The organism is Thalassospira profundimaris (assembly GCF_003326795.1).
Lineage (GTDB): Bacteria > Pseudomonadota > Alphaproteobacteria > Rhodospirillales > Thalassospiraceae > Thalassospira > Thalassospira profundimaris_C.
On record NZ_JPWI01000010.1, the window covers coordinates 1 to 115,343 of the forward strand.

At 54.4% G+C, this 115,343-nt stretch carries 105 protein-coding genes, 1 pseudogene and 1 riboswitch (1 of these 107 running past the window's edge); of the genes and pseudogenes, 51 read left to right on the plus strand and 55 right to left on the minus strand.

All coding sequences use genetic code 11. From position 1 onward, the window contains the following. The 11 genes from TH30_RS22140 to ftsY form a co-directional block, all read left to right on the plus strand. A partial coding sequence (locus TH30_RS22140; protein ID WP_220150328.1) for an Ig-like domain-containing protein occupies nt 1-1,469 on the plus strand: 1,469 nt, incomplete at its 5' end. Further along, nucleotides 1,444-4,455: a calcium-binding protein gene (locus TH30_RS14880; RefSeq protein ID WP_114098890.1), complete on the plus strand. Its 3,012-nt coding sequence runs from the start codon at nt 1,444-1,446 to the stop codon at nt 4,453-4,455. The genes TH30_RS22140 and TH30_RS14880, both read left to right, overlap by 26 nt. Before the next feature lie 159 nt (nt 4,456-4,614). Then, nucleotides 4,615-4,749 carry a 50S ribosomal protein L34 gene (gene rpmH, locus TH30_RS14885; protein WP_007091264.1) on the plus strand — a complete coding sequence of 45 codons (135 nt, stop codon included), beginning with the start codon at nt 4,615-4,617 and terminating at the stop codon, nt 4,747-4,749. A 4-nt stretch (nt 4,750-4,753) separates the two neighbouring features. Then, a complete protein-coding gene (gene rnpA, locus TH30_RS14890; RefSeq protein WP_114098891.1) occupies nt 4,754-5,215 on the plus strand; it encodes a ribonuclease P protein component in 462 nt (153 codons plus the stop codon). Next, nucleotides 5,212-5,523, plus strand: a complete 312-nt coding sequence (gene yidD, locus TH30_RS14895; RefSeq protein ID WP_114098892.1) for a membrane protein insertion efficiency factor YidD — start codon at nt 5,212-5,214, stop codon at nt 5,521-5,523. Before rnpA ends, yidD begins: the two co-directional genes overlap by 4 nt. A gap of 45 nt (nt 5,524-5,568) precedes the next feature. Next, nucleotides 5,569-7,281: a membrane protein insertase YidC gene (gene yidC / locus TH30_RS14900; RefSeq protein WP_114098893.1), complete on the plus strand. Its 1,713-nt coding sequence runs from the start codon at nt 5,569-5,571 to the stop codon at nt 7,279-7,281. 74 nt (nt 7,282-7,355) lie between these two features. After that, nucleotides 7,356-8,018 carry a ribosome biogenesis GTP-binding protein YihA/YsxC gene (gene yihA, locus TH30_RS14905; RefSeq protein WP_114098894.1) on the plus strand — a complete coding sequence of 221 codons (663 nt, stop codon included), beginning with the start codon at nt 7,356-7,358 and terminating at the stop codon, nt 8,016-8,018. 37 nt (nt 8,019-8,055) lie between these two features. Next, nucleotides 8,056-8,985, plus strand: a complete 930-nt coding sequence (argB, locus tag TH30_RS14910; RefSeq protein WP_114098895.1) for an acetylglutamate kinase — start codon at nt 8,056-8,058, stop codon at nt 8,983-8,985. 150 nt (nt 8,986-9,135) lie between these two features. Then, nucleotides 9,136-10,161, plus strand: a complete 1,026-nt coding sequence (locus TH30_RS14915) for a GGDEF domain-containing protein (protein WP_114099036.1) — start codon at nt 9,136-9,138, stop codon at nt 10,159-10,161. A 220-nt stretch (nt 10,162-10,381) separates the two neighbouring features. Next, nucleotides 10,382-11,629, plus strand: a complete 1,248-nt coding sequence (mtaB, locus tag TH30_RS14920; RefSeq protein ID WP_114098896.1) for a tRNA (N(6)-L-threonylcarbamoyladenosine(37)-C(2))-methylthiotransferase MtaB — start codon at nt 10,382-10,384, stop codon at nt 11,627-11,629. Continuing rightward, nucleotides 11,626-12,561, plus strand: coding sequence for a signal recognition particle-docking protein FtsY (gene ftsY, locus TH30_RS14925; protein ID WP_114098897.1), 936 nt, complete (start codon nt 11,626-11,628; stop codon nt 12,559-12,561). The genes mtaB and ftsY overlap by 4 nt, the downstream gene beginning before the upstream one ends. Before the next feature lie 55 nt (nt 12,562-12,616). Here the strand turns inward: ftsY and TH30_RS14930 are convergent, their stop codons facing one another. Continuing rightward, entirely contained in the window at nt 12,617-13,996 is a 1,380-nt protein-coding gene (locus tag TH30_RS14930; protein ID WP_114098898.1) for a diacylglycerol/lipid kinase family protein, read from the minus strand. 77 nt (nt 13,997-14,073) lie between these two features. After that, entirely contained in the window at nt 14,074-14,577 is a 504-nt protein-coding gene (locus TH30_RS14935) for a Dps family protein (RefSeq protein WP_114098899.1), read from the minus strand. Nucleotides 14,578-14,801: 224 nt separating this feature from the next. On the opposite strand from TH30_RS14935, the gene TH30_RS14945 reads away from it, so the two are divergent. Both TH30_RS14945 and TH30_RS14950 read left to right on the plus strand, forming a co-directional pair. Beyond that, the gene (locus TH30_RS14945) at nt 14,802-15,269 is read left to right on the plus strand and encodes a hypothetical protein (protein WP_114099037.1); all 468 of its coding nucleotides are present in this window, start codon (nt 14,802-14,804) and stop codon (nt 15,267-15,269) included. 96 nt (nt 15,270-15,365) lie between these two features. After that, nucleotides 15,366-15,956 (plus strand): YqaA family protein, encoded by a 591-nt coding sequence (locus tag TH30_RS14950; RefSeq protein WP_114098901.1) that lies wholly within the window; start codon nt 15,366-15,368, stop codon nt 15,954-15,956. Nucleotides 15,957-16,028: 72 nt separating this feature from the next. On the opposite strand, the gene TH30_RS22010 is transcribed toward TH30_RS14950, so the two are convergent. Continuing rightward, nucleotides 16,029-16,238 carry a hypothetical protein gene (locus TH30_RS22010; protein WP_147252016.1) on the minus strand — a complete coding sequence of 70 codons (210 nt, stop codon included), beginning with the start codon at nt 16,236-16,238 and terminating at the stop codon, nt 16,029-16,031. Nucleotides 16,239-16,582: 344 nt separating this feature from the next. Between TH30_RS22010 and TH30_RS14955 the strand changes: the two genes are divergently transcribed. The 4 genes from TH30_RS14955 to chrA all read left to right on the plus strand — a co-directional run bounded on the left by TH30_RS14955 (nt 16,583) and on the right by chrA (nt 20,801). Further along, nucleotides 16,583-17,110: an RNA polymerase sigma factor gene (locus TH30_RS14955; protein ID WP_114099038.1), complete on the plus strand. Its 528-nt coding sequence runs from the start codon at nt 16,583-16,585 to the stop codon at nt 17,108-17,110. A 1-nt stretch (nt 17,111) separates the two neighbouring features. Further along, entirely contained in the window at nt 17,112-17,354 is a 243-nt protein-coding gene (locus TH30_RS14960; protein ID WP_114098902.1) for a hypothetical protein, read from the plus strand. Nucleotides 17,355-17,868: 514 nt separating this feature from the next. Beyond that, nucleotides 17,869-19,338: an AMP nucleosidase gene (locus TH30_RS14965; RefSeq protein ID WP_114098903.1), complete on the plus strand. Its 1,470-nt coding sequence runs from the start codon at nt 17,869-17,871 to the stop codon at nt 19,336-19,338. A 236-nt stretch (nt 19,339-19,574) separates the two neighbouring features. Then, a complete protein-coding gene (gene chrA, locus TH30_RS14975; protein WP_114098905.1) occupies nt 19,575-20,801 on the plus strand; it encodes a chromate efflux transporter in 1,227 nt (408 codons plus the stop codon). A gap of 45 nt (nt 20,802-20,846) precedes the next feature. Here the strand turns inward: chrA and TH30_RS14980 are convergent, their stop codons facing one another. From TH30_RS14980 to TH30_RS15005, 6 genes are all read right to left on the minus strand, one after another. Next, the gene (locus TH30_RS14980; protein ID WP_114098906.1) at nt 20,847-22,307 is read right to left on the minus strand and encodes a serine hydrolase domain-containing protein; all 1,461 of its coding nucleotides are present in this window, start codon (nt 22,305-22,307) and stop codon (nt 20,847-20,849) included. A 95-nt stretch (nt 22,308-22,402) separates the two neighbouring features. Beyond that, nucleotides 22,403-23,569 carry an MFS transporter gene (locus TH30_RS14985; protein ID WP_114098907.1) on the minus strand — a complete coding sequence of 389 codons (1,167 nt, stop codon included), beginning with the start codon at nt 23,567-23,569 and terminating at the stop codon, nt 22,403-22,405. 119 nt (nt 23,570-23,688) lie between these two features. Further along, a complete protein-coding gene (locus tag TH30_RS14990; protein ID WP_114098908.1) occupies nt 23,689-24,270 on the minus strand; it encodes a helix-turn-helix domain-containing protein in 582 nt (193 codons plus the stop codon). Nucleotides 24,271-24,387: 117 nt separating this feature from the next. Further along, complete coding sequence (gene rsmD / locus TH30_RS14995; RefSeq protein WP_114098909.1) at nt 24,388-24,957, minus strand: 16S rRNA (guanine(966)-N(2))-methyltransferase RsmD; 570 nt, start codon at nt 24,955-24,957, stop codon at nt 24,388-24,390. A 6-nt stretch (nt 24,958-24,963) separates the two neighbouring features. Further along, nucleotides 24,964-26,289: a pseudouridine synthase gene (locus tag TH30_RS22470; protein ID WP_220150329.1), complete on the minus strand. Its 1,326-nt coding sequence runs from the start codon at nt 26,287-26,289 to the stop codon at nt 24,964-24,966. Beyond that, nucleotides 26,286-27,008: a gamma-glutamyl-gamma-aminobutyrate hydrolase family protein gene (locus tag TH30_RS15005; RefSeq protein ID WP_114098910.1), complete on the minus strand. Its 723-nt coding sequence runs from the start codon at nt 27,006-27,008 to the stop codon at nt 26,286-26,288. The genes TH30_RS22470 and TH30_RS15005 overlap by 4 nt, the downstream gene beginning before the upstream one ends. A 309-nt stretch (nt 27,009-27,317) precedes the next feature. Between TH30_RS15005 and TH30_RS15010 the strand changes: the two genes are divergently transcribed. Beyond that, nucleotides 27,318-27,770 (plus strand): nucleoside deaminase, encoded by a 453-nt coding sequence (locus TH30_RS15010; protein WP_114098911.1) that lies wholly within the window; start codon nt 27,318-27,320, stop codon nt 27,768-27,770. A 1-nt stretch (nt 27,771) separates the two neighbouring features. Here the strand turns inward: TH30_RS15010 and TH30_RS15015 are convergent, their stop codons facing one another. Next, nucleotides 27,772-28,245 (minus strand): RrF2 family transcriptional regulator, encoded by a 474-nt coding sequence (locus TH30_RS15015; RefSeq protein ID WP_114098912.1) that lies wholly within the window; start codon nt 28,243-28,245, stop codon nt 27,772-27,774. 156 nt (nt 28,246-28,401) lie between these two features. Between TH30_RS15015 and TH30_RS15020 the strand changes: the two genes are divergently transcribed. Further along, nucleotides 28,402-29,046, plus strand: a complete 645-nt coding sequence (locus TH30_RS15020; RefSeq protein ID WP_114098913.1) for a class I SAM-dependent methyltransferase — start codon at nt 28,402-28,404, stop codon at nt 29,044-29,046. A 79-nt stretch (nt 29,047-29,125) separates the two neighbouring features. Here the strand turns inward: TH30_RS15020 and TH30_RS15025 are convergent, their stop codons facing one another. Then, nucleotides 29,126-29,872: an SDR family oxidoreductase gene (locus tag TH30_RS15025; RefSeq protein WP_220150330.1), complete on the minus strand. Its 747-nt coding sequence runs from the start codon at nt 29,870-29,872 to the stop codon at nt 29,126-29,128. A gap of 170 nt (nt 29,873-30,042) precedes the next feature. Here TH30_RS15025 and TH30_RS15030 point away from each other — a divergent pair, with 170 nt between their 5' ends. Next, nucleotides 30,043-30,960, plus strand: coding sequence for an AraC family transcriptional regulator (locus TH30_RS15030; protein WP_114098914.1), 918 nt, complete (start codon nt 30,043-30,045; stop codon nt 30,958-30,960). Between the two features lie 45 nt (nt 30,961-31,005). Here TH30_RS15030 and TH30_RS15035 read toward each other — a convergent pair whose 3' ends face one another. Further along, nucleotides 31,006-32,607 carry an OpgD/OpgG family glucan biosynthesis protein gene (locus TH30_RS15035; RefSeq protein WP_258548741.1) on the minus strand — a complete coding sequence of 534 codons (1,602 nt, stop codon included), beginning with the start codon at nt 32,605-32,607 and terminating at the stop codon, nt 31,006-31,008. A 171-nt stretch (nt 32,608-32,778) separates the two neighbouring features. Then, nucleotides 32,779-32,982: riboswitch (cobalamin riboswitch) on the plus strand. A gap of 227 nt (nt 32,983-33,209) precedes the next feature. On the opposite strand from TH30_RS15035, the gene TH30_RS15040 reads away from it, so the two are divergent. The 3 genes from TH30_RS15040 to TH30_RS15050 are packed head-to-tail and all read left to right on the plus strand — an operon-like array spanning nt 33,210 to nt 36,137. Further along, nucleotides 33,210-34,235: an ABC transporter substrate-binding protein gene (locus TH30_RS15040; protein WP_258548742.1), complete on the plus strand. Its 1,026-nt coding sequence runs from the start codon at nt 33,210-33,212 to the stop codon at nt 34,233-34,235. 40 nt (nt 34,236-34,275) lie between these two features. Continuing rightward, complete coding sequence (locus TH30_RS15045) at nt 34,276-35,340, plus strand: FecCD family ABC transporter permease (protein ID WP_114098916.1); 1,065 nt, start codon at nt 34,276-34,278, stop codon at nt 35,338-35,340. Then, nucleotides 35,337-36,137, plus strand: coding sequence for an ABC transporter ATP-binding protein (locus tag TH30_RS15050; RefSeq protein ID WP_114098917.1), 801 nt, complete (start codon nt 35,337-35,339; stop codon nt 36,135-36,137). The genes TH30_RS15045 and TH30_RS15050 overlap by 4 nt, the downstream gene beginning before the upstream one ends. A gap of 32 nt (nt 36,138-36,169) precedes the next feature. On the opposite strand, the gene purD is transcribed toward TH30_RS15050, so the two are convergent. Further along, nucleotides 36,170-37,453, minus strand: coding sequence for a phosphoribosylamine--glycine ligase (gene purD, locus TH30_RS15055; RefSeq protein WP_114098918.1), 1,284 nt, complete (start codon nt 37,451-37,453; stop codon nt 36,170-36,172). 119 nt (nt 37,454-37,572) lie between these two features. Between purD and xseA the strand changes: the two genes are divergently transcribed. The 3 genes from xseA to TH30_RS15070 are packed head-to-tail and all read left to right on the plus strand — an operon-like array spanning nt 37,573 to nt 41,672. After that, nucleotides 37,573-39,255 (plus strand): exodeoxyribonuclease VII large subunit, encoded by a 1,683-nt coding sequence (gene xseA / locus TH30_RS15060; protein WP_114098919.1) that lies wholly within the window; start codon nt 37,573-37,575, stop codon nt 39,253-39,255. Further along, nucleotides 39,255-40,109 carry a M23 family metallopeptidase gene (locus TH30_RS15065; protein ID WP_114098920.1) on the plus strand — a complete coding sequence of 285 codons (855 nt, stop codon included), beginning with the start codon at nt 39,255-39,257 and terminating at the stop codon, nt 40,107-40,109. The genes xseA and TH30_RS15065 overlap by 1 nt, the downstream gene beginning before the upstream one ends. Nucleotides 40,110-40,124: 15 nt before the next feature. After that, a complete protein-coding gene (locus TH30_RS15070) occupies nt 40,125-41,672 on the plus strand; it encodes a gamma-glutamyltransferase (protein ID WP_114098921.1) in 1,548 nt (515 codons plus the stop codon). Between the two features lie 4 nt (nt 41,673-41,676). On the opposite strand, the gene TH30_RS15075 is transcribed toward TH30_RS15070, so the two are convergent. The 9 genes from TH30_RS15075 to TH30_RS15115 form a co-directional block, all read right to left on the minus strand. Further along, a complete protein-coding gene (locus TH30_RS15075; RefSeq protein ID WP_181850316.1) occupies nt 41,677-42,267 on the minus strand; it encodes a TetR/AcrR family transcriptional regulator in 591 nt (196 codons plus the stop codon). Between the two features lie 85 nt (nt 42,268-42,352). Further along, a complete protein-coding gene (locus tag TH30_RS15080; protein ID WP_114098923.1) occupies nt 42,353-43,417 on the minus strand; it encodes an aldo/keto reductase in 1,065 nt (354 codons plus the stop codon). A 301-nt stretch (nt 43,418-43,718) separates the two neighbouring features. Further along, nucleotides 43,719-44,204, minus strand: coding sequence for a MarR family winged helix-turn-helix transcriptional regulator (locus TH30_RS15085; protein ID WP_114098924.1), 486 nt, complete (start codon nt 44,202-44,204; stop codon nt 43,719-43,721). A gap of 115 nt (nt 44,205-44,319) precedes the next feature. Continuing rightward, entirely contained in the window at nt 44,320-44,913 is a 594-nt protein-coding gene (locus TH30_RS15090) for a hypothetical protein (protein WP_114098925.1), read from the minus strand. Nucleotides 44,914-45,010: 97 nt separating this feature from the next. Continuing rightward, nucleotides 45,011-45,910: a lipid A biosynthesis lauroyl acyltransferase gene (locus tag TH30_RS15095; RefSeq protein ID WP_114098926.1), complete on the minus strand. Its 900-nt coding sequence runs from the start codon at nt 45,908-45,910 to the stop codon at nt 45,011-45,013. Beyond that, nucleotides 45,903-46,874, minus strand: a complete 972-nt coding sequence (gene lpxK / locus TH30_RS15100; protein ID WP_114098927.1) for a tetraacyldisaccharide 4'-kinase — start codon at nt 46,872-46,874, stop codon at nt 45,903-45,905. Before lpxK ends, TH30_RS15095 begins: the two co-directional genes overlap by 8 nt. Continuing rightward, nucleotides 46,867-48,159: a 3-deoxy-D-manno-octulosonic acid transferase gene (locus tag TH30_RS15105; protein ID WP_114098928.1), complete on the minus strand. Its 1,293-nt coding sequence runs from the start codon at nt 48,157-48,159 to the stop codon at nt 46,867-46,869. Before TH30_RS15105 ends, lpxK begins: the two co-directional genes overlap by 8 nt. After that, nucleotides 48,156-48,923, minus strand: coding sequence for a lysophospholipid acyltransferase family protein (locus tag TH30_RS15110; protein ID WP_258548743.1), 768 nt, complete (start codon nt 48,921-48,923; stop codon nt 48,156-48,158). The genes TH30_RS15105 and TH30_RS15110 overlap by 4 nt, the downstream gene beginning before the upstream one ends. Before the next feature lie 26 nt (nt 48,924-48,949). Continuing rightward, nucleotides 48,950-50,716, minus strand: coding sequence for an ABC transporter ATP-binding protein (locus tag TH30_RS15115; RefSeq protein WP_114098929.1), 1,767 nt, complete (start codon nt 50,714-50,716; stop codon nt 48,950-48,952). A gap of 219 nt (nt 50,717-50,935) precedes the next feature. On the opposite strand from TH30_RS15115, the gene TH30_RS15120 reads away from it, so the two are divergent. Continuing rightward, on the plus strand, nt 50,936-51,736 hold the full coding sequence (locus TH30_RS15120; RefSeq protein ID WP_114098930.1) for a BUD32 family EKC/KEOPS complex subunit: 801 nt from the start codon (nt 50,936-50,938) through the stop codon (nt 51,734-51,736). Between the two features lie 19 nt (nt 51,737-51,755). Here the strand turns inward: TH30_RS15120 and TH30_RS15125 are convergent, their stop codons facing one another. Next, nucleotides 51,756-52,886 carry a glycosyltransferase family 4 protein gene (locus tag TH30_RS15125; RefSeq protein ID WP_114098931.1) on the minus strand — a complete coding sequence of 377 codons (1,131 nt, stop codon included), beginning with the start codon at nt 52,884-52,886 and terminating at the stop codon, nt 51,756-51,758. After that, nucleotides 52,883-53,800 carry a UDP-2,3-diacylglucosamine diphosphatase gene (locus TH30_RS15130; RefSeq protein WP_114098932.1) on the minus strand — a complete coding sequence of 306 codons (918 nt, stop codon included), beginning with the start codon at nt 53,798-53,800 and terminating at the stop codon, nt 52,883-52,885. The genes TH30_RS15125 and TH30_RS15130 overlap by 4 nt, the downstream gene beginning before the upstream one ends. 219 nt (nt 53,801-54,019) lie before the next feature. Between TH30_RS15130 and TH30_RS15135 the strand changes: the two genes are divergently transcribed. Further along, entirely contained in the window at nt 54,020-54,967 is a 948-nt protein-coding gene (locus TH30_RS15135) for a diacylglycerol/lipid kinase family protein (RefSeq protein ID WP_114098933.1), read from the plus strand. Nucleotides 54,968-55,057: 90 nt separating this feature from the next. On the opposite strand, the gene TH30_RS15140 is transcribed toward TH30_RS15135, so the two are convergent. Beyond that, nucleotides 55,058-58,084 (minus strand): aminotransferase class III-fold pyridoxal phosphate-dependent enzyme, encoded by a 3,027-nt coding sequence (locus TH30_RS15140; RefSeq protein ID WP_181850318.1) that lies wholly within the window; start codon nt 58,082-58,084, stop codon nt 55,058-55,060. A gap of 143 nt (nt 58,085-58,227) precedes the next feature. Here TH30_RS15140 and TH30_RS15145 point away from each other — a divergent pair, with 143 nt between their 5' ends. After that, nucleotides 58,228-58,653, plus strand: coding sequence for an Lrp/AsnC family transcriptional regulator (locus TH30_RS15145; protein WP_181850320.1), 426 nt, complete (start codon nt 58,228-58,230; stop codon nt 58,651-58,653). A 229-nt stretch (nt 58,654-58,882) separates the two neighbouring features. Beyond that, on the plus strand, nt 58,883-60,946 hold the full coding sequence (locus TH30_RS15150) for a HAMP domain-containing methyl-accepting chemotaxis protein (protein ID WP_114098936.1): 2,064 nt from the start codon (nt 58,883-58,885) through the stop codon (nt 60,944-60,946). Nucleotides 60,947-61,050: 104 nt separating this feature from the next. On the opposite strand, the gene TH30_RS15155 is transcribed toward TH30_RS15150, so the two are convergent. Beyond that, the gene (locus tag TH30_RS15155; protein WP_114098937.1) at nt 61,051-62,400 is read right to left on the minus strand and encodes a TldD/PmbA family protein; all 1,350 of its coding nucleotides are present in this window, start codon (nt 62,398-62,400) and stop codon (nt 61,051-61,053) included. Between the two features lie 246 nt (nt 62,401-62,646). Here TH30_RS15155 and TH30_RS15160 point away from each other — a divergent pair, with 246 nt between their 5' ends. The 3 genes and pseudogenes from TH30_RS15160 (at nt 62,647) to TH30_RS15170 (ending at nt 63,813) form a co-directional block, all read left to right on the plus strand. Next, nucleotides 62,647-63,234, plus strand: coding sequence for a hypothetical protein (locus TH30_RS15160; protein ID WP_114098938.1), 588 nt, complete (start codon nt 62,647-62,649; stop codon nt 63,232-63,234). A gap of 31 nt (nt 63,235-63,265) precedes the next feature. Then, the gene (locus TH30_RS15165; protein WP_258548744.1) at nt 63,266-63,523 is read left to right on the plus strand and encodes a type II toxin-antitoxin system CcdA family antitoxin; all 258 of its coding nucleotides are present in this window, start codon (nt 63,266-63,268) and stop codon (nt 63,521-63,523) included. Then, nucleotides 63,523-63,813: pseudogene (locus TH30_RS15170) on the plus strand (CcdB family protein). Before TH30_RS15165 ends, TH30_RS15170 begins: the two are co-directional and overlap by 1 nt. 3 nt (nt 63,814-63,816) lie before the next feature. Here the strand turns inward: TH30_RS15170 and TH30_RS15175 are convergent. Then, complete coding sequence (locus TH30_RS15175; RefSeq protein WP_114099043.1) at nt 63,817-65,343, minus strand: UbiD family decarboxylase; 1,527 nt, start codon at nt 65,341-65,343, stop codon at nt 63,817-63,819. A 253-nt stretch (nt 65,344-65,596) separates the two neighbouring features. Between TH30_RS15175 and TH30_RS15180 the strand changes: the two genes are divergently transcribed. The 3 genes from TH30_RS15180 to TH30_RS15190 all read left to right on the plus strand — a co-directional run bounded on the left by TH30_RS15180 (nt 65,597) and on the right by TH30_RS15190 (nt 68,723). Beyond that, complete coding sequence (locus tag TH30_RS15180; protein WP_114099044.1) at nt 65,597-65,953, plus strand: DUF4170 domain-containing protein; 357 nt, start codon at nt 65,597-65,599, stop codon at nt 65,951-65,953. A 17-nt stretch (nt 65,954-65,970) separates the two neighbouring features. After that, nucleotides 65,971-66,744 (plus strand): hypothetical protein, encoded by a 774-nt coding sequence (locus TH30_RS15185; RefSeq protein WP_114098939.1) that lies wholly within the window; start codon nt 65,971-65,973, stop codon nt 66,742-66,744. Nucleotides 66,745-67,025: 281 nt separating this feature from the next. Beyond that, a complete protein-coding gene (locus TH30_RS15190) occupies nt 67,026-68,723 on the plus strand; it encodes a methyl-accepting chemotaxis protein (RefSeq protein ID WP_114098940.1) in 1,698 nt (565 codons plus the stop codon). Nucleotides 68,724-68,730: 7 nt separating this feature from the next. On the opposite strand, the gene TH30_RS15195 is transcribed toward TH30_RS15190, so the two are convergent. From TH30_RS15195 to ubiA, 3 genes are all read right to left on the minus strand, one after another. Next, a complete protein-coding gene (locus TH30_RS15195; protein ID WP_114098941.1) occupies nt 68,731-69,447 on the minus strand; it encodes a class I SAM-dependent methyltransferase in 717 nt (238 codons plus the stop codon). 70 nt (nt 69,448-69,517) lie between these two features. Beyond that, nucleotides 69,518-71,314: a cation:proton antiporter gene (locus tag TH30_RS15200; RefSeq protein WP_114098942.1), complete on the minus strand. Its 1,797-nt coding sequence runs from the start codon at nt 71,312-71,314 to the stop codon at nt 69,518-69,520. 78 nt (nt 71,315-71,392) lie between these two features. After that, nucleotides 71,393-72,346: a 4-hydroxybenzoate octaprenyltransferase gene (ubiA, locus tag TH30_RS15205; RefSeq protein ID WP_114098943.1), complete on the minus strand. Its 954-nt coding sequence runs from the start codon at nt 72,344-72,346 to the stop codon at nt 71,393-71,395. Between the two features lie 60 nt (nt 72,347-72,406). Between ubiA and TH30_RS15210 the strand changes: the two genes are divergently transcribed. From TH30_RS15210 to TH30_RS15220, 3 genes are all read left to right on the plus strand, one after another. Then, entirely contained in the window at nt 72,407-73,207 is an 801-nt protein-coding gene (locus TH30_RS15210; RefSeq protein ID WP_114098944.1) for a 16S rRNA (uracil(1498)-N(3))-methyltransferase, read from the plus strand. Between the two features lie 12 nt (nt 73,208-73,219). Then, nucleotides 73,220-74,590, plus strand: coding sequence for a glutamate--cysteine ligase (locus TH30_RS15215; RefSeq protein ID WP_114098945.1), 1,371 nt, complete (start codon nt 73,220-73,222; stop codon nt 74,588-74,590). A gap of 83 nt (nt 74,591-74,673) precedes the next feature. Further along, nucleotides 74,674-74,982 carry a chorismate mutase gene (locus TH30_RS15220; RefSeq protein ID WP_114098946.1) on the plus strand — a complete coding sequence of 103 codons (309 nt, stop codon included), beginning with the start codon at nt 74,674-74,676 and terminating at the stop codon, nt 74,980-74,982. Here the strand turns inward: TH30_RS15220 and glpD are convergent. From glpD to phnD, 5 genes are all read right to left on the minus strand, one after another. Next, a complete protein-coding gene (gene glpD, locus TH30_RS15225) occupies nt 74,970-76,508 on the minus strand; it encodes a glycerol-3-phosphate dehydrogenase (RefSeq protein ID WP_114098947.1) in 1,539 nt (512 codons plus the stop codon). The genes TH30_RS15220 and glpD overlap by 13 nt on opposite strands. Before the next feature lies 1 nt (nt 76,509). Continuing rightward, on the minus strand, nt 76,510-77,334 hold the full coding sequence (phnE, locus tag TH30_RS15230) for a phosphonate ABC transporter, permease protein PhnE (protein ID WP_114098948.1): 825 nt from the start codon (nt 77,332-77,334) through the stop codon (nt 76,510-76,512). Further along, a complete protein-coding gene (phnE, locus tag TH30_RS15235; protein WP_114098949.1) occupies nt 77,328-78,134 on the minus strand; it encodes a phosphonate ABC transporter, permease protein PhnE in 807 nt (268 codons plus the stop codon). Before phnE (TH30_RS15235) ends, phnE (TH30_RS15230) begins: the two co-directional genes overlap by 7 nt. Then, complete coding sequence (gene phnC, locus TH30_RS15240) at nt 78,131-78,928, minus strand: phosphonate ABC transporter ATP-binding protein (RefSeq protein ID WP_114098950.1); 798 nt, start codon at nt 78,926-78,928, stop codon at nt 78,131-78,133. The genes phnE (TH30_RS15235) and phnC overlap by 4 nt, the downstream gene beginning before the upstream one ends. An 85-nt stretch (nt 78,929-79,013) precedes the next feature. Then, nucleotides 79,014-80,012 carry a phosphate/phosphite/phosphonate ABC transporter substrate-binding protein gene (gene phnD / locus TH30_RS15245; protein WP_114098951.1) on the minus strand — a complete coding sequence of 333 codons (999 nt, stop codon included), beginning with the start codon at nt 80,010-80,012 and terminating at the stop codon, nt 79,014-79,016. A 170-nt stretch (nt 80,013-80,182) separates the two neighbouring features. On the opposite strand from phnD, the gene TH30_RS15250 reads away from it, so the two are divergent. The 6 genes from TH30_RS15250 to TH30_RS15275 all read left to right on the plus strand — a co-directional run bounded on the left by TH30_RS15250 (nt 80,183) and on the right by TH30_RS15275 (nt 85,105). Beyond that, the gene (locus TH30_RS15250) at nt 80,183-81,013 is read left to right on the plus strand and encodes a DeoR/GlpR family DNA-binding transcription regulator (RefSeq protein WP_258548745.1); all 831 of its coding nucleotides are present in this window, start codon (nt 80,183-80,185) and stop codon (nt 81,011-81,013) included. A 160-nt stretch (nt 81,014-81,173) separates the two neighbouring features. Further along, the gene (gene fumC, locus TH30_RS15255; RefSeq protein WP_220150331.1) at nt 81,174-82,565 is read left to right on the plus strand and encodes a class II fumarate hydratase; all 1,392 of its coding nucleotides are present in this window, start codon (nt 81,174-81,176) and stop codon (nt 82,563-82,565) included. A gap of 96 nt (nt 82,566-82,661) precedes the next feature. Then, on the plus strand, nt 82,662-83,180 hold the full coding sequence (locus tag TH30_RS15260) for a DUF2946 family protein (RefSeq protein ID WP_181850323.1): 519 nt from the start codon (nt 82,662-82,664) through the stop codon (nt 83,178-83,180). A gap of 65 nt (nt 83,181-83,245) precedes the next feature. After that, on the plus strand, nt 83,246-83,752 hold the full coding sequence (locus tag TH30_RS15265) for a copper chaperone PCu(A)C (RefSeq protein ID WP_114098953.1): 507 nt from the start codon (nt 83,246-83,248) through the stop codon (nt 83,750-83,752). Between the two features lie 111 nt (nt 83,753-83,863). Next, nucleotides 83,864-84,367 (plus strand): cupin domain-containing protein, encoded by a 504-nt coding sequence (locus tag TH30_RS15270; protein ID WP_114098954.1) that lies wholly within the window; start codon nt 83,864-83,866, stop codon nt 84,365-84,367. A gap of 78 nt (nt 84,368-84,445) precedes the next feature. Next, nucleotides 84,446-85,105, plus strand: a complete 660-nt coding sequence (locus tag TH30_RS15275; protein WP_114098955.1) for a LysE family translocator — start codon at nt 84,446-84,448, stop codon at nt 85,103-85,105. 104 nt (nt 85,106-85,209) lie between these two features. Here TH30_RS15275 and TH30_RS15280 read toward each other — a convergent pair whose 3' ends face one another. The 11 genes from TH30_RS15280 to tldD all read right to left on the minus strand — a co-directional run bounded on the left by TH30_RS15280 (nt 85,210) and on the right by tldD (nt 100,491). Next, nucleotides 85,210-86,205, minus strand: a complete 996-nt coding sequence (locus TH30_RS15280) for a dipeptide ABC transporter ATP-binding protein (protein ID WP_114098956.1) — start codon at nt 86,203-86,205, stop codon at nt 85,210-85,212. After that, a complete protein-coding gene (dppD, locus tag TH30_RS15285; protein ID WP_114098957.1) occupies nt 86,205-87,218 on the minus strand; it encodes a dipeptide ABC transporter ATP-binding protein in 1,014 nt (337 codons plus the stop codon). The genes TH30_RS15280 and dppD overlap by 1 nt, the downstream gene beginning before the upstream one ends. Before the next feature lie 3 nt (nt 87,219-87,221). Continuing rightward, complete coding sequence (locus tag TH30_RS15290) at nt 87,222-88,157, minus strand: ABC transporter permease subunit (RefSeq protein WP_181850325.1); 936 nt, start codon at nt 88,155-88,157, stop codon at nt 87,222-87,224. A 14-nt stretch (nt 88,158-88,171) separates the two neighbouring features. Beyond that, entirely contained in the window at nt 88,172-89,182 is a 1,011-nt protein-coding gene (locus TH30_RS15295) for an ABC transporter permease subunit (protein WP_114098958.1), read from the minus strand. A gap of 119 nt (nt 89,183-89,301) precedes the next feature. Next, nucleotides 89,302-90,909, minus strand: coding sequence for an ABC transporter substrate-binding protein (locus tag TH30_RS15300; protein WP_114098959.1), 1,608 nt, complete (start codon nt 90,907-90,909; stop codon nt 89,302-89,304). Nucleotides 90,910-91,315: 406 nt separating this feature from the next. Continuing rightward, nucleotides 91,316-92,335, minus strand: a complete 1,020-nt coding sequence (locus TH30_RS15305) for a threonine aldolase family protein (protein ID WP_114098960.1) — start codon at nt 92,333-92,335, stop codon at nt 91,316-91,318. A 102-nt stretch (nt 92,336-92,437) separates the two neighbouring features. Next, on the minus strand, nt 92,438-93,457 hold the full coding sequence (locus TH30_RS15310; protein WP_114098961.1) for a threonine aldolase family protein: 1,020 nt from the start codon (nt 93,455-93,457) through the stop codon (nt 92,438-92,440). A 115-nt stretch (nt 93,458-93,572) separates the two neighbouring features. Next, a complete protein-coding gene (locus tag TH30_RS15315; RefSeq protein WP_114098962.1) occupies nt 93,573-95,855 on the minus strand; it encodes a CHASE2 domain-containing protein in 2,283 nt (760 codons plus the stop codon). A 25-nt stretch (nt 95,856-95,880) separates the two neighbouring features. Beyond that, nucleotides 95,881-97,326 carry a FecR family protein gene (locus tag TH30_RS15320; RefSeq protein ID WP_258548746.1) on the minus strand — a complete coding sequence of 482 codons (1,446 nt, stop codon included), beginning with the start codon at nt 97,324-97,326 and terminating at the stop codon, nt 95,881-95,883. Between the two features lie 2 nt (nt 97,327-97,328). Next, the gene (locus tag TH30_RS15325; protein WP_114098963.1) at nt 97,329-98,801 is read right to left on the minus strand and encodes a tetratricopeptide repeat protein; all 1,473 of its coding nucleotides are present in this window, start codon (nt 98,799-98,801) and stop codon (nt 97,329-97,331) included. Nucleotides 98,802-99,057: 256 nt separating this feature from the next. Next, nucleotides 99,058-100,491, minus strand: coding sequence for a metalloprotease TldD (tldD, locus tag TH30_RS15330; protein WP_114098964.1), 1,434 nt, complete (start codon nt 100,489-100,491; stop codon nt 99,058-99,060). A gap of 209 nt (nt 100,492-100,700) precedes the next feature. On the opposite strand from tldD, the gene TH30_RS15335 reads away from it, so the two are divergent. Continuing rightward, complete coding sequence (locus tag TH30_RS15335; protein ID WP_114098965.1) at nt 100,701-101,969, plus strand: DUF3422 family protein; 1,269 nt, start codon at nt 100,701-100,703, stop codon at nt 101,967-101,969. Between the two features lie 68 nt (nt 101,970-102,037). On the opposite strand, the gene TH30_RS15340 is transcribed toward TH30_RS15335, so the two are convergent. Next, nucleotides 102,038-103,093, minus strand: a complete 1,056-nt coding sequence (locus TH30_RS15340) for a COX15/CtaA family protein (protein WP_114099049.1) — start codon at nt 103,091-103,093, stop codon at nt 102,038-102,040. A 256-nt stretch (nt 103,094-103,349) separates the two neighbouring features. Between TH30_RS15340 and TH30_RS15345 the strand changes: the two genes are divergently transcribed. Both TH30_RS15345 and TH30_RS15350 read left to right on the plus strand, forming a co-directional pair. Continuing rightward, entirely contained in the window at nt 103,350-103,910 is a 561-nt protein-coding gene (locus tag TH30_RS15345) for a precorrin-2 dehydrogenase/sirohydrochlorin ferrochelatase family protein (RefSeq protein WP_114099051.1), read from the plus strand. Further along, nucleotides 103,907-104,650 carry a phosphoadenylyl-sulfate reductase gene (locus TH30_RS15350; RefSeq protein WP_114099050.1) on the plus strand — a complete coding sequence of 248 codons (744 nt, stop codon included), beginning with the start codon at nt 103,907-103,909 and terminating at the stop codon, nt 104,648-104,650. Before TH30_RS15345 ends, TH30_RS15350 begins: the two co-directional genes overlap by 4 nt. 50 nt (nt 104,651-104,700) lie before the next feature. Here the strand turns inward: TH30_RS15350 and TH30_RS15355 are convergent, their stop codons facing one another. Together TH30_RS15355 and TH30_RS15360 are read right to left on the minus strand one after the other, a co-directional pair. Then, on the minus strand, nt 104,701-106,155 hold the full coding sequence (locus TH30_RS15355; RefSeq protein ID WP_258548747.1) for a deoxyguanosinetriphosphate triphosphohydrolase: 1,455 nt from the start codon (nt 106,153-106,155) through the stop codon (nt 104,701-104,703). Between the two features lie 132 nt (nt 106,156-106,287). After that, nucleotides 106,288-106,707: a DUF4870 family protein gene (locus TH30_RS15360; protein WP_114098966.1), complete on the minus strand. Its 420-nt coding sequence runs from the start codon at nt 106,705-106,707 to the stop codon at nt 106,288-106,290. Between the two features lie 229 nt (nt 106,708-106,936). Between TH30_RS15360 and gor the strand changes: the two genes are divergently transcribed. After that, nucleotides 106,937-108,295, plus strand: a complete 1,359-nt coding sequence (gene gor, locus TH30_RS15365; protein WP_114098967.1) for a glutathione-disulfide reductase — start codon at nt 106,937-106,939, stop codon at nt 108,293-108,295. 79 nt (nt 108,296-108,374) lie between these two features. Here gor and TH30_RS15370 read toward each other — a convergent pair whose 3' ends face one another. Further along, a complete protein-coding gene (locus TH30_RS15370) occupies nt 108,375-108,839 on the minus strand; it encodes an Lrp/AsnC family transcriptional regulator (protein ID WP_114098968.1) in 465 nt (154 codons plus the stop codon). A 161-nt stretch (nt 108,840-109,000) separates the two neighbouring features. Here TH30_RS15370 and TH30_RS15375 point away from each other — a divergent pair, with 161 nt between their 5' ends. Beyond that, a complete protein-coding gene (locus tag TH30_RS15375; RefSeq protein ID WP_114098969.1) occupies nt 109,001-110,017 on the plus strand; it encodes a 1-aminocyclopropane-1-carboxylate deaminase in 1,017 nt (338 codons plus the stop codon). A 99-nt stretch (nt 110,018-110,116) separates the two neighbouring features. Here the strand turns inward: TH30_RS15375 and TH30_RS15380 are convergent, their stop codons facing one another. From TH30_RS15380 to TH30_RS15395, 4 genes are all read right to left on the minus strand, one after another. Then, nucleotides 110,117-111,424: a TRAP transporter large permease gene (locus TH30_RS15380; protein WP_114098970.1), complete on the minus strand. Its 1,308-nt coding sequence runs from the start codon at nt 111,422-111,424 to the stop codon at nt 110,117-110,119. 77 nt (nt 111,425-111,501) lie between these two features. Beyond that, nucleotides 111,502-112,107 (minus strand): TRAP transporter small permease subunit, encoded by a 606-nt coding sequence (locus TH30_RS15385; RefSeq protein WP_114098971.1) that lies wholly within the window; start codon nt 112,105-112,107, stop codon nt 111,502-111,504. A gap of 157 nt (nt 112,108-112,264) precedes the next feature. Continuing rightward, nucleotides 112,265-113,293, minus strand: a complete 1,029-nt coding sequence (locus tag TH30_RS15390) for a TRAP transporter substrate-binding protein (RefSeq protein ID WP_181850327.1) — start codon at nt 113,291-113,293, stop codon at nt 112,265-112,267. Beyond that, nucleotides 113,290-113,889 (minus strand): gluconokinase, encoded by a 600-nt coding sequence (locus tag TH30_RS15395; protein WP_114098972.1) that lies wholly within the window; start codon nt 113,887-113,889, stop codon nt 113,290-113,292. The genes TH30_RS15390 and TH30_RS15395 overlap by 4 nt, the downstream gene beginning before the upstream one ends. Nucleotides 113,890-114,055: 166 nt before the next feature. Here TH30_RS15395 and gntR point away from each other — a divergent pair, with 166 nt between their 5' ends. Beyond that, nucleotides 114,056-115,081, plus strand: a complete 1,026-nt coding sequence (gene gntR / locus TH30_RS15400; protein WP_114098973.1) for an HTH-type transcriptional regulator GntR — start codon at nt 114,056-114,058, stop codon at nt 115,079-115,081. 3 nt (nt 115,082-115,084) lie between these two features. Here gntR and TH30_RS15405 read toward each other — a convergent pair whose 3' ends face one another. Further along, on the minus strand, nt 115,085-115,343 hold the end of the coding sequence (locus TH30_RS15405) for an IMPACT family protein (RefSeq protein WP_114098974.1). Its footprint extends 314 nt past the window's final position; the window shows 259 of its 573 coding nt (coding positions 315-573); its start codon lies beyond the right edge, outside the window; its stop codon occupies nt 115,085-115,087.

Genomic DNA, 115,343 nt, shown 5'->3' on the forward strand with positions numbered 1-115,343 from the left:
ATGGCACATGGACGCTCACAGCGGATGATCTCGAAGGTCTGACGATTACGCCCGCCGATGATTATTCCGGCTCGTTTGATCTGGGCATAACGGTGACTTCGACCGATGGTGATGACACCGCAACGGTCACTGACGCCATTACTGTCGATGTTACCGGTGTCGCAGACACCCCGAAGCTTGAAGTGTCGGATGCTTCCGGCAGCGAAGAAGGCGCGATTGTGCTGGATATCGATGCGGGCCTGAGCGACGCCTCGGAAGTTCTGTCGATCACCATTTCCGGTGTTCCGGATGGGGCAGAACTTTCGGCTGGTACGGACAACGGTGATGGCACATGGACGTTGTCGGCGGATGACCTCGAAGGCCTGACGATCACCCCGGCTGATGATTATTCCGGCTCGTTCGATCTGGGTGTTACGGTCACTTCGACCGATGGTGAGGATACCGCAACTACATCGGGCTCAATCACCGTTGATGTTGAAGGTGTCGCGGATGCGCCGACGCTGGAAGTCTCTGACGCTTCGGGTAGTGAAGAGGGTTCAATTGCCCTTGATATTGACGCGGGCCTGACTGATGCGTCGGAAGTTCTGTCGATCACGATCTCCGGTGTTCCGGATGGCGCCGAGTTGTCTGCCGGTACCGATAATGGCGACGGCACCTGGACACTGTCTGCCTCAGACCTCGAAGGTCTGACACTTACCCCTGCGGATGATTATTCAGGGTCCTTCGATCTGGGTGTCACCGTCACATCGACTGATGGTGACGATACCGCAACTACATCCGGCTCGATAACCGTTGATGTAGCGGGTGTTGCGGATGCTCCGACCCTTGAAGTCTCGGATGCGTCTGGCAGCGAAGAAGGTGCGATTGCCCTTGATATTGACGCTGGCCTGACGGATGCATCGGAGGTTCTGTCGATCACGATTTCTGGCGTGCCCGATGGTGCCGTGCTGTCGGCTGGTTCTGATAATGGTGACGGCACCTGGACGCTGACGGCGGATGATCTCGAAGGCCTGACGATTACGCCCGCCGATGATTATTCCGGCTCCTTCGATCTGGGCGTCACCGTCACATCGACTGATGGTGAGGATACCGCGACTACCTCGGGCTCAATCACCGTTGATGTTGCCGGTGTTGCGGACACTCCGACGCTTGAAGTCTCCGACGCGTCGGGCAGCGAAGACAGTGCGATCACTCTCAATATCGACGCGGGGCTCGCGGATAGTTCAGAAACCCTGACAATAACGATTTCCGGTGTGCCGGAAGGTGCGACCTTGTCGGCAGGTACTCTGAATGATGACGGAACCTGGTCGCTGACGTCGGATGATCTTGACGGGCTGTCAATAACGCCTCCCGATGATTATAGCGGTAGTTTTGATCTCGAAATTACGGCGAGTACTCAGGACGGCGTAGATATCGCAAGTGTGACGGATACCGTCATGGTCAATGTGCGCAGATGCCCCGACCCTTGAAGTGTCGGATGCTTCCGGCAGTGAAGAAGGTGCGATTGCGCTCGATATTGACGCTGGCCTGAGTGATGCATCGGAAGTTCTTTCGATCACGATCTCTGGCGTGCCCGATGGAGCCGTGCTGTCGGCTGGTTCCTTCGATCTGGGCGTCACCGTCACATCGACTGATGGTGAGGATACCGCGACTACCTCGGGCTCAATCACCGTTGATGTTGCCGGTGTTGCGGACACTCCGACGCTTGAAGTCTCCGACGCGTCGGGCAGCGAAGACAGTGCGATCACTCTCAATATCGACGCGGGGCTCGCGGATAGTTCAGAAACCCTGACAATAACGATTTCCGGTGTGCCGGAAGGTGCGACCTTGTCGGCAGGTACTCTGAATGATGACGGAACCTGGTCGCTGACGTCGGATGATCTTGACGGGCTGTCAATAACGCCTCCCGATGATTATAGCGGTAGTTTTGATCTCGAAATTACGGCGAGTACTCAGGACGGCGTAGATATCGCAAGTGTGACGGATACCGTCATGGTCAATGTGATTGGCGATGCAGATTTGCCAACCCTTGAAGTGTCTGATGCTTCGGGTAACGAAGAAGGTGCGATAGCGCTCGATATTGATGCGGGCCTGACGGATGCATCGGAAGTTCTGTCGATCACGATTTCTGGTGTTCCGGATGGCGCAGAGTTGTCTGCCGGGACCGATAATGGTGACGGTACCTGGACGCTCTCGGCCTCAGACCTCGAAGGTGGCACATCGACGCTCACAGCGGATGATCTTGAAGGTCTGACGATCACGCCTGCCGATGATTATTCCGGATCGTTTGATCTGGGTGTGACGGTGACTTCGACCGATGGTGATGACACCGCAACGGTCACTGACGCCATTACTGTCGATGTTGCCGGTGCCGCAGATGCGCCGACCCTTGAAGTGTCGGATGCTTCTGGCAGCGAAGAGGGCGCGATTGTGCTCGATATTGACGCTGGCCTGAGTGATGGATCGGAAGTTCTGTCGATCACGATCTCCGGTGTTCCAGATGGTGCCGAGTTGTCAGCCGGTACCGATAATGGTGACGGCACCTGGACGCTCTCGGCCTCAGACCTCGAAGGTCTGACGATCACGCCTGCCGATGATTATTCCGGATCGTTTGATCTGGGCATAACGGTGACTTCGACCGATGGTGATGACACCGCAACGGTCACTGACGCCATTACTGTCGATGTTGCCGGTGTTGCGGATACTCCGACGCTTGAAGTAACGGACGCGACCGGTGAGGAGGGCAATAGTGTTGCCCTTGATATTGATGCCGCTGTAACCGACAGCAGTGAAACACTGACGGTGACCATTAGCGGTGTGCCCTCAGGGGCGAGCCTGTCGGCAGGTACCAACAACGGTGATGGCAGCTGGACGTTAAGTGCAGCCCAGTTGGCAGGCCTTACGATCACGACGGCAAGTGACTATTCCGGGACATTCGAGCTGACTGTTTCTGTGCAGTCCCAGGATGGAGAGGATACCGCCACGACCACAGCAATCCTTGAAGTAACGATCGAGGAAATGGCAGCGGGTGACGAAACCCTTTGGGGAACTGACGCGAGCGAAGTCTTCGAGACAGGGGCTGGTAACGACACTGTCGGCGCTGGTGGTGGCAATGATACGGTCTCGACCAATGCCGGTGACGATACGATCTGGGGCGGTAACGGTAATGATGTGATCTATGCCGGGGATGGTAACGACAGCATCACCGGTGATGGCGGCAATGACTATATTGATGGTGGTGCCGGTGACGACACCATTCATGGCGGCGAGGGAACCAACACCATCTATGGCGGCGCCGGGAACAACTACATTACCGGTGGCAGTGGCAATGACAGCATCTATGCCAGTGATGGTGACAACATCATCTATGCCAATGAGGGCAATAACCACATCGAAACCGGTGCTGGAAATGACAGCCTGTATGCTGGAAGCGGTGACGACACCATCATTGGCGGAGATGGCAATAATTATGTCAGTGCCGGTGAAGGCAAAAACTATGTCGAGACCGGGTCGGGCAATGACACGATCACGTCAGGCAGCAATGATGACAAAATCAATGCGGGTGATGGTGACAACCTGATTTCTGCTGGCGAGGGCAAAAACACCATCTGGGGTGGTTCGGGTGCGGACAGCATCAGTGTCGGTTCTGGCGATGACAGGATTTATGCCGGGGACGGTGACAATACCGTCAATGCCGGCGAGGGCCGGAACGATATCGAAACCGGCAGCGGCGATGACACCATCACGTCGGGCAGCGACAACGATACGGTTTCGTCGGGGGCTGGCGATGACAACATTGATGTCAGCGGCGGCAAGAACACTGTCTGGGGAGGCGACGGCAACGATTCCATTCATGGAGCCTGGGGCAACGACACTTTCTATGGCGGGGCTGGAAATGACATCCTGAATGCGGATGGGGGCGACAACTATTTCGATGGCGGTGCCGACAGCGATACCCTGACCGGTGGTTGGGGCAAGGATACCTTCTATGGCGGATCGGGCGATGACATGCTTGATGGCGGTGGTGGGGATGACAAGCTGTATGGTGAGGACGGGGATGACACCCTTTCTGGCGGTGCAGGCAAGGACACACTCAGTGGCGGAGATGGTAATGACCTTCTGCTGGGTGGGGATGACGACGATACGCTGATGGGCGGGATCGGGGACGACACGCTGTATGGCGATGGCGGATCGGATCTGTTCATCTTTAATATGGGCGAGGGCAATGACCATGTAGATGGTGGTGCCAATGGCTGGACGACCGATACCATCGAATTGCACGGTATTGGCGGCGGCAATCTCGACTCGAGTGACTGGACCCTGATCCTTGATGAGGGGACCATCACCGATTCGAAGAAACACTCGCTTGAACTTTCCACCGATTCGTCTGGAACCATCGTCTTTTCGGATGGTTCCGAGTTGACATTCTCCAATGTCGAACGTATCGAGTGGTGACGAATTCACATTTCGGGTGCCGTCGGGACGAAATCCCGGCGGCATTGCCGGTTTTCTGGGGGTGAACACCTTGTCTCGAGTTGACAGCCATGGTGTGAAGCCCTATACAGCGGACCTCGAATTTTATCGGATTACCTTATTTAGAACGGAGTAAGTGCAGTGAAGCGCACCTACCAGCCAAGCAAACTCGTACGGAAACGCCGCCACGGCTTCCGTTCCCGCAGCGCGACCGTCGGTGGCCGCCGTGTGCTGACCGCACGCCGCGCCAAGGGCCGCAAGCGTCTGTCGGCCTAATGTTGTGACCATTTCGGTGGAACGCCTTAAAAAGCGTGCGGAATTCCTCCGTGTTGCGGGCACCCGCCGAAAATGGGTTACACAGGGGTTGATCCTGCAGGGCGCACCACGCCCGGGGATCAAGCCGGATACAGAATACGCCGGTGAAGAACGACTCGCCCGAGTCGGTTTCACTGTCACCAAAAAGGTGGGAAAGGCCGTCGTCCGCAATCGCGTTCGGCGGCGTTTGCGTGCTGTGGCAGAGCAATTGATGAGCGAACTCGCATTGCCCGGATGGGATTATGTCGTGATCGGTCGTGCCCAAACCATTGATCGGCCTTTTGAAAAACTGATTGATGATTTGAAATTTGCCCTGCGTCGGGTTCCTGATGCCAAGCCGTCTGCGCCGGATTCGCGCCGTCCCCGCAAGGGACGCAGTGCCAGTTCGTCAGGTGGGACATCAAAGGCAGGAGGTCCGTCAAAATGACCTCTTCGAATCCTGCACCCGGTTTCCTTGCCCGCCTTCTTCAAATCGCAGTTCGCGGTTATCAGCTGTTTTTGTCGCCTTATATCGGGTGGTCATGTCGCTATCAGCCGACCTGTTCGGCATACATGATGGAAGCATTGGCCCGGCACGGGGCAATAAAAGGCAGCTGGATGGGAATTAAACGGATAATGCGTTGCCATCCATGGGGTGGTCATGGTTATGATCCCGTGCCCGGATGTGGCTGCGAACAAAACAAAGCGTCGTCGGATGGTGAAAACCGGTCCCCGGCGCTTTCGTCATGTAAATAGAATAAGCGGTCGGCAAATGCTGGCTGAGCAAAGCGGAATGAGGCGATGAACGAACAACGTAACCTGTGGGTGGCAATTGCATCGGCAGTTGTGATTCTTATCGGGTGGCAATTCTTCTTTGCGCCGGAACCTGATACCCAGGTTCGCGAAGCGCAAGTTCGTGAACAGCTTGATGCAAACGGCAGCAACGCGCCGCAGGTATCAACCGGTGGGCCCAGTGTCCCGGGCGGTCAGCCAGCAGTGCCGACTGTCAAGCGTGAAGACGCGTTGGCGAAATCGCCGCGTATCACCATCGAAACCCCGCGTGTCGAAGGCTCGATTCGCCTTGTCGGGGGGGTGATTGACGATATTCAGCTTCAGGATTACCGCGAGACCGAAGAACCTGACAGCCCGCTGATCCATGTTCTGAACCCGACGGGCAGCAATGATGCCTATTTTGCGGAGTTCGGCTGGGTCGCCGGTGAAAAGGGGATCAGTCTTCCCAATAGTGATACCCGCTGGACCGCAAGCAGCGACAAGTTGACGCCCGATAGTCCGGTAACGCTGAGCTGGGATAACGGCGCAGGCCTTACCTTCAAGCGTCAGATCGCGATTGACGAGAACTATCTGTTCACCGTCAATCAGTCGGTCGTGAACAACAGCGGTGGCGCAGTCACCCTGTATCCGTACGGACTGATTTCGCGTAAGAACAAGCCGCTCACTGCCGGTTTCTATATTCTGCATGAAGGTCCGCTTGGTGTGATCGACGGTACGCTTACCGAGATCGACTATGACGATCTGGCCGACGATGGCGCAGTTGAAAAGAAAACCACTGGCGGATGGCTTGGCATTACCGACAAATATTGGCTGGTTGCGCTGGCGCCGTCTTCGGACGAAGCGCTGACCGCACGTTTCAGCCACCATGTGGCGGACAATTCCGACAAGTACCAGACGGATTATCTTGGTGCGCCGCGCACGATTGCTGATGGGGCAGAAGCCGCTGCCGAGACGCGTTTGTTTGCCGGTGCAAAAGAAGTCACATTGCTTGATAGCTATGCCGAGGAATACGGGATTACCAACTTTGATCTCGCGATTGACTTTGGCTGGTTCTACTTCCTGACCAAGCCGTTCTTCCTGTTCTTGCAGTACCTGTATCATCTGGTTGGCAACTTTGGTGTGTCGATCCTGATCATTACGGTCATCATCAAGGGGATCATGTTCCCGCTTGCAAACAAGTCGTACAAATCCATGAGTGCGATGAAAAAGTTGCAGCCGCAGATCACCAAGATGCGCGAACAGTTCAAGGATGACCGTCAGCGTCAACAGCAGGAAATGATGGCACTGTACAAGCGCGAGAAGATCAACCCGGCTTCGGGTTGCCTTCCGATCATTGTCCAGATCCCGGTCTTCTTTGCGCTTTACAAGGTTCTGTTTGTCAGCATCGAAATGCGCCATGCGCCGTTCTTTGGCTGGATTCAGGATCTGTCGGCGCCGGACCCCACGTCGTTGTTCAACCTGTTTGGTCTGATTCCATGGGATCCGCCGCAGATGCTGATGATCGGTGTCTGGCCGTTGATCATGGGTATTACCATGTATCTGCAACAGAAACTCAACCCGGCTCCGGCTGATCCGACCCAGGCAAAGATCATGATGTTCCTTCCGCTGATCTTTACCTTCATGCTGGCAAGTTTCCCGGCGGGTCTTGTGATCTACTGGGCATGGAACAACACGCTGTCGATCATTCAGCAGCGCTACATCATGTACAAGATGGGGGTTTAACCCCCCCATCTACCCTTTACGGGTCCATCTTCCCTTCGGGGGAAAATCCCCGCAAAACCGGGGAAGGAATAACGATGACACAAGAAAATCTGCCGTCGGCAACTGCAATTCCGACGCATGAAGACTCAGTAATCGAAGCCGGGCGGAAGCTTTTTAGCCGCCCGGTTAACTTCGTTCTTGGTGTGGCGCAGCTCGAACAGCTGCCGCCCGAGGAAAAAACCGAAATCTGTTTTGCCGGACGCTCAAACGTTGGCAAATCCAGCCTGATCAATGCGATCACGGGGCGTAAGGACATTGCACGCACGTCCAATACGCCGGGTCGTACCCAGCAGCTGAACTATTTCGATCTTGATGGCGCATGCCATATTGTCGACTTGCCGGGCTATGGCTTTGCACAGGCCCCGAAGGATATTGTCGATACCTGGCATGCCCTGATCAAACAGTATCTGCGTGGGCGTGTTACGTTGCGTCGCGTGTTTGTTCTGATCGATTCCAGACATGGTTTCAAAAAGGCCGATCTGGACATGATGAAGCTGCTTGATGAGTCGGCTGTGCCATATCAGGTTGTACTGACCAAGTCGGACAAGCTAAAAAAGGGACAGCTTGAAAAACGCATCAAGGAAGTGGTCGATGCTCTGGTGAAACATCCGGCGGCCTTGCCACAGATTTTTGCGACATCAAGTGAAAAGAATACCGGACTTGCGGAATTGCGGGCAGAAATCTCGACGCTGCTCTGAGGCCGTCAGGTTCATCGCTTAAATATGGGGAAGTGAGATGAACGAAGAAATCCGTTCTGAAGAAGATCAATCGGAATCCAGCGCATACCGGACGTTGGCACGCGCCAAAGTCCTTTCCGAGGCTCTTCCCTATATGCGACGATTCAATGGCCAGACGATCGTGATCAAGTATGGCGGTCACGCCATGGGTGATCCGGAACTGGCGCGTCTGTTTGCGCAGGATATGGTGCTTCTCAAGCAGGTTGGCATGAACCCGATTGTCGTTCATGGCGGCGGCCCGCAGATTGGCCAGATGCTCAAGCAGCTCAATATCCAGTCAGAATTCGTTGACGGTCTTCGCGTAACCGATCAGCAAACAATCGACGTTGTCGAAATGGTTCTGGCGGGCAAGATCAACAAGGAAATCGTTTCCAATATCAATGCCGCAGGCGGCATCGGTGTTGGCCTGTGCGGCAAGGATGCGCATCTGATTACCGCGCGCAAGCTGACCCGTACCAAACGCGATCCGGAAAGCAATATCGAGAAGGTCCTTGATCTGGGCTTTGTTGGTGAGCCGGCAAAGGTCAATCCCCACGTTCTTGATTGCTTCATCAATACCGACATCATTCCGGTTATCTCACCGATCGGTGTTGGCGAAGACGGTCAGACATATAATATCAATGCGGATACTGCTGCCGGTGCAATTGCCAAGGCAGTTGGTGCGCGTCGTCTCTATATGCTGACGGATGTTAAGGGGATTCTTGATGGCGAGAAGAACCTTGTAAGGGATGCGGATATTGACCACATCAATGCAATGATTGCAGATGGTACCATTCAGGGAGGCATGATCCCGAAAACCGAAACCTGCATGGATGCGGTTCAAAACGGGGTCGAGGCAGCGGTTATTGTTGATGGCCGTGCGCCACACGCCGTCTTGCTGGAGCTTTTCACCGAGCGCGGTGCCGGGACAATGATCCGCGGAAACTGACCGTCAACAGAGAGCCAACACTTTAGTATAGTTTTGTGCGACGTATATCTGGTTCCGTGAATTGAATTAGGATATGTTGATGCGATAAATAACGCCGGTCAGGCGTAACGTATTGACTTAACTATGAAAACACGAGCTGGAGCAACCGTTGTGACCACGACGGAACAACAGATATCTCGCCACTGGGATTATGCGGAAGCGACTTTGAAGGCTCTGCGCGAGCGGGGCCTTCGTCCGACGCCTGAACTGTACCATGTGTGGTTCGTTTACTTTGCTGAAGAAAATCCTGAAATCCTGCGGGTTATCGATGCTGTTCAGGCCAGTGGTGACCAACTGGCCGAAGACACGCTGCTTCAGCTTTATTACCGCTATATTTTCGACCGGCAGGCGGCTGATTTCCTTCAGCGCGGCATGGAAGACTTTTCCGAACTGGTTGAAAACAGTGACGAATGCCTGACCACGGCAAAGTCGGGTCTTGGCAGTTATGGTGACTTGCTGAACAGGTCGCTCAAGACACTGGAAAAGCACAAGGAAGTCAGTCCGGTGCTGCGCGAAGTGATCAGCCATACTGACCAGATGAAAGAAACCATCGATAATCTTCACAAGCGTCTGGATAGCTATCTGAACAGTGTTGCGCTGTTGCAGCGCGAACTCGACGAGACCCGCGAGCGGTCCTATACCGATGGTCTGACCCGTGTTTCCAACCGCATGTATTTCGAAGAGCAACTGGCACTGCTTGCCGCAGAATATGATGCCTCGGCAAACCCGGAGCCGTTCTGCGTGATGATGGTCGATCTTGATCAGTTCAAATCGGTCAATGACCGGTTCGGGCATCGGATTGGTGATGAAATTCTGGTCCTGATTGCTTCGATGCTGAAGGCCAATATCAAGGGGCGTGATATTGTGGCGCGCTATGGCGGGGATGAATTTGCCATCCTGTTGCCCCAGACACCATTGGCCGATGCCATGGCCCTGGCCGAAGATATGAGCAAGCGCATTGCCGCGCGCGAAATCAAATCAAAGTCCTCCGGGGCATCTTATGGTCATATGACGGTATCTGTCGGTGCTGCGCAATATGTCGCCAACGAGGGCGGCGCCAAACTGATTGATCGCGCGGATAGTGCGCTATATCGCGCCAAGAAGGATGGTCGGAACCGTAATTTCGCGGCCGAGTAACGGAATTCTACCGTCGATAGGGGCTGCTGGCGTGGTTTTAAGCCTGCCATGCATGTGTGCCATGACGGTGGCGGACTTGCATTGAAGCGTTCAAAAGCGTATGTAACCAGCGCCCGGCACGGTCAGACGACTTTGCCGGGCGTTCCGCACTTGCTGCATCTGACTTGTTTGCGCAGGCGGAATGTTTCCCGGAATAAAGACAGATCACAGAAAGCCGAGCATGAAAGAGCCGCGCGTAGTTACATTTGGATGTCGTCTGAACACCTATGAGTCCGAGGTGATGCGCGATCATGCCAAAAATGCCGGCCTTGATGATGCGATCATCATCAATACCTGTGCTGTCACGACCGAGGCCGAACGTCAGGCGCGCCAGAGCATCCGTCGGCTGCGCCGGGAAAATCCCGATGCCAAGATTTTCGTGACCGGCTGCGCGGTACAGGTCAATCCGGATAAATTTGCCAAAATGACCGAGATCGACCGTATCTTTGGCAATGATGCCAAGATGAAGGCCGAAACGTTCCTGATGCCGGAACATGAACGTGTTGTCGTCAATGACATCATGTCGGTGGAAGAAACTGCAAGTCACCTTGTATCGGGGTTCGAGGGGCGTGCGCGTGCGTTCGTTCAGGTCCAGAACGGTTGCGATCACCGTTGTACGTTCTGCATCATTCCGTTTGGTCGCGGGAATTCGCGCAGTGTCCCGATGGGTGAGATCGTCACCCAGGTCCGGGAGCTGGTTTCCAATGGCTATGGCGAGGTTGTCCTGACCGGGGTCGATATCACGTCCTATGGTCATGATCTTCCGGGGCAGCCGACCCTTGGGCAGATGTCGCGCCGTTTGCTGGCGCAGGTTCCTGAATTGCCGCGCTTGCGCATTTCATCAATTGATCCGGTCGAAGTTGACGAAGAGCTGTTTCGACTGATCGAAACCGAACCGCGTCTGATGCCGCATATGCATATCAGTTTGCAGGCAGGTGATGACATGGTGCTTAAACGCATGAAGCGCCGCCATCTGCGTCAGGATGTTGTGGATTTCTGCAAAAAGGTCCGCGAATTACGTCCCGATGTGACATTCGGCGCCGATATCATCGCAGGTTTCCCGACCGAAACCGACGAGATGGCTGAAAATACGCTGCGCCTTGTTGATGAATGCGGTCTGATTTACCTGCATGTCTTTCCCTATTCAGCGCGCCCAGGAACCCCGGCCGCACGGATGCCGCAGGTGCCAAAGGATCTTCGCAAGGAACGCGCAAGTGCGCTTCGCGACGCCGGCGACGTTCAGTTGAACAATTTCCTGAAATCACGTATCGGCATGATCGAGAATGTGCTGGTTGAAAAGGAAAATACTGGCCATACGGAGCATTTTGCTCCCGTTCTGCTTGATCGCGTGATAGAACCGGGCTCGATAGCAAAGGCCAAGGTTACCGGCCTTGAAGATGGAAAACTGATTGCGGAGCTTGTGGGATGACCGAAGAGGGGAAAAAGAGCTGGTTTAGCCGCCTGAAAGACGGGTTGAAACGCTCCTCCTCAAAGCTGACCGCCGGGATTGCCGATATCTTCACCAAGCGTCGTCTTGATGACGATGCGCTTGAAGAATTTGAAGACCTTCTCATTACATCGGATCTGGGTGTCACAACCGCGGCCAAACTGAGCGCGGAGCTGGCGAAAACGCGTTTCGACAAGGAAGTCGATTCAAGCGAAATTCAGGAATTCATTGCCGACGAAGTCGCCAAAATCCTTGAACCTGTTGCCAAGCCGCTGGTGATTGATCCGGGCAAGAAACCCCATGTGGTTCTGGTTGTCGGGGTGAACGGATCGGGCAAGACGACCACGATTGGCAAGCTTGCCAAAACCTACAAGGATCAGGGCCTTAAGGTCATGATGGCGGCGGGCGATACATTCCGTGCTGCTGCGGTTGAGCAGCTCAAGGTCTGGGGTGAGCGGACCAATTGTCCGGTGATAGCGCGTGATACCGGTGCCGATGCGGCCGGTCTTGCCTTTGATGCCATCGAGCAGGCCCAGCGCGAAGGCTATGATCTGTTGCTGATTGATACGGCCGGTCGCCTTCAGAACAAGGCGCATCTGATGGACGAGCTTAAAAAGATCGTCCGCGTGATCAAAAAGCGTGATGAAAGTGCCCCGCATGACACGCTTCTGGTGCTTGATGCCACGACCGGACAGAACGCCCATTCACAGGTCGAAACCTTTGGCGAGGCGACCAATGTTTCCGGCCTGATTGTGACCAAGCTTGACGGGACGGCAAAGGGTGGTGTTGTGGTTGCCCTGGCAGAGAAATTCGGCAAGCCGGTTCATGCGATTGGTGTTGGCGAAGCTGCCGAGGATTTGCGCCCGTTTGAGGCAAGGTCATTTGCACGCAGTCTGGCCGGGCTTGAAGACTGATTGCAGACAAAGCCGAAATGACGAAAGGCAGCCTGGTAGGCTGCCTTTTTTCGTTCTAGCGGGTCTTGATAAAGTCGTTAATCGAATTGCGAAACTGGCTGATTTCCCGATCAAGGGAGGCAACCGGATCACGCAAATCTTCGGGCAGTTTTTCAATGACCAGTTCGTCAAGTTCTGCCGCCAATTGTGCGGCCCGCTGATCAAGGCCGATGGCCAGGCGCTGATCGGCATCATTAAACAGCCAATCCATGATCCGGTCCCTTAACTCTTCAAGGCTTTGTAAATCCGGGTCTGGTGTTGCCGCAATAACGCCGAGCGGGCGCAAGGCCAGTTCGATCTGACGATAGATGTCGCGCAAGTTCCGGGTGCTGTCATGGCAAAGTGATTTCAGTTTGCTGTCGCGGACAACCGGAAAAATCGCCTCAAGCCGAAGTGCGAAATCAAGAGTATCGCGCAAGACATCATTGACCGCGTCTTGCTGAGGGATTGTGGTCGGGCTGTTTGCCTGATGCCTGTTTTCTTCCTCGACATAGCTGTTGGGGGCAAATACAGGAAGGGTGCTTGCGCGAAGGGTAAAGCGTGCCGGAAGTTCCCCGATGATTTCACCGTCGGCAAGAATTGGCGCGCCGTCGGCCCCTTCAATCGTGATTTCGTTGCATTCCATCGCCATGGCATAGCTGCTGTTATCGACCGAGCCAAACAGAAGCTCGGCTGCGATATCAAGACCGCTTAGCGTATCGACGCTGTCGCGGATGGCAAACATGTGCAAGAGCCCGTCCTCGGGGCTTTTGGTGTCGCTGGGACGCAGGCCGCCGCCAAAATACCGGCCATTGGTAATGGTGACCTGACGCAGTTTAAGGTTTTGCGGTTTTTCGTTGCCACAGGTGATCGACAGATCAAGCGGATCCATTTCATGCCAGCTTTGCCAGTTGGCAACGGCATAGCTGATTGCGCCCAACGTTCTTTTAAGGTCGGGATTGATCCGTTTGCGGGCATCAGCCGGGACACCGATACTGGCCGCATTGATAAAGCTGTGATCATTGACCCGGCCGACATCAAGCATTCTGATCTGGCCGTGAATGGTTGCACGTGCTGCATCAATCAGATCATCGGGCAGGCCAAGGGTGCGTGCAAAGTCGTTTGCGGTGCCAAGCGGCACAGGGATAAGAACCACCTTTGCCGCGATTACGGTATCGAGAACGGCATTGATCGTGCCATCACCGCCCCCAACCGCGACAATATCGCCAGCACGGGTATTTGAGCGGATAAAGGCACAAATATCGTCCGGATTGTCACACAGGGTCAGCTCGGTCTGATAGCCGGCATCTTCAAATACGGCTCGCAATGGCTGTGCGCCGTTGCCACGCCAGTCTTCGGGAAGTTTTCCCTTTGTCAGAAGCAGACAAACCTTACCCGTCAGATCAGAATTTTTCACGACAACGGACTTTCACATGTGAATGGGGCGGGGGCCGAACCGGCATCAAATGTGCCGGTTCGCGTCAGTTATACAGATCAGGAAAGTGTCGCGCGCAGCATCCAGGCTGCTTCTTCATGCACGCCGATACGGTCGGTCAGAAGGTCGGCTGTTTTCACATCGTCAACTTCCTCGGCCGCAGCGACACCATCGCGGATCAGGCGCGCCATCTTTTCATGGTCATCGACAAGCTCGGTAACCATGTCATTGGTGGTCAGAAGTTTTTCCTGATCGGCAATGACCGAATTTTCCATCATTTCCTTGAGACCCGTCGGCGCTGCAAATCCGATGGCACGAATGCGTTCGGCCATGTCATCAATCGCCACATGAAGGTCTTCATATTGCTCCTCGGTCATTTTATGGAGCGAATAGAAAGCCGGACCCACGACGTTCCAGTGTACGCCGCGCATTTTGGCATAGAGTACGTGCGAAGAACCAACGATCTGGGTCAGCATCGTGGCCAGTTCGCGGCGATCCTTGCGATTCACGCCGGTTTCGACGGGAAATTCCTTTGCAACGGTCTGCATACTGCTATGTGCCATGGTTAAACTCCTTTTGGTTTAGCGCGTCCCCGCGAAGCATCGGGCTTGAATGTTCGACGCTTTCCTTATTCGGCAGGGGCGCTTTGACCATATTAACGTCGGCATTTTCGAAAAGTTCCGCGAAATAAAATAACCACAATTGGAACATTCTTTTGTACCACCCGTTTGCCATTGTAAGCAGCGCGCAAGTAATTGTGCTGCCCTTAATGAATAAGGAGGTTGTGATGTTGAGCAAGAACATGCTGATGATTGGTACGGTACTTATGTCTGTGGGTGTTGCGGCACCGGCCTATGCCGGGTCGTCCTCGGCGACCGATACATCAGGAACGATGGCAACCGATGATGCGATGAAGTCGGACGCAAACAAACTGGGTGACAAGGTTGCCGCCCAGTATGAGAAAGCCAAGGACTTCACCTTTGAGCAGAAAGAAGATTTTCTGGCATGGGTCGGTGAAAAATCCGATCAGCTTGGTGACCAGTATGATGACGTATCTGCGCGTGTGAAAAGCGATAGCGAGGAAGCGGTCGATGAGCTGGCTGAAGCCTGGGACAGCGCCAGTGATGAGCTGAGCGATGCGATGGCATCGGCCAAGGACGCTTCAGCAGACACGTGGGAAGACGTCAAGAAGGACACGCTGAATGCACTTGAGAGTGCACAGAAAGCGATCTCGGGCAGCGGGTCTGCCGAATAGGACGTCACAACCTGAACTCGGCGGCCTGATAAACGTCCGAGGAAGACAGCCCGCCCGTTCTGGGCGGGCTGTTCTTGTCTGTGCAGTGAAGAAGGAATGATTGTGAACCAGAATCAGAAATCATTGGTGGCACGCCTGAAGGACTTTTCCAGAACGGCCCAGCGGTATCTGGCCAGTCTGGCTGCGGGTCGGAAGGGGCTTGCCGGAATTGCCGGGGCGTCGTTCCTTGAGACCACGATCATCCCGATCCCGATCGAACTGGTGATTGCGCCTGTCATGGCCGCGTCGCGGGCGCGCGGCTTTATTGTCGCGACGGTTACTCTGGCCGGAAGCGTTATTGGCGCTTTCGGACTTTATGTTCTTGCATGGGCATTGTTCGATGATCTGGCGCAGCCCCTGATTGATCTGACGGGCGGGCAGGCGCAGTTTGATGATCTTGAGGCCAAATTTGAAACAGGGGGCTTCTGGTTGGTCTTTTTGATCAGCATTGCGCCGGTTCCGATGCAGATTGCTGCTTTGGCGGCAGGTGCTGCCTCTTATCCCGTCTGGCTGTTTCTGATTGCCATCATTGTGTCGCGCGCTTTGCGGTATTACGGATTATGGCTTTTGGTTTTGGGATTCGGGGTTGGAATCGCCCGGATATTTGAAGGCAAGAAGCCAAAAATACACTCTGAATCGTCCCGATGAGGCATTGTTTCAGAGCGGAAAAGCAAAAAAGGCCCGGAAAATAGCCGGGCCTTTTTTGTGGAAAACTGATTTTTATTCCGACTCAACGCGGAAATCGGTCGTGCTTTTGCCTTCGGTATCGGGTTCTGCGACATCTTCGGCGATCAAGCCACGGCGGATCAATTCACGGATCGCAGCCGCGCGCGTTGGCATGCGATGCTCGAAACGCCAGTCATCAATGACTTTCAACTCCTCGTCATCGAGCATGATCTGGAGCTTTTCGGTTCTTTTCGACGTTGGCACGTGGGGTTTCCTGTCAAAGTCAGGGGCTATAAAAACCGCCTGAAGCCATTGAAAATCAATGCATTCAAAAATTTTGGAGTAACTTACGTTACCTCCGTTTCCTCCATAAGACAACCATCTTGCCTAAGTGCGGTAACTGCCTGTGATGCTGTAAGTAATGGAAAGTAATTATGTGAAGTAACCCATGTAGTATATTGAAGTTATCTACAATGTGTCAGATATGTGTTTTGATGTTGTTGTATATATGCTGTATGTTCATTGTATTACCTTAGTTAACCATACGATTTTACTTTAAATATTATTTTCGTTTGTTACGGTTGGGGCATCCGAACAAGGAGGTTGTGATGTCTATGCAAGTGATGAACGAAATCGAAGACCATGTGCCTGCTTTGCGCCGTCATGCGTATCGTCTGACCGGCAGCATGGATATGGCCCAGGATCTGGTTCAGGACACTTTGTTGAAAGCCATCAGCAAAAAGGACCAGTTCGAAGAAGGTACGAGCCTTAAGGCCTGGCTGCACCGTATTCTGTTCAATACCTTTATTTCGGGAAAGCGCCGCGAAAAGACCCGTGGTCCGCAGGTGGACTGGGATGATCTTGGCGACATTTACGGTCATGGCAGCAATCAGATGGCGCGTTTGCAATTGCGTGATGCTGATCGTGTTCTTGAATCTCTGCCCGAGCAGGAGCGCGAGGCGATTATGCTGACCGCTGTCGAAGAGGTTTCCTATCAGGATGCAGCGGATCAGATGTCGGTCGAAATTGGCACGGTGAAATCAAGGGTCGGTCGCGCGCGCCGCAAGCTGCGTGCATCGGTTGGCCGAATCGAAGCCCGCGAACATGCGTCGCGTTATGTCGCAGAGGCAGCATGATATGAGCCCGGTTCTTGCGATATACGGCAAGGAGCACATTCTTGGCTATGTTCGCGGGACACTTGAGGACGACGAAGAACAACAGGATATCGAAAGTCTGGTCGAAAGTGATCCGCGCGCTGCCAGAGTAGTCTGTGACTTGCAATTGACCGATATAGGTGACTGTGAGGCATTTGATGAAGCCGCACGTCGCAGGCTTGGCAAGCTGCAAAGGATTGCAGGCAACGCGGGCATATTAGCGTGAGCTATGCATGCTGCGAATGAAAGGTCCGCGTTGATTGAAATTGACATTGCTGACCAGTGGTCATATATATGCAGATATCAGGGTTGACCGTCTTTTCCCTCAACGTCTAAGGCACCTCCCTGAAATTGCCGAAACCGTCCCCCGGTTTCGGCACTTTTTTATCCGGATTCCATAATGGGCTGATTGAGCAATGACACGGAATGTCTGCGGGCCCGTCAGTTATGAGCCCCGCATCAAAACTGTCATTTGGAATTCTTGAAAATAAATCCGACATATAAGTCATAAGCTTCTGAAACCGACTGAAAATCGGGGGTATGTTGTATATCCCGGTTTGTTCATGAATGGATATTCGCCCGGTGATTGTGGATGGCGAAAAAAGTTTTCGGTTGTCAGAAGGCGGGCGAGCGGTGATAAATCTCTCGCTCCAAGGGCTTTTGTAATTGATCGGGCGTGGTTTCGCGCACCTTGATCAGACAGAAGTTCCAAACAACAATAACAAAAAGGAGCATCCATTATGGTTTCTGGAGTCCACGGATCGGTACGCGATCTGTTTGAATTCACCGACGCTGACAAGGCAATTGCGCGCATCAAGGATATTTATGCGACCGGTGCCAGTGCCGTCCAGGAGGCCTTTGCCCGTTTCGGCCAAGGTCAGCAATCTTCCCCCGTCCGCGCCTATTACCCGTATCTTGGCATCGAAGTGCCGCCAGAAAAGCTGCATGTTGAAAGCACGCTGTCATTTGGCGCGCCGCGTGATCCCGGCGTATATGGCACGACGCTAACAAGGCCTGATCTGTTTGACGAATATTATCGCGAACAGATCGAACTTCTGTTGAAAAACCATGACGTGCCGGTTGTGGTTGGCGTTTCTGATCGGCCTATTCCGTTGCCGTTCCTTGTTGAATCCGCAACAGACAGCATCGGACCAACCGATATTCGCCCGATGCAGCTGATATTTGATATGCCTGATCTTGCCCGCACTGATGACGATATTGCCAATGGTGTGCATTACGGTAATAGCGACGGCCCAAAACCATTGTCGCTGTTTTCAGGGGAACGCGTTGATTACTCGCTCGCACGGTTGCGCCACTATACTGCGACTGCGCCCGAACATTTTCAGAAGTTCGTCCTGTTCACCAACTATCAGCGCTATGTTGACGAGTTCATCGAGTTTGCCAAAACCCAACTCGAAGACCCCAAAAGCCCCTATGTGGCCTTTGTCGAACCGGGGCCGAAAGTCCATGTACGCAAAAACGCCCCCAAGGGCTGGGTAGAATCCGGTGAACCTGTCAGGCAACTGCCGCAGATGCCGTCATATCACCTGATCCGTGAAGACGGTCTGGGCGTGACATTGGTCAATATCGGTGTTGGTCCGTCAAACGCCAAAACGGCGACGGATCATATTGCTGTTCTGCGCCCGCATTGCTGGTTGATGCTTGGTCACTGTGCCGGTCTGCGTCGCAGTCAGTTGCTTGGGGATTACGTTCTGGCCCACGGCTATGTCCGTGACGACCATGTCCTTGATTCTGACTTGCCGCTGTGGATTCCGGTGCCGCCGATTGCCGAGGTGCAGGTTGCGCTGGCAAATTCAGTTGCCAAGATCACCGGCCTCAGAGGCCGCGAGATGAAGGCACGTATGCGCACAGGTACGGTTGCAACGACCGACAACCGGAACTGGGAATTGCGATACAGTGAACTGTTCGTGCGTTTGAACCAGTCACGCGCCATTGCGGTCGATATGGAAAGCGCAACCATTGCTGCCAACGGTTTCCGCTTCCGCGTTCCGTATGGCACGCTTTTGTGTGTGTCGGACAAACCGGTTCATGGTGAGTTGAAGCTGCCCGGTATGGCGAACAATTTCTATCGCCAGCGCATCGGACAGCATCTTCAGGTTGGTTTGGATACGATTGATACCCTGCGTCAGGAAGTCAATCAGCTTCACTCACGCAAGTTGCGATCCCTTGACGAGCCTGCTTTCCGCTAAGCCTGTCTGATCGTGCGAATTGCACATTCAAATCTGTTAGCCCCTGCCATCGCATAACCGTGTTGGCAGGGGTTTTGTTATGAAATGATGACGAATGGTCGGGGAGCTGCTTTTGGCTTTGCCATTGTCGGCCTGTTGCGTATGGTCAGGCGAAAATGAAACCGCCATCTGATCAGGGATCATAATCCGCAATGCCAAGTTCGAGCCCACATAGCGACCCGGCGCCTCAAAAAACAATGTCGGAACAGCAGGGAAGCATGCCGATGGTCTCGGTCGGGTTGTGGCAGATTTTCCTGATTTTCCTGCGTCTTGGTTTGACCAGCTTTGGCGGGCCGGTTGCCCATATCAGCTATTTCCGCGAAGAGTTCGTTGCCCGTCGCAAATGGCTAGGCGATGCACGTTATGCCGATCTGGTTGCCCTTTGCCAGTTCGCCCCGGGACCGGCAAGTTCGCAAGTCGGGATGGGTATCGGTATGGCATTGGGCGGGGTGCCCGGATCGCTTGTTGCATGGCTTGGCTTTACCATGCCATCGGCAATTGTTCTGGCGACCCTTGGTATGGCCTTTGTCGGTTTTGATCTTGCCTCGGTCGAAGGTGTGTTGCGCGGATTGAAACTGGTTGCTGTCGGGGTGGTTGCCCATGCGCTGTTTGGAATGGCGCGCACACTTTGTCCTGATGTCCCGCGGGCCATACTTGCTGTGTTGGCGGCAATCATCATGATCGCAAGTGATACTGTCACAGCACAATTTGCCGTCATTCTTGGCGGCATGCTGGCCGGACTGATCCTTTTGCGGGGCAAGGCGGATGTGTCGGCAGCCGGTTTTGGCAAGCCGCATTCGGTCAAGGGTGCGGTTGTGGCGCTGTGTGCTTTCTTTGCCTTGCTGATCCTGTTGCCGGTTGCTGCGCGGATGGATCAAAGCGGACTGTTTGCCGTTATTGACGGATTTTATCGAAGTGGTGCACTGGTATTTGGTGGCGGGCATGTTGTTTTGCCGTTGCTGCAAAATGCGGTGGTGGCACCGGGCTGGGTCGATGGTGAAACCTTCCTTGCCGGATATGGTGCGACACAGGCAGTTCCCGGGCCGATCTTTACCTTTGCCGCGTATCTTGGTGCAGCTCTTCATTCTGGAGGCGGTATCTGGGTCAGTGCGCTTACATCACTTGTCGCCCTGATTGCGATCTTTTTGCCGGCGTGGTTGCTGGTGGTGGGGCTGTTACCGTTCTGGGACAGGGTCCGTCATATGCCGTTGATGCGGGCAGGATTGCTTGGCGTTAATGCCGCAGTTGTCGGCTTGCTGGCGGCGGTCCTGTATGATCCGATCTGGACCGATGCCATCCATGATCTGTTTGATATCGGATGTGTCGCGCTTGCCTTTGTGGTGCTGCAATGGCGGATCATTCCGGTCTGGGCTTTGGTCGGTGTGGGGGCGCTTGCCGGATATCTTGCGGAACTGGTGATCTGATGATCGCGATTGCCATCTGAGACTGGCAGCCCCGGCAAGATGCAATCAGTCGGTGCTTGAACCGGTATTATTCTGCGCGCTGTCGCCGTCTGGCATATCGTCGGGAATTGCAGGCCTGTCGGGGAAGATATTGCTGATACCGGCAATAAAGTTCCGCAGGTTAAAGGCCCCGTGTTTGCGGGTGACGCCAAGGCGCACAATAACAAGTTCTTTGGACGGGATGACGGTAAGCGACTGTCCATCATGGCCGAGTGCAAAAAATGCGTCGCCGGGTAATTCTGGAACATCGCGACGCGGATTGCCATCCTCGTCCCGTCCGTCAGGTAGATCCAGCCACCAATGGGCACCATAGGTGCCGTTCGGATCGTCTTCTGCCGGGCGGGTTGAATAACGGACCCAGCCTTCCGGCAACAGGCGTTGACCGTTCCAGACGCCATCTTGCAAATAAAGCTGGCCGATCTTTGCCCAGTCACGTGCCGTCGCACTCATGAAACTGGATGCGATGAAATAGCCGTCCGGGTCGGTTTCAATAACAGCACTTGCCATGCCAAGTGGACGGAACAAAAGATCGGTCGGTCTCGCCAGATAGCTTGTCCGAGATCCGCTCAGATTACGAACCGCAGCAGACAGGATGTTTGACGCCCCGGAATTATACGAAAATGTTGTTCCCGGCGTGTGTTCAAGCGGTTTGGAAACGGCAAACCCGGCTGCTGCGGGCTCGATGAATAGCATCTGGACCACATCGGAAAGCGGGTTCCAGTAGGTTTCGTCGAATTCGAGGCCGCTGCGCATTCGCAGCAGATCATCATAAGTGATTGTGGCGCGCGGGTCATTTACCTGTGCCTGCCATTCATTGATTAAAACCGGTTCATGAACATCAGGCATCATGCCTTCCTGACGCATGCGACCCAGAATGGTGTTCCAGACACTTTTGGTCATTGACCAGCCCGGTAACGGTGTTTGCGCGGTGATACCCTCGGCATAGCGTTCGGCGATGACTTTGCCCTGATACAGGATGACGACCGCGCGCGTGCGCCGTTCCGGGATGATGCCGGGTTCGTCCATCGCATCAAACAGGATATTGTTCAATGCTCGGCGATCGACATTGGCGGGCAGGCTGGCGGTCAGAAGCGGCTTGGGCGTAATCGGTGTGATGACCGGATATGAATTGCGCAGGCGGGCAATATGAGTTTGGTCTTCGGCCAGTGTGCAGCCCAGATTCGGGCGATAAATCGCAAAGCGCTTGCGAAAACCGAATGCATGGGCACTGATTGTCTGATTGCGCAGATCGACATTGGTGGTGATCAGGGACAAAAGTGCATTGTTATCGGCCAGCACATCCTCGGCACGGGCCCGGCTGGAGGACAAGCCATCGACAAAAATGGCCGAACACATAGTCTTGGCACTAAAGGCCGCACCAACCGGGGCAAGCCAAATGAAGAACCCGGCGACAAGCGACAGGCCAATCAATATCAGTCCGATAAAGATGGCCTTGATCAAATGCATTCCGCGTCCCTGCCCTGGTTTCATAGCCTCGCATTTTTGAGGATTTGGAGGGTCGCCTGCTTCGTCGGGTAGGTCAAGTCATCGTATCGTATAGGTCATGCAGCCGCCCGGCGCATTGGTGCGCGGATCGCTGAAATCAGGAAGCCGGTGAAATAGAACCCGGCAAGAATAGCCGCCGCACCGATCCAGCCATTCCGGTCAATCATTGCACCGGTAAGCGGGGGCACGATCACCACGAAAATCTCGGCAAACTGGGCCAGCATTCCCTGCAAGGCCGGCATCGAAAGCCCGCCCTTCGCAATACCGGGCAACAGGGCAAAACAGGTACCGGCAACCGCCCCCTGACCGATATTGAAAATGATCAGTGCGACAAGGCTCAGCATCATGTTGTCGCTGACAAAAAGGGTGCCAATGGCCGTTGCCATGACGGGCAAAAAGATAACCAGTATGGTGCGACCGGAAATGTCACGGCCAAGCGCCATGCCTGCACCGATGCTGCCGACAATATTTCCGGCAATTGCGGTGGTGCCGATGATGCCAGCGGCCAGTGCAATGCCGATATCAAGATTATCAACCATCATTGCGGGCATGAAGGCAAGGGCGGCGGATGTCGCACCGGCAAAGGCCGAAAATGTCAGCGCAACTTTAAGGGCAGCACGGGATTTCAGAACACCGATGACCCCGACACTCAGTGACTTCCGGGCTGTCGGCGTTGCGGGCTTTTCCATCATGGCAAGCAACGGCAACAGGATCACGATGGGTAAGGTGCAGGCACCAACCGCCAGTCGCCAGTCAAGCCAGACAACCATGGCCGCGCTGACCCAGTTGCCAAGTGCAATGCCAACCGGAATGAAAGTGCCCCAGATGCTCATGGCCATGGCGACCAGCTTGGGATTGTTAAATCCGGCCATCCAGCTTGGTGCGCCAACAACGATCAGCAAATAACCGATACTGGTAACCAGTCGTCCGACATAAAGAAGGGTGGTGATATTGGCGGTGGCAAAAATTGCGGCACCGGCAATCATCATCACACAGCCCAGAACCAGCGATTTGCGCAATCCGGCCCGCGCGGCCCAGACGCCGGTCGGAATGGCGGTCAGGGCGCCCGCCGCCGTGATCAGGGACGCCACCAGTCCGAATTCCGCCTGACTAAGGCCAAACCCGGCGCGCAGATCAGGCGCGATGGGGCCAATCAGGCCAACTTGCATTGAGGCCGTCAGTCCAAGTCCATAAAGAATGACAATGGCAAGGATCGGGGGCATGGGGCGTTTCCGTCGGATATTGTTCTGGTGGCACAGGGGCGATGAAGAATGCTGCTATCACTACCCGATATCGGTGTAACTTTGCCACGTATGAAATATGCGCGGGGACTGAATAGTGCCTAGATATGGGTGGGCGCGTTATCATATCCGGTGGTTAGGCGCACAGCCGTTCCGTCAGACAAAAAGAACCGTTCCCACAGAATAAAGCTGTCAACAATGCGCATCGGTGCGCCGTCACGGCGGGATGTTTCAAAGGTCAGATGGTCGGTCTGGTCTTCGTGCCAGCCAAGATCATGCAGGCTTTTTTCAGCCGTCGCGATTTCCGGGGTGGCAAACCGCCAAAGCGACATGCCCAGAAGTTCGGAGCAATCGCGTTGCCATTCATTGGCGCGCGCACCGGATGCGCACAGCAAACGATGCGATCTGTCTTCGATCAGATGAACGCGCTGACTGGAATGGGTCACCAGCCGCTTGATCGCGTGATCAAGCCGGAAGTTGCGTTTGCGCGTCATCATTTGGCGGATCAGCTCATGCTGCAACGGGGCAGGTCGCTGGGTGCCATTTTCCCAACGTGAAACGGTGGCCTGCGTTACACCAAGAATATCTGCAAGACGCGCTTGCTTGATGTCGCTCGTGCGGCGCCATTGGCGCAGCAGGCGTCCGAATTCCTTGTCTGGTGCAATCGGGGACAGGGCTTGCATCACAATCTACCGTTTCAAAACTGGCGAAAAGGTATCACAGATTGTTTTTGTTGGCAGCAGGTTGGTGCGAATGGCTGGTCTGCAACACTGACCCAAAAAGGTGAGTGGCCATCGAATTCAGCCGATCAGACGACCGATATCAATCTGGCAGCGGCCATATTTGCGCGAATCACAAATCTCGAACCCGGCAAGGCCGATTTCGGGATCACGGGGATCACGTTCGGCAATGATCAGGGTATTGGCATCAATCCATCCGGCACTTGCAAGGGCGGTGATGCTGGGTTCCAGCAACTCCTTGCCATAGGGCGGATCAAGAAAGATCATGCTTGCCGGTTCAATGGCGCGCGGCGGCTTGGTCGCATCGGCGCGCTGTACCTTGGCCTTGTCATTGACCTTAAGTGTGTCGATGTTTTGTTCGACAATGGCGATTGCCTTGCGGTCGGTGTCAAAGAACACCGCTTTGGATGCACCGCGCGAAAGGGCTTCAAGTCCCAGTGCGCCGGACCCGGCATAGGCATCAAGCACCACACCGTCATAAAGCGGGTGGAAATCATCGTCATACCAGCGCGATGCATGCGAAAGGATGTTAAAAAGCGCCTCACGCACACGATCAAGGGTCGGGCGGGTGTCGCGCCCTTCAGGCGCGCTCAAGACCCGACCACGATGACTTCCGCCGACAATCCGCATCTATGCTCAGTCCTTCTTGCCGCGCGGGCGATTGCCTGCGGGCTTGCGGCCCGGGGCGCTGGTGCCTGCATTGCCGCCTCTGCCCGACGGGCGACCACCGGATTTGCCAACCGGCTTGTTGCTGACATCGTTGAAGTTGCCTCCGGAACGACCAGCACTGCCGCTGCGGCCACGACCGCCTGCATTGCCGCCAGCCTTGCGATCATCAGATGCGCTTGCCTTGCCGCCCGGCGTGTAACGGCCGCGACCCTTGTTGGTCGGGCGGCCCGAATTGCGATCACCCTGTTCGTTGCGGTCATCGCGTTCGGGACGTGCATTCTGGGCGGCCGGTTTGCCACGTCCAAGCGGACGCGGAGCCGCACCGATGCGCGGGCCCTTGCGTGCCGCACCTGAGCCCGGACGCGAACCGGTACGGGTGTCGCGCTGTTCTTCGGTCTCTGCGGTGTTCTGGGCATTACCAGCCGGGCCACCCTGCGGGCGTTTGCGTTGTGCGGGCTGGCCAAATACCGTGCGCGGTGCCTTGGGGCGACCGGTACCACCACGGGCAACAGATTTCTTTTCGGAAACCTTGCTGTAATCACCGCGGAAGAACGCAGCGAGCTGTTCTTTCATTACCTTGCCGGTGATTTCCTCGCACTCGCCCGGTGCCAGACTGCCAAGCTGGAACGGGCCATAGGAAACACGCATCAGGCGCGTTACCGGCCAGCCCAGATGTTCCATCACGCGGCGGATTTCGCGGTTCTTGCCTTCACGAAGGGTCACGGTCATCCAGGCATTGGTGCCTTTCTGAACGTCGACTTCGGCCTGAATGGAACCATAGTTCACACCGTCAACCGTGATGCCTTCTTCAAGCTGTTTCAGCTTTTCTTCCTCGATCCGGCCATGAACACGCACGCGATAACGGCGCGCCCAGCCGGTTGCCGGCAGTTCAAGATAACGCGCAAGCTCGCCATCATTGGTCAGCAACAGCAAACCTTCGGAGTTAAGGTCAAGACGGCCGACCGAAATCACACGCGGGACATAGCTTGGCAGATGTTCAAAGACCGTATCGCGGCCCTGTTCATCGCGGTGGCTGGTGACCAGTCCACGCTTCTTAAACAGACGCCAAAGACGCGGTTTTTCCTTTTCCGGAAGCGGTTTGCCATCGACAATGATTTCGTCCTCGTCGGTGACGGTCACGGCCGGGCTGTCAAGCTTCTTGCCGTTCAGTCGCACCAGACCCTCGGCGATCATGCGTTCTGCATCGCGCCGGGAACAGACACCGGAACGGGCAATGCGTTTGGCAATGCGCTCGGGCTTGTTGTCGTTCTGGTTGTCGTCTTTTTCGCTCATTTGCGGGCCTCGGAAATCAGGGCGTCGAAAATCTTCGCATCGCCCGAACTGATATGAAATTCGGGATGCCACTGGACCCCGAGACAATAACGGTATTTCGGATGCTCAATCCCCTCGATGACCCCGTCGGGGGCATAGGAATTGATGATCACATCCGGGCCAACCCCATCAACCGCCTGATGGTGGGCGGAATTGACCGACAGTGTTTTTACATCGCCAACGATCCTGGCCAGCAGCGTATCGGCTTCGACTGTGACGTCGTGACCGGGCTCGTTGCGCGGGTTCGGCTGTTCGTGGGGCAGACAGTTTTCAACACTGTCAGGAATATGCTGGATCAGGGATCCGCCCAGAATAACGTTCAGCAATTGCTGTCCGCCACAAATGCCCAGAACCGGCATGTCACGTTTCAGCGCACCTTCGGCCATCGCCCATTCAAATTTGGTGCGCCGATCCTTGGTGACAACCGTGTCATGTTTTTCGGTCGCGCCAAAAAGGCCGGGATCAACGTCAAACGCGCCACCGGTGACGACCAGCCCGTCGATCAGATCAAGAAGATCCGGCACCAGATCAATTTCATGGGGCAGGGGCATCGGGATGCCACCTGCGGCGGTCACGGCACCGGCATAGTTTTCACGCAGCGCATACCACGGGAATTTCGAATAACCGCCCGGTTCTTCGGAATCGAGTGTGATGCCAATGATCGGCTTGCGCTTGGTCATGACGAACGGAACCTTGATGCTGGTAACGGGATGGCGAATTAAGTTTGGCGGAAACTACCTGTGTAAGTCGCTTTGGGCAACGGCAATTCACGCCGATAGTCTATGCGTTCTGCGCAGGCAGGCAAGGATTGTTCCCGGTGATGTGTTCCAGTGATCATGGCTTGACCGATCCGGTGCTCTGAGAGGACAATGATCTTTGCCGACTTACGGGCCAAGATATGAGCCAAGGGTCCTAAAATGAAGTAAAAGTACGGATTAGGCCACGACAGATCATACCATTTGTCGAAACAATAAGCGGGATGGAAAAGCATGAGTGCAGACAGCTATATGGACATGGCCCTTGAAGAAGCACGTGCAGCTGCGCGTCGCGGCGAAGTGCCCGTAGGTGCCGTTCTGGTCGATGCTGATAGCGGCGAGGTACTTGCACGCGCCGGGAACCTGACCGAAGAGCTCAATGATCCGACGGCCCATGCCGAAATTCTGGTGATCCGTGCTGCGGCCGGGGCCAAGGGCGAACCGCGTCTGCCCAACTGTGATCTCTATGTCACGCTGGAACCCTGCCCGATGTGTGCAACCGCAATTTCCTTTGCCCGTCTGCGCCGGGTGTATTTCGGTGCCTATGACCCCAAAGGCGGCGGTGTCGATCACGGCCCGCGTGTGTTCGAAAGCACAAGCTGTCATCACCGGCCCGAAGTCTATGGCGGCATCGGCGAGGTCGAAGCCGCCAAGCTTTTGAAGGATTTCTTTGGCAGTCTGCGTTAAATCAGCTGTCCTGTGGGCCGGTATGATGCAGATCGTCCTGGGTTAGGCCCAATTCAGCCAGCCGTTTCTCAAAATCATCTGCCAGATCGGCCATGGTTACCGATGACAGGATGCCGATGAAGGTTTCCGATGCCTTTTGAAGGGCACGGGCTGTTGCCGCATTGGCGGCCTTCTCCATCAGGCACGGACTGCTTTCATTGCTGTATCCCAATGCAAACAGGGTTGGCGCACCCAGCGCCTCATAGATTTCTGCCAGTGTGATCTGATCCAGTGTCTTTGCCAGTTGCCAGCCGCCGCCATGCCCCTTGATGGATGTCAGGATTCCCTGTTCACGCAGGCCAGCCATTGTACGTCTCACGACGGCGGCATTGGTGTTGAGCATCCCGGCGAGTTGTTCGGATGTGGCCGGGTCTTTCATGTCGCTCAGATGCAAAAGCGCATGCAAAACACGGGGAAGACGGTTGTCCTGACGCATGAAATCGGTCCTGTATAGCGGTCAGTTTTCCAGTTGTTTCTATCACACGTAACAATCAAAGATACATGAAATTGACAGATGTCACGAATCATGTAACTTTTAATGTTACGTGATTCGTGATCACGGTTATCCCCCGATCTGATCAAGAGGCCTCCGATGAAATTTAATCCGAACATTGATACCAGTATGGATCCGAGAACCTTCTGGGAAGAAACCTATGAAAAGGCGTCACCTGTAACCAGTGGCAAACCATCAGCCGTCCTGGAACGGTTCGTCAAAGACAGGCCGGTTGGCCGTGCGCTTGAACTTGGCTGCGGCAAGGGTGATGATGCTGTCTGGCTGGCAAAAAACGGCTGGGAAGTCACCGCCGTTGATATCTCCGAGACCGCACTGGGATATGCTCGATCAAATGCCAGTCGAAATGGGGTAAAGGACCGGATTGCGTTTGAAGCCCACGATCTGAACAACAGTTTGCCTGACGGCATGTTCGATCTTGTGACCGCGCAATTCCTGCAATCGCCTGTCAAATTCGCCCGCGAGAAGATTTTGAACCGTGCTTCACAACAACTATCCCTTGGTGGATTGTTGCTGATCACATCCCACGGATCACGACCATCCTGGTCGTGGGTGGCCGAAGGCACAGTATTTCCCACACCGCAGCAGGCACTTGATGCGCTGTTGCTCGATATGCGTGAATGGGATCTTGTGACGGTTGATAATTTTGAACGGATGGCAACCGGGCCCAAGGGTGAAAAGGGTAAGGTGACTGATACAGTCATAGCGCTTGAACGTCGCGCCTGACGGCATATTAAATACAACCGGCACCGCAAGACGGTGCCGGTTGGTGGTGTCGGTTGGCGGGGTGGGCAGTTTTGCGGGATCAAAAGGCCGAAGCCGTCGGGCGCACAATGACTTCGTTGACGTCAACATCTGCGGGTTGATCCAGCGCATAAAGAACCGCGCGGGCAATGGCGTCAGGTGTCAGCGCGATCTGGCGGAACTGGGTCAGCAATTCCTTGCTGGTCGGGTCGCTGATATCGTGGCCAAGTTCGGTTTCAACCACGCCGGGCGAAATGGTGGTGACGCGGACATTGTCACTTTCCTGGCGCAGGCCTTCGGATATCGCCCAGACGGCATATTTGGTCGCGCAATAGACGACGCCGCTTGGCACAACAACATGGGCGCCGATTGAGGCGGTATTGATGACATGGCCGCTGCCTTGCGTCTTGAAAATCGGAAGGACGGCGGCAATGCCGTTCAGAACGCCCCGGATATTGACGTTAATCATGTTGTCCCATTCGTCGGTTTTAAGTTCCGACATCGGGGCAAGCGGCATGACACCGGCATTGTTAAAGATCGCATCCACACGACCAAACAGGTTATGCGCATTATACACCAGTGCTTCGACGCTATCGACACTGGTGACATCAACGGATCTGGCCATCGCGGTTCCGCCAGCAGCTTCGATTTCCGTGACAATCTGATCAAGGCGTTCGGTGCGACGTGCACCAAGAACAACTTTGGCCCCGCGTGATGCCAGAAGTCGGGCGGTGGCTTCCCCGATGCCGCTGCTGGCACCCGTGATGATAACGGTTTTGTTTTCTAGATAATTGATCGGGTTCGTCATGACATGCTCCTTGTGTTTGTGTCATGGCGCTTACTGTGTCGATCAATGGCCGATTGATGAATACACAGAACTCGAATTGGATTGCCTAATCCTCCAAATGCAGAAAAGTGAGCTTTGTTCGGGTTATCCGACGTGTATATTACATCCTTGGAAATTGAAGGAACCTGGTCATGGATAGCTATCAACGGCTTTGTAATCTGATTGACAAATACTGCGAGTCAGATGGTTCTGTGCGAACCGCGATCGAGCCGGTCTGGATGTTTCGATCCACGGGGCCGACCCTTAAGGTGCCGACCATCTACAGGCCGTGTTTATGTCTGATTGCCTCGGGGGCCAAGGAAGTCACGTTGGGGCAGGAAGTCTATCGCTATGAACCCGGACAACTTCTGGCAGCATCGGTGGATTTGCCGCTTGTCGGGCATGTCACGCTGGCCAGTGACCATCAACCCTATCGCAGTCTTTCGCTTGATCTTGATGCCCAGATACTCAGCGAACTTGTCACCAACATGGATCTTAAAATCGGGACAGAGGGTGAAAGTGCGCGTGGACTGTTTGTGGAACAAACGACCGAAAGTCTGATTGATGCCGTGCTTCGGGTGGTCGAGTTGCTCGAACGTCCTGATGATGTTGCGGTGATGTTGCCGCTTCTGATGCGCGAGGTGCATTACCGCCTGTTGCGCACCGGAAAGGGGGCCCTGATCGCGGGGCTTGCGATTGGTGGCAGCAATATGCAGCGGATATCTGCCGTCCTTCGACGGATGAAGGATAATTTCGACAAGCCGCTCAGGATCGAGGAACTGGCCGATTTCGCCAATATGAGCCCGTCATCCTTCCATCATCATTTCAAGCAGGTCACCGCGATGAGCCCGCTGCAATATCAAAAGCGGCTACGCCTGACGACAGCACGTCAGATCATGCTGGCAGAAATGAAGGATGCGGCAAGTGCTGCCTATGAGGTCGGCTATGAAAGCGCATCACAATTCAGTCGCGAATATGCCCGGATGTTCGGGGCGCCTCCGATGCGTGATGTCATGGCGATCCTTGGTCAAAACGGGGATGCCCGAACCGGTGAAACTGTCACCTATTGATCGGACATCCATCCGGGTTGCTAAAACGCGGGATGATTGACCTCATCAGCCCTGATGCTGGTTACCGACGGCGGGCAGGTGCTGATACATCCAGGTTTCACTGAGCGGAGCATCACCGCGTTTGAGATACATGCGCAGATCAACCGGATCGGTGCCAGCGGCCTTAAGGTCAAAGGCTGCGCGCCAGATGCGGGTATCCATGATCGGTTCGATCTTGGTGCGGGTGATTTCACCGCGTGATGTCGACACCACGATTTCGGGGAACTCGCCATAGGCAAGGGTTCCAAGAATATCGCCCTCGAACTCGACGGAAAACTTGATTTCGTCTCTTGGGCGATTGGTGCCCGGTTCACCGCCACGACCCATGCGGGTTGCCGTTGCACGCGCCAGTTCCGCAACCGGGAACGGGTTATGCGCCTGCCAGTGAAGGCGGTATTTGAACGCATAGGAATTACCCGCCCTGGCCGGGCCATTGGGCACCCAGAACGCCGCGATGTTGTCGTGAATCTCGTCATCGGTCGGGATTTCGATCAGCTGCACGGCACCATCATTCCAGTCACCTTTGGGTTCGACCCACAGGCTGGGGCGACGGTGATAGCGCACGCCATCGAGATAGTTCTTCACATCGCGGTCACGCTGCATCAGGCCAAAGCCGCGCGGATTATGATCGGCAAAGGCCGATGCGCGGATCGTTTCGGGATTGTTGAGCTGTCGCCAGATACGTTCACCGCTTCCTGTCCAAAGTTCAAGACCATCGCTGTCATGGACTTCCGGGCGCCAGTCAAAGCGGAATGATTTGTTCTGTTCGGAATACCAGAACATGCTGGTCAGCGGTGCGATGCCAAGGCGTTCGATATCGCGGCGAACAAACAGATGCTTTTCCACATCCATGGTCACGCCCTGACCGCGATAGAGCAGGAATTTATACGCACCCGTGATGCTTGGCCCATCCAGAAGGGCATAGATCGTCACCGGGTCTTCGGCATTTTTTGCAGGTTCGATAAAGAACTGCCGGAAGTCCGGAAACTCTTCGGGCACCGAAGTTGCCGTATTCACGGCAATCCCGCGCGCAGACAGGCCATATTGCCCTTCATCACCGATTGCCCGGAAATAGGATGCGCCAAGGAATGCTGCCCAGTCCTGGGTTTTCCAGTCATCACGCGACTGGTTTTCATGCAGGCGGAAACCGGCAAAGCCGCTGTTTGGCGGTAACTGGCGGGCAATGCTGTCTTCGGGCATGTCAAAGTAATCGGGCTTATAGATAACTTCGCGTGCCGCACCGTTTTCCAAAAGATACATATGGACCGGTTTGGCGAAATACATGCCCAGATGGAAAAAGGTCACCGGATAGGTGCCCGACCCGTCGGAAAACGGCGAATGATCGCGTTTGTAGTGAAGCTTGCCATGGGTGTCATAGTCAATCCGCCCGACAATTTCCGGGTTTGGTGCCACGGGGGGCTCATATGCGGCCTGCGCCATGGATTTGGCGCGCGCAATCAGATCGGCAAACTCGAACGGTTGGGCATTGCCAAGATCAAGCCCCGGAACTTCTGCCAATGCCGTTTGATAGATCGACAGCCCCGGCAGGATCAGCCCGGCTGCCGCGATGGATTTCAAAAAGCGTCTGCGTTCCACAGAAGTCGTCATTTGCATCATGTTCCAATGGTTTCACGTGTCGGGCAAGGATACCGGACAGTGTGGAGGTAATCGGGATGAAACATGGCAAATTCAAGGTCGTGTCGACTGCTTTTTATGCATGGACCCTTGCATAAATGCCACTGGTGATTGGCCAATTTCCTTGACCGGCATTTTGGTTTAATCTAACCGTCAGATGTCGGTATCCGGATATCGGATAAAGGGAATTCGACGTGGCCTGTCAAACAGGTCATTAACCGAAGCTGCCCCCGCAACTGTAGGCGGTGAGTGTTTTTCTGACCAATGCCACTGGGAACCAACCCGGGAAGGCCAGGAAAAGCATGATGACCCGCGAGCCAGGAGACCTGCCGACATGAATGCGACGGACCGGGCGGGGTGCCCCGGAGAATGTCGGCTTATGTCCCGGTCTTCGGGAGCTCGCCAAGGTTTGACCTGAGCTCTGACCCCGACATCTTCCGCCATTTCCCGACACTTTTGCCAGTCCCTTGACAGTAGAAATGTGATCGTTATGTTATAACATAACATTTGTGGTGTGCTGTGTTTGGAGCAGGGAAACCTGGTCCTGGCCAGTGCATCGTTGAAAGGAAGTCGAAGTGATCAATCACTATAAACGTGTACTGGCGGTCGGGGTGTTTGCCGCTGGTTCTATGGCATCTGCCGCAAGTGTATCTGCAACCGAATATCCGCTTCAGATCCGCAATTGCGGGACCGTACTTCAGTTTGATTCTGCGCCGGACCGCGTCGTGTCCCTTGGGCAAAGCACAACAGAAATCCTTTATTCACTGGGACTTGCCGACAAGGTCAAAGGGACCAGTGTCTGGTTTGGCCCGGTTATGGATGAATTCAAGGATGTCAACGCAACCGTTCCGCGTCTGGCCGATAATGATCCGGGATTTGAAACCGTGGTTGCGCAAAAGCCGCAACTGGTTGCCACCCAGTATCAATGGCATGTCGGTCCCAAGGGGATTGTCGGAACCACCGAGCAGTTCAGCGAACTTTCCATCCCGGTTTATACCGCACCGGCCGATTGCGTCGGCAAGGACAATACGGGTGGCGGCGACGGTGTCCGCCATGACGATTTCACCATGAACCTGATTTATCAGGAGATCACCGATCTTGCGCAGATCTTTAATGTCGAGGATCGCGGCGAAGCCCTGATAGCCAAACTGCATGCCCGCGAAGCCCGGTCGCTGGAACAGGTGAAGGCAAGCGGACATGATAATGTATCTGCCGTTTTCTGGTTTTCGAGTGCCGAGATCAAAAGCGATCCCTATGTGGCCGGTAAAAATGGTGCAGCGGGTTATATCGCAGGCAAACTTGGTGTGACCAACATCATCGATAGTCCGGAAGAATGGCCGACCGTTGGATGGGAAACCATTGCACGTGCCAATCCCGATATCATCGTGATCGGCAAGATGGGGCGTCGCCGTTTCCCGGCAGATGACTGGCAGGTCAAAATGGACTTCCTGAAAACCGACCCTGTCACAAGCCAGATGAAGGCGGTGAAAAACGGCAATATCGTTGTGATGGATGCCCAGTCGATGGATCCGACAATCCGCCTGATCGAGGGGATTGAAACACTGGCCGAGGCCGTCGAACGACTAAGTGCTTCGAACTGATCGCATAAGGCAAAGGCGTTCGATATGCCCGGAGAATTCAATGTTTGAAAAAACGCCAGTTCATCCGCCTGCACAAAGACGGGCGGGACGGGCATATCTTGTGCGAACCGGTGCAGTTTTTTTCGCACTGGTCTTGCTGATCGGTGTGATTGCGATTGCCGCAGCCAAGGGGGAAACGGAAATCCCCCTTGGCACGGTTCTTCACACCATTGCCAATCACATCTGGAATGCCGGTTTCGACGTTGATCCGATTGATGGGGGGATCATCTGGAATTACCGCATATCAAGGGCGCTTGTGGCCGCCGCTTGCGGTGCATCGCTGGCGTTGTCAGGTGCGGTTTTGCAGGCGTTGTTGCGCAACAGTCTGGCCGATCCCTATTTGCTGGGTATTTCGGCAGGTGCATCGACCGGTGCGGTCAGTGTTGCGATCCTTGGTTTTGGTGCGGGGATGGTATCCCTGTCCCTTGGGGCCTTCGCCGGTGCACTGGTGGCATTCGGATTTGTTGCGCTTTTGGCTATTCCGGCGGGACGGAGTGCCGGGGCAATTATTCTGGCCGGTGTTGCCGGATCCCAACTTTTTAACGCGCTGACATCATTCATCGTGACCAAGGCCGCGACCGCAGACGAGGCACGCGGCATCATGTTCTGGTTGCTCGGGAATCTAAGCGGGGTGCGCTGGCCCGATGTTTATCTTGCGCTTCCTGTCGCGGTGATCGGGTTGCTGGTGTGTCTTTGGTATGCGCGTGCGCTTGATGCTTTTACCTTTGGTGTCGAGTCAGCCGCATCGCTTGGTGTGCCGGTTCGCCGGGTTTACGTGGTCCTGATTGCCGTTGCGGCATCCATGACCGCCGTGATGGTCAGTATCGTCGGTTCCATCGGGTTTGTTGGCTTGGTAATCCCGCATGCTGCGCGCTTTTTTGTCGGAACGCGCCACGGGCTGTTGTTGCCGGTATCCGCCCTGATCGGGGCAATGTTCCTGGTGGCGGCTGATATCGTGTCGCGCATCATTCTTGATGGCCAGGTATTGCCAATCGGGGTGATAACAGCCCTGATCGGGGCACCGGCCTTTGCGCTTATCCTTTGTCATGGAAGGGTTCTGCGATGACCCTTGAATTGCGCAATGTCGGCTGGAATGCCGGGTTCAAGAAAATCATCAGTGATGTGTCACTCAGCGTGGAGCGGGGTGAGTTTCTGGGGCTGATCGGGCCGAACGGGTCGGGCAAAACCAGCCTGATGACGGTTCTTGCCGGTATTCGTGCGCCGTCAACAGGGCAGGCGTTGCTTGTTGGTCAGGCCATGAAAAAGATCGGGCGTCGCAATCTGGCGCAACAGATCGGTTTTGTTGAACAGCAGGCCGATACGATTGACCGCATCACGGTACGCGAGGCGGTTTCACTTGGCAGAACGCCATATCTGAGTTTGCTTTCACCATGGTCTGAACGTGATGATGAAATCGTTGCGGATGCGCTTGGCAGTGTCGAAATGTCCCAGATGGCAGATCGTATGTGGCAGACCCTGTCGGGCGGGGAAAAGCAGCGTGTGCATATCGCGCGTACCCTGGCCCAGCAGCCTGACTTTTTGTTGCTTGATGAACCAACCAACCATCTCGACATCCATCATCAGTTGGGATTGCTTGAACTGGTGCGCGCGCTTCCGGTGACGGTGGTGGCCGCCCTGCATGATCTGAACCATGCCGCGATGTTCTGTGACCGCATTGCAATGATGGATCGTGGTAAACTGATTGCGGTCGGAACACCGGAACAGATTTTAACGGCGCAAAATCTGCGCGATGTTTTCGGGGTTGCCGCCGATATCGAAATTGATGATCAGGGCCGCTGTCATATCCGCTATCACGTCGGAACATCGGGCCATGCGGGCATAAAAAAAGACCGGGTTGCGTAACCCGGTCTTTTGGAAATCCGATCTGGAACGGCTTATGCCTGTTCGCGGGCAACTGCGCGCCAGCCGATATCACGGCGGCAGAAACCACCGTCCCAGTCAATTGCATCAACGGCCTCATAGGCGCGTTGCTGGGTTTCGGTAACGGTCGTGCCGCGTGCGGTTACGCCAAGAACGCGGCCACCGGTCGCAACCAGCTTGTCGCCATCCATTTTGGTGCCAGCGTGCAGAACCTTGACCTTGTCCATGGCATCCGCGGCCGCGACATTTTTGATCTCGGTGCCTTTTTCATAAGATCCCGGATAGCCCTTTGCTGCCATGACAACCACCATCGCGGTTTCGTCATGCCATTCCGGTTTGACTTTATCGAGGGTGCCGGTCGCCGCACCATCAAGGATATCAAGAACGTCTGATTTCAGACGGGTCATCAGGACCTGACATTCCGGATCACCGAAACGAATGTTGTATTCGATCAGCTTCGGGTTGCCTTCATCGTCAATCATCAGACCGGCAAACAGCACACCCTTGAACGGATGGCCTTCATTGGCCATGCCCTTGACGGTCGGGACGATGATCTGTTCCATGACCTTGGCTTCGACCGCATCGGTGAAAACCGGGGCCGGGGAATAGGCCCCCATGCCACCTGTATTCGGACCCGTATCGCCTTCGCCAACGGCCTTGTGGTCCTGGGCTGCGACCAGCGGAATAACGTTTTCGCCGTCACAAACCGCAAAAAATGAGGCTTCCTCACCTTTGAGGAATTCCTCAATCACGATTTCCGCGCCAGCATCGCCAAACTTGCCGCCAATCATGCATTCATCAATCGCGGCAAAGGCTTCGTCATTTGTCATACAAATGGTGACACCCTTGCCCGCTGCCAGACCGTCGGTTTTTACCACGATCGGCGCGCCATGCTTTTCTACAAATGCCTTGGCATCTGCCGGATTGGTGAAACGGCCATAGGCCGCGGTCGGGACACCGAATTTTGCGACCATGTCCTTCATGAAGCCCTTGGAGCCTTCAAGCTGTGCCGCCGCCCTGGAGCACCCAAACGACTTGATGCCTTCTGCGTCGAGCGCATCAACAAGGCCAGCCACCAGCGGGGCCTCGGGGCCGACAACCACCAGATCAACTGCATTGTCCTTGGCGAAGGTTACCAGACCGTCGATATCGCCATCGGAAATCGCGACACATTCGGCGGAATCCGCGATCCCGGCATTGCCCGGTGCACACCACAGTTTGGAAATGCGCGGGCTGCGCGCAATGGCCCAGCACAATGCGTGTTCACGTCCGCCGCCGCCAACGACCAGAACCTTCATGACTTTATCCTTCGACTTGTCCGATTGCTTGATGGTCCATGCGCGATGAACTAGGCTAGACCCAAACGCCATCCCGCAAAATGATTCAATGTGCGGGCTTTTAGCATAAAGTACCCTTGATGACGCAAGATTTGTTCGACCCCTATGCCCCGGTACCGGAAACCCCTGTGAAATCGGGAAATACGCCCGAATTTTCGGTTTCGGATTTGTCCAATGCACTCAAACGCACGGTCGAGGATGCCTTTTCCTTTGTCCGGGTGCGCGGGGAAATTTCCGGCTTTAAACAGGCCAGTAGTGGCCATATGTATCTGGCGCTTAAGGACGACAAGGCGGTTCTTGATGGCGTGTGCTGGCGCGGGCAGGCGACCAAACTTGGTCTGGTGCCCGAAGACGGCATGGAAGTCATTGTTACCGGACGCCTGACGACATTCCCGGGCCGTTCGAAATATCAGATCGTCATTGAAAGCATGGAAGTGGCGGGCGAAGGCGCGCTGCTTAAATTGCTTGAAGAACGCAAAAAGAAACTTGCCGCCGAAGGTCTGTTTGACCCGGATCGTAAAAAGCCGATCCCGTTTCTACCCAATGTCATTGGTATTGTGACCTCTCCCACCGGGGCGGTGATCCGCGATATCATGCATCGTCTGCGCGAACGTTTTCCGCGCCGGGTTCTTTTGTGGCCGGTGCTGGTTCAGGGGCAGGGCGCTGCCGAACAGGTGGCCGAGGCCGTGCGGGGCTTTAATGATCTTTTACCCTATGGGCAAATCCCCCGTCCGGACGTCTTGATCGTCGCGCGTGGCGGCGGATCGCTTGAAGATTTGTGGTGCTTTAACGAGGAAGTCGTTGCCCGTGCCGTGGCGGACTCCGATATCCCGGTGATTTCGGCGGTCGGGCACGAAACTGATACGACGTTGATTGACTTCGTATCAGACCTGCGCGCACCAACGCCGACCGGGGCGGCCGAAAAGGCCGTGCCGGTCCGTATGGACCTGATCGGTCAGGTCGAGGAAGATGGTCTGCGACTGGCACAGGCGGTCCGTCGTTTGGGTCTTGAAAAGAAAACTGCACTTGAAAGTCTGGCGCGTGGTTTGGGTGATCCCAAAAGGATGCTCGAAGAACGCGCGCAGATACTCGATAACTGGGCGGATCGTTTGCCACGCGCAGCCGTAAACCTGACAGCGCAGGCACGTGCGCGTCTGAACGAGGCCAGTGCGCGTCTTGTCAGTCCGCGAGAACAGCTTTCTGAAAAACGCGGGCGTCTTGAAAATGCGGCATTGCGTCTGGATGGTGCAATGAAATCCGCCCTTCAGATGCAGCAATCGCGCCTTGATCGGGCATCTGCCGGGTTGCGTCCGACCGATGCCAAACGCGATATCCTGCGCGCAGACAAACAAATTGCTGATCTTGCTGGCCGAATGCAGGCGGCAGTGCGCAACACGCTTACGCGTGAGGCCGAAGGACTGGCGCGTTACGACCGGCTTCTGGAAAGCTATTCCTATCGCAATGTTCTTAAACGCGGCTTTGCGGTCGTGCGGGATGGTGCGGGCAACCTTGTTGGCAAGTCGGGCGATCTGGTGACCGGCCAGCCCTATGATCTTGAGATGGGCGACGGCATCACCCGTGTTACGGCGGGCGAGGGCGTTGCAACCCCGGATCCCGCGCCAGTGCAGCGCCAGGATGATAGTGCTAATATCGCTGATCCGAACCTTGCCACATCGGCGCCCGAAACATCCGCCAAACCGAAACCGTCAAAGAAGAAAAATCCGCGACCACAGGAAGATGACAGACAGGGGAGCCTTTTGTAATGCGCTTGGCATTTAAAACCATTATCGCAGCCGCCAGTCTGTTGGGCGCCAGCATCACGGCACAGGCGGCCGAGCCGACCTATAAAGGCCAGTTTGTTCAGGGCGGGATTGTCTTTGGCCAGACAGCGGCGGGCGATGCCATTTTTCTGGATGATGAAGCGATTGATACCATTGCACCCGATGGTCGTTTCATCATCGGCTTCCCGCGCGACTATGAAGGCCCGGCCAAGCTGACAATCCGGCATTCGGACGGCAGCACCGAAGAATTCGCCTATGACATTGGTGATCGCGCGTTTGACATTCAGCGGATTGATGGCCTGCCCAAAAAGATGGTCACCCCCGATCCCGAGGTCATGAACCGGATCAAGGATGATAACCGTCAGGCGCGCGAAGCACGTGTCGAACGCTTTACCGAGAACTTCCTTGAAAACGGGTTCATCTGGCCAGCGATTGGTCCGATCAGCGGTGTCTATGGATCGCAACGCATTTTAAATGGCGAACCGCGATCCCCACATTGGGGAGTAGATATTGCCGTTCCGACCGGAACGCCGGTTGTGGCACCGGCTGACGGGATCGTGACGCTGGCCCATCCCGATATGTATTTTTCCGGGGCGACGCTGTTTCTTGATCACGGACTGGGTATGGTGTCGGCCTTTTTGCATCTGGCTGAAATCGATGTCAAAGTTGGCGATGTGGTCAGGCAGGGGGATGTGATTGCCAAGGTGGGGGCATCGGGCCGGGCGACCGGGCCGCATCTGGATTGGCGGATCAATGTCGGGGCCGCACGGGTCGATGCCCAATTGCTGGTCCCGCCGATGGAAGAAGCGCAAAAGGCGGCAAACGCCAACAACTGACGGGAAACGCAAACCATGAAAAAGCACGGGGCCGTCGCCGCAGGACATGATGTCACAGCACTTGCGGCTGCCCGTGTGCTTGAAGAAGGTGGTAATGCGTTTGACGCGGTGGTGGCTGCGATGTGGGCGGCCTGTGTTGCCGAACCCGTATTGGCATCCCTTGGCGGTGGTGGCTTTGTCATGGCGCGTCCTGCGGGCAAACCGCCGCGCCTTTATGATTTCTTTGTCGAAACGCCACTTGAAAAACGATCCCGCGAAGATCTGGAATTCGAGAGCCGCCTTGCGACCTTTGCCGGTGGCGTAACCCAGGAATTCCATGGCGGATACGGTTCAGCTGCGACACCGGGTGTTGTGGCGGGCCTGTTTAAAATCCATGCCGATCTGGCCCGTTTGCCAATGGCGCAACTGGCTGAACCGGCCATGATCGCCGCACGGGATGGCGTGGTTCTCGATGACTTTCAGCGCTATGTGATGGGGATCGTTGAACCCTTGTTGGCGTTTGCCCCCGATAGCCGGACAATCTTTGGTAAACCGGGCCACACCGACGAGGCCGGGTTTGAACTGCTTGAGAGTGGCGCGCTTCACGTCCAAACCGACCTGGCTGATAGCATCGATTATCTGGTGCGAACCGGGGCAGACGGGTTTTATCGCGGTGATCTGGGGCATGCGCTGGTAAGGGAATGCAAGGAGTTCGGTGGGTATCTCGGTGCCGGGGATTTGGCTGCCTATCGTGTTCTGGTGCGTGATCCGCTGCTTGTCAGCGGGCGAAAGGGGCGCTTTATTCTGAACCCGCCACCGGCATCGGGCGGTGTTCTGGTCGGATTTGGACTTAAACTGGCGCGCGAGATGTCCTTGGGGAGTTTCGGATCGGCCCGTCATCTTGAAGCCATGTCACGGATTATTCATGCCACGGGGCTGGTGCGCGGGGATTATGGCGCAACCTCGGCCATTCTTGCCGACGAGCTTTGCGAACGGTATCGCCTGATGATCGGCGAACGCCCGTTGAGCCAGCAGGGAACAACCCATATTTCGGTCGTTGATGAAGACGGGAACCTTGCGGCTGCGACGATATCGAACGGATCGACATCGGGCCGGATCGTTCCGAAAACCGGGATCATGATGAATAACATGCTGGGCGAGGCTGATCTTTCACCCGACGGGTTCCATCTATGGCCGTGCGGCGTTCGGATGACATCGATGATGACGCCTGCGCTTTACCTTGGCGATGACGGGAATTCGGTGGCATTGGGGTCGGGCGGATCTAACCGCATCAGATCGACGATGCTTCAGGTCCTGTTGAATATCGATGCCTTTGACATGACCCTGCATGGGGCGGTTTCCGCACCGCGCATGCATGTTGAGGATGATCTTCTATCCGTTGAACCGGGATTTGATGACGCCTTGCTTGATCAACTGAGTCTTGAAAATCAAAGCCGTTGGGACAGCGAAGATATGTTCTTTGGCGGGGTGCATGCCGCCAAGGTCAGTGCGGATGGCATGACTTTTTCTGCCGTCGGCGATGCAAGACGCAACGGGCATCACATCAGCATTTCGAAAGACTGACTTATCAGGACAACCCGACCCGTTCCTTGACCGCCCGACGGCTGGAAGCAAGGATGCTTTCGGCTTGTTCATCATCAAAGGTTGCCCGTGCCATGGCAAGGGCCCCGGCCATTTCACTTGTCAGGGATTTTGCCAAAGATGCGGTATCGACGGATTTCGGTTCGATCTGTTCGAGATGTTCCGTGATGACCTGATGCATCATGGAAAGGCCGCGTCCAAAGGCCTGTTTTCCGGCGGCGTCCATACGGGCTACATCACCTGAAAGTGCTGCCATCGGGCATCCTGTTTCGGGGTGATCACGGTGGTCACGCCCCAGATAAAGATCGATGTAAAGACGCAAACCCTGAGATGGTGTACCGTTTGCCAATGTTCTGGTCAGATGAATAAGGGTTGTTTCAAACATCTCGGTGATGGTTTGCGCGACAAGGTCTTCCTTGGATTTGAAGTGGGCATAAAAGCCGCCATGGGTCAGACCGGCCTCTGACATCAGCTTGGCAACGCCAACGCCATCCGGCCCTTTGAGACGGATGGTCTGCGACGCACTGGCAAGAATGCGTTTGCGGGTTTCTTCCTTGTGGCTGGCATCATAACGCATGGCAAAATCCGGTTCATTGGTGGAGCAACCCTTCCCGAATGCGTAAATCGGGAAGGGTTGCTTAAAGCATGAAGAAACAGCGCTGTCACGCGGTGGTGACAAAGCTCGCCCGGCGAATGATTTTGTCGCCACCGCGCGCCTGCGCACCAAGGGACTGGATTTGATCATGGGGTGTGCCGCGCTCAAAGGCGCTTACCGACGTCAGTCTGTCAATTTGATCCTGTGTCAGATGAACATCAAGCGCACCAAGTGTCGCGTCAAGTTGGGACAGGGTACGGGGCCCGAGGATCGGAACCATGCCGGTCGACAGATTGCGGGATTGATCAAGCAGCCATGCAATGGCGACATTTGCAGGTGTTGTATCGGCCTCTGTCGCGATGCTGATGACGGTATCAAGAATTGCAGTTTTGCGACCTGATTGTTCAGAGTGAACAAGAATACCCCCCAGCCCCTGCAGGCGACCTTGTTCGTTGTTGCGGTATTTTCCGGTCAACATGCCACCTGCCAATGGTGACCAGGTGGTGATGCCAAGTCCAAGGGCATCGGCCATCGGGATCAGGTCGCGCTCAGCACTGCGTTCGACCAGATTATATTCGGTTTGAATAGCAACAAGCGGCGACCAGCCGCGAAGTTCGCCAATCATGTCCGCGCGTGCGATGCGCCATGCCGGGAAATTTGAAAGGCCCGCATAATGGATTTTCCCGGCCTGTACGAGGTCTTCAAAGCCCCGCATGATTTCTTCCATCGGGGTCGTCTCGTCGGTAAAATGTGCCCAATAGAGGTCGATATGGTCTGTTTTTAGCCGTTTGAGGCTGGCTTCGACCGAGCGGACCATGTTTTTGCGGCTGTTGCCCGACTTGCTGATGCTGCCATCATTTTCGGCACCCATTGTATATTTGCTTGAAAGCACAAAATGGTCGCGGTCATTGGCAATCAGTTGACCAACGAATTCTTCGGATTGGCCAACCTGATAGGTATCAGCGGTGTCAATGAAAAATCCGCCTGCCTCTGCATAGCGGTCAAAAATCTTTCTTGCCTCTGCAAAGTCGCTTCCATATCCCCAGCCCGTGCCGAAATTGCCGGTGCCAAGGGCCAGTTGGGACACGCGCAGCCCGGATTTGCGACTTAAAACCTGATTTCCGATGGTCATTTCTGTGATCCTTCTCAAGCGATGCCGACTGGCATGCTGAATTAAATTATGTTCGTAATTTAATATAAAATTATGATCATAATATAAAAAGGCAAGCAGAAACTTTCCACGGATGTGATCGGGAATCAGTTATCGCAGGGGTAATGTTGAAAAAGGTGTTCGGGAATAAGGTATTGGCCTGACAAGGTTCGGCAAATCAAATGCTCTTCAGTCAGGCAGGTTCACCGGGAATTTTCCATGTTTCCGATTTTTAATCAAAGGACTCGGTGGCCATGTCTTTGTAATATGGTTTCCGAACCTCTTAACGCGGGACGTCGTCGACGGCCCGAACATCAAGCAACGGTGCCGCGTCGATATTTTCGGCATTCATCATGGAAGCTACACGCTGCATGGATGAGAGAAGCTGGGTTTTTTCCCAGTCGGGCAAGCCTTCGAACTGCTTGATGAATTCTTCATGAAGCATGGTGGGTGCGGTGGCCAGAACGGCACGTCCGGCCTCGGTCAGGAAGGTATTTACCACACGTTTATCCGTCGAACTGCGGCGGCGTTCGGCAAGGTCGCGCTGTTCAAGGCGGTTCAGAATTGTCGTGACAGTCGCCTGACTGAGCGACACATGGTTGGAAATCCGTTTGACCGTGACATTCTGCAATTCGTCAATGGCGCGCAGAACCATCACCTGCGGGATGGTCAGGCCGCACACTTTCATCACGCGCTTTGAATGCAAATCCGTCGCCCGGATAATCTGGCGCAAGGCGACAAGAATATCCTGCCAATAGGTTTCGGTCATGGCGTTCCCTTTTGCTTTTAGGGGCGTGTGAAAGTCAGTGTTATCGGGTAACGGGCTTTGTGTTTTTGTTCAAGACCATTTGTCTTGCGACAAAGTGCGCCTGCAAATTCCAAACCTATCTGAAACGCTGGATCACGGCGAAGATCAGCGAGAAAATCGCAATCAGGATGATGGCAACGGTTGCAATCAAAAGGGCCTGTTTTGTGCGCAATTCATTGGCTTGTTTAAGCTCGATATAGGCGATCACATTGTGTCGAAGCTGATCCATTTCCGGAGCAACATCAAGTCCGCTTAGATAAAGTCTGGCCCCGGCACGTGCCAAAAGATCATTGGTCTTGTTCATTTGCTGGGTGAAAAGAGCGTACCGTTCCTCGGTATCGGCAAGGTCACCTGTCAGATCGTCTTCGTTATCGCCAGCGCGTGCGATCGTGATTGTGGTTTTGATCAGGCTGTTTGCATCGGCCTCGACGCATTCGGAAAGTGTGGCACGCGGCTGGTCATCCGAGCATTCCACTGCGCGATTACCATATTCCTCAAGTGCCTTGCGCAAATGTTCCTTAAGCTGTTTGTCGAGTTCGGAGACCTGCAAGCGGATGTCGCGCGCTGCACTGCGGATTTCAGAAACGTCCTGATCAAGCGCCATGCTTGGCCAAACGGCAAACATCGATCCGGCAATCAATAAACAAACAATGACCAGGAAACGGCTCAAAAAGGGGGACTCCAGCCTTCGATCAGAACATCAAGCCGCAAGTCTGAGGCAATGGTGTTCCTATTGGGTTAATGCACCGGCCGGAATTTCAAGCAGATCAGTTCGGCCAGCGGCGATGAACCCAAAGCCATTGTTCAGGGCGTTCGCGTATCCAGGATTCCAGAACCGCGTTTACATCGGTCATGATCGTGGCGACATCAGCGTGGCGGTCGCCGGTTCTGGTGACTGGAAGTGCCGGATAGAACGTCATGCGAAAATGCGCACCTTGTAGTCGTTCAACCCGCACTGGTATGATCGGTGCGTCATATTTCAGGGCAAATTGCGCAAGTGCGGGGGCAGTCATCGCATCACGGCCAAAAAACGGGACCGGGATGCCGTCACTCATTTTCTGATCGACCAGCATGCAGGCATGACCGCCCTGTTTCATAAAGCGTGTCAGTTTGCGTGCACCATCGGGGCCTTTTTGTACCAATTGCCCGCGGAAAGTCTTGCGCGCGCGCATGAACAGATCATCCACCCATGGATTATCCGGTGCGCGATAGACACTCATCATGTCCATCTCAAGCACGGCTGCGATGCACATGCTGACTTCCCAGTTGCCGATATGCCCGGTAAAGAACAGACCGGGTTTGCCGTCATCTTTAAGCGCACGTCCATTTTCCGCACCGATGATTTCAATGCGGGAACCACCGGGCCGCATTTTATGCAGATGCGGTATTTCGGCCGCAGACCGGCCAAGATTTTCCCACATATCGGCGATGATTTTTTCGATCTCGTCAGCGGACTTTTCAGGAAAGGCCTTGATCAGATTGTTTCGCGCCTTTTTGGATTGTCCGACTTTGGTGCCAATGGTGCGCAGTAACCAGCCGCCGAAATTTGACGCCATATCAACCGGCATGATCGCAAACAGCCAATAAAGAAGATACGCCCCGAACCCCTGAAGCGGGTGGGAGATGTATTTTTGGCGCATCCGGTAGAGATTGCTGTTCTTATCCATCGGCAAGTACTGTCTTCACAATCTGGGCAAGCTGATCGGGTGTCTCGAACACCAGTCGAATGTCGAGACTGTTTATGCCGACACGGCTTTCCAAAGGCAAGCGCATCAGATCTTTTTGCGTCGTAACCAGTGTTGCGTCCAGACGTGCTGCATTCATGCGCAGGGTCTTTAGCTCCTCGGTTGTAAACACATGATGATCATCAAAGTCGTTTGTTGCAACGATCCCGGCACCAATTGATTTCAGGGTGTCATAGAATTTTTGAGGGCGTCCTATGCCGGCAAAGGCCAGGACTTTCTTGCCTGCAAACTCTGATCCGTTGATCGGCTCGATCCGGGCACGCAACACAGGGACGGATGCCGGAAGGTTGGTAATAAAGGCGGGCGTTTCATCCCCGATCAGGATGATGGCGCGGACTTTCTCCAAACCACTGAGCAGCGTTTCACGCATTGGACCAGCTGGCATGACACGGCCATTGCCAATCCCGTACCGGCTGTCGATGACGGCAAAACTGCAATCCTTGATCACGGACGGGTTCTGTAAGCCATCATCAAGAATGATGGCATCCGCACCGGCGTTACGGGCCGTTTCGGCGCCCAGAAAACGCTCGCGCGATACCCATGCAGGGCCATGCTGTGCGAGCAAAAGGGGCTCGTCCCCAACCCCGGATGCCGTGTCGTGAACGGGATCAACGCGATGGGGCCCGGCGACCGATCCCCCGTATCCGCGACTGACAAAATGCGGGTTGCGACCCAGTGCTGTCAGAATGTCATACAGCGCAACAGCGGTCGGGGTTTTGCCCGCACCACCAACCGTGAAATTGCCCACGCAAAATACGGGGCACCCCGGATGACGTGCGGTGGTGGATTTGTTGCGGATACAGGCACCTGCCTGCCAAAGCAGGGACAACGGACTTAAGATTTTCGGGACAAGGCCGTCTTGCTGCCAGAATGCCGGATCACGCATGATCCACCTCGTCGATTGCTTTTTGCGCCATTAACGGGCGCAAGGCATCAACGGTGCGCTCAAGGACTTCGGCCTTGGAATTGGCATATTGAAGGGCCGTGGCAGCAACCTTTCGTGCTGCGGCGTGATCACGCAACAAGGCACCAACCTGACGGCATAGATCATCGGCATCCGTTGCAAGGCGGCATGCCCCGACGGCGCGCATTTCTTCACTGATTGTGGTGAAGTTGCTCATATCCGGGCCGTGCAGAATGGCACAGTCAAGCCGGGCCGGTTCAAGCGGGTTCTGGCCGCCACTTGCACAGAGGGTTTTGCCCATAAAGCAGACCGGTGCGATACGATAAAACAGGCCGAGCTCGCCAATGGTATCGGCAAGATAAATATCTGTTCCCGGTGTGATCGCATGGCCGCGGCTTCGCCGGGCAACTTGCAATCCCTGTGCGATCAGGTCTTCCTCGATATCCTCGGCGCGGTCGGGATGACGTGGCACAATGATGGTCAGAAGTCCGACCTGTTCATGGGCGAGCTTTTTGTGGATATCACCGGCAACGTGCTCTTCCCCGGCAAAGGTACTTGATGCCAGCCAGACCGGGCGTTGACCGATCTGTTCTTGCAGATTGGCAAGTTCGGTTGCGTCCGCCGGAAGCGGCGGGGCGGCAAATTTCAGGTTGCCGACCGTTTTTACATTGCTTGCACCCAGACTTTCAAAGCGTCGACTTTCTTCATCGCTTTGGGTCAGAACAAGGTCAAAGGCGGCAATGACCGGACGGATAAAGGACGGGAAGCGGGAATATCCCTTGAAGCTTTTTTCCGAGATACGGCCATTAAGCAGTGCAAGTTTTACCCCGGCCTTATGCGCCTTGGTCAGCATATTCGGCCAAAGGTCACTTTCAAGCCAAAGGGCAATGTCGGGTTTCCAGTGATGGAGAAAACGCGCGACACAGACCTGGCGATCAATCGGAACAAACTGGTGAATGACCCCCTTGGGCAGGCGGGCATGCATCAATTCCGCCGATGTTACGGTTCCCGTGGTGACCAGAACAGACAAACCGGGGTAACGACGGCGAATTTCGTCAATGACGGGAAGAGCCGAAAGGGATTCTCCGACACTTGCGCCGTGGATCCACACAAGATGCCCCTTGGGGCGCATGGCACTTGGATGACCGAACCGCTCACCGATGCGACCGGGATCTTCCTTGCCGCGTTTCTTGCGCCGGTTCAGATAGAAATGGAGTGCCGGTCCGAGCAGGCGGGTTGCTGCGCGATATGCATAAAACAGGCTCATTGCCCGGTTTCCCCTGCTGCCATGGCAGAACGTTTCTGTTTTGGCACTTCGTCTGGCCCGGCAGGCGGAATGGCGTTAAGGCCAAGGGCGACGTCCGTGCTTTGTGTCAGCGCGGTCAGGGCATTTTCAAGTTCCAGCCGCTTGGCTTCCAGTCCGGCATCGTCAAGTTTGCGATCGACAAAGATCGGCTCCCCCCAATGAAAGACCCCGCGAGAGAACGGTAATGGCAGGATGAACCGGTCCCAGCTGCCAATCACCTTGCGATTGGAGGCGGAATAGGTCAGCGGGAAAATAGGCACATTTGCCATGCGAGCGGCCTGAATGATCCCGTCGGATGCGCGCATACGCGGGCCTCGCGGGCCATCGGGCGTCATGCCAACGACTTCGCCCGCTTTCAATACTTTCAGGATCTGGCGAAGGGCAGCGGCACCGCCTTTACCCTTGCCGGTCGATCCGGCAATCGTCTTGATGTCAAATTGCGCAATGGTTCGCGAGATGATTTCACCATCACGATGAGACGAAATCAGCATGTTGAACGGGCGATCACCTGCGACCGAACGCCAGGTATAGGGCATCATCAAAAGACGCTGATGCCAGAACGCCACAATGAAGGGTTTGCCCTCTGTCAGATAATGCGCCGGATGATCGCCGCCTTTGGTTTCCCAGCTTCCGGTTCGACGAATGAAACGGACATAGGTTGCCGCCAGCCAGCACAAAGTGCTGCGCATCGTGTCGCTTTTGATGATCCGCTTATGCCACTGCACGCCTGATTATCCTGAAATTGCCCGGATCAGTTTCCGTTTTCCTCAGAGAATTGCAAGTTATAGAGGTTCGCATAAGCGCCTCCCAGTGCAAGCAATTCTTCATGTTTACCTTGCTCGATGACACGACCATTATTGATCACACAGATTTTGTCGGCATCAACGATGGTCGACAAACGGTGCGCAATCACAAGTGTCGTACGGCCTTTCATCAATTCGGCAAGCGCACCCTGAATGTGACGCTCTGATTCTGTATCAAGGGCCGAGGTGGCCTCGTCCAGCAACAGGATCGGCGCGTTTTTCAGCATGGCGCGCGCAATGGCGATACGCTGACGCTGGCCACCCGAAAGCTTCACACCATGCTCACCAACAATGGTGTCATAGCCATTTTCAAGTTGCAGGATGAAATCATGGGCGGCGGCGTGACGGGCTGCTTCTTCAATCTCGGCATCGCTTGCACCCGCACGGCCATAGGCGATGTTGGCACGCACAGTATCATCAAACAGGGTGATTTCCTGACTGACCAATGCCGTTGCCTTGCGAAGGCTTTCAAGCGTGATGCCGCGAATGTCCTGACCATCAATGCTGATCGCACCGTTATCGATGTCATAAAAGCGCGGGATCAGGTTCAGAATGGTCGATTTGCCGGCCCCGGACGGGCCGACAAGGGCAACGGTTTCACCAGCCTTGATATCAAGATCAATATCGCGAAGCGCGGTGATTTCCGGGTTATAGGAAAACACGACATTTCTGAAATTGATATTGCCGCCCGAAACTTTCAGTTCCCTGGCATCCGGGGTGTCCTTGATCCCGGGTTCGATATCGAGAACCGTGAAAACGCGCTGCGATGCTGCAAGACCCTGTTGCAAGGTGATGTTGATATTTGCCAGACGCTTTACCGGCTCATATGCAAGCAAGAGTGCTGTGATAAAGGCAAAGAAGCTGCCCGGATCGCTCGATCCGTCAATTACGCGGCTGCCACCATAAATGATGATCGCAGTGATCGCAGCACCACCGAGTGTTTCCATGATGGGCGACGAACGTGCACTGACAGTTTGCGCCTTGAAGCTGAGATTGAAGACAATTTCAACAAGTCTGCCCATACGCGAACATTCATAAGGCTCCATGCCATAGGCTTTGACGTGGCGAATGCCCTGGAAAGTCTGTTCAAGCAGTGTCGCGAATTCGCCGATCTGCTGTTGGGTATTGGCCGACACTTTACGCATCCGGCGTCCCAGACGCGCAATTGGATAAATTGCTGCGGGAAAGACCGTGAACGCAATAATGGCAAGCAGCCAGTCTTTGTAGAACATCACGCTGATCAGAACGATTGCCGTCAGCAAGTCCTTGCCAAAGCCGGTCAGCGAGTTCGAGACAGCCGCGCGCATTGCCGTGATGTCATTGGTAAAGCGGGTTATCAGCTTGCCGGTATTGGTGCTGTGGAAAAAGCCGATATCAAGACGAATGACATGCTCGTAAAGACGGTTCTGGATATCTGCCAGAATACGCCCGCCGACATAGCTCATCAAAACGGTCTGGCCGTAATTTGCAAAGCCTTTAAGAGCAAACGACCCCAGCACTGCTGCGCCAACAGGGACCAGCATTGCCTCTTTTTTATTGATGAAGACATCATTGATGATCGGATCCATCAACAGGGCATAAAGTCCCGTTGCGCCTGCCATCAGAGCCATACACAGAAGGGCAAGGAAAATCTTGCCGAAATAGGGGGCAACGGCGTCCTTGACGATGCGCTTGACCAGAGGCCAGGTTCCCCAATGTTCTGTAGTGTGGTCCATGGAGTTTTCGGGCAATTGCTTCTTCCTGGTCGCTTCCGCCATTTCCACATTGTATCGGATTGATACTAACGATATGGATAGGGCTTCAAAATAATATCAAAGACACGCGCTGTTGCTAACATGCCGGGAGTTGGGCGGCAAGCCGCAGGACGCGCGCGACGGGCACAAAATTACTTTGCTGTTTAGCAGGGTACGAAGAGCGACATATAAGACAAAATAATGAACGAGCAACTACACGCACTTGTAGAGCACACAATTGCTCAAGGTGTTGGCGCACGGGTTTTTCCGCTGAGCTGGAATGGCAGGCGTATCTGGGTCAAGCAAGCGGTGCCGGCAAAGCAGAAAGTCTGGCATCGGTTGCAGCGCTTTTTGGCCAATATCACCGGCATTCCCCTGTTGCGCCCAACGGTGTCGCCGGGCGGAAAAGCCGGTCTCGATAGCGAGGCAGCGACGCTTCGTAACCTTGCTGCCAAGGGTATTCTGGTGCCGGACCTGATTGACGAAGGTGCCAGCTGGATTGCGATTGGCGACAATGGCGGGATACTGAAATCCTTCATCGAAGATGAAGTGCGCGCCGGGCATGATGATAAGGTCAAATCATACATAACGGCCGCCGCCAAAGCCTTGGCCCAATTGCATATGGCAGGGGTCTCGCATGGGGCGCCGTTGCTTCGAAACATGACGATCCGCGAAGATGGCGAGATCGGCTTTATCGATTTTGAAGAAGATCCCAATGCCCGAATGCCGGTCGCAGATGCACAGGCGCGCGACGTTTTGCTGTTTGTTTTTTCCATTCAGCGCGAATTCAAAAAACGTCCGGAACTGTTGCGTGCAGGATGGAGTGCATATGTCACAGCGGCGGGCGAGGATGCTGCGCAGCTTGTGCCACTGCGCAAGGTAATCCGTCTTCTGCGCCCGGTTTACCTGATCCTGCGCCCGTTCCGCAGATGGCTGGGCACCGATGCGCTTAACGGGCTTCTGGCCTATCGCACATTGCGCAAAAGTCTTTATCGCAATTAATCGTCCCGACTGGCCCCGCTTATTGCGCGGGTTGCCCAATCGGGACGGTGCCGGTTTCATGGCTGTCCGGTTCGGACGGGGTGTCCATGCTGCCTGTTCGTGCCGCATCATCAAGGGAAATGCGGATGGCCTCGATCCCGTCAAACCCGCCGGAAAAGGGTGCAAGATTGTGCAGGAACTGATTGGCGGAATTTTGCCAGCTATATTGTTCGGCCAGCGCACGGGCATCTTCTGATTTAAGGTCAAGGGCGGCGAGTGCCGCCTCGCGAAGATCGGCATCAATCGCGCCTGCCTTGGTGCCGCGCACGATATCGGCGGGCCCCTGAACCGGGAAGACGGCAACAGGGGTTCCCGATGCAAGTGCTTCAAGGATCACAAGGCCAAACGTGTCGGTCTTGCTTGGAAACACAAACACATCCGCAGAGGCAAAAGCCTTGGCCAGATCTTCGCCAACCTTTTTGCCAAGGAACTGAGCATTGGGATACTTGCCCTTAAGCTCATTGAGCTGCGGGCCATCGCCGACCACGAACTTGGTGCCGGGCAAGTCAAGATCAAGAAAATGACCAATATTCTTTTCAACCGCGACCCGGCCAACGAACAGCCAATGCGGTTTGGGAAAATCGCCAAAGCTTGCATCCGGGCGTGGCCGAAACAGATCAAGATCAACCCCGCGCGACCAGATATGCAGATTATCAAAACCCCAGTCGGAAAGTTCCTGGCGCAGGCTTTCGGTTGCCACCATCACTGAACGGGACTTCGAATGGAACTTTCGCATGCCGCGATAGGTGATCGAAAGCGGTAACCGCCAGCGCGCATGAATATATTCGGGAAAACGCGTGTGATAGGCGGTTGAGAACGGCAGGCCGTGTTTGAGGCAATAGGACCGTGCCGCCTGCCCAAGCGGTCCTTCGGTAGAGATGTGAATTGCAACCGGGTGCAGGGCCTCGATCATTTTTGCCATCTTGCGTTTGGCAAACAGGGCAAGGCGGATTTCCGGGTAGGTCGGGCATGGAATGGTTTTGAACTGATCGGGCGAGATGACGTGAACGTCATGCCCCATCTCGCCCAACTCGCCGCGTACGGTTTCAAGGGTACGGACAACACCGTTTACCTGTGGGTACCAGGCATCGGTTACGATCAGTATTTTCATGCAGTCTTTCCAATTGGTGCATCATTGCGTTTTTTTGATGCACCTGATGTGGAGCTGCCCGTGCTATGGGCGATGCGGAACATGGAAATCAGTTTGCCAAGACCCAGTGACGGGGCGTTTGATGCATCGCGGCCCGGATTGGAATGGCTCATCGCCATCTGGCGCATTTCTGCCCAGTGAAGCAGTTCAAGTTTGCCGTTCATGTCTTCGACAAGGGCCGTGCAGCTTTCGACCCAGTCACCGTCGTTGCAATACAGAACATCCCCGATCATGCGTTTTTCAGCATGATGGATATGCCCGCATACCACGCCGTCGACCTTGCGTTTGGCAGCTTCGTGGGCAACAGCATTTTCAAAATTGCAGATGAACTGAACCGCGTTCTTGACCCGGTTCTTCAGATAGGCCGACAGTGACCAGTACCCATATCCGAGACGGCGGCGGATGCCGTTGTAATAGCGGTTCAGAACAATGGCGAGGTTGTAGGCCGTGTCCCCAAGATAGGCGAGCCATCTTGCATATTTGACAACACCGTCAAATTCGTCGCCATGAATGACCAGCAAACGTTTGCCGTCGGCCGTTTCATGGATATCGTTCATTTTGACATCGACATGCCCGAAGGTCATATCAACAAATTCGCGGGCAAATTCATCATGGTTTCCGGGGACAAAGATGACTTTGGCGCCATTTTTTGCCTTATCCATGATTGTCGTGATAACAGCGTGATGACTTTCCGGCCAATACCAGCTTTTCTTAAGCCGCCAGCCATCAATAATGTCACCGACCAGATAGTAGGTGTCTGCTGTTACTTCATTGAGGAAATCCAAAAGAAGATCTGCCTGACATCCACGTGTCCCCAGATGGACGTCTGAAATCCAGACCGTGCGGTAATGCGGTTGCAGCGTCATCGCTGTCATTGCCGCCCCTCCGTATCCTGCCAAAAGGATGGCTGGAACCCGGCATTTGAAGGTGCCGAATACTGTCCTCAACCAGTATCGGTTTAGAATAAAAAACGTGACAACATAACCCGTTCACAGAAATTTCGTCGTTCTGTAAAGCAACTGTTACATATTTTCTTTCATATGGTGTTTCGTATGTATGATTTATTTCGGTTTTATTTCGGAAGTATGTTCTGAATGGCTCATGCCGATGTAACTGTGATCTTTAATCCGCGTGCGGGCGGCAATAAACAGCGATTCCTGTCGAATATTTTGCAGCACGCGGGGATCAAGGTTGAATTGTTACAGACCACCCATCCGGGCCATGCACGCGAGCTGGCCCGCAAGGTGCGCGCCCATCAGCGGCTGTTTGTTGCGGGTGGCGACGGATCACTGAACGAAGCACTTAACGGCTTGCTTGACGCCCAGATCGAGGGACATGAAGTCCCGCCACTTGGGGTGATCCCGCTGGGGACCGCAAATGTTCTGGCCGTCGAGGTTGGTCTGGAGCGCAAGGCAAAGGCGATTGCCGACTATATCAACAATCCCGGTCAGGTCTGGATACGTCCGGGGCTGGTCAATGGACGGGCGTTCTTCCTGATGGTTGGCATGGGGGCAGACGCCGATACGGTTGCCAATGTATCGCTTAAGCTCAAACGCCTGATCGGCAAGGGGGCCTATGTCCTTGAAGGTCTGCGCAACATCATCTTTCCACATCACCGGGATTTTGAAGTCAATATCGGGCGGGAAAACTATCGCGTGGCCGGCGTGGTTGTTACCCATGCCCAACATTATGGTGGCGAGTTCATTATTTCCCCATCCGCCAAGCTGACCGATAACGGTTTTGACGTGGTGCTGATGCCTGGCAACGGTATTGGTGCGCTGTCGCGATACGGGCTGGCACTTACACTTAACCGGTTACACGAACAAAGTGATGTTTCGGTTGTGCGTACAGAACGGGTCACCATCACCAGTCATTGTGGGCCAGCGCCAATGCAAATTGATGGTGAAAGTGCCGGAAAGCTTCCTTGCGAAATCAGTTTGTCGCCTTATCCGGTGCGTCTGATGGTGCCGCAAGCCTATGCACGCGCTGCTGGTGGTATGGTCGATTCAGGCAATCAGCCCCTTCAACTGACCAAGGCTTAAGCCAACAAAGCGGGGACACAGAATTGACGCATCCCGGCCATTGATCGCCGGGATGCTTTTTTATTTGTTGTTCAGATCACCTTGCCGTTGTCAGGGGGTGACGAGGGCCAGACATTCCTCGAAATTGCCGAGGAACGTGTTGGCGTCATCAAGGTCAAAGGTGATTGGTGGCTTTATCTTGATGACATTGTCCATCGGGCCGTCGGTCGAAATCAGGATGTTGCGATCCTTCATCATATTGGCAATCTGCCCGGCCTTTTCGGTTGCCGGTTCCTTTGTTTCAAGGTTGTGTACCAGTTCGATCCCGATGAACAGACCGGCACCGCGAACTTCGCCGATCAACGGATTTCTTGCCGCAATTTCGCGCAATCTTGCCATCATATGATCGCCGACAATGCGTGCATTCGCCTGAAGACGTTCATCACGGATAACATGCAAAACTTCACGCCCGATGGCACATGACACCGGATTGCCGCCAAAGGTGTTGAAATATTCCATGCCGTTGTAAAACGCATTTGCGACCTCGCGGGTGGTAATCACCGCACCAAGCGGATGGCCATTGCCAATCGGTTTGCCCAGCGTGACGATATCGGGCACCACGTCTTGCAGTTCAAAGCCCCACATGTGGCTTCCGACGCGACCAAAACCGACCTGGACTTCATCGGCAATGCACAGACCGCCGGATGCACGAACGGCCGCGTAGATGTGTTTGAGATAACCGTCAGGCAAGAAGATCTGCCCGCCACATCCAAGAACAGATTCCGCGATGAAAGCAGCAGGCGGGCGGCCTTCGGCCTCAAACGCGCGAAGCTGATCAATCGCCAGATCGGCGTATTTCCTGCCGCATTCGGGATCATCGGAACGGATCGGTCCGCGGAACCCGTCGGGCATCGGACAGATTTTGACATGATCCGGGCATCCCTTGCCGCCCTTGCGATTGAACTTATAGGGGCTGAGATCAATGAGCGACGTCAGGTTACCGTGATAGGCATGATCAACAATCAGCATTTCGCGGCGACCGCTATAGGCCTGTGCAAGACGGAGGGCCAGATCATTGGCTTCACTGCCCGAATTGACAAAGAAACAGACCGAAAGCGGATCGGGGAAGGTTGCGACCAGTTCGTTTGCATAATTGACGATATTGTCATGCAGATAACGGGTGTTGGTATTGAGTTCGGCAGCCTGTCTGGCAGCAGCAGCGACCACACGCGGATGCGAATGGCCGATATGGCAGACGTTATTGACCATATCGAGGTATTTTTCCCCGGTATCGGTATAAAGATACTGGCCTGCACCACGGACCATCTTGAGTGGTTTTTTGTATGAAATACTAAGGTTCGGGCCAAGATGACGACTGCGTTCGGCGGTGATTTTTGCCGGTGCCCGTTCCACGATATCCTGGCAATCAATCGCCATGCCGAGCATCAGGTTCGGGTTGGGGCAGATGCTGCTCCAGACATTGGCCTCACTCGCGGCGGCGACCCCGCAGATATCTGCCCCCATACCGACCAGATCGACCATGATCTGGAAATGCAAATGTGGTGCCCAGTTTCCATTTTCCGGATAGGGCCCGACATAACCGACCAGTTCGCCTTTGCGCACGGTTTTGCCAACCGGACTGACGGGCAGTGACGTCCGGCTGAGATGGCCGTATTTGGTATAGAAAGTCAGCCCGCACGATGTCTTGTGTTCAAGAATGATGATCGGGCCATAGTCAAAATCGCGCGCGTTGTCGTTTGAAACGACAACCACACCGTCAAGCGGCGCAAAAAGCGGTGTCTGATCGGGAACAAACAGGTCAATGCCAAGATGCAGGCTGCGCCACTCGCCCCTGGTTGCGGTCTCGAAGAATGGCCCCTGATAGACTTTGCGGTTTTCAAGGTACTTGCCAACGCCCACCTCGGCATTGGCGGCATCCATCGCGGCAAAGATGGCATCGGTAACAATGTTGGCAGGGCGGAGTTTGCCGTCCGGATCGAGGGACAGTCCGTTCAGATCAACTATATGCAGGTTCGACGCATCCATGGATTGCGGGATAACCGGACCGATCTGATCGGCATTGACCGTCAACCAGTTCACCACCTTGCGTGATCCGGGGCAGGGTTCCCAGCCACAGGCATCGCGGAAGCGGTAATGGGCGATGGCCGGATTGAGTTTTGCCATCCTGGCCAGAAGGTCGTTCACACCGGCCTGACTGATCAGAAGATAGTCGTTGTCGGGTTCCTTGGCATATTGCTGGGCCGCCATGCAGGCACTTTGGGCCAAACGGCAGGCAATCAGATCATAAAGAATGGCGACTTCATCCTCGCCAAGCGGGTTTACCCGGTGATAGGCAGTGATAATGTCAACAGCACAGGCGAGCGGATCTGGCTGATCCATCATCGCATAGGCAAGTGCGACCGCCAGATTGCAAATGCGATGGGTTTCGATGAAGTCCCCGAAATCAATCAGGCCATTGATGGTCAGGTTTCCATCGACCAGCAGATTATAGTCATTGGCATCATTGTGAATGACCTGACGCGGTGTTTTGGCAAGTTTTTCGGCGATGCCGTGATCGAAGCGGTCGAGAATGTCTGTCACACATGCACGCACATCGTCATCGCCAATCAGATCAGAAAATTCGCGATGTTTTGATGTCTGGGCGATATCCCAAAGGAAATCGCGATGGGCTGCCGGATGATCGAATTCTTTCATGCAGGCATCCAGACGGCCAAGCAGGGTTCCGATCTGGGCAAAATCAAGGTCGTGGGATTCCCGTGCCTTAGCCCAGACAGTGCCGTCAATCCAGTTCAATGTCCTTAGGAGACGCCGGTTGCCATCGTCATCGGTGATTGGGGTGGTGGTGCTACCTGCTTTGGATAGAAGTAATTGCGGTACCGGAAACCCGCCAATCCGGGCGATGTGATCAAGAACCTGATCCTGAGCCGCAAGCCAGTCCTGATCCGTACCCGGTGCATAAATCTTGAAGATGAACTGTGTACCGTCTTCGCAGGTCATATGAAAATTCAAATCCCGCTCGCCGGGCAGGCGAATGGCCGTGGCGGCAAGGTTGAAATGCTGAGCGAACAGGACACAGGCTTCTTGTACGGAATAGATGTGAAAATCAGGACGGGACATGATCTGGCATTCTCGCATTGTGGCGTTGGTTGTTGATGCCAGTCTAGTTTTGTCATTTGGCCAATACTTTCGCCATTATGGCCAAAATATTGTTTTAATGGCTAACTATGTTAAGTTTGGTTCCATTCAACACCGGGGGCCAAATGCGTCATCTTGATGATACCGACCAGAAGATATTACAGGTCCTGCGGGCCAATGGCCGCGAAAGTCTTAAGGGGATTGCTGCCAAGACCGGTCTGGCGCGGTCCACAATCCGGTATCGGCTTGAAAAGCTTGAGTCGGAACGGGTGATTTCCGGCTATGAAGTCAAAATCAATCCCGGTTCGGAAGCCGGGTTGTCGGCATTTCTGTTTGTGCGTTTAAAACATACGCCGGCACATGAAGTTATACGCCATTTGTCCGGGTATTCAGAAGTTCGCGGGTGTTTCTCGCTGGCGGGGGATCCGGACCTGATTGTGGATGTCAGGGTCGATAATAGCGAACGGCTCAACGCGCTTCGTGATGCGCTGGCGTTGTTGCCAGCCTGTGCAGAGGTCAAGACATCAATTGTCCTTAAACAGGAAATCTGAACCGGCCAAGCCGACAGAGTTCATTCCAGGTATCTGTAAGGACAGAGAGGCGTAGCGCTTCAACAGGTTTATTCTACCTTTCCTTGTAATTTCCTCACTGCCACCAAACCTTTACTGTAATTGGTAATATTATAATTCCAATATGTGCGTAATGAACTCCCTATATGGGGATGAACGCAACGTTCAAGTGCAGATACCCTGATGTGCAAAGCGATCATGGTGTCCTGCCATGAGCACGGAGGGTATGATGGTGTCGCGTGTTTCTTCCGCATCGAATGGATCGTTTTTTGCGAATTTGGGTGTCAAAACCAAGATTCTTTCGGGCTTTTCAGCCGTCCTGATCATTCTGGTCTCGGCATTGGCCTTTGCCTATTACAGCTTTACCCGGGTTGCACATGATGTTGATGAATACGCCCTGCGCGTAGAAGAGGCAGGTCTTGTCGCCCAGATTGAAACCAGATTCCTGCGTTTTAAAAGTCATGCCCAGGAATTTGCCAGTACAGCCAGTGCACAGGATGCGGAACAGGTTTTCCTGATCGCAGACGAAATTCGTCCGATCCTTGATCAGGCGTTGCAACGCTTTGATTCCGAAGAACATCGTGCGCGCATTTCCAACATCTCAACCGCGCTTGATCGCTATATGCATGACTTTGAAAAGGTCCGTGATCTCAGCGATGAATATCATGAGATGATTGTCGAACGTCTTGAGCCCGACGGGATCAAGGTCGTTTCGGATATTAATGCCCTGATTGCGCGGGCCGAAAACAACCAGAATATCGATACCCTGAAAAAAGCGGTGGCGGCGCGCGAGCATGCCCTGCTGGCGCGGCTTTATGCGAATATTCTGATTGGTCGACAGGATGACAGTTTTGGCGAAAAAGCAGCCAGTGAATTCGGATTACTCAAGACCGGCCTGCTGGAACTTGATCAGACCGTCCCGGATGCTGAAGACAAAAAGACCCTGTCCGAAGTCATGACACTGTTTGATGATTACCGCGAAGCCTTTGACAAGATCCGTTCCAACGAACTGATCATTATGGACACCGTTAACGGTGACATGGAGCAGGCATCCAATATTCTTCTGTCCGAAACAGCCGACCTGATGACGGAATTTACAACAAGCGAGCATACGATTTTTGAACGGGTCATTCATGAAATCGAACTGGCCGAAATTGAAATTCTGATCGCGTCTCTGGTGGGGATGGGGCTGGGAATTGCGATTGCGATGTTGATCGGGGATCGTCTTTCGAAACCGATTGTTGCGATCACGGCGCTCATGCGCAAACTGGCGGATCACGATCTGAGTGTGAATATCCCGTGGCAGGGACGTCGCGATGAAATCGGGCAAATGGCCGGTGCCGTACAGGTGTTCAAGGAAAACGCCATCCGTAATGACGAACTTGAAGCCAAGGCCATCGAAGACGAAAAGCGCGCCAAGGAAGCCCAGCGTCTTTTCATGAACCAGACGGCCGATACCTTCAATGCCGATGTCGGGCAGATCATTGAAACGGTTGCCGCAGCTGCTGTCGAGTTGCAGGCGACCGCAGACAGCATGTCGCGTCTGGCAAGTTCGGCCTCGGAACAGACCGTGGCCGTTGCGTCGGCGACCGAACAGGCAAGCGGTAATGTGCATTCGGTGGCGTCGGCGACCGAGGAGCTCAACACTTCGATCGAAGAGATCAACCGTCAGGTTGTTCATTCATCCGAAGTCGCCCGCAATGCAGTTGACGAGGTCACGAAAACCAAGGCTGATCTCAAAGAACTGGTCGATGCGTCCGAGAATATTTCAAATGTGTTGAAACTGATTTCCGACATTGCGGACCAGACCAACATGCTTGCGCTTAATGCGACCATCGAGGCCGCGCGTGCGGGGGATGCCGGTCGCGGATTTGCCGTTGTCGCCAACGAGGTCAAAAACCTTTCGGACCAGACCGCAAAGGCGACCGAGGAAATCACCCGTTATGTCGCAAACCTTCAGACGCGTACCGGAAGTGCGGTCAGTCAGGTCGATGCGGTTGGTAAAACAGTCACGGACATGGAAGCCATCATCGCAACCATCTCCTCTGCTATTGAGGAACAGACTGCCGCGACGCGCGAAATCGCCTTTAACGTTGAACAGGCGGCAACGGGTACGACCGTTGTGAGTTCCAACATCGCAACCGTAAGCTCGGCCGTGAATGAGGCCGGAACGGCATCCGGTGATGTGTTGCGTGCGGTCGGCATGCTTTCGGAAAACTTCACGACGCTTAAGGGCGCAACGGATCATTTCGTCAGCACCATCAGGACTGCGTGATATCGGTTGCCCACCGGGTGTGTAAAATCGGCCATATGAAATGAAAGACGCCCGGTTTGGTTTGAACCGGGCGTCTTTTAATTCGTCTGATGATGTGATTGCGGCTACTGACCGGCCAGCGTCAAGCCATCAATGCGCAATGTCGGCGCGTTGGTGCCATATTTGAAGGTCAGGTCATTGGCGGGAACGGCTGTCCTGAACATATCCTTGAGGTTCCCGGCAACGGTGATTTCCGAGACCGGATAGGCAAGTTCGCCATTCTCGATCCAGAAGCCCGATGCGCCACGCGAATAATCGCCGGTGACACCGTTGATGCTGCTTCCGATCATGTCGGTGATATAGAGGCCCGATTTGATATCCTTGATCATGTCCTCGGGCGAAATGGTGCCTGCTTCCATGTAAAGGTTCGTGGTCGACGGGCCCGGCAGGCTTCCCGCACCACGCGATGCATGACCGGTCGATTTCAGGCCCAACTGACGGGCCGAACGCAGATCCATGATCCAGGTTTTCAGAACGCCATTTTCAATCAGATACCGTTTCTGGTTGGCGACACCTTCGGCGTCAAACGGCTTTGATCGCAGGCCGCGCACCCGGTGCGGGTCATCAACGATGTTGATATGCGGGGCAAAGATTTCCTTGTCCATGGCGTCAAGCAGGAAGCTGGTACCGCGCGCAATGCCCGAACCGTTGATTGCACCGGACAGGTGCCCGACGATGGAGGACGAAACACGCGGGTCATAAATGACCGGGACCTGTGTGCTTTTGACTTTGCGCGGGTTCAGTCGACGCAAGGTTTTTTGAGCAGCTTTAAGGCCGATATCGGCCGGATCGCGCAAGTCGGTCGAAAAGACCGCGCTGTCATAATCATAATCGCGTTCCATCGCCGTGCCGGTTCCTGCCAGAACCGAAACCGAAATATGGCTTCCTGACCCGGCATAGGAATTGGCAAAGCCATTGGTCGCAGCAAGGGTGATCTGATGACGTCCCCAACCGGCGTCGGCACCTTCGGAATTGGTGATGCCTTCGACCGAACGTGCGGCTTCTTCACAGGCGGTAGCCCATTCGATCAGTTTTGCCTGATCGACTTCGCCCGGTTCACACAGTTCAAGGGCTTCTACATTAAAGGTCTCGGCAAGTTCGGACGGATCGGCAATCCCGCAATAGGGATCTTCGGGCGCGTTTTTCGCCATTGCTACAGCACGTTCGACCAGTTCGGAAAGTGCCGCATCACTTGTATCGGATGACGAGACAACAGCCTGTTGCTTGCCGATCAGAACGCGCAGGCCAAGATCGGCCCCTTCGGAGCGTTCAAGCTTTTCCATCTTGCCAAGACGCTGGGCAACTGAAAGCGACGTTCCTTCGACATAGACGGCATCTGCGTCATCGGCACCGGCTTTCTTGGCGCTTTTGAGCAGATCATTGATGCGATCAAGTGTCATGTCGGTCTTGGGCATGGAAGCTCCCTTATATCGGAATGTATCTATGGGCTAGTTATAGGGGGCAGGGACGCATTCGCAAAGAGCAGAAACAAAAAGACCGTGTCGCGTCTGTGCATCCTGACACCTCTGTTCAGAGGTGGCTTGAAACCGGCCACCGGGCAAGGGTGCGGTGGCTCTGTTTTCCGGGATTTATCTGCTATAGTGCGGAAAACAGATGATAATTGGCGGGTATGATCGCCAGACAAACGGGATCGGACACTGATGCGCACTATTATGGTTGGCCTGATTGCAGGTGGCTTGTTCGTCGGGTTTGGCAATCCGTCATTCGCCGATAATCAGGATCAGACAAACGGGCCTGATGAAAACGGTGTCTGGGAACTCAATGCCGATGGCAAGGCTGATCCGGTATCAACAGCTCAGCTTTACGCCGAGATGCGCTTTCAGGGCGGGCAATATGCACGTAACTATCGTCATCAGATGCTGACAGGTGATTTTACCTGTGACGATGTTGTCGACCGGATTGCAGGATGGGTTGATCTTGATAGCCCCGAAGGTCCGAAATTTGCCATGCTGTTTGTGACCAACCATGGTGGCAAGGCGCAAAGCGAAATCCATTACCTGCCGTTTGAACAATCCGAACAGTTTGCACTTTGTATCCATGATGAAACTGCCCCGCCCGTCATGAGCTGGCAGGAAAACAGCACAGAATTTATGGAAGAAGTCATCGGATCGAAAGACAGCTGCAACTTCGCCATCCGGGTTGATGATTTCATGTGCGATGCGCCGCAATTCTTCTATTCGGAGAAGCCCGCCGATAATGGCGATCACTGGTTCTTTTTCCGAAATTGAGGCGAATGAGAAAAGTTGATAGAACGTGCGCATGAAAGGTCGGTCAATGGCGGGCGTGAACGCAGCGGCACTTCGTAAGGCGACCAATATCAGCATTGATGTGGAATTGCTGGCAGAAGCCAAAAGCCTTGGAATTAATATCTCGCGGACGGCAGAGCAGGGGCTGCGTGAGGCGGTTGTCAAGAAGCGGGCCGAACAGTGGCGCGCGCAAAACAAGGCTGCACTTGAAGCCAGTAATGCCTTTGTTGAAGAACAGGGTATTCCGCTTTCTACACATCGGAAATTCTGATGGCAAAGGGCGATATCTATCGGTTTGAGGCGGGATATGTCGTTGATGTGCAGTCTGATCTTTTATCAGACCTGAAAACTCGCGTCGTTGTCCCTCTGCGGCTCAAATCCGAATATGCAATCCCGGCGTAACGGTTAAATCCGGTTATCAGGATTGAGAGCAATGAGTGGGTTTTACTGCCGCAATTTATTGCAACGGTCAGTCTCGCAGAGTTTGGCGAAAAGGTTGGTGAGTTTGAAGACAGCTTCGCCCTCACCAACGCATTGGATATGGTGTTCCACGGGATCTAGCGATCAGTCCCGCCAGATTTTTTTGCCCGATCCGGGAAGGCCATAGCGTTCCCATTTCTGATCCACCCGGTCGATAATCTCGTCATCCATATAGATTTTTTCACCCCATTCCCGGTTGGTTTCGCCCGGGAACTTGTTGGTGGCATCAAGGCCAAGCTTGCCGCCAAGGCCGCTGACCGGGGATGCGAAATCAAGATAATCAATCGGGGTGTCGGTCACCGTGGTGATGTCACGCACCGGATCCATCCGGGTCGAGATTGCCCACATGACGTCTTTCCAGTCGCGCACATCAATGTCGTCATCCACGACAATGACGAATTTGGTGTACATGAACTGACGCAGGAATGACCAAACACCCATCATCACGCGCTTGGCGTGACCGGCATAGGCCTTTTTCATCGACACCACGGCAATGCGATAGCTGCATCCTTCGGGCGGCAGCCAGAAATCAACGATTTCGGGGAATTGCTGTTGCAGAAGCGGCACGAACACGTCGTTGAGTGCCTCGCCCAGAACTGACGGTTCATCTGGCGGACGACCGGTAAAGGTCGACAGATAGATCGGGTCCTTGCGCATGGTTATGGCGGTGATGGTAAAGACCGGGAAGTCCTCGACCGAGTTATAATAACCGGTGTGATCGCCGTATGGCCCTTCGGGTGCATATTCGTCGAGCGAGACATAGCCTTCAAGCACGATCTCGGCCGTTGCCGGAACCTTGAGCGGGACGGTCTTGCAATCAACCAGCTCGACTTTTTCGCCGCGCAGAAGACCGGCGAACTGATATTCCGAAAGGGTATCGGGAACCGGGGTCACAGCGGCAAGGATGGTGCCAGGATCAGCACCGAGAACAATCGCGGCCGGAAGCGGATCACGCTTTTCCTTTTTCCAGCGCGCATGATGCTGCGCCCCGCCGCGATGTTTCAGCCAGCGCATGATCGCCTTGTTCTTGCCAAGCACCTGCATGCGATAGATGCCAAGGTTAAAGACATCGCGCTTGTCACCACCTTTTTCCCCGGCGGTGGGGCCTTGGGTCACCACCAGTGGCCAGGTAATCAGCGGGGCGGGTTCGCCCGGCCAGCAGGACTGCACCGGAATTTTCGACAGATCAATGTCATCACCCTGAAGAACGACTTCCTGACACGGTGCCTTGGAAACCGTTTTGGGTTTCATCGCCATGACGGTCTTGGCCAGTGGCAGCATCGAAAATGCTTCGCGGATGCTTGCGGGTGGTTCGGGCTGTTTGAGGAAGGCTAGCGTTTCACCGACTTCGCGCAGTTCTTCGGGTTTGCGGTTCATGCCTGCCGCCACCCGGTCAACCGTGCCAAACAGATTGACCAGAACCGGCATGTCATATTTTTTGCCGTCATCTCCGACGACATTTTCAAACAGAACCGCCGGGCCACCTTCGGCAAGAAGACGGGTCTGGATTTCCGTCATTTCAAGATTGGGGGATACCGGTTCGGTGACACGGACAAGACGGCCGGTCTTTTCCAGCGCATCCATGAAGTCACGAAGGGATTGATAGGGCATGGCACCTGTCATCTGCAAAGCTTTGAAACCTGATTGTCTTCATACGCGTGGACGCGGGCTTGGACAACCTTGCTGTTGTCAAATACGCTATTTGTAAGTGGGCCGATCGCTTCCTACATGAAACCGGGATGCTGCGTTGCATAATTTTGCGGTTTTGGTTGACGCATCATTTGGTTATACATGGGCTAGAATTGAGTCGCGTGGCCCACAACGCGCGGCATGGCAACTCACCAAAAGCATGAAGGACGCACAGATGGCCAAATATTGGGTTATCGGGGGCACCTATCAGGATACCGGTTTCGACAAGCCGATTGGCGAAGAAACCAAAGTTGGTCCGTTTGGCAGCTTCGAAGACGCAGAACAGGAATGGTCCAAAATGGCCTGGCAGTCGGTGGATGACGCGAATTCGCGTTACCGCATCGAACGCCTTGAGGAATACTGGGTCGTTGGCGGTGAATATGAAAGCACCGACTTCGAAAAGCCGGTTGGCGGTTCCGAAGAACGCCATGGTCCGTTTGCCACCTTTGGCGATGCTGAAAAAGCATGGTCGAAACTGGCCTGGCAGCACGTTGATGACTGCAACTTCCGTTACCGTGTCGTTGAAGGCTAAGCCGGATCGACCGAACCATGTTTTCGATTTCTGACGCGCGGGTTGTTACCGACCCCGTATTACGCGAACAGATCGAACGGCATCCACGCGCGCAGGAACTCCTGCGCGCGTTTTTGTATCCCTATGCCGCACCCGATCATGACTTTCTGTTTGAGGGCGGGATAACCCGGCCTCTGACAGGAAACGAGGTCAGTGCGCAGATATCCGGTCGCATACCCGTTCTGGCCGTCGGGTCAAACAGGGCGCCGGTGCAACTGGCGCGGAAATTCACCCACCAAAATCTTTCAGATGTCATTCCGGTAACGCTTGGCTGGATGAAACATCACGATATTGTCTATTCGACTCATATCACCGGTTACGGTGCCATTCCGGCAACTTTGGCCCCGTCACCGGGGACGTGTGTCCGTATTGCGGTTACCTGGCTTACCCCGGCGCAACTGAGCCACATGCATCTGACCGAGTCAGTTCCAGCCCATTATCAGTATCTGCAACTTCATGGTCGGGATATTGATCTTGATTGCGGATCAGGCCCTGAACATGTCGGTATATATCAGTCATCATCAGGGTATCTTTTCGGCGATGGTCGTGTTTTTGCCCTGTCGTCAATTCGTGCGACAGGTCGACGGTATCGGGCATCTAGCCAATGGGAAATGATGGAACATGCTGCGCAGTGTGCAGGCCAGGTTTTGCGCGCTGAATTCGTGCTCAGACTGATAGATGATCCCCGGTTCAGAACAGACATTCGCGACCGCTTTATCCCAAAACAGTCTTCACTCTGTAATCCTCACTAGTCTACCCCTATATATACTTGAGAAGCATGTTTTGACATTTGGAATTGTGTCAAAGTTGGGGGTAACATCATAGAAATCAGATGCTTAAGTGAAACGTACAAAGCCGTCATCAGAACGGTAAATTCAACCGATAGATTTGAGAACGATCAGTTGGATTGAATCTTCGCACGGTATTGGAATTGCGAAGCGGTACCAGATTTTGGGTGAGATTGTTGGGAGAATTTCGGTGTTGTGTTGCGCGAGCGTGTTTTCACGTTTCGTGACCTAAGGAGACTGCATACATGTTCGGTTCGGGTTCGGGTGACAGCCATATTGTAAAGGCGATCAAACAATCGCAGGGTACGATCGAGTTTTCGCTTGATGGTCAAATAATCGATGCAAATCAGAACTTTCTGACATTGATGGGATATGAGCTTTCGGAAGTGCGTGGCAAACATCACAGCATGTTTGTCGATCCGGAATTCTCCCGAAGTGCCGAATATGCGCAATTTTGGGAACGGCTTAAAGGCGGTGAATCCTTTACAGCCGAGTTTCAGCGATTTGGCAAAGGCGGCAAGGAAGTCTGGATTCAGGCGACCTACAATTCCGTGCTGGGGGCCAACGGCAAGCCCTACAAGGTTTTCAAGATCGCAAGTGATATTACCGAGCGCAAGCTTAAGGCAGCCGACTATGCCGGGCAGATTGCAGCGATCAGCAAATCGCAGGCGGTTATCGAATTTGATCTGAATGGCAACATTCTTGATGCGAACGAGAACTTTCTGTCCACGATGGGCTATCAGCTTTCGGAAGTTCAGGGCAAGCATCACCGGATATTTGTCGATAAGGACTACGCCGACAGTCAGGAATACCGCGATTTCTGGAAGCAGCTTGCGACAGGAAAGCATCTTGCCGCCGAATATCAGCGCTATGGCAAAGGTGGCAAGGAAGTCTGGATTCAGGCCAGCTACAATCCGATCCTTGATATGGCAGGGCGGCCTTTCAAGGTCGTCAAATACGCGACCGACATCACAGCCCAAAAGCTTCAGGCTGCGAATTTTGCCGGTCAGATAGAGGCAATCCATAAATCACAGGCCGTGATTTCATTTGAAATGGACGGAACCATTCGCAATGCGAACGCCAATTTCCTGGCTGCGATGGGATATAGCTTTGATGAAGTTATTGGCAAACATCACAGCATGTTCATTGATCCCGCAGAGGCGCAAAGTTCCGAATATAAGGAATTCTGGGATTCTCTTCGCCGGGGCGAACACAAGGTCGCCGAATTCCGCCGACTGGGCAAGGGCGGTCGCGAAGTCTGGATTCAGGCAAGCTACAACCCGGTTGTCGACATGAATGGCCGTCCGATCAAGGTGGTGAAATATGCCACGGATATTACCAAGCAAATTCTTGCCCGTCGCAAAGCCAAGCAACTGGCCGAAGGATCAAGCACCAGTGCCGAGGCCGTCGCCAGCGCATCCGAGGAAATGTTGGCGGCCATTCAGGAAATCAGTGAAAGCATGCATCGCTCGCAAATTGCGATGAACGATATTGTTGCAAAAACCGAAGAAGCCAACGAGGTTCGCGCCGATCTTGAAACAACGTCTGAATCAATGGCCGGTGTTGTGCAAATCATTCGTGACCTTGCCGAGCAGGTGAACCTTCTTGCACTCAATGCAACAATCGAGGCCGCGCGTGCCGGTGAAGCAGGCAAGGGCTTTGCGGTGGTTGCTGGCGAGGTGAAAAACCTTGCCAACCAGACAGCCAAGGCAACCGACGAAATCGAAACGCAGATCGAAGCAATGATGGACATTACCAAGCGGGTGGTGGCATCCACTGCGGGTATTTCAACATCTGCGGAATCAGTAAGTGGCTATGTCGATTCAATTGCATCCGCAGTTGAGGAACAGACAAGCGTCACACAGGATATTTCGAAAAACATTCAGTTTGTCTTTAACGGCATTTCCGAACTGAATGACTGCGTAAAAAGCATCGCAAGCTGATCACGGTTCAAGCCATATTTTCCCGGTCAGGCAGTAGCTGCCAGATCCGGGTGAATTTTGTATCGGTATCCTCGACCGCAACATCGACGGGAACGTCATAGGTTTCGAGTTCGTCGATATTATGGGTCGGGGCATAGGTCCGGCCCGGATCGGCAAGGATAACACGGGTGCCAAGGCGCGCCTCGGCCATCAGCCATTGCAGAACGGCATTGGCCATGTCCTGCTGATAACAGACGTCACCGGCAAAAATCACGTCCCAGCGCTTTTCTGGTGCACTGGTGCCCACGAAGTTCTCGGTCGTGGTCGGGAAGTCGACCCCGTTGCGCTTTGCATTGAGCCGGGTCGCGGTAATCGCGACCGGATCAATATCATTTGCCAGTATCTTGGCGGCTTCGGCCATCACACAGGCAATGGCCTGCATCCCGCCACCGCAGGCAAAATCCAGCACCCGTTTGCCGCGCACCAGTTCCGGGTGATCAAGGATATAGCGCGTGATTGCCTGACCGCCGGGCCATGCAAAAGCCCAGTAGGGGGGCGGAATATCAAGCACACCAAGAATATCCTCGGTCGCTTGCCAAAGCGGGGTGATATGGGTCGCCAGATACATCTCGATTTCCGGTGCCAGCGGCACGCGTGCCGGTACGGTAAAAGTCTCGATCAGATCGGCAAATTGCGGATCGTCGACTTCCGGAACCAGGGCGTCAGCAAAGATGTTTTCGGTCATGAATTGGCTACTTTGACGGTGATCATCTGCGGGAAGTACCGGCTTTGCTGCAATTGAGCAAGGTCGATTATCAAGCGGCCTCTGTTTCGGTCTTGCCAAGATACAAGATCACGTCGCGCGATTTGGCTTTGGGGATGTCCGGGCCGATAAACAGCTGATTGCCGCGCACCATCGCCAGAATGGTCGGGGATTCGTCATGCAGGTCAGTGAATGCATCCCAGCCAAATTCATCGGTCAGTCTGGTTTGACGAACGGAAACCCCGTTCCGATAGTCACGGCGGATATCGTCCGTGGTCAGGGGATTGGAAAACAACTGTAATCCGCCAAGCGTCTGGCTGGCTTTGTGGCGACTGCGATCATCCGGGCCGCGATGCAGTCCGGTCTGAAAGACCGAGCGTCGCCCGAATTCGGGGGCGAAATCGGTGCAGACCAGTGTGTTATAGGCATCATTGTCGGTTGCCGCGATCAGTTTGCCCAATCCGGTCGTGTCAAGGTGATGCTCGAATACTTCAGACAGGACTTCTCCGTAAAATGTCGTCAATCCGGCCTCGCGGGCCGGGCGCAGTGCATGCCAGCGGGAATCGGTAATAACAACCGGGATTTCAAGTTCATGCAGCCGGGTTGCCAGATCAATCGTCCATTGATGGGCACCAACAATCAGGACACCGGGCGGACCTTTAAGGGCAAGGTCGAGGTGACGGGCAAGCGGCCGGATCGAAAAACCATGCAGAAGAACCGTGGAAAAGACCATTGCAAAGGCAAGCGGGATCAGGAGTTTGCCATCTTCATGTCCCAGATGGACAAGTTCGCGTCCAAACAGGCCTGAAACCGCGACGGCAACAATCCCGCGCGGCGCAATCCAGCTCACCAGCAAACGTTCGCGCCATGCAATCTTTGAAAAGCTGAGCGCACCCAGAATTGAAACCGGGCGCACAATGAACAGCATGGCAAGGACAAACAACCCGTGGCCCCAGGTCAGTTCCTCGATCATTGACCATTTCAGGATGGCGGTCAGAATGATGAAGACACTTGAAACCAGTATGACGGTCAGGGTTTCCTTGAAACGGCGAATTTCGTCAATCGCCATCAGATGGGCATTGCCGATAACAAGACCTAGAACAGTCACGGCAAGAAGCCCGGTTTCATCCTGAACGAAATTTGCCCCGGCAAATGACGTCAGCAACACGCCAAGAACCAGCGGGGCCTTGAGAAATTCGGGTATCCAGCCACGACGAAATACCTGCACGGTCATAAAACCGGCAGCAAGACCGATAACGATTGCAATCAGGATGGTAAAGGCCAGATGGCCAATGACACCGCCCAGTCCGTTGCCCCGTTCAACCGCGACAATCACCTCATAGGCCAAGACGGCAAACAGGGCGCCAATCGGGTCATTGACGATGCCTTCCCATTTCAAAAGCGTGCCGGGATGTTTTGATAACCGGGCGTGACGTAACAGGGGGGCTATGACAGTCGGGCCGGTAACAATCATGATCCCGCCAAACAGGGCTGCCACCGGCCAGCTCAGCCCGGCAAGATAATGGGCCGCTGTCGCACCAAGCAGCCATGCCAGAAGGGGAGCAAATGTTGTCAGACGTAAAATGCCGCTGACGCTTTGGCGCAATTCCCGGAAATCAAGCGCAAGCCCGCCTTCAAACAAAATGACGGCCACTGCAATCGAAATCAAAGGCGGCAAAAGCGGGCCAAAATCCGTTACCGGGTCAAGCAACCCGGTTCCCGGGCCCAGAACAAGGCCCAATACGGATAACACGACAATGGCGGGTATCCCGGCCCGCCAGGCGAACCATTGGGCACCAACCCCGGCAAGGATCAGACCGGCGATCATCAAGGCAAGCATTGCGGCCATAAATGTGCCCTTGTAATTGTCGTGATATCAGACAGATGGTGTGCGTATTCAAAAAACACAGCCCCGATCTGAAACTTGTCAGGCAAGCGCGATCAGATGCGACATGACAATGGCGCCAAGCACCAGCAATCCATAATCCCGGTTCGATTTAAAACGTCGCAGGCAATTGGCCGCGTCGTCAAGCTTGACGGTTGCGACTTGCCAGCCCAGATGAATGCCTGCAAGACCGAGTAACACGAAATAGGACCAGTGCAAATCGGCCAGCATGCCCGAAATGCCAAGCAGCAATGTGGTCAGGGTATAAAAGCCCATTGTCCATTTCGGGGTCGCGTCCCCCAGACGCAGGGCAAGGGATTTCAACCCGATCTTGGCATCATCATCCTTGTCCTGATGGGCATAGATGGTGTCATAGCCAAGCGTCCAGAAGAAGCCCGCCGCATACATGGCAATTGCCGCTGGTGCGACTGTTCCGGTGACGGCCGCCCATCCGACAAGCGCGCCCCAGTTAAAAGCAAGTCCAAGGACCGATTGCGGCCAATAGGTGAACCGCTTCATGAACGGATAGACAATAATGATCGGGATCGAACAGATACCGACAACGATCGCCTCAATCCGGAACTGCACCAGAATGGCCAGACCCAGAAGCATCATGCAGCCAAGGAACAGCAATGCCTGCCATACCTTGACCTGACCGCTGGGCAAGGGACGGGTGATGGTGCGTTCGACCTTGCCATCGAAATTACGATCGGCAAGGTCATTGATCACACATCCAGCCCCGCGCATGATCAGTGCCCCAACGCCAAACAGGGCCATCATGATGACGATTTGCTTGGCGGTAATGCCGTCTGTAATGCCACCGGCCATCGCAGTTGACCACCAACAAGGCAAAAGCAGCAACCATGTGCCAATAGGTCGATCAAGACGCAGCAGCTTCAAATACGGGCGAACGGGTTCAGGCACGTAACGGTCAATCCAGCCATCTGCCGGCATGTCGTTTTTGGTACTCTGTATTGGTTGGTTGACCTGTGTCATAATTGGCCTATCTAACAAAAAACTTTTTCAAGTCGCCGTAGAACGGCTTTGGGGACCTACATGACCGCAGATGCCACCCGCGCCCGTCAGCGCCTTTTCGTCCATGATCCTATCACGGCCGGTTGCGAGATCGAACTTGCTCCTGAACAGTCTCATTACCTTGAACATGTGATGCGTCTCAAGCCCGGAACGCCAGTTAAAGTTTTTAACGGGCGCGATGGCGAGTGGCTAGGCACGATCAGCGAGCTTCGCAAAAAGAAGGGGCGTATCACCGCCGGGACGCAATTGCGCGAACAGGGCACCGAGGCCGGACCGACTCTTGTTTTCGCGCCGATCAAAAAACAGCGCCTTGATTTCCTGATCGAAAAGGCGGTCGAGCTTGGTGTTGGAAAACTTCAACCGGTCATTACCCAGCACGGTATCACCGACAAGGTGCGGCGGGATCGTTTGCAGGCACAGGTCATCGAGGCCGCCGAACAGTGCGAGCGCCTGACTGTGCCTGAAATTGCCGAGCCGGTACGTCTTCTCGACTGGGTCGCAAATGGTGCCGAAGATCACCATTTGCTGTTCTGTGACGAGACGGGATCGGGGTCACCAATTGGTGAAGTGTTAAGTCAGCTATTGGCAAAGGGCGCTGGCTCGGTTATCGACAATATCAATGTTGTTAACCATGCACTCGTGATTGGACCCGAAGGCGGCTTTAGCGCCGACGAACTTGAACGTATCCGCAAACAGCCTTTTGCAACGCCTGTCAGTCTCGGCCCACGTATCCTTCGGGCGGAGACAGCGGCAATTGCTGCATTGACGGTATTTCAGGATCGCATCGGCGATTGGTCACACCGACCAGTTGCGAGAGATTAGGGGAAGCCCTTTATGACTGTCAGCGCCTCCACTGGTGACAGCCCGGTTATTGAAAGCCGGCGTCAGCTTATCGAATGGTTTGAGTCCGGTTCCAAACCGAAAAGTGACTGGGCCATCGGCACCGAACACGAAAAATTCGCCTTCACCCGCGATGACCTTCGCCCGATCCCCTATGAAGGGGAACGGGGTGTTAAAACCCTTTTGAATGCCCTTGCCGAACGCTATGACTGGGAGCCGATCATCGAGAACGGCAATGTCATCGCACTGACCAAGGACAAATGTTCTGTATCGCTTGAACCGGGCGGTCAGATCGAACTGTCGGGTGCCCCGCTTAAAAACATTCACCAGACCTGTGGTGAAGTGCATACCCATCTTCATGAACTGCGCGAAATTTGCGGTGATCTTGGCATTGATATGCTTGGTGTCGGTCATCAGCCGAAATGGGCGCGTGAAGACATTCCGTGGATGCCCAAGGGGCGTTACGGGATCATGCGCGAATATATGCCCAAGGTTGGCAATCTTGGTCTTGATATGATGCTTCGGACCTCGACCATCCAGGTCAATCTGGATTTCAGTTCCGAGGCCGACATGGTCAAGAAATTCAGGACCTCGCTTGCGCTTCAGCCGGTTGCGACTGCATTGTTTGCGGCATCACCGTTTGTTGACGGCAAGCCAAGCGGTTTCCTGTCATCACGGTCAAACGTCTGGACCGATACCGATCCGGATCGGTGCGGTATGTTGCCGTTCGTGTTCGAGGACAGTTTCGGCTTTGAACGCTATGTCGACTATATGCTTGATGTGCCGATGTATTTTGTTTATCGCGATGGCAAATACATCAATGCTGCGGGCAAGTCGTTCCGTGACTTCATGGATGGCAAGCTCGATGTGCTTCCGGGAGAACGCCCGACCATGAATGACTGGTCGGACCATATGACAACCGCCTTCCCCGAAGTGCGCCTTAAGAAGTTCCTTGAAATGCGCGGGGCTGACGGTGGTCCGTGGAAGCGCATCTGTGCGTTGCCGGCCCTTTGGGTCGGGTTGCTATATGATGATGCGGCCCTTGATGCAGCATGGGATCTGGTCAAGGATCTGTCGGTTGAGGAACGCGAAGCCCTTCGCAATGATGTTCCGCGTACGGCACTGGCCACCAAATTCAAGAATGGCACCGTTCAGGATCTGGCGAAGGACGTCCTTGCTGTTTCCAAACAGGGCCTTCATGCACGTGGTCGCATGGATGGCTATGGCGATGACGAAACCCATTTCCTCGAAAGCCTTGAAGATGTGGCGGAAAGTGGTCGTACGCTTGCCGAAGAGTTTCTTGATAAATATGAAACCGAATGGAACGGTTCGGTCGATCCGGTCTTTAAGGAATATGCCTATTAAGGCGTTCCTGATATCGGCAATAAGGGCAGTGGCAACACTGCCCTTATTTGTTTGTGCATTCGAATGAAAGAAGGTTCCTGAATATGAGCGTTAAGGCCAATCATTGCGAAACCATGTCCGAGGTTCGTGCCAATGTGGACCGGATTGACCGGCTGCTTGTGGCGCTGATGGCTGAAAGGCTTAATTACATAGAACAGGCAGCACGCATCAAACCGTCACGCGATGCGGTCCGTGACGAGGACCGCATCGAGGACGTGATCACCAAGGTCAAAGCCCAATGCGAAATTGACGGCTTTGACAAGGATATGGCTGAACGGATGTGGCGGGCGATGATGGAAGATTTCATCGCCCACGAGTTCGTCAAATGGGACGGATTGCGTCAACCGGCCTGACGGGATGATTGTGCAGCCTGACCAAGCCGGGCTTGGGCGGCAAACCAGTGATGGACAGCATCGACCTGATCAGGCTGCATCCCGAGACCAAGCTTGGTTCTGCGCCACAGAACATCTTCTGCGTCACAGGCCCATTCATTGGCAATCAGGTAGTGCAGTTCAGCTTCATACAGGTTTGGGGCAACCTCTTGGCCCAATTGAGCCATTGACGTGGCGTGACCCAAAATTGTTCGGGTTGCCGTGCCATAGCAACGCGCCAGACGATCAAGCAATGCCGGTGTTACCCAGTCAAACCGGGTCTTGAGATCGGCAACAAAGCGATTGTAATCGCCGTCCGGCATATCGCCGCCCGGAAGTGTGGCATTTGCCGTCCAGTCCGGTGACTTGTTGCCCAGAACGGGGCAAAGTTTCTGCATGGCATGTTCGGCAAGCCTGCGATAGGTCGTGATCTTGCCGCCATAGATCGACAGGATCGCCGGGGCATTACCGGCAGAGCCTGTATCAAGATCAAACACGTAATCACGGGTCACTGCCGATGCATTGGCATTCTTGTCGTCATAAAGTGGACGAACACCGGAATAATCCCAAACCACGTCATCCCGACCAAGCGGCTTTGCCAGATAGCCATTGACCAGTTCGAGCAGGTAATCAATTTCCGGATCACTGATTTTGACTTCGGACGGATCGCCTTTATAGGGAACGTCCGTGGTGCCGATCAGGCTGTAATCACGCTGATAGGGAATGGCAAAGGCAATGCGTCCGTCGTCATTCTGGAAAATATAGCAGTGATCATGATCATGGATACGCGGCACGATGATGTGGCTGCCCTTGACCAGTCGAAGACCGGCGGCCTTGTCACCAAGTCCGGCATTCTCGACCATCCGGGTGACCCATGGTCCGGCCGCATTGACAACCGCACGCGCCTTGACGGTGCGCGTTGATCCGGCTGCGTCAATCAGTTCAGCGTCCCAGTAATCAATCTGGCGGACCAGATTGGCACACCGGGTCCGCGTGCAGATTTCAGCACCCCGTGTCTTGGCATCCTGCGCGTTCAAAACCACCAGACGGGCATCATCGACCCAGCAATCCGAATAGGAAAAGGCGCGTGTGAATTGTGCCTTTAACGGATTGCCTTCCGGTGTGCCCGCAAGGCTGAGCGCCTTTGACCCCGGCAGGCGTTTGCGTTTGGCCAGATGGTCATACAAAAACAGACCGGCACGCAGCATCCATTGCGGACGCAGGCCCTTGTGATGGGGCAGGACAAATGTCAGGGGCCAGATGATGTGTGGGGCTGCGGCAAGAAGAACTTCACGTTCCTGCAGGGCTTCACGCACCAGCCGGAATTCGTAATGTTCAAGATAGCGAAGGCCGCCATGGATCAGCTTGGTCGAAGAGGAAGAGGTGGCCGAGGCAAGGTCGCGCTGTTCGACCAGAAGAACAGAAAGTCCGCGACCGGCGGCATCACGGGCAATACCTGCGCCATTGATGCCGCCGCCTACGACCAGAAGGTCGTATGTCTTGTCCACGTCAGATCACCTTTTTACGCAGGTAAGCTGAGATGGCTTCGCCGATAATGACCAGACCGATGATCGCCAGAAGGATGGTGGCAACCGTCTGCCAGGCAAAGGTATCAATCGCACCCTGAAGGATGATGCCGATACCACCCGCACCGACCAGACCCAGAACCGTACTTTCGCGCAGATTGATATCCCAACGCAAAATGGAAACGGCAAAGAAGGTCGGCATGACTTGCGGGATAACCCCGTAGACCAGAATCTTGAAACGCGATGCGCCAACAGATTCCAGTGCCTCGATCGGGGCACGGTCGATTTCCTCGATTGCCTCGCCCAGCAATTTGCCAAGGAAGCCAATCGAGCGGAAAATGATTGCCAGAATACCGGCAAGCACACCGGGTCCGAACACGGCCACAAAAAGCAATGCCCAGATGATGGTGTTGACCGAGCGCGATGACACCAGAATGAACCGGCCAAGCCACAGGGTAAAGCGGTTGGGCGTGGTATTCTGGGCAGCGATCAGGGCAATCGGCAAGGACAGGAACACAGCAAAGAATGTCGCAATCGTTGCGATATTGACGGTTTCAAGCAGCGTCCAGGCAATGTCTTTCCAGCCTTCAAGTGACGGCGGAAACATACGGCCAAACAGATCACCCATCTGTTGCGGCGCATCCCAAAGCCACGGCCAGATGACGTTGATGGTCGAAAGTGACCAGACAACGGCAAGTGCAACCAGTGCCATCAGGCCGTAACGACGCCAGCGTTCCTTGGAGGTATAGCGAGACCATTCGCGATGGGCGATTGCGTCCGGTCCGGTCGGTTGAGTGGTGGCTACCATAGGTTCCTCCTGATCCGGCCGCTGATGGCCTCACTGACAAGGATCACACCGATGATGCAAAGGGTGATGGCCAGCGCAAAGTCATAGTCGTAGCGCCCGAAGGCGTTCAGAAGCGTCGAGCCGATGCCGCCTGCACCCACAATGCCGACAATCGCCGAAGCACGCAGGTTGCTATCAAGCTGATAGATCGAAAGACCGATCTGACGGGGCATGATTTGCGGAATGACGGCATAAAGCAGGGTGACAAAGGTCGGTGCGCCAGCCGCACGGACGGCTTCGACCTGACCCCAGTCGATTTCCTCGATCCGTTCGGCCAGCATTTTGGCAACGAAACCGATGGAATAGATCGTCAGGGTCAGAATGCCTGCCAGCGGACCAAAACCGACTGCTTTGACAAACAGGATGGCAACGATGACCGGGTGGAAGGAACGCGCCACAATGATGAAGCCGCGCCCGATGGTGTAAAGCCATTTGGGGGCGATGTTTGATGCGGATGCAAAGGCAATCGGAATGCTCAGTGCCAACCCGAGAAGGGTTGATACAATCGCGATCTTGATGCTTTCCATAAAGCCGTCAAACAGCAGCTCGCCGCGAATGAAACTTGGCGGGAAGGCGCCTTTGAAAATACGGATGGCGCGCGGAACGCCGTCCTGAATGCGTTCCCAGTCAAATGGAAGGCTGGTGACAGCCCACCATACATAGCCGACCACAGCAATCAGAAGACCCCAGCGCAACACGGGGTTGGCAATAAAGGGTGGCTTCTTCCATGTGCGGCCCGTTGTTTGAACGGTGCTGCTCATCTTGCTGCTACCTCGCGCAAATGCGTACTGCTTTCGGCGCCACCACGTTCTTCGGCGGGGACACCTGCATAAATTTCGTCCATGGCGTCATTGTTCAGATCGGTCGGTTCGCCATCGAAAATGATGCGACCAAACCGCATGCCGACGATGCGCTGGGTATATTCCTTGGCTTCATTCACGTTGTGAATATTGATCAGAACCGGCAGGTGCAACTCGGATGCGAGCGCGCGCAGCAGTTCCATGATCTGGCGCGATGTTTTCGGATCAAGTGACGCGGTCGGTTCATCGGCCAGCAGAATTTCCGGCTCCTGCATCAGGGCGCGCACAACGCCAACACGCTGGCGCTCGCCGCCGGACAATTCATCGGCACGCTTGTTTGCGTAATGGGCAATACCAACGCGCTCCATCAGGTGGAAGGCGCGGTCGATATCTTCTTGGGGGTAATTGCGGGTCACAGCACGCCATGCCGGAAGATAACCGAGGCGGCCGGACTGAACGTTTTCCATGACCGTCAGGCGGTCAATCAGGTTGAAGCCCTGAAACACCATGCCGATACGGCGGCGCGCCAGACGCAGCGCCTTGCCTTCAAGCTTGGTCAGTTCAGTGCCATTAAGCTCGATAGAGCCCGATGACGGTTCAACAAGACGGTTGATACAGCGCAGAAGGGTACTTTTACCTGCTCCCGATGCGCCGATGATCGAAACAACACTTTCGCCAGGCACTTCAAGGTTCAGGTTCTTCAACACTGCCTTTTCTTCGCCATAGCGTTTTACAAGTTCTTTGATACGCAGCATTGCGTTACCCCGGTTTGAATGGGAGACGACACAGGGCCACGGCAAGCCGGGCCCTGTGATATCGACGTCGTTTGAGAAATGCGGATTACTTCAGGTTATCCGGGGTGTATTTGACACCGTTGGCTGCCTGGATTTCGCGAATGACTGCCCAGTCATTCTGGTAGGTGATCGGGATGAATTTCGAAACACCTTTGAATTCTTCACCAAGGGCGGTGCCCTTCATGTCGAAGGTAAAGAAGGCTTCCTTGATCTTTTCGACCAGTTCCGGCTTCAGGTTATAGGCATAGTTGAACGAAGTGGTCGGGAAGCGCTTGCTTTCGTAGATGATCTTCACTTCTTTCGGGTCGTAAAGATCGCGCTGGGCCATACGTTCGACAACTTCGGAGGCAACCGGAGCTGCATCATAGTCGCCGGCAACAACGCCAAGGATCGACTGGTCATGCGATCCGGAATAGACAACTTCGTAATCCTGTTCCGGAACGACGCCCTGACCCGGCAGAAGGGCACGCGGTGCAAGGTTGCCCGAGTTCGAAGTCGGCGAGGTGTGCGCGACACGCTTGCCTTTCAGATCGGCCAGTTCGTTGATGCCACTGTCAACGCGGGTATAAAGCTGAAGAGTGTAACCGAAGCGGCCGTCATCCCCACCCATCAGGGCAAACGGAACCGCACCGGCAAGGTTAACTGCAAACGGCGTCGGACCGGTCGAGAAACCTGCAACATGCAGACGACCCGAACGCATGGCTTCAACTTCGGCCGAGTTCGACTGAACGGCAAAGAAGTGAACGTCCTTGCCGGTTACTTTTTCAAGATGCTCAAGGAACGGCTCCCAGATGTCGGCATAAACAGCCGGGTCTTCGACCGGGGTATATGCAAAGACAAGAGTGTCCGGATCGACAAGCTGATCAGCAGGCGGTGCATCGGCCACCAGATCGCCATCCATGTCGCAATAAAGCTGGTCAAGATCGCCACGCGCGATGCAATCGTCAGCAGCAGCTGCCGGGGCAGCAGTGAAACCAAGCATACCAACCGCAGCAAGCAGTGTGGTGAGCTTCAGGCTGTCAATTTTTTTCGGATATGAAAACACGGCTACTGAACCTTTCTTCCCTGTGAACGCTGGCTTTCAGCCATTTATGATGTGGTTTTGTTGGTTTTATTGTTGCTTTTATCAACATTATGAATTCGAAAAAGTTGAGAAATCAACATAAAACTGTAACAAAAGATTTCAGGAGAGGTTGATAGAATAGATGAAACATCATGGAAATAGCCAATCTTCAGGGGGATATGGCTTTGCGTTTGGGAAAAAAAGCAAGACAACAACGCATTCTGCATGAACTGCAGGTTCATCCGCATGTGAGAGTTGCCACATTGGCAGAGCGATTCGATGTGGCGACGGAAACAATCCGCCGTGATCTTGACGCCATGAGCGAGGAAGGCCTGATCAAGCGTGAGTTTGGCGGGGCATCAGCGCGACCGATGGGCCATCAGCCCGATCTGGCGGAACGGCAATTATCTGCGGTGGCCGGGTTCGAACGCATCGGTATGCTGGCGGCTGATATGGTGCGGTCCGGAGATGTTGCGATGATTGATGCCGGATCAACAGTGGCACAGATCGCGCCGTTTCTTGCCGCACGGCGCAGTGCGCTGCCACGTACCTTCCTGACCAACTGTTATGCGGTTGTGCATGGTATGGCTGATCTGGCGGATTATGATGACGTTCTGATGTGTCCGGGCCAGTTTGATCGTCGCGAAAATGCGGTTTATGGCAGTGACACGGTCGACTATCTGCGACGCTTCCACGCCAATATTGCCTTTATCGGTGCATCCGGTGTTTCGCGTCAGGGGTTTAGCGACGTGAACCGCCGGGCGGTTGCCGTTAAACGCGCGATGATGGAACGATCCGATGAAACATGGCTGATGGTTGATCACACCAAATTTGATCAGCGTTATCTTGAAAATGTCGCCCCGCTTGAGGATCTGACAGGGATCATCACTGATCGCCCGCCAACCCCGGAAATCACATCACAGCTCGAACGTGCCGGGATCAGGTTGCTGGCCTGGCAAGAGCGGTCTGAAAAAGTCGGCTAGGGCACCAAGGGTTTGAATGCAAACAAATATTATTTGCATTTGCCTTCGTTCTTGATCCGACCCATATTTCCGGTCAACAGTTTGTAACCTGAACCAAGTGGCTGTTGCACCGGGTTTCCCGCCCCGGTCAGTTTGACGTCTGACACGGAGGATATCTATCGTGACCAATCAAGTGACCACCCGTACCGAACAAGACACCATGGGCACCGTCGAGGTTCCCGCCGACCGGTACTGGGGCGCACAAACCCAGCGTTCAAAGCAGAATTTCAAAATCGGTGGTGAACGGATGCCCGATGCGCTGATCAGGGCGTTCGGGATTCAGAAACTGGCCGCGGCGCGCGCAAATGCTGCTCTTGGCAATCTTGATGCCGACCTTGCCGATGCCATTGAGGCCGCGGCATGCGAAGTTGCCGATGGCAAGCTGCTGGATCATTTTCCACTTGTTGTCTGGCAGACCGGATCGGGCACCCAGACCAATATGAATGTCAACGAAGTCATCGCCAACCGGGCGTGCGAAATCCTGGGTAAACCGATGGGGATGCGTGATCCGGTTCATCCCAATGATCATGTCAATCGTGGACAGTCGTCCAATGACAGCTTCCCGGCAGCCATGCATATCGCCGCAGTGGTTGAGGTTGAAAAGTCCCTGAAACCGGCACTTGTTCATTTGCGCCGCGCGCTTGAGGCCAAGGTCAATGCCTTTGCCGATATCGTCAAAATTGGCCGCACCCATATGCAGGATGCGGTGCCTTTGACGCTTGGTCAGGAATTTTCGGGCTATGCCGCGCAGATTGCCATTGGTCTTGAACGTATTGATGATGCGCTTAAACGTCTGCGCAAGCTGGCCCAGGGCGGTACCGCACTGGGCACCGGGCTGAACGCGCCCAAGGGATTTGACGTCGAATTCGCCAGACAGGTTTCCGAAATCACCGGAATTGCCTTTGCCACGGCTGAAAACAAGTTCGAGGCCCTTGCTGCCCATGATGCCTGCGTTGAAATGTCGGGCGTCATGAATGTGCTTGCAGCATCGCTGATGAAGATTGGCAATGACATTCGCCTGCTTGGTTCAGGGCCGCGTTGCGGTTTGGGCGAACTGGTTCTTCCGGCCAACGAACCCGGATCATCAATCATGCCGGGCAAGGTCAATCCGACACAGGCCGAAGCATTGACGATGGTGTGCGCGCAGGTCATGGGCAATCATGTTGCCGTGACGGTTGGCGGATCAAACGGACATCTGGACCTGAATGTATTCAAGCCGGTGATTATCTATAACCTGCTGCAATCTATTCGCCTGATTGCCGATGCGTCAGTCAGCTTTGCCGATAACTGTGTTGCCGGGCTCGAAGCCGATCAGGAAAAGATCGACCATTATGTCGAACAAAGTCTGATGCTGGTGACGGCTCTGGCACCGCATATTGGCTATGATAATGCCGCCGCTGTTGCGAAAAAAGCCCACAAGGATCGCAGCAGCCTGAAAGAAGCCTGCATTGCGCTGGGCTTCCTTGATGGTGCGAAATTCGACGAACTGGTTCAGGCACGCGACATGATCTGATGCGGCCTGACTGATGACCTGACGCCACCAATGGCCGGACAGACATTTCCCCGGTCACAGGTGAGCGTTTGTCGGGGAAGGCTGTCAGGGGCATCTTTGATCAATGTCATTGCGGGTAAGGATGAATTGGGGCATATCAGCCAGATGTTCTCAACCAAACGCCATAACCGCGAGTGTCGCGGTATATCTGTCAGCCGCGTCCTTCAGACTTGGCTGATGGCGTTTGTGATCCTGCTTGCAGGTATCACCCAGTCCGGCCTGATCCCGGCCCTGATCACTGGCCATGCCACCGGAATTTCGCAGGCCAATGCCGCGGATGCTGTTCCGGGTGGCAACGTTGTTCTGATCTGTACGCCAAATGGCATCGAGCCCGTCAATCTGGCGGATAAGGACGGGGATCAACACACCCGACCAGACAATCCGCCCCCAATGGCCGGTCATGCGTTTTGTTCGCTTTGTGCGACCCATCACGGGGCGGTTGTTGCCATTGAACTACCCGATATGGTGCCGGTTCCGGTTGTCCATCATCTGCGCTTTGCTGTGGCAAATGGCAAGGCGGATGGTCGCGAAGTTCTGCGTGTACATCATTCACGTGCACCGCCAGTCGCTATCTGATTTCCAAAACGAACTCTTGATGAAATCAGACCTGCCACGCGCAGGCAAAAGACGGATGAAACTCCATGAAAAAATTCTTTGCTGTCATTGCGACTTTGGCGTCGCTGTTTGTTGTTAGCAATGCCTTTGCGGCCGATATTGAAGTCAAGGATGCCTGGGCAAAGGCTTCTCTTGGTCAGGTGCGCAATGGTGCTGCGTTCTTTGTCGTTGTGAATAACGGCGATGCGGACCGGATTGTTGGCGTGCGCAGCGATCTTGCAGCCAAGACCGAACTCCACACCCACATCATGGACAACAATGTCATGAAAATGCGTCAGGTCGAAGGCGGTGTTGATGTTCCGATGCATGGCGAAGTCATGTTCAAGCCGGGCAGCTATCACGTCATGATGATGGGGCTGAAAAAGCCGCTCGAAGAAGGCGAGATGGTTCAGGTGATACTTGAATTTGAGAAGGCTGGCGATGTTCCGGTTATGATCAATGTCATGGATGCAATGGCCAAGGGCCCGGCGGGCATGGGGGCGATGAACCATGGTAATATGGATCATGGCGGAATGAACCGTAACGCAAACTGATTGCAGTTATGGCGTCGGTTTGATGGCCGATTTTCAGGGGGAAGGTTTGCGCCTTTCCCCTTTTTTCGTCATGATGGGGAAATAGTCGCCGTTGGTCAGAGGGAGCCCGCAATGTCAGAAAACATCACCATCGACGATCTGATTGCCAAGCTGGGGCTGCAACCCCATCCCGAAGGCGGATATTACGCCGAGACGTTCCGCGCCTTTGAAACATGCAATCCCGGTAACCGCTATCTTGGTGTACGCAGTACCGGAACGGCGATCTATTACCTGCTGACACCCGATACCTTTTCGGGGATGCATATTCTGACCAGTGACGAAATTTTCCATCATTATCTGGGCGATGCTGTCGAACAGCTTCAGCTGTTCGAGGACGGAACGCACAAGTGTGTCGAAATCGGCAAGGACCTTCTGGCCGGGCAGAAACCGCAAATGGTCGTGCCCAAAAATGTCTGGCAGGGCGCGCGTCTCAAGTCCGGCGGAAAGTTTGCCTTGCTGGGATGTACGGTCGCACCGGGATTTGATTTTGCCGACTTCTCTATGGGCAAACGTGCAACCCTGAGCGCGAAATGGCCCGCAGCATCCGATATGATTGCAGCATTGACGCGCGACTGATTTTAAGGCGAAATCGCTCTGTCACCAATCCGGGACGGGGCCAGTTCGGGCGCTGTTCCGAAATACAGGATATGCCCCATGCAGTTCGATACCTGGCTTTTATTTGCCGGGGCGGCAATCGCGTTGTCGATGGTTCCCGGCCCCAATAACCTTCTTGCGATGTTTAATGGTGCCCGCTACGGCGTCGTGTCGGCGGCGGTCGGTGGTGTCGGGCGTATCATGGCCTTTGCGCTGATGATCGTGATTGCCGCAACAGGGCTTGGCGTTATTCTGGCGGCCAGTGAAACGGCCTTTCTGATCATTAAATGGGTCGGGGCGGTCTATCTGGTTTGGCTTGGTGTCAAAAGCTGGCTTGCCAAGGTGCATGATGTTGACGCCGATACTGTTACCGGTTCGGGGCAGGTCGTGCTTATGGCCTATCCCGGTGCCTTTACTCTGGCACGCACAGAATTTCTGACGGCGATTGGCAATCCCAAGGCGATTTTGATTTTTACCGCCTTCTTCCCGCAATTTCTTGACCCTGCACAGGCCTATGGTGCGCAATTCACGGTCATGGGCTTGACGTTCCTTGCGATGGAAAGTTCGGTCTTGCTTGTTTATGGACTTCTGGGGGGACAGGTCAAAGGCCTGATCCGGTCGGCGCGTCATATGCGGATGCTTAATCGTGTATCGGGTGCGCTTCTGGTCGGGGCGGGGGTGCTATTGGCCTTTACCGAGCGGACCCGTTCATCGGCCTGACTTCCATTTGATGGAAAGACATTCCGAAATGCGCAGGGGCGCGCTGGTTAAAGCGCGCCCCCTTGCTCCCTTGTCTACCCGGACATCCGGGTGATCGCCTGTTCTCAGGCGATTTCCTCGACCCGGTGGCACGCCACTTCGCGGCCCTCGAAATTGCGCAGTTCCGGGCGAACCTTTGCGCATTCCTCGGTCGCAAACGGGCAGCGTTTATGGAACGCACAGCCCGATGGCGGGTTGATCGGTGAAGGCAATTCGCCGGTAAGCGGTTCTGCCTTTACACGATGTGCCGGATCGATCTTTGGTGCCGATGCCAGAAGCGCCCTTGTATAGGGATGCAACGGCTTGGCAAAAATCTCTTCGGTCGGTCCTTTTTCAGCGACGCGACCGAGATACATCACCATGACGTCATCTGCAATATGTCTGACGACAGAAAGATCGTGCGAGATGAAGACATAGGCGACATTCATCTCTTCCTGAAGATCCATCATCAGGTTGAGAACCTGCGCCTGGACCGACACATCAAGGGCAGAAACCGGTTCATCGGCAACGATGACTTTCGGTTCCAGAATAAGAGCACGCGCAATGGCGATACGCTGACGCTGCCCGCCCGAGAACATATGCGGATAGCGCTGGAAGAATTCCGGGCGCAGACCAACCTTGGCCATGGTTTCGCGAACACGTTCCTCGCGTTCCTTGCGACCAAGGTGATCCATGTTCAGCAACACCGGTTCGGCCAGAATCTGACCGACCTTCTTGCGCGGGTTAAGCGACCCGTAAGGGTTCTGGAAAATCATCTGAACTGTGCGGCGGAAAATTTTGGCATCCTTGTCAGAAAGGTTGCCGACCGCATGGCCATTAATCTTCAGCGCGCCCGCACTGGGTTTTTCAATCAGGGTCAGCTGACGACCAAGGGTCGATTTGCCGCAACCTGACTCGCCAACGACTGCCAGCGTCTTTTTGGCTTCAAGCGTGAAGGACACACCATCAAGCGCCTTGACCGTCGCGCCGGGTTTGCCGAAACCGCGATTAACATCATAGTGACGGACGAGGTCATCGGATTCCAGAAGCGGAACACCGGGTTTGGTATCCAGAAAACTCATTATACAGTCTCCCCGGTGGCCAGATCGGCAGTTAGGCCGGTCGGCTGGCCCTGATCATTAAGCGGATAGAAGCAGCGTACATCGCGTCCGTTGAAGTCAGTGACTTCCGGACGTGCGCTTATGCAGCTTTCATTGGCGTAGCGGCATCGCGGTGCCAGAAGACATCCCGTCGGGCGGTCATACTGGCCCGGAACCACGCCGGGGATAGTGCGCAGGCGATCATGGCCCTCGGAACGTTCCGGCAATGCTTCAAGCAGCGCCTGCGTATACGGATGACGCGGGGCGGCAAAGATGCTGTCGGCAGGACCGCTTTCAAACAGCTGGCCCGCATACATGACTTGAATGCGGTTGGCGGCCTCGGACACCAGTGCAAGGTCATGGGTAATCAACAAAAGCCCCATATCGCTGTCTTCCTGCAGTTTCAGCAGAAGATCAATGATCTGGGCCTGAATGGTGACATCAAGGGCCGTGGTCGGTTCATCGGCGATCAGAAGACGCGGCTTGCAGGCGATCGCCATCGCAATGACGATACGCTGGCTCATGCCACCCGAAAGCTGATGTGGATAGGCGGTCATACGTGACTTCGGATCGGGGATGCCGACCTGATTAAGAAGTTCGAGCGTACGTTCACGACGCTGCTTCTTGGTGCCGCCTTCATGGACCTTAAGGGCTTCCATGATCTGGGCTTCGACCGTGAAGCAGGGGTTAAGCGCAGACATCGGATCCTGGAAGATCATGGCGATGTCTTTGCCGGTGATTTCGCGACGACGTTTCGCAGGCATCCCCAACAGGTCCTGACCGTCAAAGGTCAGGGCGTCTGCTGTGACACGACCGGGAAAATCGATCAGGCCCATAACGGCAAGCGATGATACCGATTTACCGGAACCCGATTCACCGACGATGCCAAGAACTTCGCCGCGATCAACTGAATAGCTTACTGAATCAACAGCACGAAACGGCTTGTCTTCGGAGCCGAACTCGACTGTCAGGTTTTTTACTTCGAGAAGAGCCATGACTTACCGTTTCATCTTGGGATCAAGGGCATCGCGCAGACCATCACCCATCAGGTTGAAGGCAAGCACGGTGACAAGGATGCAAAGGCCGGGGAAGGTGATGACCCACCATGCCGAACCCACGAATTCACGGGCTTCGGACAGCATGGTACCCCATTCCGGCAGCGGCGGCTGTGCGCCAAGGCCAAGGAAGCCAAGGGCAGCAGCGTCAAGGATCGCACTCGAAATACCCAGTGTGCCCTGAACAATCAGCGGTGCCATGCAGTTCGGAAGAATGTTCACGAACATCTGGCGGACATGTCCGGCACCGGCAATCTGCGATGCAATGACATATTCCTTGTTCAGTTCGGACACCACCGATGCGCGGGTCAGACGCACATAATGCGGTAACTGGACAATCGCGATGGCGAGCATCGCATTTTCAAGTCCCGGGCCGAGGATCGCAACAATGGCAAGCGCCATGATCAGGCTGGGCAGGGCCAGCATGATATCCATCAGGCGCATGATAGCGACTTCGACCCAACCGCGGAAATATCCCGCAACCATGCCAAGAACGATACCGGAAATCATCGACAGGATGACAACAAACACGCCGATAGAAACCGACAGCTGCGCACCGTGGATCAGACGCGACAGGATATCGCGGCCCACCGCATCGGTGCCAAGGATGTAACGCGGATCGGCACCTTCCATCCAGACCGGTGGTTTAAGAAATGCGGTACGGTCCTGTGCAATCGGATCAAACGGCGCAATCCATTGTGCGGTCAGCGCAAGGAACAGAATGATCGCAATGACGATCAGGCCAGCCAATGCACCGCGGTTCTTTTTGAAGTAGTCCCAGGTCTCGCGTAGCGGGCTGGGCGGTGCGCCCATCGGTTCAACAGCGGCTTCCGCCAGAGTGTTCACCGGGGCTGCGGACGGGGTATTATTCTCGCTCATCTTTCGCAGTCCCCTTAGCGTTTATGACGGATACGAGGGTTTACTACCCCGTACAGAAGGTCGACGATCAGGTTCACGGCCATGACAAGGAAGGCAATCATCAGAATGCCACCCTGAATGGTCGGATAGTCGCGACGGTTCATGGCTTCGATGATCCATTTGCCAATCCCCGGCCAGGAAAAGATCGTCTCGGTCAGGATCGCACCGGCCAGCAAAACACCGACCTGAAGGCCGATGACCGTGATCACCGGGATCAGGGCGTTGCGAAGTGCGTGGACCATGATCACGCGGATCGGGGCAAGCCCCTTGGCACGGGCAACACGGATATATTCCTCGCCGAGAACTTCAAGCATTGAGGATCTGGTCATGCGCGCGATCACGGCCATTGGAATGGTGCCAAGCGCAATGGTTGGCAGGATCATGTGGCGCAGGGCGCTGATGAATGCGCCTTTCTCGTCGCTGAGAAGCGTGTCGATCAACATGAAGCCGGTGGTCGGCTCGATGTAATACATGACTGAAAGACGTCCGGAAACCGGCGTCCAGCCCAGCGTTGTCGAGAAGAACATGATCAGAAGCAGCGCCCACCAGAAAATCGGCATCGAATATCCGGTCAGGGAAATAGACATGGTCAGATGGTCGATCCACTTTCCACGATTGATGGCAGCAAGGACACCGAACGGTACGCCAAGGCAAACGGCAAACAATATACCCGTCAGGCCAAGCTCGACTGTTGCCGGGAAGAGGACAAGAAATTCATCCAGAACAGGTTTTTTGGTGACAAAAGATTTGCCAAGATCGCCCTGGAATACACCCATCAGGTAATCGAAATACTGGACGATAATAGGCTGGTCAAAGCCGTATTGTGCCTGAAGTTCTGCGTATCGTGCTGCGTCAACACCACGTTCTCCGGCCAACATCAATATTGGGTCGCCGGGAATGAGGCGGATCAGGAAGAATACCAGAAGGGTGACACCGAAGAAGGTCGGGATGATGTCTCCCAAACGGCGAAACAGGAATCCTAGCATGCCATCGGGCCTTTTTGTGCATCCACGCGCGGTCAGGATACGGGTGGACGTCTCTCTCTATTGCGGAATTGCAAAGAGGCCCGGAAGACCGGGCCTCTTCGACAAGGTTTTAGGTGGTCTTATTCTTTGATGTCGACGCCATAGAAGATGTGACCGCCAAACGGATCAATCTTGTAGTCGACAACTTCGTTACGAACCGGTTCGAAAACGATCGAGTGTGCGATGGTTGCCCACGGTGCTTCACGCTTGAAGACCAGCTGAGCTTCTTCGTACAGACGGGTACGCTCAAGAACGTCCGAGGTGGTTTTAGCCTGCTGAATCAGCTGTTCGAATTCGTCGTTGCAGAAACGAGCGCGGTTCGAACCGCCAACACCGTCACAGCCAAGCAGAACTGCAAGGAAGTTATCGGGGTCGCCGTTATCACCGGTCCAACCGAGCATGAAGGTACCCTGTTCACCTTTTTTGGTGCGATCAAGGTATTCGCCCCACTCGTAGGACACGATTTCAGCCTGAACACCGATTTTTGCCCAGTCAGCCTGAATCAGCTCGGCCATACGGCGTGCGTTCGGGTTGTACGGGCGCTGAACCGGCATGGCCCAGATATCGGTCTTGAAGCCTTCCGGGAAACCGGCTTCTGCCAGCATGGCTTTCGCCGCTTCCGGATCATAAGGATCATCAACGGTGTCGTTGTTGTAAGACCAGATGGTCGGCGGAATCGGGTTTTTGGCAGCAGCGCCCGCACCCTGATATACACCTTCGATGATGGCGTCTTTGTTGATCGCCATGTTCAGTGCTTTACGCACTTTCACATTGGTGAACGGCTCTTTCTCGGTGTTGTAACCAAGGTAACCGACGTTCAGACCTTCCTGGCTCAGCAGGTTGATGGAAGCATCTGCATCCATTTCGGTCAGGTCAGCCGGGTTCGGGTACGGCATGACATGGCATTCACCGGCTTTCAGCTTCTGATAACGAACAGTGCTGTCCGGGGTGATGGCAAAGATCAGGTTGTCGATTGCGGCTTTGCCTTCCCAATATTCCGGGAATGCTTTGTAACGGATAACCGCATCTTTCTGATACTGAACCAGCTGGAACGGACCGGTGCCGACCGGGTTAAGGTCAACCAGTTCCGGAGTGCCGGCTTCCATCATCTTGTCAGCATATTCAGCCGACAGAACAGATGCGAAGTCCATTGCCATGTTGGCGATGAACGGAGCTTCCGGACGGTTCAGAACGAATTTTACGGTGTAGTCGTCAACCTTGACGATGTCCTTGATCAGGTCCGGCATGGACATGCCGTTGAAGTACTCGTACGAGCCGCCTGAAACACCGTGATACGGATGGTTTTTATCAAACTGACGCATGAAGGTGAAGATCACGTCATCAGCATTGAAATCGCGGGTCGGGGCGAAGTCTTTGGTGGTGTGGAACTTCACGCCTTTGCGCAGGTTGAAGGTATATTCCTGACCATCAGCCGAAACGTCCCAGCTGGTCGCAAGACCCGGAACGATGGTGGTGGTGCCGCGCTTGAACTGTACCAGACGGTTGAAAACCTGACGCGAGGACGCATCGAACGTGGTACCTGCGGTGTAAAGCGACGGGTTGAAGCCTTCGGGGCTACCTTCCGAGCAATATACCAGAGTTTTTGCCGAAGCGGCGGTCGGAGCAGCAAGTGCAGTGGCAGCAAGCAGGCCTGCACCAATCGCCACTTTGACGAAATTCGCTTTCATTAAATGCCTCCCTCAAGGCTGGTCCGAACAAGTGACTGCTGCCTACATGATCTTGAACAGGTCATGTTTGACAACGCCATATTGGAACGGACGGGGTTTACCCGATCCAACAGATATTATGTTGGCAATCGACGAGGGAAAATAATCAGGGTTTCTAGGTATCGTCAACGTTTGCTGCGTGGTTATACGTAGAAAGCCCTTGGTCGTTGAATGATGAATTTATGTCAAGTGTTTGTTATTTTTATGAAATTCACTCCCCCATTTGCGTATAGGAGCTGTGCATTTTTTTCGGGGCTCGGACGTAATTAAGGAATATCACTTCATTCGGATGTGCATTTGAACGATTCATAATCCGTTGAAATTTAATGATTCGTTCGATTTGATACCTTGTCCGAGCCCCGGTTTCCTATCTCAGGGTAGTATGAAGTTCAGAGATTTGCGCGATATCGGTGTTCCATGCCGCAACGAACCGATAAACATCTGCACCAAGTGACGGCCATGCATGGAACATCAGTCCCGCATCGCGCAGCTTTGCAGCAAGCTCTGCGGGCAGTTTTACAAACAGCTCGTTGCCGTCTTTTGGATGGGCCAGGGTCGCGCCGCGTCCGATCAGAAGATCGGCAAGGGCGGACGCTGCCTGATTGGCATGTGCTGCATTCTTGAGCCAGACGTCATTTTTGACATAGGCCAGAAGCTGTGTGGCCAGATAGCGATGTTTGGAATGCAGATGGCCACTGCGTTTGCGCGCCTGTTCGATCCGGCCTTTCAGGCTGGTATCAAACAGAACAATGGCATCGACCGCCATCGCGCCGTTCTTGGTCGCGCCAAAGCTGATGGCATCAACGCCTGCTTTCCAGGTGATGTCGGCCGGATGGCAATCAAGATGAGCAACTGCATTGGCAAAGCGTGCACCATCCATAAAAAGACGCAGATCATGTTTCTTGCAGATGTCACCAATGGCGGTCACTTCCGCCGGGCTATATACGGTGCCCAGTTCCGTTGCCTGCGTGATCGCGACACATTCCGGGGCAACCGAATGGACCCCGCGATTGACCTGACCGGAAATAAAGGCATCAAGTGCCGTTGCTTCAAGTTTGGCCGTTGGCCCATCCATCGGAAGAAGCTTTGCCCCGCCGGTGAAAAAGGCAACACCGGTGCTTTCGTCTTCATTGATGTGGGCTTCGTGGTGACAGACAACGCCGCCATATGGTGTGACAAGGGCTGACAGGCTGATGCAGTTTGCCGCAGTCCCGGTTGCAACGGGAATAACCGCAACCTCCTTGTCAAACAGATCGGAAAATGTGCGATCAAGCTGCTGGCTGATTTCGTCGCTACCATAAGCCGGTGCATTGCTGCTGGCTTCAAGCGTCAATGCTTCGAGAACTTCCGGGCAAAACGGGGACACATTGTCGGAGGCAAAGTTCATATTCTATCTCGCAATATCTTGGTGGCATTCAGCGTTTGCAAAGCTGAGAATGATTTAACGTGGTTATCCCATGCAAATGCCGATGATGGCAAATCTGCGATGTCATCCAATCGACTGTGGCAGCGATTTGATCAGTTCAATCGGGCTGTTCCAGGCACACACAAAACGGTATGCGTCCGGGCCGATGGAAGCCCATGGGCGAAACACGATCCCCGCATCCCGCAGGCGTTGCGCCAGATCGTCATTCATATGAATGAAAAGTTCGTTGCCTTGCGGCGGGAACGCGGCTGTGGCGCCCATATTCTCAAGACTTTTCTGCAAGGCTTTGGCCGCCTCATTGGCGTGGCGCGCATTACGTAACCAAAGATCATCTTGGACATAGGCCAGAAGCTGGGCAGCAAGATAGCGGTGCTTTGAAAACAGATGACCGCCGCGCTTGCGGCTTTTTTCCGTGTGACGCCGCAACTTCGGATCAAACAGGATGATGGCATCAACGGCCAGGGCTCCGTTTTTGGTCGCCCCGAAGCTTAAAACATCGACACCCGCTTTCCAGGTGATATCAGCCGGATGACAGTCAAGGGCTGCAACCGCATTGGCAAAACGTGCGCCATCCATAAAAAGGCGCATGCCGTGTTTCTGGCAGACATTACCAATCGCCTGAACTTCCGCAACGTCATAGACGGTCCCGAACTCGGTGCTTTGGGTTATGGCAACGCATTCGGGGTCTACTGAGTGCATGCCATTTGAAATATGTGACCCCAGACAGCGATCAAGCGTATCTGCCTCGATCTTGGCAGATGGCCCGTCAATGCCAAGCAGTTTGGCACCACTGCCATAGAAAGCCACACCGGTTGATTCCGTCATATTGATGTGGGCGTGATGATGACAAACAACGCCGCCAAACGGTGACACCAGCCCCGAAAGCCCGACCAGATTTGCAGCCGTTCCTGTCGCCACCGGTATAACGCAAACGTCGGTTCCGAACAGGGCTGAGAAGGCCGCATCAAGTTGTCGGCTTTTGTCATCCGCGCCATAGGGAAGGGCGGCACTTTCGCTTTCCGCAGCGATAGCATTGAGAATTTCGGGGCAGATGGGCGAAACATTGTCAGATGAAAAGTTCATCGGGAACCTCGGTGACGCAATGGGGCGATTGGCAGTTCGACAAAAAGGCAGACTTCAGACGTCTAAAATCATCAGATAGCAGAGTGTTGGGATAAAGCTGATTTGGCAAGTATCGCTATTTGCTTGTCGCGATAAACACACCATCCCACTCGACCGGTGGCGGGGTTTCCCGGAATGTCACGATACGATCGGAATACATGTCATAAAGGGCTGCCAGTGCACCGACACCACGCGATGCCTGACGACACTGGTCAAGCAGTTCCTCTGCCTTGTCCCATTGTTGCGTACGATAGGCGTCCAGCATTGACTTGTGCAATATCTGACAGTTCCTGAATTCTTCTGTCTGGCAAAGTTTGGCACCGCCAAGCAGGGCAAAGATATGCACAGCTTCGCTTTTGCCTTTCACCGCAATCAGATCGAGTTCCAGTGTGGCAAAATCATTCTCGACACGTTTGGCAACATCTTCACCCAGAACGATGTCAACGCCGTAATTTTTCGACTGCCCTTCAAGACGGGAGGCCAGATTGACCGCATCGCCCAGAACAGAATAATCGAACCGCTGATCCGATCCCATATTGCCAACAAGGCAGTCACCGCAATTGATCCCGATGCCAATGTTAAGCGGCAGGAACTTTTCATTGTCACGCTTGGCTTCGCCCAGACGTTCGGCATTGAGGTGATCAAGCGCCTCACGCATGGCAAGTGCGCTATCACACGCATGATGGGCATGGTTTTCAACATCAAGTGGTGCATTCCAGAAGGCCATGATGCAATCGCCCATATATTTGTCGATTGTGCCTTCCCGATCGAGAATGCATTTGGTCAGTGGTGTCAGAAGCCGGTTGATCAGGCGCGTCAAACCCTGCGGGTTGGATTTGAACCCCTCGGAAATCGAGGTGAAACCGCGGACATCACAAAACATCAAGGTCATGTCTCGGGTTTCACCACCAAGCTTCAATTGTTCCGGGTGGCGTGACAATTGATTGACCAATGCCGGGGACAGATAGTTCCCGAAGGCAGAGCGGACCTGCCGCCGTTCGCCTTCGGTGCGTACAAAGCCGATGGAGCTGGTCGCCAGATAAACAGCCAGCAAGCTGACCAGCGGATAGACCGGATCAATCAACAGCAATTTGGCATCATATGCCCACCATGAAAATCCGGCGGCACCAAAGGCCAGTGTTCCGCCGATCACCGCAGGCCAGACGGCACCAAGTCGTGGAACGGCAAGAACAAAAAACAGGCCGATCAGCAAAAGAACAAAGCTTTCCGTTTCTGCGGCCCAATATGGGCGGGTCAGGAAATGGCCCAGCAACATCTGTTCAAGCATCTCTGCATGCACTTCTACCCCCGGCAAAACCCGATCAAGCGGTGTGGACCGCAAGTCAAGCAATCCTGCCGCACTGGTGCCGATCAGGACAATCGTGTCGCGAAGGCTTTCCGGTGGCAGAGTGTCATTCAAGACATCAAGCGCCGAGATATAACGCTGTTTCTCACGGCCGGTGAAATGAACCCACATATATCCGGCATGATCGGTGGGAATGGTAATGGCACCGACCCTGATGGCCTCGATACCCTCTGACCGGGTCCAGCGTGAACTGCCACTTGCCCCGGACATCCGCACATTCATGGTTTTCGGGGCATCCTGAAGAACGCGAAGCATTTCCATCGATAACGTCGGATAAACAGGCATGCCAATCACGGGCAGGTCGTAATCCAGTGCCGCCAGTAGCGGAACCCTGCGCACCACACCATCCTGTTCCGGTGACACATTCACCAGCGCATTGCCACTTGCCGCATTTTCTATGATATCGAGGTTTTTGGCCGCACCGGGCAGCACAGCAATAAAGTCGGAAAGTTTTCTTCCTGCTTCACCCGATGTACTGAAATTGCCGATTTGCCTTGGCGGGGTTTCCAGTTTCTTGTTGCTCAGCTGGATTGCCGTAACGACTTGTCCTGTACCCTGAATGAACTGGGCAAACAGTTTGTCATGATCTGGCAGTTTATCGGCAAGGGCGGTTATTTCGTCGCTTTCCGTGCCCTTGGGCCAGTCCTTCACCACGCGGGCCGGGGATGTTCTGTCGGGCTCGGCAAATACCACGTCAAACCCGACAACCCGCGCGCCGGCCGAACGCAAACGATAAACCAGCCCGGCCAGACGGGTACGTGGCCATGGCCACTGCCCCAGTTCTTCCAGACTTTTTTCATCAATGTCGATGATACGAACACCAACATCTTCATATTGGCGCGGCGCGATGCGCTGATAGGTGTCAAACACGCTCAGGCGCATCTGGTCCACAAATGGAACATCCTGCCACCGCAAAAAGATGCAGATCAGCAGGATGCCCAAAGGAAGCAAATAATGCAGTATGCGCAGCAGGCTGTTCTTGGTCAGACGCATGGTGCAAACAACTGCCCGTCAATCATCAATTCAACGTCGCGGAACCAGATGCACCGGCGCTGACTGCAGTTGTTGTAAGCTTGAAATCAACATTCTTCGCATCTGTAAAGGTTGCTGTGGCGTTGCATCCACCACTTGTGCAATTGCCGCCGCTATCAGGCGTAAAGTCGCTGCCGGAAAATTTTACTTCGCCGGTTGAACTGGAGAAGTCGACTGTGTTTGTCTTCATCTCGCCCTCTGACACAGCGGTTAGAAATGCACCGCCATCCTGAATATTCTGGAACGTGATCGACAATTGTCTCGTCGCGAAATTCACAGCAGTGACAAAGTTATAAGACAGGCTGCCGCTGCTTACAGCGATGGTCCCCGACGTAAAGGTGCCGGTTGATATCTGACGCATCCCGTCATAGGTGAAAGCGCTGCTTCCGCTGTTGCTGCTACTGCTATTGTTTGTGCTATCGACATTGCCGAGAATTGAAGTGATTTCACTTTGTGATTTAGATGCACTCGTGGCACCGACTTGTGCCAGGGCAACTTCAATGGTACCGGCCATTGCAGCACCGGTTTGCGCATTGGCCTGTTGCGCCTGTCCGGGCGTCACACTTGCCTGTTGGGATACACTTGGTGCGGTTTGGCGCGACCCTGAACCGGAAGTTCCATCCTGATTGTCGTTGTTTGAAGCGGTCCGGACAAGATTGGTTGAGAAATCAAAGGTTGCGGCTTCTGCGGGGAAGCGTGCGGGCTCTGTAACAACATTGGTGCCAACAAAGACACCGAAATTCTCGCCGGTAATGTTTTCGCTATTGCCGTTCATATCGGTTACGGCAAACGCGCCGGGGCGGGATGTGGTGTCATTGCGTTCAAGACCCGGCCCCTGGTTAACCGCCATAAACACCATCTGGTTGGCGTCATCCGGGTTTAAGGTATCAAACGAACCGGGGATGATTTCATTGGCCTGCTCGGTCGAGACTGATCGGATCAGCCCGATGGTGCCGCGAATACCGATTGATCCAACCGGAAGATTGATATCCATGCTTGCCGGGTTGTTGAGCGGTATCTTGCCCGTTACGAAACGCATGACACCGCGGGCCATGTCTGCGACGATGCGACCATCACCGGTTGCCGGATCGTAGACAAACTCGTCAATGGCGACGTCACTGTTCGGTCCGATGGTAAAGACTGTTTCGTCCAGTAAGAGGACTTGCATGCCCGAATTCGGCGACGTGATGATCCGGTCCCCAAGATAAACGGGCATCCCGCTTTCAACCAGAACACCGATTTCGCCCGTCACTTTGTTAAGCGTGACATCACCGGTTACGGCGGCGGATACGCCTGCCATCTCGACGGTGATTTCAGCTTTTGCCGGTGCGCCAAGCAGAATGGTCAGCGCCATTGGCATGCCGATGGCTACATTTCGTGCAAGGTGCGTAAATTTTCTCTGCAAACGGGCGGTCATTACGTTGTTCTGCATCACTAGAACTCCCATCGCCGGGTCAGGTAAAACTGTGCCCTGGCATTGTGATATTCATAGTTGGGAATGTTCGATTTGGTATTCAGATATTCGCCTGTGATCGACCAGTTAACCGGTGCGAGCAGGTCATAGATCTGATTTGCCGTTTTGCTATCCCCAAACAAGTCCGATGGCAGTATTTGTGAAAGTGGCGCGCCATAGGTCAATCTTGTCCGTGCACTGCGATCCATCCGGTGTTGTGGCGAATTGCCGGTCACCAGAAAGTCAGGATCACGATAACGGTCGATCCCATAACGGAAACTTCCACTTATGTAACTTCCCCCGCCAAACAGATAAGCATGGATCAACTCGCCGCTCAAGCTGTCATAGCTGTAATAATTGCGTGCCGCCTCTTTTTTGCCCGCAAAAAGATTAAAGGTGGTGCGGTTATTCGGCGTCCATGTGTAATTCGATCCCAGTCTGGTGCCATAGCGCTGACCGGAATGTAAACGCAGTGCGCTTGATTCACTGGTATTCTGATAGCGTTCATCGGCATAGCTGACATCACCGTTCAGGTTAAAGAACGGACGCGGGTTCCAGTCCAGACGCAGCCGCCCGGAACGTGACGTGAGGTATTTTTCCTTGCTAAGGGACTGCACGGTCTGGTTCAGCGTCGGTGTAAGCATCCAGTAACCACCGCGAATGCGGCTTCCGACATCGACCGAGAACGACCCAAGGTCAAGAGAGTCAAGCTGCACCTGATCACTGGCATAGCCCGTCACGGCGGCAAAGATTTCGTGACCTTCCTGATAACCAAGATCATAGCTGACGTCATAGCGAAGGGCGCCGACATAGGCGATGTCGTTCCTCGGTTTGTCAGCTGATGCCGTGATGTTGGTCAATGTGCCGGTGACCAGTTGCTGCTTGTCATTGGGGGCGGCGTTCCGGTTGCTGTCGACTTGGGACCCCAGAGTCAGTGTCACGGATTGATGCAACCGTGCGCGCCGCCGTTCGATGGCATTGATATATTTATCAATGTCAGCCGCGACCTCGGGCGAGACATCCATCTGGCGCAACCGGTCAAACTGCGTGCGCGCTTCATCAAGGCTATCAAGGCGATAAAGCACAATGGCGTAATAAAGCCGCACCGGTGCCAGTTCGGGATCAAGAACCAGAATGCGCTCAAGTGTGGCTGATGCGCCGCGTACCTCACCGCGGGCGAGCTGCGCCTTGGCCCAGCGGAAATTCAGAATAATGTCGTCGGGATTGGCAAGGATATCGGCATAGGTAATATCCCCGCCATCATCGGTGCGAAGCAAAAGGTTTGCACGTTCGGTGACGTCACGCAGTCTGTCAAAATCGTCGGAAAGTTGACGTGCTTCATCGGTTCGCACATCGACGCTCTGTTGTGCGTTGGCACCACCAGTCGCCCCCATCACCAGTGCAACGAGTACAGCTGAAACTGCCGTACCCTGCCGCCATCGGCTTGTATTCAAGTTTTCCCCCAAACTTTCTCGGATTTTCGCGGCATCAGTTTCGGTTCTGCACCGTCAGACCAGATGACTTGGCCGAGCTGCGGACCGCCAAAATCGGCATAATCTTCTTTTGACAGATTATGAACTATGGTGATCCGATGTAAGCCATTCGGGTGAAGGGTAGGGATAGTGTAGGTCGTATAGTTTTTATATACGTAAAGATCTCCGGGGTGCTGTGATCAGCACCCCGGAGATCTTTTAAGATGTGAGAACAAAACTATACTGCAGTGCCGCCGACGGTCAGACCATCAATGCGCAAGGTCGGTTGTCCGACACCGACCGGGACCCCCTGGCCATCCTTGCCACAGGTACCAATCCCGTTATCAAGTTCCATGTCATTGCCGATCATGGAAACCTTGGTCAGGCTGTCCGGACCATTGCCAATCAGGGTCGCGCCCTTGACCGGGGCACCGACTTTACCGTTTTCAATCAGATAGGCCTCGGATGCCGAGAAGACGAATTTACCCGACGTGATATCGACCTGCCCGCCGCCGAAATTAACCGCATAAATGCCGTTCTTGACCGAGGCTAGAACCTCTTCTGGTTCCTTGTCGCCCCCCAGCATATAGGTATTGGTCATGCGCGGCATCGGGGCATGGGCATAGGATTGGCGACGACCATTGCCGGTCGATTTGACACCGGTCAGGCGGGCATTGAGGCGATCCTGCATAAAGCCCTTAAGGATACCGTCTTCGATCAGAACGGTTTGCTGGGTCGGCGTTCCTTCATCATCAATCGAAAGCGAGCCACGGCGATCATGAATGGTGCCGTCATCAACAACCGTGACGCCCGGTGATGCGATGCGCTGTCCCAGAAGGCCGGCAAAGGCCGAAGTGCCCTTGCGGTTAAAGTCACCTTCAAGGCCATGGCCAATCGCTTCATGCAGCAAAATACCCGGCCAGCCCGGTCCAAGCACCACGGTCATTTCACCGGCCGGTGCGGCAACGGAATCAAGATTGACGATGGCCTGACGCAGGGACTCATCAACGGCCTTTTTCCAGGTTTTTTCGTCAAAGAAACCATCATATCCGATACGACCGCCTTCTCCGTGTGATCCGGTTTCCATACGGTCACCCTGTTTGACGACAACCGATACGTTAAACCTTACCAGCGGTCGGATATCGCCAATGCGCTGACCACCGGCACGCCAGATCTGGACAGCCTGCCAGTTACCGGAAATCGATGCCGATACCTGCACAACGCGCGGATCACGCGACCGGGCATAGGCATCAATCTGTGCCAGAAGATCAACCTTGGCTTCAAAGGTGGCTTCGCCCAGCGGGTTCACATCGGAATAAAGCGAGATATTGGTGCCGATTGATCCAAGATCGACCTTGCCCGAACGTCCGGACCCAACCGCCTTGACGGTTTCGGCGGCACGTGCAACCGCATCATTGGACAGTTCGTTGGAATGCGAAAAGGCGGTGGCTTCATCGGCAACAGCGCGAAGACCAAAACCCTGTGCTGTGTCAAAATTCGCACTGCGCAGACGCCCATCATCCCAGACCAGACTTTCGGACTGGCGATATTCAAGGAACAGTTCCCCGTCTTCTGCCGCGCCAAGCGCGTCATTGACCTGCGTTTCAAGCCGCTCGCGATCAAGATCACCTTTGGCGAAAAACAGATTATCAGTGGTGCGCAGATCGGTCATGGAACCTCCTTGAGGGCCGGAATTGTTCGGCCAGAGAAAATGATTTTCCCCAAAAGATAAAAGCACTTGTGACAGTATTTTCCCTGACGTTTTTGGGACTTTCTGTCACATTGAACTTTCGTCTATACAGGTACTGTCAGCGTTCGGTCAGAAACCGCCACTGAACGCTTTATATAGACCGCAATGGCCAATTATGAAAGCCCGTGGCAATGTTTGTCGAACATCCCCAGCGTGTCGCCCTTCATAACGAAATTCATGCCCGCCCGTTTGGCGGTGTCAGCAGCCCGACGCGATGTTCCTGCATTGCTTTTCACGCAGGCGAAGAGCTTGATGAAGACGTCCGGGACCATTTCATGACGTTCTGCAAGCGCTTCAGTCTGACGCCGCCCGCACCGGATCAGAAATATTACGAAGCTGCCTGTGACGGCTTTTCCGTCATTTGGGAACGTCACGCGGAATTCACGGTCTACGTGTTCAAGCGCATGGAGCCGTTCGATAACCCGTTCGAAGACCCGGTCATTAATCTGGTACCCCAGGACTGGCTGTCGGAAACGCCGGGCCAGTTGATGGTCGGACTTCATATCGTGGTTGAGAAAACAGACAGGACCGAAGAAGAGATTTCACGTCTGTTTGATCATAATGGCCTGACCGGAAGTCGGGTTCTGGGCGGTACGGCGCAAATCTGGACCGATTTTCGTCTGCATGGGGATGGCTTTGGTCGCATGCTGGTCAAGGATCTGGGCATGGAGCAGCTGCAGGCCGGGCGTCTGGTGCAGCGTCTCAAGGAAATTGAAGTTTATCGCATGATGGCGCTTCTTGCTTTTCCGATGGCCCATTGCGCAACGCCCAAGGTGTCCGAGATCGATACGCGCCTGTCGGAAATTACCGCTGAAATGGCCAGCAAGACCCAAACCAATGACGAGGAAACCTTGTCAAAGTTGACGGATCTTGCAGCCCAGACCGAAGAAATGGCCGCGTCGCTGAATTATCGTTTCAGTGCTGCGCGTGCCTATTACCGGATCGTACAGGCCCGCCTGAACGAGCTTCGTGAAGAACGTATCGAGGGTGTCCAGACCATTACCGAATTCATGGAACGTCGCCTGGCTCCGGCCATGCGCACCTGCCAGAATATCGGGGATCGGCTGGAAGTGCTGTCAAAACGTGTGGCGCGCGCCAATAACCTTTTGCGTACGCGCGTTGATATCCTGCTTGAGGCACAAAACCGCGATCTTCTGGCCAGCATGGATCGCCGTGTGAAATTGCAACTGCGTCTGCAACAAACTGTTGAAGGTCTGTCTGTTGCCGCGATTACCTATTATGCCGTCGGGCTTTTGGGGTATTTGTTCAAGGCGATCAAGGATACCGGTGTTCCGATCAATGACCGTGTGGCAACCGGGATTGCTGTGCCGGTTGTCCTTGCGATGATCTGGTTTGCCACCCATCGGGTGAAAAAGGCACTGCATCAGGCCGATAGTTAAGTTGAAGATTTTGGAATTAAAAAAGGGCAGCACCTGTCTGCCCTTTTTTGTTTTTGGGAAACGCGACCTTAAGCGACGTCGCGCAGCTTGTACGCGGCATAGGTTGCTGTTCCGACCAGTACCACCGCACCCGCCTGATGGGCAACGCCAAGCGGTAGCCAGATGACGCTGAGCAGGGTCGAGATGCCAAGGGCGACCTGAAGGCAGGCGGCGGCCAGAACAAGGTGCGTGGCAAAGCGCTGATCAGAAGTCAGGTTCCATTTTCCAGCCCTCCACCAGAACACGATCACCATCACAAAGGTCAGTTTCGCCAGCCAGCGATGATCCCACTGCACCGTCATGTGGTCTTCAAACGGGGCCAGCCAGGCCGGATCAAACACGAACAGGCCATCGGGGATAAGCTGCCCATCCATCAGCGGGAAGGTGTTAAAGGCATAACCGGCATCAAGCCCGGCAACAAAGCCGCCTGAAAGGGCCGTAAAGACGATCAGTCCCAAAAGCTGCCAACTGCGTTTGGAGGCATTTGTACCAATGGCGCGCGGTGCAAGCTGTTGCAGGCCGACCCATAAAAGAGCGATGAAAATCACCAGCGCCAGTCCGAAATGCGCGGTCAGGCGATACTGGCTGACATCGGGACGATCCACCAGACCGCTCATCACCATATACCAGCCCATCAGGCCCTGAAGACCGCCCAGAATGAAAAGGCCCCAAAGCTTCCACTTGGTGGCGCCATCAATCGACTTTTTGGCAAGGAACCAGACGAACGGGATAAAGAACACAACCCCGATCAACCGACCCCAAAGGCGATGGATGAATTCCAGCCAGAAGATCGATTTGAAATCTTCGACCGACATCCAGGCATTGATTTTCTGGAATTCCGGATATTGGCTGTATTGCTGATAAAGGGCGGTCCAGTCGGCTTCATTCAGTGGCGGGATGATGCCGGTAAACGGACGCCATTCAACGATTGAAAGTCCCGATTCTGTCAGGCGCGTCAGGCCGCCAATCACCACCATGATAAAGACCATTGCCGCACAGCCAAACAGCCAGATGGCGACATTGCGATGGGCAACGGGGGATATGGCCGGGTGATCGGTCAGGGCGGGGGCGGCACTGCTTGGCATCGGGACGCTCTCTTGATCGTTAGTCTGATCGGCATGGTTATGCCGGATTTTGGCCCAATATAAGGGCATTTTTGAAAAATTGCAGGAAAAGCTTTACGCGGGATACCCGGTCTTTGGATCAGATAATTCGCTTCAAATAAAACACTATTAATTGTGTTGTATAATTATAAAACACATAAAAAATGTATTGAATATTTTAATTTCCACACCCATAGTCATGGACAACAAACAGAAACTTCTTTTTAGAGGATCGACGATGTTTCCCATCAATCTGGACCTGACGCGACTTTCGGTCGCCTTGGTCGGGAACGGTCAGGCAACCCTGAACCGTTTGCGCCAGTTTGACGGTGATGGGGCAAAATACGTCACCGTTTACTCGGAAAGCCCGATACCCGAACTGGTCGATCAGGCCGGTGATCGCCTGCATCGCTATTTGCCGAATTCGGCAGATGTGAATGCGGCATCCATCATGTTCATTGTCGACCTTGGCGAAGAAAGGGCCGCCGAACTTGCCGCCATTGCCAAGGCGGTCGGCACCATCGCCAATGTCGAGGATGTTAAGGAATACTGTGATTTTTTTTCACCAGCGCGTGTTCAGCGCGGTGATCTGATGATCACGGTTTCGACCAATGGTCACAGTCCGCGTCTGGCCGGTCGTATCCGTCGGGCCATTGAAAACTGGCTTGTACCGACCTGGGACAGGCGGTTGCGTGAACTGTCTGATCAGAGAGAGAAATGGAAAGCAAGCGGCGCAGATATGCAGACCTTGCTTCAAAAGACCGACGAATATATCGATCGGCGGAGATGGTTGCCATGAATGTAATGCGTGAAGAAGATATTGTTTCGGGCGGCTCAATGTCGGTCGAGGAAGCAACTGATCGCGCTCGGCGCCTGCTGGACAAATATGGTCACTTGCAGGGCGTATCGCTGATCGAGCCGATGGTGCATGAGGAATTCAAGGGCCGAGTGACCATGACCTCGTCGTTTGGGACCGAGGCGGCGGCTTTGCTGGCACTGGTTGCCGAAGTCGATCGCAACTTGCCGGTCATTTTCCTTGATACCCGCAAGCTGTTTGGCGAAACCCACAAATATCGTGAACAGCTTGTTGATCAGCTGGGCCTGACCAACATCAGGATCATGCGCCCGGACGAGGAAAAGCTGAAAGCCGAAGACCCCAACGGCATGCTGTTTGCCTCGGACACCGCCAAATGCTGCTATTTGCGCAAGGTCGAGCCGCTTCAGCGTGCGCTTGAGGGCTATGACGCCTGGCTGACCGGTCGCAAAAGGTTCCATGGCGGTGAACGTGATGCGCTTCCGGTGGTTGAACCAGCCGGTTCGCGGATCAAGATCAACCCGCTTGCCGGTTACAAGCGCGAAGATATCGACGATATCTTTGAACATCGTGCGTTGCCGCGCCATCCGCTTCAGGCCGAGGGATTTCTGTCGATTGGCTGCATGCCGTGCACGGACCGTGTTGATCCGAATTCAAGCGATGTCCGTGCCGGTCGCTGGGCCGGTCAGGACAAGACCGAATGCGGTATTCACTACATCATCTAAGCGTATTGATGCCTTAACGAAAAACCCGGCCAGATGGCCGGGTTTTTTGATTAGATCGTGATGCCCTGAAGCTTTCGGAACAGGGTCACGGCATAGCGGTCCGTCATGCCCGAGATGTAATCCATCACCCGCATCAGGCGGCTGTAAAGATCGGGTGCCTCGGACAGTTTCCCGGCCAGAAGCTTGTCAATCCGGTCGGCCTGCGGCGGCAGGCGCTTGCCGTGATTTTTATGTTCATCAAGGTCAATGGCCGCACGCACAAAACTGTCGAGCAAACCGTTAATCACCTCGAACCCGGCCATCTCGATTGGCAGGACATGGGGGGCGTTATAAATCTTTTCGACCGCCAGTTTCTTGCAGGCCTTGGCATGCGGACCAAGCGGCGTGTTGGCCAGCAAATCACCTTCAAGCGTTCCGGATAAAAGCGCATCTTCATTGGCGATAAAGGCATCAACAGCGGCTTTCACCAGATTGCCAATCGCCTTGCCGCGCAGGAAGCCGATCCGGTCATTTTCCGATTTTTCGGCATACCATTCCTCGGAACGCAGGTCCTGCCAGCGTTGTTCGGCATCGCCGTCGTATTTTTCCGGGTGTCGGGCAATCGGGGCCAGTGCACGTTCGACTTCTTCAAAGCTCACACAGCCCAGTTCCCAGCCATCTTCAAGATCGACCACGGAATAGCAAATATCGTCGGCCGCCTCGACAAGATAGACCAGCGGATGACGCCGCCATGCCCCATCAAACCCGTCAAGCGGTGACAGCCCGCAAACCCGCGCAATGGCGAAGGCAATATCGCGTTCCGCCTGATAATAGCCGGGTTTTTTAAGGCCGGTATATTCGCGGCGCCGACTATCGGGGACCGAGGTACTGCGCGGATATTTGATAAAGCTGCCCAGCGTCCCGTAAGTCAGGTTAAGTCCGCCATCAAAGCGTTTCATTTCAAGCTGGCTGATGATGCGCAAGCCTTGCGCGTTGCCTTCGAAGTGACGCAGGTCTTCAAGTTCAGGCCCGGATAGTCGCGAGGTCAGCTCATCCTTCGCAAGGCGGGATGTTGTGAACCATTCATTGATGGCATCTTCGCCGGAATGGCCGAATGGCGGGTTGCCGATGTCATGGGCAAGGCAGGCTGCCTGAACCATATAGCCGATATCGGCCACGGTTGTTCCGGACCCTTCGGGAAGATTGGCAACGATATGCGCACCGGCCATCAGGCCAAGCGACTGCCCGACCGATCCGACTTCGATCGTGTGGGTCAGGCGGGTATGAACGTGGTCATTTTCCGAAAGCGGATGCACCTGTGTCTTGTTCTGAAGACGGCGGAACGAGGATGAAAAGATCACCCGGTCAACGTCGATCTGAAACGGGCTTCTGCCATCGGGGGTGGGATAGGGGGCGCCTTCGGGAAGACGAATCTTGCCATCCCGAAATTCCAGTCGATGTGAAGAAAGAAGGGTTTCCCAGCGCATTTTATCGCCAGACCCCTGCGCAGACGACGCCAATGTCATGGCGGTGCTACCCCTGTCCGTGTCATGTGTTCCAACTTGGCAATGACTTTAACGGCCCGGGGAGTCCGGTGCAATCGGGCAAAGTGACTTCTTGCCGATTGCACCGCCAATTCTGCCTGATCGGGCTATGGCTTAGCCAAAGAACCAGCTTCGCGGATCGTCAATCGGACGACCATTGAGCGCACGCAAAAGCCCGACAACATTACGCCCGATAAACCAGGCCGTGGTGTAAAGCCCCATCAACCCGACAACAGCCCAGCCCAAAAGCGGGATCCAGCCAATCACAAAGGTAAAGAAGCCCAGAATGATGGCGTAAAGGATGCTGATCCAGAATGTCCGGATCACGAATGTATAATGGCTGTTGGTCCAGTGATTGTCTTCTTCGCGCGCGATATAGGACACGATCAGCGCAATAAGCCCGGTGGCAAAGGCCGTAAACAGGGTTGCAATCATCAGCCCGTAACAGACAAGGGCCGTGTTCCCGCCGCGCTCGTCAACATAGCGCGGCGCATTGTCAAAAGACGCATCCTGACCGTGGATATGGTCGTTCATAGACGTATTCCTACAAAAGTTATCGCAATCCCCATCGCGTCTTTTCCATCATATAGCGTGAAAGTTTAAAAATGCTATGTCGGGTTGATGAAACTGTTGCCGGTTTTGGAACCTCACGGGCCTTCACATGAAATTTACGACGGCTTTGCTTGGTTTTGCCTCGACTTTGGGAATTATCGCCCTACATTTGGCGCCATGATGTCAATTGACCGAAAATAGGGATTTCCGCATGTCGGACTATGATTTTGATCTGTTTGTGATCGGTGCCGGGTCGGGCGGTGTTCGTGCCGCACGCGTGGCATCGGGATATGGCGCAAAGGTCGCCATCGCCGAAGAAAGCCAGGTCGGTGGCACCTGCGTCATCCGTGGCTGTGTGCCCAAAAAGCTTCTGGTCTATGGTGCGCACTTTGCCGAAGACTTCGAAGATGCGTCCGCTTATGGCTGGACCCTTCCGGGGGAGCCTACCTTTAGCTGGAAGACGCTGATCGCCAACAAGGATGCCGAAATTGATCGCCTGAACGGCATTTATAAACGGCTTCTGGCGGGCTCGAATGTCGAGCTGTTCGAACATCGCGCGACCTTCAAGGATGCCCATACCCTGATCGTTGGTGATCGTGAAGTTACCGCCGAGCGCATCCTGATTGCCGTGGGTGGTCATCCGACCAAGCCCGATCTTCCGGGGGTTGAACACGCCATCACCTCGAACGAGGCATTCTATCTTGAAGAATTGCCCAAGCGTGTTGTTGTTGTCGGTGGTGGTTATATCGCGGTCGAGTTCGCCGGTATCTTTGCCGGTTTGGGATCACAGGTGACCCAGCTTTATCGCAGCGAACAGATCCTGCGCGGCTTTGACAACGATATCCGCAACCATCTGGCCGAGGAAATCGTCAAAAAGGGCATCGATTTGCGGGTGAACACCAATGTCACGGCGATTGAAAAGCAGGCTGATGGCAGCCTGTCACTGACCTTGACCGATGGTTCGACGCTTGAAGCCGATCAGGTGATGTTTGCCACCGGTCGTGCGCCCAACACGGCGGGTCTTGGCCTTGAAAATGCCGGTGTCGAGGCTGACGAACGCGGTGCCGTCAAAATCAATCAGGGCCTTCAGACCACCACGGAAAACATCTATGCCGTTGGCGACGTGACTGACCGCGTGCAACTGACCCCGGTTGCGATCAAGGAAGGCATGGCCTTTGCCGATAGTGTCTATGGCGGCAAACCCTGGCATATGACCTATCAGGCGATCCCGACCGCCGTGTTCAGCCAGCCGCCTGTTGGCACTGTTGGCCTGTCCGAGGAAGAAGCGCGCGCAAAGGGCGGCGAGGTCGTGATTTTCAAATCCACCTTCAAACCGATGCGCCACACGCTTTCGGGCCGTGATGAAAAAACGCTGATGAAGCTGATTGTCGATAAGACCACCGACGTTGTGCTTGGGGCCCATATGGTCGGCCCCGATGCAGCCGAAATCATTCAGGGTATTGGTATCGCAGTCCGCATGGGCGCAACCAAGGCCCAGTTTGACCAGACCGTTGCGGTTCATCCGTCCGCGGCTGAGGAATTCGTCACCATGCGGTTCCCGGTCGAATAATCGGTAACTTTAACGCAGTTCATTAAAGGCGGCATCCCGGCAAGATGCCGCCTTTCTTGTCATCGGAAGGTTTGTCGTGTCAAAACGGCAACGGCGCGTTATCGACCACTTCCTTCATGACAAAGAATGTCCGGGTCTGGCGAACGCCGGGCAGGGCGATCAGTTGGTCGCCGTGCAGGTGATTGAAATCGGCCATATCGCGGACCCGAATTTTCAGGAAATAGTCGAAGTCGCCCGCCACCAGATGACAATCAAGGATGAACGGCATTTTGCGACAATTGGCTTCAAACTCGGCAAAGCTTTCCGGGGTGGAGCGATCAAGGACCACACCCACAATCACCAAGGCCCCCCGGTCGACCTTTTCCGGTGCGATCTGGGCGCGGATGTTTTTGACATAGCCTTCTTCAAACAGCTTTTGCGTTCGACGGTGGCAGGTTGCCGCACTGACATTGACTTGTTTGGCAATTTCGGCGTTGCCCATGCGGCCATCGCTCTGGAGCAGGCGCAAAATCTTGTAGTCGATCTTGTCTGGCTCAAAAGACATGAAAGAACCTTCCGTTATTTTCGCAATTTATGGAATGAAGTTCATTTTCAATAAATCTTGACGACGGGTGCTTCAAATATCAATCCAAACTTCGAGAGCACATTCCATCCACATGGCGCTAGCCTGATTGCGGTCTTCAATCCGTTGTCAGGGAGTGCCCGATGAATCTGAAAAAATTTGAAAAATACCCGCTAACCTTTGGTCCGACCCCGATTGAGTCGCTGCCGCGTTTATCCGAGCATCTTGGCGGGGATGTCGACCTTTATGCCAAACGCGAGGATTGCAATTCCGGTCTGGCATTTGGCGGCAACAAAGTCCGCAAGATGGAATATATCATCCCCGATGCGCTGAAATCCGGGGCGGATACACTTGTGACCATTGGCGGGGTGCAATCCAACCATACCCGCCAGGTTGCAGCCATTGCCGCCAAGATCGGAATGAAATGCCGGTTGGTGCAGGAAAGCTGGGTGCCGTTCAATGACGCGGTCTATGACCGGGTCGGAAACATATTGATGAGCCGTGTGATGGGCGCACAGATCGAACTGGTCGATGAAGGATTTGATATCGGCATTCGCGAAAGCTGGGAGGCCGCCCTTGAAGATGTAAAAGCCAAGGGTGGCGTGCCCTATGCCATTCCGGCCGGTGCATCGGTGCATAAATATGGCGGACTGGGCTTTGTCGGCTTTGCCGAGGAAGTCCGTGCCCAGGAAGCCGAACTTGGTTTCAAGTTTGACTATGTCGTTGTTTGTACCGTGACCGGATCAACCCATGCCGGAATGGTGGTCGGATTTGCCGCCGACGGTCGTGCGGACAAGGTTGTGGGTATTGATGCCTCCGCCACCCCCGATCAGACCCGTGCGCAGGTTCTGGATATCGCGCAGAAGACCGCCGATCTGGTCGAGCTTGAAGGCGGAATATCGGACAGGGACATCACATTGATCGAGGATTACGCCTATCCGCTGTACGGTGTGCCATCCGATGAAACAAACGAAGCCATCCGTCTTTGTGGCCGTCTGGAAGGCATGATGACGGACCCGGTATATGAAGGAAAATCGATGCAGGGCATGATCGATCTGGTGCGCAAAGGTTACTTCCCCAAGGGATCAAAGGTTCTATATGCCCATCTTGGTGGTGTTCCGGCGATCAACGCCTATAGCTATCTTTATCGCAACGGATAAGCAGTTTCGATTGTCACGGATTCCTGATGTCGCAATTGAAAGAAAAACAAAAGGCGGAGCCGTCTGGCTCCGCCTTTTGTCGTGTGGTGATAAATGTGATCAGCGTCCGGTGATACCGGGGAACATGATCAGGATTCCGACCGCGAGTATCTGAAGACAGATAAAGGGCAGAAGAGCCTTGAAAATATCGCCAAGCGTGATGTCCGGCGGCGCCACGGATTTAAGATAGAACGCCGCGGGGCCAAACGGAGGTGACAGGAAGCTGACCTGCATGTTCATGGCAAACAGCACCCCGAACCATACCGGATCAAAGCCAAGCTGTTTCACGATCGGTACAAAGATCGGCATGGTCAGAAGCGCGATGCCGACCCAATCGAGAAACATTCCCAGAATGAACAGGATCAACATCATGAACAGGATAATGGTGATCGGGTCATCGGAAATCCCGGTGATCAGTCCCGACACGAAATTGATCCCGCCCATCAGGTTAAACACACCAACAAGGGCTGATGCGCCAATCCCGATCCAGACAATCATGCCACAGGTCGAAAGGGTTTGAACCGCTGCTGCCTTCAACATGGCAATCGAGAATTCACCACGTACGACGGTTGAGGCAATCACACCGGCAACACCAACTGCGGACGCTTCTGTGACGGATGCAATCCCGCCGTAAATGGACCCCAGCACACAAAATACGACCATGATCGGAAGGAAGAGCCCTTTGAGCAGCCGCATTTTTTCGGCATGCGGGATCTTTTCGGTCTGGGGTGGCGGGGCGATATTTTTGCCCGTGTAGGACCGGAACAGGACATAGGCGACATAGAAGCCTGCCAGCATGAAGCCCGGAATAAAGGCTGATGTAAACAGATCACCGATCGATACGTTTGCGGTCAGACCGTAAATGATCAGAACGATGGATGGGGGCACCATGGTGCCCAGCGATCCGCCAGCACAAACCACACCAATTGCAAGGTTCTTGTCATAGCCCTGTCGCAGCATCTGGGGCAGCGCGATCAGGCCAAGCAGAACAATTTCGCCGCCGATAATGCCGCTCATGGCAGCCAGAATGACAGCAACGAAAATCGTCTGAACTGCAACACCGCCGCGCAAACGTCCGCCGAACAGGCGCATGGCGTCAAACAGGTCTCTTGCGACCCCTGATCGGTCCAGGATGGCAGCCATCAGGACGAACATCGGGACCGAGACAAAGACAAAGGATGAAACGAATGAATAAACCCGGCTGGTAATCAGTGGCACTGCCATCGGACCGAACCAGCCAAGGGTGAAGATCAGGGCAATCAAAAGTGTGACAAAGGCCAGCGGCATGCCGGTTATCAGGAAACCGAGCAGCAGGACGAACATGGCAAGCGTGCCGTATTCGATGCCCAGAGACTGTAAATCAAACATTTAAAGTTATCCTGTCGCGCCGGTCACATTCAGAAAATAATGGTCCGGCTGTCGGTGCATCAAAATGAAAGGGGCATCTATTTGGTCTGATCCGACCCGGTGACCGGCGTATTACGCATATAGTTGATGGCTTGCCAGAAGAACTGGACCATCAGAAGGATCAGGGTCAGAAGCAGGAATACTTTCAACAGGCCGGGATAAGGCGCGTTGAATGCGCTTCCGGTTGTTTCCAGATGAATGTCACCGGACGGCGTAATGGTGGCACGCTTGACCATGAGCCAGGCGGCCCATGCAAAAAAGCCCGACGCGATCATGCAGACAACCGAGATGCCGACATCAAGCGCTTTGCGCAGCTTTGGTCCGGCAAAGTCATAAAGCATCACGACACGGATATGTTTGTCGCGTGACGCGCAATAAAGCCCGCCAAAAACAAACCCGACAGCAGACAAAAACGTTGTTGTTTCATGCGCCCAAAGGGTCGGATCGTTAAACACATGACGCATGAAGATTTCAAAAATCAAAACCCCCATCGCCAGCAAAAATCCGAATGCAAAAATCGGACTTAACTTGTTTACGATGTGACCAAGTCGGCCTGAAACGGCGGGAACGTCATCGGTTGCCGCATCCTGATCAATCGCAGGAGGGATATCTTCATGAGGTGGATCTATGGGACTGGTAGCCATAGTCAGCAATCCTTGCAATGCGGAGAATACAATCCGGCACAGGGAGGTTTGCTTCCCGCTATCGTCTCTTATAACGGGGGCAGCCGGATTGTATTCAGGTGGTTACCGGCAGTGATGTTTGGGCATCACTGCCGGTGATCCATTTATGTCACCTGACTTAGATCATACCTTGTGCGGTAAGATATTTGACAAGGGTATCATAAACCCGCTGTGCGTTTTCGGAACGTGCAGCAACCTTTTCCCACTGGCTGGTGGCAATCTGGCGGAACTTGGCGCGTTCTTCAGCCGACCAGTTATGAATGGTGACGCCGCCATCTGAACGGGCCTTCGCAACTGCTTCCATGTCTTTCATGGCAAGACGTGCGTCCATGTCATGAGCAAGATCACGGACAGACATTTCCAGAATGGCCTTGATGTCGTCAGGCATGGAATCCCATTTTGCCTTGTTGATCGAAACTTCGAGCATCGGCATGGAATGGAAGCCCGGATAGACCGGATGTTTTGCAACATCATGCAGACCCATGGCCTGGTTGGTCGAGAACACGGTGGCGTCCGCTGCTTCGATCACTTTTTTATCAAGCGAGGTGAACACTTCAGACTGCGGAATGTTGACCGGGGCGGCACCGGCAGCGGCAAAGACCTGCTGTACCATGCCTTCCGGGGCACGCATTTTCAGGCCCTTGAGGTCTGCAACACCATCAAGCGGAACCGCAGAAACAAAGGCTTCGAGGCCCGGGGTCACTGCACCGATGAAATGAAGGCCATATGGCTCGACAAGGCTGTTCATCAGCTCTTTGCCGCCACCATATTCAACAAAGCGCAGCATTTCCGACGGGGCAGACCATGCGCCGACCGGGTTGGCAATCAGACCGAATGCAGGATCCTTACCGGTGAAATAGCTGGTATCGGTGATATGGCCGTCAATAATTCCGGCGCTGATCGCATCCTGAGTTTCGGCATGTTCGACGATCGAGTTGACTGGCAGCATTTCGATGACAACACGGCCACCTGTCATGTCGCTGACGCGCTTTGCCCATTCCTGTTCAAGAACGAAGTTTGGAACGCCAGCGGCGTCGCTGGACTGGAACTTAAGGCTGTAATCCTGTGCGTTGGCGGCCATCGGTGCCGCAGCAATCAGGCTGGCAATAAATGTTGCTCCTACGAGCGATTTCAGTGTCTTGGTCATCTGTCTTCTCCCTGGCATACCGGTTTTCCGGAGGTGTTTTCTTTGACAATGGAAGAACTGCCGTTTTCGCAGTTTGGCAGTTTGGAAATAACTGTCGAAACGACAGCGTCGATCGGGGCATCGACTAAGACAGTCACACAGTTCTCATCCGGCCCCGGCGGTTCGAGATCTGCAAGCTGACTGTCCAAGAGAGCGGAAGGCATGAAATGTCCGACGCGACGTTCCAGTCGTGTTTTGATCACGTCACGTGTGCCGTCCAGAAATACAAATGTTACCGGCTGCAAGTTCCGGCTCAGAACTTCGCGGTAACTGCGTTTAAGTGCCGAGCAGGCAATGAAGATAGTGCGTGATGCGCCAGCCTGTTCGTTTTGTTTTGCGGTCGCCCGTGCAGCGCTGCTAACCGCTTCAAGCCAGGGCCAGCGCATTTCGTCATTCAATGGCTGGCCGCGCCGCATATGTTCGACATTATTTGACGGATGATGGTCGTCTGCATCCAGCCACAGGTTATTGGTTTCCTCCGCAACACGGCGGGCGATTTCGGTCTTTCCCGAACCTGAAACTCCCATAACCACGACATACTGTGTCTGTCGATACACCAAGATATTTCCACCCGACTATTGTTATCAGGGCGGTCCTTTGATCGTGGTTTCGCCCTGTGATTTATAATGTTAGCGCTAACATAATGTTAGCGCTAACATTGAGTCAACAGCCTAATTTACAAGGCACTTGTCGATATCGAAAAGACGTAATAAATCTAATGCTATGAGAAAACGCAAAGGGGCCGGGCGGCCAACGATTGCTGATGTGGCCGACAAGGCGGGCGTCAGTACGATTACAGTTTCACGTGCATTGCGCGATCCATCAAAGGTGTCTGACTACCTGCGCCGGAAGATTAATAACGCCGTGAACAAGCTCAATTATGTGCCGCACAGCCATGCGAGTGCACTGGCATCGACTCGCTCCAACATTGTTGGCGTCATTGTCCCATCTCTGACCAACAACGTGTTTGCCGATACCCTGCGCGCCATATACGACGAACTTGAACAGGGCCCGTTTCAGGTCCAGTTGGGGAACTCGCGTTATGTGGCCGCCGATGAAGAACGCCTGATCCGGACTTTCCTCGGGCAGGGGCCTTCTGCGATGATTGTTGCAGGCAAGGATCAGACGGATGCCGCACGTGAACTTTTGCAGAATGCCGGATGTCCGGTGGTTCAGGTCATGGATATCGGTGATGATCCCATTGATATGATGGTGGGATTTTCGCATTTCGAAGGTGGTCGGGCAGCCGGTCGGCATCTGGTGCAAATGGGATACAAGCGTATCGGCTTCCTTGGGGCACGTATGGATCCCAGATCCCACAGTCGTCTCGAAGGGTTCAAGGATGCCCTTCAGTCGGGTGGCCTCTATGACCCTGATCTGATCATGACAACGACGGTGTCTTCCAGCGTATCGCTTGGTGCGGAGCTCATAGAACAATTGATTGCGCGTCGTTCCGATCTTGATGCCGTGTTCTGCAACAACGATGACATGGCGCTTGGCGCGCTGTTTGGCTGCCAGAAAGCTGGAATTTGTGTGCCGGACGACATGGGCATTATCGGTTTTAACGATCTGGAAATGATGGCGGCAAGTCATCCTTCGCTGACCTCGATCCACACCGATCGATACGCAATTGGCAAGCGCGCCGTCGAGATGATCAAGGCCGAACTGGATGGTGAAGCAACGGACCAAAAGATCGTTGATCTTGGTTTCGAGCTTCAGCAGCGCGAAAGCACATCACGCAATAAATAGGCGTTATTCTTCCGGCGGTAGCGGAAATTTCCCGGCAAGTTCAGCAAGCGTTTCGCGCGGGCCTGCAATTTTGATTCTGGTGCCCGTGGTATCGAACTGGCGATCTAGGATGGTAATACCATCCTGTGCGCAGGCTTGCTCCAATGTTCCGGCATCTGAAAATCCGGCAAAAATCTCAGCTTCGCCTTGCGGGATATATTCAATAATCTCGGCAACATCGCAGGCGGCATTCGCCGCCCCGCTATAGGCGCGCACCAACCCG

What these genes read in the sequence shown, in the direction of transcription:
- TH30_RS15355 (WP_258548747.1), bottom strand. Translation starts at nt 106,155, where the DNA reads ATGACATTGGCGTCGTCTGCGCAGGGGTCTGGCGATAAAATGCGCTGG.
- TH30_RS15335 (WP_114098965.1), top strand. Translation starts at nt 100,701, where the DNA reads ATGTTTGTCGAACATCCCCAGCGTGTCGCCCTTCATAACGAAATTCAT.
- TH30_RS15345 (WP_114099051.1), top strand. Translation starts at nt 103,350, where the DNA reads ATGTTTCCCATCAATCTGGACCTGACGCGACTTTCGGTCGCCTTGGTC.
- TH30_RS15155 (WP_114098937.1), bottom strand. Translation starts at nt 62,400, where the DNA reads ATGCCCAAGACCGACATGACACTTGATCGCATCAATGATCTGCTCAAA.
- TH30_RS15360 (WP_114098966.1), bottom strand. Translation starts at nt 106,707, where the DNA reads ATGAACGACCATATCCACGGTCAGGATGCGTCTTTTGACAATGCGCCG.
- TH30_RS15200 (WP_114098942.1), bottom strand. Translation starts at nt 71,314, where the DNA reads ATGGCCGCAATGCTTGCCTTGATGATCGCCGGTCTGATCCTTGCCGGG.
- TH30_RS15185 (WP_114098939.1), top strand. Translation starts at nt 65,971, where the DNA reads ATGTTTTCGATTTCTGACGCGCGGGTTGTTACCGACCCCGTATTACGC.
- TH30_RS15250 (WP_258548745.1), top strand. Translation starts at nt 80,183, where the DNA reads ATGGAAATAGCCAATCTTCAGGGGGATATGGCTTTGCGTTTGGGAAAA.
- tldD (WP_114098964.1), bottom strand. Translation starts at nt 100,491, where the DNA reads ATGACCGATCTGCGCACCACTGATAATCTGTTTTTCGCCAAAGGTGAT.
- TH30_RS15315 (WP_114098962.1), bottom strand. Translation starts at nt 95,855, where the DNA reads ATGCGTCTGACCAAGAACAGCCTGCTGCGCATACTGCATTATTTGCTT.
- TH30_RS22470 (WP_220150329.1), bottom strand. Translation starts at nt 26,289, where the DNA reads ATGAGCGAAAAAGACGACAACCAGAACGACAACAAGCCCGAGCGCATT.
- TH30_RS15300 (WP_114098959.1), bottom strand. Translation starts at nt 90,909, where the DNA reads ATGAAAGCGAATTTCGTCAAAGTGGCGATTGGTGCAGGCCTGCTTGCT.
- TH30_RS15075 (WP_181850316.1), bottom strand. Translation starts at nt 42,267, where the DNA reads ATGCGTTATGATGCCAGCCACAAGGAAGAAACCCGCAAACGCATTCTT.
- phnE (WP_114098948.1), bottom strand. Translation starts at nt 77,334, where the DNA reads ATGGTAGCCACCACTCAACCGACCGGACCGGACGCAATCGCCCATCGC.
- TH30_RS15295 (WP_114098958.1), bottom strand. Translation starts at nt 89,182, where the DNA reads ATGCTAGGATTCCTGTTTCGCCGTTTGGGAGACATCATCCCGACCTTC.
- TH30_RS15005 (WP_114098910.1), bottom strand. Translation starts at nt 27,008, where the DNA reads ATGACCAAGCGCAAGCCGATCATTGGCATCACACTCGATTCCGAAGAA.
- chrA (WP_114098905.1), top strand. Translation starts at nt 19,575, where the DNA reads ATGTCGGAACAGCAGGGAAGCATGCCGATGGTCTCGGTCGGGTTGTGG.
- TH30_RS15130 (WP_114098932.1), bottom strand. Translation starts at nt 53,800, where the DNA reads ATGACAGCGATGACGCTGCAACCGCATTACCGCACGGTCTGGATTTCA.
- TH30_RS14960 (WP_114098902.1), top strand. Translation starts at nt 17,112, where the DNA reads ATGAGCCCGGTTCTTGCGATATACGGCAAGGAGCACATTCTTGGCTAT.
- TH30_RS15375 (WP_114098969.1), top strand. Translation starts at nt 109,001, where the DNA reads ATGAATCTGAAAAAATTTGAAAAATACCCGCTAACCTTTGGTCCGACC.
- TH30_RS14880 (WP_114098890.1), top strand. Translation starts at nt 1,444, where the DNA reads ATGTGCGCAGATGCCCCGACCCTTGAAGTGTCGGATGCTTCCGGCAGT.
- TH30_RS15115 (WP_114098929.1), bottom strand. Translation starts at nt 50,716, where the DNA reads ATGGACCACACTACAGAACATTGGGGAACCTGGCCTCTGGTCAAGCGC.
- gor (WP_114098967.1), top strand. Translation starts at nt 106,937, where the DNA reads ATGTCGGACTATGATTTTGATCTGTTTGTGATCGGTGCCGGGTCGGGC.
- phnC (WP_114098950.1), bottom strand. Translation starts at nt 78,928, where the DNA reads ATGCTGCGTATCAAAGAACTTGTAAAACGCTATGGCGAAGAAAAGGCA.
- TH30_RS15265 (WP_114098953.1), top strand. Translation starts at nt 83,246, where the DNA reads ATGAAAAAATTCTTTGCTGTCATTGCGACTTTGGCGTCGCTGTTTGTT.
- TH30_RS15210 (WP_114098944.1), top strand. Translation starts at nt 72,407, where the DNA reads ATGACCGCAGATGCCACCCGCGCCCGTCAGCGCCTTTTCGTCCATGAT.
- TH30_RS15080 (WP_114098923.1), bottom strand. Translation starts at nt 43,417, where the DNA reads ATGACCATCGGAAATCAGGTTTTAAGTCGCAAATCCGGGCTGCGCGTG.
- TH30_RS15270 (WP_114098954.1), top strand. Translation starts at nt 83,864, where the DNA reads ATGTCAGAAAACATCACCATCGACGATCTGATTGCCAAGCTGGGGCTG.
- TH30_RS15010 (WP_114098911.1), top strand. Translation starts at nt 27,318, where the DNA reads ATGAGTGCAGACAGCTATATGGACATGGCCCTTGAAGAAGCACGTGCA.
- TH30_RS15125 (WP_114098931.1), bottom strand. Translation starts at nt 52,886, where the DNA reads ATGAAAATACTGATCGTAACCGATGCCTGGTACCCACAGGTAAACGGT.
- TH30_RS15045 (WP_114098916.1), top strand. Translation starts at nt 34,276, where the DNA reads ATGTTTGAAAAAACGCCAGTTCATCCGCCTGCACAAAGACGGGCGGGA.
- TH30_RS15160 (WP_114098938.1), top strand. Translation starts at nt 62,647, where the DNA reads ATGCGCACTATTATGGTTGGCCTGATTGCAGGTGGCTTGTTCGTCGGG.
- TH30_RS15175 (WP_114099043.1), bottom strand. Translation starts at nt 65,343, where the DNA reads ATGCCCTATCAATCCCTTCGTGACTTCATGGATGCGCTGGAAAAGACC.
- TH30_RS15140 (WP_181850318.1), bottom strand. Translation starts at nt 58,084, where the DNA reads ATGTCCCGTCCTGATTTTCACATCTATTCCGTACAAGAAGCCTGTGTC.
- TH30_RS14990 (WP_114098908.1), bottom strand. Translation starts at nt 24,270, where the DNA reads ATGCAAGCCCTGTCCCCGATTGCACCAGACAAGGAATTCGGACGCCTG.
- TH30_RS15320 (WP_258548746.1), bottom strand. Translation starts at nt 97,326, where the DNA reads ATGCAGAACAACGTAATGACCGCCCGTTTGCAGAGAAAATTTACGCAC.
- TH30_RS14985 (WP_114098907.1), bottom strand. Translation starts at nt 23,569, where the DNA reads ATGCCCCCGATCCTTGCCATTGTCATTCTTTATGGACTTGGACTGACG.
- TH30_RS15120 (WP_114098930.1), top strand. Translation starts at nt 50,936, where the DNA reads ATGAACGAGCAACTACACGCACTTGTAGAGCACACAATTGCTCAAGGT.
- mtaB (WP_114098896.1), top strand. Translation starts at nt 10,382, where the DNA reads ATGAAAGAGCCGCGCGTAGTTACATTTGGATGTCGTCTGAACACCTAT.
- TH30_RS15305 (WP_114098960.1), bottom strand. Translation starts at nt 92,335, where the DNA reads ATGAACTTTGCCTCCGACAATGTGTCCCCGTTTTGCCCGGAAGTTCTC.
- TH30_RS15340 (WP_114099049.1), bottom strand. Translation starts at nt 103,093, where the DNA reads ATGCCAAGCAGTGCCGCCCCCGCCCTGACCGATCACCCGGCCATATCC.
- TH30_RS15310 (WP_114098961.1), bottom strand. Translation starts at nt 93,457, where the DNA reads ATGAACTTTTCATCTGACAATGTTTCGCCCATCTGCCCCGAAATTCTC.
- yihA (WP_114098894.1), top strand. Translation starts at nt 7,356, where the DNA reads ATGACACAAGAAAATCTGCCGTCGGCAACTGCAATTCCGACGCATGAA.
- TH30_RS15280 (WP_114098956.1), bottom strand. Translation starts at nt 86,205, where the DNA reads ATGAGTTTTCTGGATACCAAACCCGGTGTTCCGCTTCTGGAATCCGAT.
- purD (WP_114098918.1), bottom strand. Translation starts at nt 37,453, where the DNA reads ATGAAGGTTCTGGTCGTTGGCGGCGGCGGACGTGAACACGCATTGTGC.
- TH30_RS15390 (WP_181850327.1), bottom strand. Translation starts at nt 113,293, where the DNA reads ATGACCAAGACACTGAAATCGCTCGTAGGAGCAACATTTATTGCCAGC.
- TH30_RS15370 (WP_114098968.1), bottom strand. Translation starts at nt 108,839, where the DNA reads ATGTCTTTTGAGCCAGACAAGATCGACTACAAGATTTTGCGCCTGCTC.
- TH30_RS15220 (WP_114098946.1), top strand. Translation starts at nt 74,674, where the DNA reads ATGAGCGTTAAGGCCAATCATTGCGAAACCATGTCCGAGGTTCGTGCC.
- TH30_RS14965 (WP_114098903.1), top strand. Translation starts at nt 17,869, where the DNA reads ATGGTTTCTGGAGTCCACGGATCGGTACGCGATCTGTTTGAATTCACC.
- yidD (WP_114098892.1), top strand. Translation starts at nt 5,212, where the DNA reads ATGACCTCTTCGAATCCTGCACCCGGTTTCCTTGCCCGCCTTCTTCAA.
- TH30_RS15290 (WP_181850325.1), bottom strand. Translation starts at nt 88,157, where the DNA reads ATGAGCGAGAATAATACCCCGTCCGCAGCCCCGGTGAACACTCTGGCG.
- TH30_RS14935 (WP_114098899.1), bottom strand. Translation starts at nt 14,577, where the DNA reads ATGGCACATAGCAGTATGCAGACCGTTGCAAAGGAATTTCCCGTCGAA.
- TH30_RS15275 (WP_114098955.1), top strand. Translation starts at nt 84,446, where the DNA reads ATGCAGTTCGATACCTGGCTTTTATTTGCCGGGGCGGCAATCGCGTTG.
- phnE (WP_114098949.1), bottom strand. Translation starts at nt 78,134, where the DNA reads ATGAGCAGCACCGTTCAAACAACGGGCCGCACATGGAAGAAGCCACCC.
- TH30_RS15195 (WP_114098941.1), bottom strand. Translation starts at nt 69,447, where the DNA reads ATGACCGAAAACATCTTTGCTGACGCCCTGGTTCCGGAAGTCGACGAT.
- TH30_RS15030 (WP_114098914.1), top strand. Translation starts at nt 30,043, where the DNA reads ATGGATAGCTATCAACGGCTTTGTAATCTGATTGACAAATACTGCGAG.
- TH30_RS15025 (WP_220150330.1), bottom strand. Translation starts at nt 29,872, where the DNA reads ATGACGAACCCGATCAATTATCTAGAAAACAAAACCGTTATCATCACG.
- TH30_RS15385 (WP_114098971.1), bottom strand. Translation starts at nt 112,107, where the DNA reads ATGGCTACCAGTCCCATAGATCCACCTCATGAAGATATCCCTCCTGCG.
- xseA (WP_114098919.1), top strand. Translation starts at nt 37,573, where the DNA reads ATGACGCAAGATTTGTTCGACCCCTATGCCCCGGTACCGGAAACCCCT.
- gntR (WP_114098973.1), top strand. Translation starts at nt 114,056, where the DNA reads ATGAGAAAACGCAAAGGGGCCGGGCGGCCAACGATTGCTGATGTGGCC.
- TH30_RS15380 (WP_114098970.1), bottom strand. Translation starts at nt 111,424, where the DNA reads ATGTTTGATTTACAGTCTCTGGGCATCGAATACGGCACGCTTGCCATG.
- lpxK (WP_114098927.1), bottom strand. Translation starts at nt 46,874, where the DNA reads ATGCGTGATCCGGCATTCTGGCAGCAAGACGGCCTTGTCCCGAAAATC.
- TH30_RS15145 (WP_181850320.1), top strand. Translation starts at nt 58,228, where the DNA reads ATGCGTCATCTTGATGATACCGACCAGAAGATATTACAGGTCCTGCGG.
- TH30_RS15070 (WP_114098921.1), top strand. Translation starts at nt 40,125, where the DNA reads ATGAAAAAGCACGGGGCCGTCGCCGCAGGACATGATGTCACAGCACTT.
- TH30_RS15135 (WP_114098933.1), top strand. Translation starts at nt 54,020, where the DNA reads ATGGCTCATGCCGATGTAACTGTGATCTTTAATCCGCGTGCGGGCGGC.
- TH30_RS15085 (WP_114098924.1), bottom strand. Translation starts at nt 44,204, where the DNA reads ATGACCGAAACCTATTGGCAGGATATTCTTGTCGCCTTGCGCCAGATT.
- TH30_RS15050 (WP_114098917.1), top strand. Translation starts at nt 35,337, where the DNA reads ATGACCCTTGAATTGCGCAATGTCGGCTGGAATGCCGGGTTCAAGAAA.
- TH30_RS15165 (WP_258548744.1), top strand. Translation starts at nt 63,266, where the DNA reads ATGAAAGGTCGGTCAATGGCGGGCGTGAACGCAGCGGCACTTCGTAAG.
- ubiA (WP_114098943.1), bottom strand. Translation starts at nt 72,346, where the DNA reads ATGACACAGGTCAACCAACCAATACAGAGTACCAAAAACGACATGCCG.
- TH30_RS15035 (WP_258548741.1), bottom strand. Translation starts at nt 32,607, where the DNA reads ATGACGACTTCTGTGGAACGCAGACGCTTTTTGAAATCCATCGCGGCA.
- TH30_RS14945 (WP_114099037.1), top strand. Translation starts at nt 14,802, where the DNA reads ATGTTGAGCAAGAACATGCTGATGATTGGTACGGTACTTATGTCTGTG.
- yidC (WP_114098893.1), top strand. Translation starts at nt 5,569, where the DNA reads ATGAACGAACAACGTAACCTGTGGGTGGCAATTGCATCGGCAGTTGTG.
- ftsY (WP_114098897.1), top strand. Translation starts at nt 11,626, where the DNA reads ATGACCGAAGAGGGGAAAAAGAGCTGGTTTAGCCGCCTGAAAGACGGG.
- dppD (WP_114098957.1), bottom strand. Translation starts at nt 87,218, where the DNA reads ATGGCTCTTCTCGAAGTAAAAAACCTGACAGTCGAGTTCGGCTCCGAA.
- TH30_RS15105 (WP_114098928.1), bottom strand. Translation starts at nt 48,159, where the DNA reads ATGAGCCTGTTTTATGCATATCGCGCAGCAACCCGCCTGCTCGGACCG.
- argB (WP_114098895.1), top strand. Translation starts at nt 8,056, where the DNA reads ATGAACGAAGAAATCCGTTCTGAAGAAGATCAATCGGAATCCAGCGCA.
- TH30_RS14955 (WP_114099038.1), top strand. Translation starts at nt 16,583, where the DNA reads ATGTCTATGCAAGTGATGAACGAAATCGAAGACCATGTGCCTGCTTTG.
- TH30_RS15180 (WP_114099044.1), top strand. Translation starts at nt 65,597, where the DNA reads ATGGCCAAATATTGGGTTATCGGGGGCACCTATCAGGATACCGGTTTC.
- TH30_RS15020 (WP_114098913.1), top strand. Translation starts at nt 28,402, where the DNA reads ATGAAATTTAATCCGAACATTGATACCAGTATGGATCCGAGAACCTTC.
- TH30_RS15065 (WP_114098920.1), top strand. Translation starts at nt 39,255, where the DNA reads ATGCGCTTGGCATTTAAAACCATTATCGCAGCCGCCAGTCTGTTGGGC.
- TH30_RS15150 (WP_114098936.1), top strand. Translation starts at nt 58,883, where the DNA reads ATGAGCACGGAGGGTATGATGGTGTCGCGTGTTTCTTCCGCATCGAAT.
- TH30_RS15095 (WP_114098926.1), bottom strand. Translation starts at nt 45,910, where the DNA reads ATGGATAAGAACAGCAATCTCTACCGGATGCGCCAAAAATACATCTCC.
- TH30_RS15015 (WP_114098912.1), bottom strand. Translation starts at nt 28,245, where the DNA reads ATGCGTCAGGACAACCGTCTTCCCCGTGTTTTGCATGCGCTTTTGCAT.
- TH30_RS14980 (WP_114098906.1), bottom strand. Translation starts at nt 22,307, where the DNA reads ATGCATTTGATCAAGGCCATCTTTATCGGACTGATATTGATTGGCCTG.
- TH30_RS15215 (WP_114098945.1), top strand. Translation starts at nt 73,220, where the DNA reads ATGACTGTCAGCGCCTCCACTGGTGACAGCCCGGTTATTGAAAGCCGG.
- rsmD (WP_114098909.1), bottom strand. Translation starts at nt 24,957, where the DNA reads ATGCGGATTGTCGGCGGAAGTCATCGTGGTCGGGTCTTGAGCGCGCCT.
- TH30_RS14950 (WP_114098901.1), top strand. Translation starts at nt 15,366, where the DNA reads ATGATTGTGAACCAGAATCAGAAATCATTGGTGGCACGCCTGAAGGAC.
- TH30_RS15350 (WP_114099050.1), top strand. Translation starts at nt 103,907, where the DNA reads ATGAATGTAATGCGTGAAGAAGATATTGTTTCGGGCGGCTCAATGTCG.
- TH30_RS15190 (WP_114098940.1), top strand. Translation starts at nt 67,026, where the DNA reads ATGTTCGGTTCGGGTTCGGGTGACAGCCATATTGTAAAGGCGATCAAA.